This window comes from Streptosporangium roseum DSM 43021 (assembly GCF_000024865.1).
GTDB lineage: Bacteria > Actinomycetota > Actinomycetes > Streptosporangiales > Streptosporangiaceae > Streptosporangium > Streptosporangium roseum.
The window spans coordinates 7311931-7427273 of the sequence record NC_013595.1 but is presented as its reverse complement, the minus strand read 5'-3'; the positions used below and the strand labels follow the sequence as shown (position 1 = coordinate 7427273).

Genomic DNA, 115343 nt, shown 5'->3' with positions numbered 1-115343 from the left:
CCTACGCCGTCCGGCTGCTCGACCTCGACCCGGCGGGGTACGGCCTGCTGCTCAGCTCGATCGGCCTGGGAGGACTGCTCGGCGCCGTGCTCGTCACCACGGTCAACCGCCTGCTGGGCGTGCGCTGGGCGCTCTTCGTCGATCTGGTCGGCACGTTCGTCATGATGATCGTCCCGGCGGTGTTCCCCGAGGCCTGGGCGGTCGGCGCGGCCGCGTTCATCGGCGGCATGGGCGGCACGCTCTGGACGGTGAACAGCCGGACCCTGGCCCAGATGATCGTCCCGGACCGGCTGCTCGGCCGGTACGGCTCGGCCGCCCGCCTGCTGAGCTGGGGAATGCTCCCGATCGGGGCCGGTCTGGCCGGGCTGCTGGCCGAGATCGTGGGTCTGACCGGGGCTTTCGCGATCTTCGCGGTGGTGGCCGCGCTGCCCGTCGTGCCGTTCCTGATGACCGTCACCCAGAGTGACATCGAGATCGCTCAGCGAAGAAGTGAGCTAGATCACGTAATTCTCGGCTGATTTCGGAACAACCATCGAGACCTGCACGTTACAAAGGACATAGACGGGATTCGTTCCGTGCCGGAAGGGCTGGGGGGTGCTTTCGGTGCGGAACGGTCCCGTCTGTCGTTTCCGGGATGTGCGGGCGATCCGCCGGAGATTCTCCGGCGGATCGCCCGTCTCTCAGTAGACGTCCGCCGTCAAGAACTTCCACGGGTCGGGCGCGCGGCCCGCGCCGGCGCTCCACCGCTGCCCCGCGGCCCGCTGGAGCACGACCGCCGAGCCGTCCGAGGTCCCGGACGGGGCGATCGCCCATCCGGTGTCCTTGCGCGACAGGAACGTCCCGCCGGTCAGGTTCCACCGCATCGACGCCGAATACTGCCCGACCGCCGAGGAGCAGTTCGCCACCTGGATCGGCTGGCCGGCCGCGACCGTGCCTCCCTCCAGGTCCACGCAGAAGCCGGGGTCGGCCAGGTTGTGCAGCTGCCCGGAGACCGGGTTGTGCGCCCAGAACTGGTCGGCGTTGCCGTCGCACGTGTAGAGCACCAGGTTCGCCCCGCTCGCCGGGGAGTTGCCGGGCACGTCCAGGCACTTGCCGCCGGACCTGAGCTCGGTGTAGGTCAGCGCCTTCTTGGCCTCCCAGGTGAAGACCTGCCGGGAGTCGCCGGAGTCGCAGGCGGCCAGCGTCAGCCTGGCGCCCGGGGCGCCGCCGGTGAGCGTGGCGCACAGCGCGGGGGCGTCGGCGGCGTGCAGGCGCGCGCCGTCATGGGTCCAGCGCTGGGCGGCACTGCCGTTGCAGTCCCACACCTGGATCGCGGTGCCCGCGGTGAGCCGGCCGCCGTCGATGTCCGCGCAGCGGTCGTGGGAGAGCTCGGTGTGCAGGGACCTGCGCGTCGGGTCGTACCAGAAGGCCTGGTTGCGCGTGCCCTCGCAGGCCCAGCCGAGCAGCTTGCGGCCGTTGCGGCTGGAGTTGCCGTCCACGTCCAGGCAGTCGCCGGTCGCGCCGTTCCTGAGCTGCCTGAACTCGGGCAGGCCGGGGTAGAGCGCCGGGGTGAGGGTGCCGGCGGGGAGCATGCAGGTGGCCTGGGTGGTGTCGGCCGCGTAGAAGCGCCCCAGGCAGGCGCCGAAGGCGGCGTGCCCGGCGGAGTTGGGGTGGAAGGACTGCTGGGTCGCCCGGGGGTTGAACAGGTCGCCGTTCACCGCGTGCAGCCCGGTCACCCAGGGGCCGTCCATGCAGACCTCGCGGCCGTGGAAGAGCCTGCTGGCGTCCAGGTAGCGCGCGCCGGCCAGGCTCGCCGCCCTGCGGATGCCCTGCTCGAAGATCGGCACCGCCTTGTTGCGGGCGAAGGCCAGGTCGGAGAGGTAGCCGAGGCAGCCGCCGTTGTACCAGCCGGGGAAGTTCGGGTTGTCCTCCACGTCCGGGCTGGCGGGGCCGGGATAGCTCATGGCGACGAGCTGGTAGTCCGCCGCGGTGTAGCCCGCCTCCGTCATGATCTGCTGGATGTCGCGCAGGGCCTTCTCCACCCGGGGCACGATGAAGTCGATCCGGCCCGCCCAGCTCGGCGAGTGCTTGGGCCAGCAGTTCCCCTTGAACAGGACCCGGTTCTCCACGCACCCGGTCATGGTCGGCCCGAACTCCGGGCCTCCGGCGTCGTTGGCCCCGACCACCACCGTGATCATCTTGATGCGCGTGTTGCGGGCCTTGATCGCCAGGTTGTCGCCCTGGTTGAGCTCGTTGTACTGGTGGGTCCCGCCGATGGTGATGTCGTTGGTCTGCCCGCCGGAGCAGGCGAGGTTGAAGGTCGCGTCGGCAGGGATCCCGGTGACGTGGATCGCGGCCTTCTTCGATCGGTGGCACCAGTTGTCGGGTCCGTCCGTTCCCTGTTCATAGAGAGAACGGTCGAAGGCGCCCTCACCGGAGATCTCGCTGTCGCCCAGCGAGACGAGTCCGGTCTTGCGCTGATCCATGGGCCGGATGGCCTCGTCGCCGTAGAGCTTGACGGCCTCGGCCCTGCGGACGCTCTCCAGCGCCGCGGGGAGCGGTCTGACGTCGTTCTGTACGGCATGCGCCGTCGGGGCGGCGAGGACGGCTCCGGTGACCGCGACGAGCGCGGCCATGACGAGTCCGGGCAGGCGGAGGGGCATGGGGGGTTACCTCTCGCGAAGGGATGGGGACATCAACACAAGCGCTTGTTACGTTCAGGTAACCTCAAAATCCGAAAAAGATGAACAGCGCTCATGTATCGGATTGATCTCACTGGATCGACGCGCCGATGATGCAAAATGGCACGGTCCTCCTCTTGAAGCGGGCTTTGCCGTAAAGTCACTTGACGTGATCTTGATGGGGGTGGCCGGCCGATGATGGGACACACGCACGCGCTGACGGGTGCGATCGCCTGGCTGGGGGTGGCGCCGACACTGGCCGCCCTGCCACTGCTCACCGAGTCCACCCGGTTCATCGAGACCGGGGTCATGGTGAACGCGCTCACCCCGGCCGAGTTCGTCGCCGGGGCGCTGATCTGTTCCGGGGCCGCGATGCTCCCCGACCTCGACCATCCCAGCGCGACGATCGCCCAGACCTTCGGCCCGATCACGTGGGGGCTGAGCAAGGCCATCGCGTGGCTGAGCGGCGGTCACCGCAACGCCACCCACTCGCTGCTGTTCGCCGTCGGCGCCGGATTCGGCGCCCACTACCTGGCCAACACCTATCCGATCGGCCGCGACATCATGGTCGTGCTGCTCATCGGACTGGCGCTGCGGGCGATCGGGATCGGCATCCCGGGCAAGAAGTTCGCCTCGGCGATGGTCAACATCGGCCTGACCGTCGGGCTGTTCGCGGTGTTCCGCAGCGACAACGTGGGCTACGCCTGGCTGGGGCTGGCGGTCGCGATCGGGTGCCTGGCCCACGTCATCGGTGACTGCTGCACGGAGAAGGGCTGTCCGGTGCTGTGGCCGATGCGGCAGCGGTGGCTGCTGCCGTGGAAGATCGGGATCAAGACCGGCCGCGCCTTCGAGCAGAAGTTTCTCGCGCCGGTACTTTCCGTCGTCGTTCTCGGGCTGCTGTACTTCCGCCTCGCCCCGCTCTGAGCATACTGGTGGGTAACTTGATGTCGAGATATCCGTGGCGATATCTTGATGTCGAGACATCTGCTGCGGCCGGCGGGTTCCGGGTTAGGCATACCTAACTGACGTGGGCACTCCGGTGGTGCGGCAGGATTCAATTGCGCCTTTTATGGTTGGCGCGCCGGACAACTGGGTGATGAGGGAGGCGAACCGTGTCCACGAACAGCTTCGGCAGCCGTGACACGCTCCGCGTCGGTGACGCGGGATACGAGATCTACCGGCTGGACGCCGTCGAGGGGTCGGGACGCCTCCCGTACAGCCTGAAGATCCTTCTGGAGAACCTGCTCCGTACCGAGGACGGCGCGAACATCACCGCCGACCACATCCGGGCACTCGGCCAGTGGGACCCCAACGCAGCGCCGAGTGTGGAGATCCAGTTCACCCCGGCCCGCGTGATCATGCAGGACTTCACCGGAGTCCCCTGCGTCGTTGACCTGGCCACGATGCGCGAGGCCGTCCGCGACCTCGGCGGCGACCCCGCCAGGATCAACCCGCTCGCCCCGGCCGAGATGGTCATCGACCACTCCGTCATCGTCGACTTCTTCGGCGGCCCGGACTCCTTCCAGCGCAACGTCGACAGGGAGTACGAGCGCAACCGCGAGCGCTACCAGTTCCTGCGCTGGGGCCAGACCGCCTTCGACGAGTTCAAGGTCGTCCCGCCGGGCACCGGCATCGTGCACCAGGTGAACATCGAGCACCTGGCCCGCGTGGTGATGATCCGCGACGGCAAGGCCTACCCCGACACCTGCGTCGGCACCGACTCCCACACCACGATGGAGAACGGCATCGGCGTCCTCGGCTGGGGCGTCGGCGGCATCGAGGCCGAGGCCGCGATGCTCGGCCAGCCGATCTCCATGCTGATCCCGCGCGTGGTCGGCTTCAAGCTGACCGGCAAGCTCCCCGCCGGGGCCACCGCCACCGACCTGGTCCTCACGATCACCGAGATGCTGCGCAAGCACGGCGTCGTCGGCAAGTTCGTGGAGTTCTACGGCGAGGGCGTCTCCAGCGTGCCGCTGGCCAACCGCGCCACGATCGGCAACATGAGCCCCGAGTTCGGCTCCACCTGCGCGATCTTCCCGATCGACGGCCAGACGATCGACTACCTCACGCTGACCGGCCGCTCCGCCGAGCAGGTCGCGCTGGTCGAGGCCTACGCCAAGGCCCAGGGCCTGTGGCTGGACCCGGAGGCCGAGGAGCCGGTCTTCTCCGAATACATCGAGCTGGACCTGGCCACGGTCGTCCCGTCCATCGCCGGTCCCAAGCGCCCGCAGGACCGCATCGCCCTGTCGGACGCCAAGAGCGCCTGGCGCGCGGCCGTCAAGGACTACGCCCCGAGCATCCAGGGCCCGCTCGACGAGTCGTCCGACGAGTCGTTCCCCGCCTCCGACTCCCCGGCGGTCTCCCACGAGAGCAACGGCGACAAGCCGCACGCCCCCGGCCTCAACGGCGACCGCCCGCGCAAGCCGGTCCAGGTCACGCTGGCCGACGGCACGAGCTTCGAGATCGACCACGGCGTGGTGACCATCGCGGCCATCACCAGCTGCACCAACACCTCCAACCCGTTCGTCATGATGGGCGCCGCGCTGCTCGCCAAGAACGCGGTCGACAAGGGCCTGACCCGCAAGCCGTGGGTCAAGACCTCCCTCGCCCCGGGCTCGCAGGTCGTCACCGGCTACTTCGAGCGCTCCGGCCTCCAGCCGTACCTCGACAAGCTCGGCTTCAACCTGGTCGGCTACGGCTGCACCACCTGCATCGGCAACTCCGGCCCGCTGCAGGAGGAGATCTCCGCCGCCATCCAGGCCAATGACCTCGCGGTCACCGCGGTGCTGTCCGGCAACCGTAACTTCGAGGGCCGGATCAACCCCGACGTCAAGATGAACTACCTGGCCTCGCCGCCGCTGGTCGTCGCCTACGCCCTCGCGGGCACCATGGACCTCGACCTGAACACCGAGCCGCTGGGCACCGGGACCGACGGCGAGCCGGTGTTCCTCGCCGACATCTGGCCCTCGGCGGAGGACATCTCGGCGGCCGTCGCCTCCTCCATCGACCAGGACATGTTCCTGCACGACTACGCCGACGTGTTCAAGGGCGACGAGACCTGGCGCTCGCTGCCGATCCCGACCGGCGACACCTTCGAGTGGGACCCGGCCTCGACCTACGTCCGCAAGGCCCCCTACTTCGACGGCATGCCCGCCTCCCCGGAGCCGGTGACCGACATCTCCGGCGCCCGGGTGCTCGCCAAGCTGGGCGACTCGGTCACCACCGACCACATCTCCCCGGCCGGCTCCATCAAGCCCGGCACCCCGGCGGCGGAGTACCTGCGCGAGAACGGCGTCGCGGTCAAGGACTTCAACTCCTACGGCTCCCGCCGGGGCAACCACGAGGTGATGATCCGTGGCACCTTCGCCAACATCCGGCTGAAGAACCTGCTGCTCAACGGTGTGGAGGGCGGCTACACCCGCGACTTCACCCTTGAGGGCGGCCCGCAGTCCTTCATCTACGACGCCTCCGCCAACTACCAGGCGGCGGGGATCCCGCTCGTCGTCCTGGCGGGCAAGGAGTACGGCTCCGGCTCCTCGCGTGACTGGGCGGCCAAGGGCACCGCGCTGCTCGGCGTCCGCGCCGTGATCGCCGAGTCCTACGAGCGCATCCACCGCTCGAACCTGATCGGCATGGGCGTGCTGCCGCTGCAGTTCCCCGAGGGCGAGACGGCCGAGTCGCTGGGCCTGACCGGCGAGGAGACCTTCGACTTCGTCGGTGTCGAGGAGCTCAACAAGGGCGGCGTCCCGCAGACCGTGACGGTCAGGGCCGACGGCAAGGAGTTCCAGGCGGTCGTGCGCATCGACACCCCCGGCGAGGCGGACTACTACCGCCACGGCGGCATCATGCAGTACGTCTTGCGCTCCCTGCTCGCCAAGAGCTGAGGCAGGGGGGGCGGGGCCGCACGCAAGCCTCGCCCGCAAAAAGGGGGAACACCCCGGACGAGAGCCGCCCGGCGGGACATCATCCCGCCGGGCGGTTCCGCGTCCGGAGCCGGTCGTCGACTTCCCGTCCAAGGGGGACGTCACGCCGGCCGCCGGCGCCGAGCTGTGGCCGAGACGGCTGCGGGAGGTGGGCGGGCGCGCGTTCGGTGGACCGGTGCCGGTCCGCCCGCGGCAGACGCTCGAGGTGAGTCTCGGCGACATGGACGACGGCTGGGAGCGGCGTTTCCCGCCCGCCCGTGCGCTCACCGCGAAGGTGCCGCCGGTGCGGGCGCGCAGCCTGCGCTACCGCAACGAGACCGCCGAGACCGCCGATGCCGCCGTCGAGCGGGTCGGCGCGCGCAGGGCTCGCGGGGGACGTACGGCTCCGCCCCGCGGTGGAGATCATGATCGCGGCCTGGCCCTGCGCGGCTCTCACCTGTACCGGGACGGGAGGCGTGGGCGGGCGCGAAAGGCTCGGCCGCCTGCTCGACGAGACGTTCGCCGCCGTGCCCGGCGGCATCAACCTGGCGATCTGAGGAGCCGTAGGTCCGAGGGGGCGTCGTGCCCGGTGGCATCGGCCTGCCGGACTCAGGGTCCGCCGTGCCCGGGGGTGTCGCTCCGCGGGCCGAGGGTCTGCCGTGCCCGGCGGTGCCGCTCCGCGGGCCGAGTGGGCGTCGTGCCCGGGGGTGTTGCTCCGCGGGCTGAGGGTCTGCCGTGCCCGGGGGTATCGCTCCGCGGGCCGAGTGGCGTCCGGCCTGCGCGGATCGCGATCCGCGCCGCCGGATCGTGTGCCGTGAACGGCCGGGTGTCGCCCGCGCGCGTGAGCCCCATGCCGTCCGGGGCCGCAGGCCTTTCCGTTGATCGCGCAGAGTACCGCCGGTTAAGTCCGCGTTTCTGGATTGTTACCGGCCACAACAAACTTTACCGTTGGAGGGTCTGGCTTTCCTGGCCAGCGCGGAATACGTTGCCGCAAACAACATTCAACGGAACGGCACACCGAGACCCGGCAAGTCGTGCCCGCGAATTCGCCATGCTCCACCCTCAGACCCCCCACTTTTCGAAGAAAGGACCCGTGCATCATGCGCAAGGGGATCCTCAGCCTGACCGCCGCCGCTGCGGCGATGACCCTCGGTCTCACCGCCTGCGGGGGCGAGAGCGGCGACACCACCACCGCCCAGAACAGCGCCGCCCCCGCCGAGAGCAAGGCCGCCGGAAAGGTCGGCGTCATCCTGCCGGACAGCAAGTCCTCCGCCCGCTGGGAGACCGCGGACCGCAAGTACCTGGAGGAGGCGTTCAAGGCCGCGGGCGTCGCCTACGACATCCAGAACGCCCAGGGTGACAAGACCCAGTTCCAGACCATCGCCGACCAGATGATCACCAATGGCGCGACCGTGCTGATGATCGTCAACCTGGACAGCGGCACCGGCAAGGCCGTGCTCGACAAGGCCAAGGCCCAGGGTGTGGCCACCATCGACTACGACCGCCTCACCCTCAACGGCGGCGCCTCCTACTACGTCAGCTTCGACAACACCAAGGTCGGCACCCTGCAGGGTGAGGGCCTGGTGAAGTGCCTGACCGACAAGAAGGCCGACAAGCCGATCGTGGCCGAGCTCAACGGCTCGCCCACCGACAACAACGCCACGCTGTTCAAGAACGGCTACGACGGCGTGCTCAAGCCCAAGTACGACGCCAAGGAGTACGTCAAGGGCCCGGACCAGTCCGTGCCGGACTGGGACAACGCGCAGGCGGGCACGATCTTCGAGCAGATGCTCACCGAGCAGCCGAAGATCGCCGGCGTGCTGGCCGCCAACGACGGCCTGGGCAACGCCGCCATCGCCGTGCTGAAGAAGAACAGCCTCAACGGCAAGGTCCCGGTCACCGGCCAGGACGCCACCGTGCAGGGTCTGCAGAACATCCTCGCCGGCGACCAGTGCATGACGGTCTACAAGGCGATCAAGAAGGAGGCCGACGCGGGGGCCGCGCTCGCCATCGCGCTGGCCAAGGGTGAGAAGCCCGCGGCCTCCGGTTCGGTGAAGGACACCGAGAGCGGCGCGGACGTGCCGGCGGTCCTGCTCGACCCGCAGGCCATCTTCTTCGACAGCGTCAAGGACGTCGTGGCAGACGGGTTCGTGACCAAGGACGAGCTGTGCGCCGGCGAGTTCGCCGCCAAGTGCACCGAGGCCGGAATCCAGTAACGCGCCGGGGGCACGGCCGGCGGACCCCGCCGGCCGTGCCCCCGTACCCGAGGAGCCCCACATGACCCCCGTTCTGGAACTCCGCGGGATCGACAAGAGCTTCGGTCCCGTGCAGGTTCTCCACGACGTCGCCTTCTCCGTCTACCCCGGGGAGGTGACCGCGCTGGTCGGCGACAACGGCGCGGGCAAGTCCACCCTCGTCAAGTGCGTCGGCGGCATCCACCCGATCGACTCGGGCGAGTATCTCTTCGACGGCAAGCCCGTCCAGATCCACAGCCCGCGTGACGCCGCGGAACTGGGTATCGAGATCGTCTACCAGGACCTCGCGCTCTGCGACAACCTCGACATCGTCCAGAACATGTTCCTCGGCCGTGAGCACAAGCGCGGCCTCGTGCTCGACGAGGACACGATGGAGGAGATGGCGGCCAAGACCCTGGAGAGCCTGTCGGTCAGGACCGTCAAGTCCATCCGCCAGCACGTCGCCAGTCTCTCCGGCGGCCAGCGGCAGACCGTGGCCATCGCCAAGGCCGTGCTCTGGAACAGCAAGGTCGTCATCCTCGACGAGCCCACCGCCGCGCTCGGCGTGGCCCAGACGGCACAGGTGCTGGAACTGGTCCGCCGCCTGGCCGACCAGGGCCTGGCCGTCGTGCTGATCTCACACAACATGAACGACGTGTTCGCCGTGTCCGACCGGATCGCAGCCCTCTACCTCGGCCGGATGGCGGCCCAGGTGAAGACCTCCGACGTCACTCACGCGCAGGTCGTCGAACTGATCACCTCTGGCCGGAGCGGGGACCTCGGCCTCACCAACGGAGTCACGGTATGAGCGCCACGATTTCCCCCGAGCGCAAGGCCGAGGCGCCCTCGATCAGCGCCAACGTCCGCGGTTACGCCGAGCGGGTGCGCGGTGGCGACATGGGCGCGCTGCCCGCCGTGTTCGGCCTCGTCGTGCTCTGCACGGTCTTCGCCGTCCTGCGCCCCTCCTTCCTCACCGCGGGCAACTTCGCCAACCTGCTCACCCAGGGCGCCGCGGTCACCGTGATCGCCATGGGCCTGGTCTTCGTGCTGCTCCTGGGCGAGATCGACCTGTCGGCGGGCTTCGCCAGCGGTGTCTGCGCCTCGATCCTGGCGATCCTGCTCACCAACCAGGGTCTGCCCTGGTACGTGGCGGTGGGCGCGGCCATCCTGGCCGGTGTGGTGATCGGCGCCACGCTCGGCTCCATCGTCACCAAACTCGGCATCCCCTCCTTCGTGGTGACGCTCGCCGCCTTCCTGGCCTTCCAGGGGCTCGTCCTCCTGCTGATCAAGGGTGGCACCATCATCGCCATCCGCGACGAGACGATCCTCGCCGTCGCCAACAAGAACCTCCCGCCCGCGCTGGGCTGGGGGCTGCTGGTGGCCGGCGTCGCCGCCTACGCAGGGCTGCAGCTGCTGCGGGCACGCAAGCGGGCCGTCCGGGGCCTGGCGTCCGACCCGATCTCGCTGATCGCGGTCCGGGTGGGGGCACTGGCACTGCTCGGCGGGCTCGCGGTCTACTTCCTCAACGTGGAGCGCAGCCGCAACGCGGCGGTCGTCTCGCTCGCGGGCGTGCCGATCGTGGTGCCGGTCATCGTGGTGCTCCTGCTGATCTGGACGTTCGTGCTCCGCCGTACCGCGTTCGGACGCCACCTCTACGCGGTCGGCGGCAACGCCGAGGCCGCGCGGCGGGCGGGCATCAACGTCGACCGGATGAAGATCAGCGCGTTCGTGATCTGCTCCTCCATGGCCGCCGTCGGCGGCATCATCGCGGCGTCCCGGGCCAGCTCGGTCGACCCCAACACCGGCGGCAGCAACGTGCTGCTGTACGCGGTGGGCGCCGCCGTCATCGGCGGGACCAGTCTGTTCGGCGGCAAGGGCCGGGTGCTGGACGCGATCCTCGGCGGTACCGTGGTCGCGGTCATCGAAAACGGCATGGGCCTGATGGGCTACAGCTCCGGCGTGAAGTTCATGGTCACCGGCTCGGTACTGCTGCTGGCCGCAGGGGTGGACGCACTGTCCCGCAAGCGGGCGGCCGCCACTGGTCTAAGGTGATCAGCGACCCCGACCCCCCGAAGGAAACCCACGCGATGCGGGCTGGCCCCTCCCAGGAGGAGATCCGGCGCCACAACCTCGGCGCCCTCCTCCGCCATGTGCACCTCGGCGGCCCCACCTCGCGCGCGGAACTCACCAGCCGGATGGGACTCAACCGCAGCACCATCATGGCCCTCACCGCCGACCTGACCGCCGCGGGCCTGGTCCGGGAGGAGTTGCCCAGGGAGACCGGCCGCGCCGGGCGCCCGTCCCTCGTGGTCCGCCCGGAGTCGGCGCGGGTCTACGTGTTCGCCCTCGACGTGGGCGTCGACCGGCTGGTCGCCGCCCGGGTCGGCCTCGGCGGCACGATCCTGGACCGGCGCGAGGCGGTACGGCGGCGCGGCCCGTTCTCGCTGGACGAGATCGTCGGGCCACTCGCCGGGTTCGCCCGGCAGATGCACCGCAAGACCAGGCCGGACACGGTGTGCGTCGGGGTGGCGGCCGCCTTCGCCGGCGGGGTGAGCCGCAGCGACGGGGTCATCAGGTTCGGGCCGAACATGGGCTCGGTGGACGTGCCGTTCGCCGAGGAGATGGCCCGCAGGCTGGCCTTCGGCCTGCCGGTGACGGTGGGCAACGACGCCAATCTCGCCGCCCTCGCCGAGCACACCCGGGGGGTCGGCGTCGGCTGCCGCGACCTCGTCTACCTCCACGGGGACGTGGGCATCGGCGGCGGCGTGATCGTCAACGGCCAGCTCCTCGGCGGTCACGAGGGCTTCGGCGGTGAGATCGGGCACATGATCGTCAATCCCAAGGGCCGTCCCTGCGGCTGCGGTTCGCTCGGCTGCCTGGAGGCGGAGGCGGGGGAGCGGGCCGTGCTGGAGGCCGCCGGCCGGTTCGGCGCCCAGATGGGCAGGGACGCCGTCCGTGCCGTGGTCGACGCCGCCGACCGCGGCGACATCGTCGCGCAGGCGGCGCTGAGCCGTGTCGGCGACTGGCTGGGCCTGGGCGTCGCCAACCTCGTCAACGTCTTCAACCCCGAGATGGTCGTCTTCGGCGGCATGCTCCGGGAGGTCTACCTCGGCTCCGCCGCGCAGGTCCGCAGCCGTCTGGCCGTCGACGCCCTGCCTCCCTCGCGTGACAGCCTCCGCCTGCGTACGTCGGCCCTCGGCGATGACGCCACCCTCGTCGGCGCCGCCGAGCTCGCCTTCGCCCAGGTCCTCGCCGACCCCCTCGAAGTCCTCGCCCGCGCGGGCTCCTGACCTCTCTTACGGCTCCGGCGCGCGACGCCGGATGCGGACGACCGCCGACACCCCCCACCCGAGGAGTGCCGACGGCCGTCACGTGTCACTTGATCAGGCTGGCCACCAGGTGGCGAAGCTCGATGTGACCGGCCTTGAGCTCGCCCACCTCACCCTCGACCCGTTTCATGGACGATTCGAGGTTTCCGGCGGAGCGCTTGACCGAGGCCACGTCCTCGCGGAGCTCGTCCTGCCCGATCCGGAGTGCCACGGTGGTGATGCGGAGCTCGGCGATGCTCGACCGGAGCCCGTCCTGTCCCTTGCGCAACTCCTGGGTGCTCGCCCGGAGCTCATCGGTGACCGTCCGGAGCTCGTCCTGTCCCTTGCGCAGTTCGTCGGTGACCGTCCGGAGGCCGATCACCTCCGTCCGGAGGTCCGTCGTCGCCGTCCGCAGGTCGTTGAGCACTTCGAACATCGCCGAAGTCATCGCCCTGTTCTCCTCGGTGCGTATGTTGAGCACGGCCACATCGGTCTCCAGGACCTGGATGCGCACGTCTGTCGTGTCCAACGCGTTCTTCTCCTCGCCGTCGGGCAGTAAGGGGGACCGGCCTGGTGTTACGGCGTGGAGGGCACGCAGGCCGTGGCACCACATTACGCAGAGTCAAGCCTCTGTCGTCACTCGTGTCCGGCCCGGAACGGCTGACATTCTCTCCCCGGGAGTGAAGGACTCGTCCCCCGGGTGGAAAGAAACGACCACCCGTCGCGCGGCTGTGGGACGGCGACGGGTGGTCGTGGGAGAGGGAGGGGTCAGGCGACCTTGGACTTGGGAGCGGAGAAGGTGTTGCAGGCGCCGGGGCCCTCCTGGTCGAAGCCGCGCTTCAACCAGTAGGCGATGTTGGCGGCCTTTCCGTGGCTGGCGGTGTCGTAGGCGGCGCGCAGGACGTAGGTGAAGTCGGACTGGCGGCGGTCCAGGGACTGCCAGACGCTGCCGATGAAGGCGCCGCTGAGGCACTCGGCCTGGAGCTCGACCTTGCGGAGCACGGGCAGGAATTCCTTGGCGCTCTTGTACTTCCGGCCGTCGACCGCGCCCATGATCCCGGAGAGCTGCTGCACGTGGTGGCCGTACTCGTGGGCCATCACCTGGAACAGGAACAGCTCGGTCGGCTGGGAGAGGATCGACGGGCTGAGGAAGAAGGTGATCTTCTTGTTGATCGGGCAGTAGACCGCCTGGGCACCCTCGGGGAAGTCACCGCAGCCGGTGGGGCGGCCGATCCGGGAGATTGTTTCGAGCCGGGGCTTGGAGAACGGCAGCTTCGCCTTGGAGAACTGGTACTCCCAGCTCTCGTTGAGGCAGTCCATCAGGAATTCGAGGTAGATCCGCGAGGAGTCGAGGTCGTCGGGGCGGACGGGCTGCTCCTCGCACTTCTTGAGATCGAGCTTCCCGCTCTTGTAGATCGGGTTGCCGGTCAGGGCCGCTTTGCCCGTGGGTACCGGCCCGGACTGCTCGGCGACGCCTGCGCCGGCGGTTCCGGCGAACAGCAGGCTCGCGAGCACGCCGGAGAGCAGGGAGATAAGGGGGGTACGCATGATCCAGAACCCTAGTAGAGGTGAAACTAGGGGTAAAGCGGAATGCGGCCGTGCGGGGAGCACGGCCGCATTCTCGGCTGGAAGGGGTCGGGCGGCGCCGCGGAAGGGTCAGGCGACGCTACGGGAGGAGGCGGTCCAGGTGTTGCATGCGGACGGGGAGGCCGCGTTGAAACCGCGTTCCATCCAGTAGGCCTGGCTGCGGCCCTTGCCGTGGTCGTTGGTCGGCCAGCTCTTGTGACCGTTCTCGTCCACCCACCGGACCATCGCGTCCCACTGCTCCTGCTCGACCGGCAGATCGTCGGCGACCTGCCGCAGGAATGCGGAGCCCAGGCAGTCGGCCTGCAGTTCGAGGCGGCGGGAGAAGGCGAGCTTGGTGGAGGACCTGGCGCGCCAGACGCTCTGGCCGTAGTAGTTCATGATGCCGGCGAGCTGCTGCACGTGGTGCGCGTACTCGTGCGCCATGAACTGGGCGTGGTTCGGCCCGTACGGGTTCTTCAGCACCGCCCGGGTGACCCCGATGTACATGGTGCGGTTGCTGGAGCAGTAGTAGCCGCCCGCGCCGCTGGGCCAGCGGCCGCAGGGGCTGCTCACCCTGGAGGTGACGAAGCGGAGCTTGGGCTGGGCGAAGGGCAGCTTCGCCTTCCTGAACTGGGTCTTCCACATCAGGTTCAGGCAGCGGTTGACGCGGGTCATGAAGGTTCTGTAGGAAGCCGCGCTCCCCGCGCGGATCTGTCCGGTCGCGCACCGCAGGTTGGGCAGCGTGCCCGTCCGGTAGAGGGGGTTGGTCGTCGCGGCGGCGCGGCCGCGCGGGGGAGCCTGCTCCTTCGTGACGGAGGCCTTGGCTGTCTCCGTCACGGAGGTCTTGGCGGTCGACGGAGTGGCGGCGTTCGCGGTACCGACGCCCGTGACCAGGGAGAAAGCCAAGGAAGCGACGATGAGTGACGATAGTTGCCTAAAGGGGAGAGTGCTCATGGTGAGGCAAAGGCTATTGCAAGTGTGAATAAAACGTGCAGAATCCCCTTCCCTGGAGGCAGTGCCCGCCGCGCGAACTAGACTCGGTCTGATGCTGACTGGACAGAGGAGATGATTCCGTGAGTGAGCGGACCGGACGGCCTGGCAGTCTTCTGGAGTCGGTCAAGGGGCCACGGGATCTGAAACTGCTCGGAGCGGCCGAGCTGCCGCGGCTCGCCGCCGAGATCCGGGACCTGCTGGTCAGCTCCACCGCCCGCACCGGCGGTCACCTGGGCCCCAACCTCGGCGTGGTCGAGCTGACGATCGCGCTGCACCGGGTCTTCGACTCGCCGCGCGACCGCATCCTCTGGGACACCGGCCACCAGGCCTACGTCCACAAGATGCTCACCGGCCGCGCGGGGCTGTTCGACACCCTCCGCCAGGAGGGCGGCCTGTCGGGCTACCCGAGCCAGGCCGAGTCCGAGCACGACATCGTCGAGAACTCCCACGCCTCCACCGCGCTGTCATACGCCGACGGCCTGGCCAAGGCCTACAAGGTGCGCCGCGAGAACGACCGGACGGTCGTCGCGGTGATCGGCGACGGAGCGCTCACCGGTGGCATGGCCTGGGAGGCGCTCAACAACATCGCCGCGCACAGGGACCTGCCGCTGATCATCGTCGTCAACGACAACGGCCGCTCCTACTCGCCGACCATCGGCGGCCTCGCCTCGCACCTGGCCTCGCTGCGCGCCACCCAGCGCTACGAGGACGTGCTGGAGTTCGTCAAGGACAACCTGGCGAAGGTCCCCGTGGTCGGCCCCCCGGTCTACGACGCGCTGCACGGTGTGAAGAAGGGCATCAAGGACGTCCTGGCCCCGCAGGTCATGTTCGAGGACCTCGGCCTGAAATACATCGGGCTGGTCGACGGCCACGACGAGCAGGCCGTGGAGGCCGCGCTGCGCAAGGCGCGCGGCTTCCGCCGCCCGGTCATCGTGCACGTGCTCACCAAGAAGGGCTTCGGCTACTCCTTCGCGGAGAACCACGACGAGGACTGCTTCCACTCGCCCACCCCCTTCGACCCGCTGACCGGCGAGGAGAAGCCCAAGCCGCACGGCTGGACCAACGTCTTCAGCCAGGAGATCGTACGGCTCGGCGCCGAGCGTCAGGACATCGTGGCGATCACCGCCGCGATGCTCGGCCCGACCGGCCTGATCCCGTTCTCCGAGGCCTACCCCGACCGTCTCTACGACGTCGGCATCGCCGAGCAGCACGCCCTGACCAGTGCCGCCGGCCTGGCCCTCGGTGGCCTCCACCCGGTGGTCGCCCTCTACTCCACCTTCCTCAACCGGGCCTTCGACCAGCTCCTCATGGACGTCGCCCTGCACCGGCTGCCGGTCACGGTCGTGCTCGACCGGGCGGGCGTCACCGGCGACGACGGCGCCAGCCACAACGGCATGTGGGACCTGTCGATCCTCCAGGTCGTCCCGGGCCTGTCCATCGCCGTCCCGCGCGACGAGCCGCGCCTGCGCGAGCTGCTGGCGGAGGCAGTGCGGGTCGACGACGGCCCCACCGTGATCCGCTACCCCAAGGGGCCGGTGACCGCCGAGATCGAGGCGGTCGGGCAGCTCGGCGGGATGGACGTGCTGCGGGCGGGCGACCCCGACGTGCTGATCGTGTCCGTCGGCCCGATGGCCGAGATGTGCCTGGAGGCCGCCGCCCTGCTCGACGCCCAGGGGATCTCGACCACCGTGGTGGACCCGCGCTGGGTCAAGCCCCTGGACGAGGCCCTGGTGCTGGCCGCCGGCGCGCACAAGCTGGTCGTGGTGGTCGAGGACAGCGGCCGGGTGGGCGGTGTCGGCGACGCGGTCGCCCGGACGCTGCGCGACGCCGACGTGGACGTCCCGGTCCGCACCTACGGCATCCCGCAGCGGTTCCTGGACCACGCGAAGCGGGCGAAGATCCTCAGCGAGATCGGCCTGACCTCGCAGGACATCGCCCGTGAGATCACTGAGGCGGTGGCGAAACGGTCTGCGGTGCTGGAGAACCACCCGGCTCGCTGACCTGTGCCCTCCTGTCCGCGCGGGCCCGCCGGCTGATCACGGCGAGGCCCGCGGCCAGGATGGCGACGCATCCGGCGACCGGCACCATCAGGTGCTCGTTCTGCCGGACGAACTCCCCCGCGAGGGAGCCGAGCACGAGATAGGTGCTCACCCATGCCACGCTGCCGGCCAGCGCCCAGCGGATGAACCGGCTGTACGGCACGCCGAGGGTCCCGGCGAGGACCGGGGTCAGCGCGTTGACCACCGGCAGGAAGTAGGAGGCGGCGAGGGCGGGGCCGCCGCCCTCGCCGGTGGCCATCCGTTCGGCCCGCGCCCAGCGGTGCTCGCCGATCCACCGCCCGGCCCTGCTGTGGCGGACGCGCGAGCCGTACCGGCGGCCGATCATCCAGCCGCCGGTGGCGCCCAGGTAGCACCCGATCACCCCGGCGACCGCCGCCACCGCGATCTCGGCGGGGCCCGTCAGCGCGGTCCCCGCCACGACGATCGCCGCGTCCCCGGGGAGCACGGCCCCGATCAGCAGGGAACCGTCCAGCGCGAGCACCGCCAGCAGCACCGCGCCGACCAGATATGGGTCCAACTGGCCCAGCATGTCCAAGAGCATGCCTCGATGGTGTCGCGGGAGAGAGCGGGAGACATCGGGACTTTCCCCTAAAGAACCCCTAGTTGGCCGTTCAGTCGTTGATCGGGTGGGCATGACCTGATCTGTGGGGGACAGTGACTCCGGAAGGTCAGGAGGGGATCCGTGGAGGTTTTTCGCGTCAAATCGATAGAGCAGTCGATCCAGGACACCGAGGAGCCCGAGCATCGGCTGCGCAAGGATCTCTCCGCGCTCGACCTGACCGTCTTCGGCATCGGCGTCATCGTGGGCACCGGCATCTTCGTGCTCACCGGCCGGGTCGCCAGGGACCTGGCCGGACCCGCGGTCGCCCTGTCGTTCGTGGCCGCCGGGATCGTCTGCGCGCTGGCCGCGCTCTGCTACGCCGAGTTCGCATCCACGGTGCCGGTGGCGGGATCGGCCTACACCTTCGCCTTCGCCACGCTCGGTGAGTTCCCCGCCTGGATCATCGGCTGGGACCTGATGCTGGAGATGATGCTCGGCGCCGCGGTCGTGGCGGTCGGCTGGTCGGGCTACCTGACCTCGCTGCTGGAGTCTCTGGGGATCGTCCTGCCCGACGCGATAGCGGGGGAGGGGGCCACCTTCAACCTGCCCGCTGCGCTGGTCGTGCTGGCCCTCACCGCCATCCTGGTCGCCGGGATCAAGCTCTCCTCCCGGTTCAACCTGATCATCGTCACGATCAAGATCGCGGTGGTCCTGCTCGTCATCGTGGCGGGGCTGTTCTTCATCAACATGGCCAACTACACCCCCTTCATCCCGCCCTCCAAGCCCACCCCCGCCGTCGAGGGCCTGGCCGCGCCGCTGATCCAGGTGCTGTTCGGGATCACCCCCGTCGCCTTCGGCGTGCTGGGCATCTTCAGCGCCGCGGCGATCGTGTTCTTCGCCTACATCGGCTTCGACGTGGTCGCCACCGCGGCGGAGGAGACCCGCGACCCGCGCCGTGACCTGCCGATCGGCATCATCGCCTCGCTGGTCATCTGCACCCTCCTCTACGTCGCGGTCTCCCTGGTCGTCGTCGGCATGCAGCCCTACTCGCAGCTCAGCGAGTCCGCGCCGCTGGCGGACGCGTTCAAGGCGGTCGGCCAGACCTGGGCGGCGACGCTCATCAGCATCGGCGCCCTGGCCGGGCTCACCACCGTCGTGATGATCCTCATGCTCGGCATGTCGCGGGTGATGTTCGCGATGTCGCGCGACAACCTGCTGCCGCGCGGACTGTCCAAGGTCCACCCGAGGTTCGGCACGCCGTACCGGATCACCATCCTGATGGGCGTCATCGTCGCGGTCCTGGCGGGGCTGGTGCCGCTGTCGACGATCGCCGAGCTGGTCAACATCGGCACGCTCTTCGCATTCGTGATCGTCTCGATCGCGGTGGTCATCCTCCGGCGCACCCGCCCCGACCTTCCGCGCTCCTTCCGCACCCCGCTGGTCCCGCTGGTGCCGATCCTGTCGGTGCTGGCCTGCCTCTACCTGATGCTCAACCTCCCGGTGGAGACCTGGCTCAGGTTCGTCGTGTGGATGATCATCGGCGTCGTCGTCTATGTCACGTACGGCTACCGCCACAGCCGGGTGACACGGCGGCCGCTGGACAGCCGGTAGCCGCCGTTCACGCCGTGGGTGGACCCGGGGCCCGGCGAGGCGGGCGGAGGGCTCAGATGTGGAAGAGAGGGCCGGTGAGGGCGGTCATCTCGCAGCGGTTGTCGTAGGTCCTGTCGAACCAGACAGGCCTGCCCTCCCAGGTGCCGAGGGCCCGCACGGTGTGCGGGAGGTACTCCTCCGGGCAGATCATGTCGATGTCGTAGGTGAGCTTGGACAGGTCGCCGCCGACCTTGCGGAGCAGGCCGCAGGCCGTGAAGGGGTCGGGATGGCTGCCGCCCTCCCGGTCGCAGGTGAGGGAGACGCCGCCGCCCGTGCCGTCGGCCACGGAGAGGGTGAGGGTCAGGGCCGAGCCGCCCCCGGGGACGGGTGAGCGGTCCGAGGCGGCCGGGGGAACGGGGGGCCGCTCCGAGGCGGGCGAGGCGGCCGGGGGCAGCGCGGTCGCGAAGGCGAACACCGCCGCCGCGGAGACGATCTTGACGGTTCTCACATGAGGGGTGATTCCCCGGCAGGGTAATGCCCCGGCCCTCTTCCGGTAAAAGAATCCGCCCGTTCTCCGGCCGGACATCCCCTACGGCGGGCCGGCGCGCCCGGCCGGGGCGGAAGTGCCGGCCCGGCGCGTTCGGCCGGGGCGGACGTACCGGGCGCGGGGAAGAGGCGCCCGGTACGTCCCGCCCCGCGCCCCCCCGCGCTCGGTCGGCCCACGGGACAGCGGGCGCGGGACGGGGACGGCCGGGGAGGCCGGGATCGGAGGTGACGCTAGGCGGGGACGGAGGCCACGCCCGGCGGCAGGAAGCGCGGCTCGGCGATCCCGGTCCGGTCCAGGTACGGGGTGATGCCGCCCAGGTGGAACGGCCAGCCCGCGCCGAGGATCATGCACAGGTCGATGTCCTGGGCGGCCGCGACCACGCCTTCGTCGAGCATGAGGCGGATCTCCTCCTCAAGCGCCCGCAGCGCGCGCAGCCGTACCTCCTCGGCGGTCGACGGGGAGGTCCCGCCGGAGAAGAGGGCCACCGCCTCGGCGTCCAGGGAGAAGTCCGGGGCGTAGACGCCGGGCTTGCCCGCCGCGACCAGCCGGGCGAGGTTGTCCGACACGCCGTAGCGGGCCGGGAAGGCCGCGTGCATGGTCTCGGCGACGTGCAGCGCGACGGCCGGGCCGACGAGCTGGAGCAGGGTGAACGGGGTCATCGGCAGGCCGAGCCCGTCCAGCGCGTGGTCGGCGACCTCCAGGGGGGTGCCCTCGTCGACGGCGCCGATGACCTCGCCCATGAACCGGGTCAGGAGCCGGTTGACCACGAACGCGGGCGCGTCCTTGACCAGCACGGACGACTTCTTCAGCGACCGGCCGACCGAGAAGGCCGTGGCCAGCGTCGCGTCGTCGGTCTCGGCGCCCCGGATGATCTCCAGCAGCGGCATCACGGCCACCGGGTTGAAGAAGTGGAAGCCCACGACCCGCTCGGGGTGCCTCAGCGAGGAGGCCATCTCGGTGAGCGGCAGCGAGGAGGTGTTGGTGGCCAGCACGCACTCGGCGGAGACGACCTCCTCCACCTCGGCGAACACCTTCTGCTTGACCTTCAGGTCCTCGAAGACCGCCTCGATGACGAAGTCGGCGTCGGCGAACGCGTCCTTGGTCAGCGAACCGGTCACCAGGGCCTTGAGCCGGTTGGCCTGGTCGCCGGAGACGCGGCCCTTGCCGAGGAGCTTGTCGATCTCGGCGTGGACGTAGCCGACACCCTTGTCCAGCCGGGCCTGGTCCAGGTCGGTCAGCACGACCGGGACCTCCAGGCGGCGCGCGAACAGCAGCGCCATCTGGGAGGCCATCAGGCCCGCGCCGACGACGCCGACCTTGGTGACCTTGCGGGCCAGGGCCTTGTCGGGAGCGCCGGCGGGCTTCTTGGCCCGGCGCTGCACCAGGTCGAAGGAGTAGAGGCCGGCGCGGAGCTCGTCGCCCATGAGGAGGTCGGCCAGGGCCTGGTCCTCGGCGTCGAAGCCCTCGTCGCGCGAGGCGGTGCGGGCCAGCTCGATCAGCTCCAGCGCCCGGTAGGGGGCGGGGGAGGCGCCGTGCAGCTTCATGTCGACCAGGAAGCGGGCGTCGGCGACGGTCTTGGACCAGTCCTCGGCGGTGTGGTCGGTCCGGGAGACGGTCACCTCGCCGCGCAGCACCCGGGCCGCCCAGCGCAGCGACTCCTCCAGGAAGTCGGCGGGCTCGAACATCGCGTCGGCGACGCCGGCCGCGAAGGCGTCGCGGCCCTTGATCATGCGGTTCTGCGAGAGCGGGTTCTCGATGATCAGCTTGATGGCCGCGGCCGGGCCGATCAGGCGGGGCAGCAGCTGGGTGCCGCCCCAGCCGGGCACCAGGCCCAGGAAGCACTCGGGCAGGGCCACCGCGGGCACGCCGGAGGAGATGGTCCGGTAGGTGCAGTGGAGGGCGACCTCCAGGCCGCCGCCCATCGCCGCGCCGTTCACGAACGCGAACGACGGCACCTCCAGCTCGCCGAGGCGGCGGAACACCTCGTGGCCCAGCTTGCCGATCCGCAGCGCCTGGTCCCGCTCGGAGACCGTCGCGGCGCCCTTGAGGTCGGCGCCCACCGCGAAGATGAACGGCTTGCCGATAACGCCCACGGCCGCCAGGTCGCCGCGGCCGGCCACCGAGTCCAGAGCCTCGTCCAGCGAGGTGAGGCCTCCGGGGCCGAACGTGGACGGCTTGGTGTGGTCGAAGCCGTTGTCCAGCGTGATCAGGGCCATCGTGCCCGCGCCGTACGGCAGCTCCACGTCGCGGACGATCGCCCTGGTGACGACCTCGTCGGCGAAGAGTTCCTTGATGTCCGTCACTTCTTACCTTCCCAGCCCAGGTTCTCCCAGATGACCGTTCCGCCCATGCCCATGCCGACGCACATCGTGGTCACGCCGTACCGGACGTCGGGGCGCTCGCCGAACTCCCGGGCGAGCTGCGTCATCAGCCGCACGCCGGAGGAGGCCAGCGGGTGGCCGAAGGCGATCGCGCCGCCGTAGGGGTTGACGCGCGCGTCGTCGTCGGCGATGCCGAAGTGCTCCAGGAACGCCAGCACCTGCACGGCGAAGGCCTCGTTGATCTCGAACAGGCCGATGTCGGAGATCGAGAGCCCGGCCAGGCGGAGCGCCCGCTCGGTGGACGGGATCGGGCCGACGCCCATGACCTCGGGGTCCACGCCCGCGAAGGCGTAGGAGACCAGGCGCATCTTGGGGGCGAGGCCGAGCTCCTCGGCGACGTCGGAGGCGGCCACGATGCAGCCGGTCGCTCCGTCGTTGATCCCGGAGGCGTTGCCCGCGGTGACCCGGCCGTGCGGGCGGAAGGGGGTCTTCAGCGTGGCGAGCCCCTCAAGGGTGGTTCCGGGACGGGGCCCCTCGTCGGCGGTGGCCAGGCCCCAGCCCTTCTCCGCCGACCGGGTGGCCATCGGGACCAGGTCGGGCTGGATCCGGCCGTCGGCGTAGGCCTTGGCGACCTTCTCCTGGGAGGCGAGGGCGAAGGCGTCCGCGCGCTCCTTGGTGATGGCCGGGTAGCGGTCGTGCAGGTTCTCCGCGGTCATGCCCATGACCAGGGCGGAGCCGTCCACGAGCTGCTCGGCCAGGAACCGGGGGTTGGGGTCCACGCCCTCACCCATCGGGTGGCGGCCCATGTGCTCGACACCACCGGCGATGGCGACGTCGTAGGCGCCGAAGGCGATGCCTCCGGCGACCGAGGTCACGGCGGTCATGGCGCCGGCGCACATGCGGTCGATCGAGTAGCCGGGGACGCTCTTGGGCAGCCCGGCCAGCACCGCGGCGGAGCGGCCGATGGTCAGGCCCTGGTCGCCGATCTGCGTGGTGGCCGCGATGGCCACCTCGTCGACGCGCTCCGGCGGCAGGTTGGGATTACGCCGGATCAGCTCGCGGATGACGCGGATCACCAGGTCGTCGGCGCGCGTCTCGGCATACAGCCCCTTGGGGCCCGACCTGCCGAACGGCGTGCGCACACCGTCGACGAATACGACGTCACGAGAGGAAGGCACGGGGTTCGCTCCTCGTTGCTGGATGGCTTCCCCCCTATGCTACTGGTCGGTAACAACACCTCGTGCGATCAGGGGGCCCGTGCGTCCGGGATGCGGGGAAGGGGTGTCTCTGGCAGACTTGGAAATCGCTTTCCTGGAGGTTGCCGATGGTCACGCTCGAGGACGTCGCACAGCAGGCGGGCGTCTCGCTCGCCACGGCGTCGAGGGTGCTCAACGGAAGCACCCGGCAGGTGGGGGCCTCCCTGCGCGCCAAGGTGGAGCTGGCCGCCGCCCAGCTCGGCTACCGGACCAACGTGGCCGCCCAGACGCTGGCCCGGGGGGCCAGCAACGTGATCGGGCTGGTGGTCCACGACCTCACCGACCCCTACTTCGCCGCGCTCGCGGACGGGGCCATGCGGGTGGCGGACAGCCAGGGACTCGTGGTCATGGTCGGCACCACGCACCGCGACCCCGAGCGGGAGATCTCCTACGTCTCGGCCCTGAACGCGCAGCGGGTCTGCGCCGTGCTGCTCGCCGGATCCCGGATCGCCGACCCCCACGTGACCCGCAGGCTCCGGGAGGAGCTCGACCGCTACCGGGAGACCGGCGGCCGGGTGGCCTGCGTCGGCCAGGACCTGCTCGGGGCCGACACGGTGGTGCCGGGCAACCGTGAGGGCGCCGCCGCGCTGGCCCGGGCCCTCGCCGGACTGGGGCACCGCCGCTTCGCCGTACTGGCCGGCCCCGCCGGGCTGATCACGGCCCGCGACAGGGTGGCGGGGTTCGCCGGGGTGCTCGCCGAGCTCGGCCTGCCCGTCCCGCAGATCGTGCACGGCTCCTTCGACCGGGACGGCGGCTACGCGGCGGCGGCCGAGGTCTCCGGCGCCACGTGCGTGTTCGCCGTCAACGACGTGATGGCGGTGGGGGCGCTGGCGGCCTTCAGGGACCGGGGGATCCGGGTGCCGGACGACATCTCCGTGGCGGGATTCGACGACATCGTCACCCTGCGGGACCTGGTCCCGGCCCTCTCCACGGTACGGCTGCCGCTCACCGACATGGGCGCCCGCGCGCTGGAGCTGGCCCTCGACGCCGCGGAGGAGGTCCGGGTCGAGCCCGTGGCCGGCGAGGTGGTCCTGCGGGAGAGCACGCGCGGGCCCGCCTGAGGCCGTCTCCCGGCACGACGAACGGCCCGGACATCCCGCGGGGCGTCCGGGCCGTTCGCGTCGTAGGAGGCGGTCAGCGGTTGCTGAGCGTCGGTTGCCCCTGCTCGTTCATGGGCGGGACGGTGATCTGCCCGCGTAGCCAGCGGATCGTCCAGATGACCCCGTCGCCATAGGCGGGAGGATGCTGACGGCCCCGGCCGAGCTGCCGGGACACGTCCTCGGCGGCGCTCTCCTCCATTCCGAGATTGAGTCCGGTCGGCCCGTGAATGGGGCGCGGGGTGTTGCGGACGGGGGACTTCGAGCGGAGGCCGAGCAGCCATTCACACACGGCGACCGTTCCGGAGCACCATGCCTTCTCCCGCTCGCCCGGCATGCTCCGCAGGCCCTCCCGGGCCAGCTCGGCGACCCGGTTGATCTCGGCCTCGGTGCGAAGGATCACCCCGCGGCCGCCGACCAGATGCCCCCAGCCGGTGGAGGAGCGGCGACCGGGCATCGGCACCCCGTCCTTGGCACCGATCAACCAGTGCAGGGCGCTGATGACCCCGTCGGCCGGAACGACCCGGCCCTCGCGCGGAACCCGCTCGGCGGCATCGATCTCCGCGCGCGCTTCGGCGAGAGTGGGCAAGGCTCCCGATGCCGGGCGGCCGCTGATCGGCGCCTGGTCACGCTTGCCGAGGGCCCACAGAATGGCCTCTCCCTGTCCTGAGGGGGCCGACTCCGGATTGGCGGCCTCCCACTCCCTTATGGCTTCGAACACAGCCGTTACATGCTCCTGCGGCCGCTGTACGGCGGGGCTCGCTTCGCTCTCTGCGGTCGTCATAACCCCCACCGTACGGTTACCCGCCCACCGCTCCGGCGTGAAGCCGGGATCGGGACCGGATGGACACCTCCGTTCCGCGCTTCCGGCCCCGGCGTGTCAGCCTCCGACGAGCTCATCGAACCTGGTCATGATCCTGGGCAGCACCTCGTCGGGATCGGCGGCCCACACGTCGGCGTTGAAGATCTCCACCTCGATGTCCCCGGTGTAACCCGCCTCGGTCACGGCCGTGGTCAGAGGTGCGAAGTCGATCACGCCGTCGCCCATCACCCCCCGGCCGAGCAGCACGTCGGCCGGGAGAGGGGACAGGAAGTCGCACACCTGGTAGCTCGCGATCCGCTCCCCGGCCCTGGCGATCTGCCGGAAGACCTCCGGGTCCCACCAGACGTGGAAGGTGTCGACGACGACGCCGACCTGCTCCACCGGGTACGGATCCGCGAGGTCCAGGGCCTGGCCGAGGGTGGACAGCACCGCCCGGTCGGCGCAGTACATCGGGTGGAGCGGCTCCAGGGCCAGCCTGACCCCGCGCTCACCGGCGTACGGGGCGAGGACGGCCAGCGCCTCGGCGACCCGCTCCCGGGCGCCCGCCAGATCCCGCGAGATCGCGCCCAGGGGCTCGCCGGGGACCACGCCCGGCAGGCCACCGACCACCATGACCAGGCACGCGGCCTTCAGAGCGGCGGCCTCGTCGATCGCCCTGCGGTTGTCGTCGAGCGCGTCCCCCGAGGTCAGGAAGCCGCCCCGGCACAGGGACGACACCCGTAGCCCGGCGTCCCGGACCAGCTCGACGGTCTCGTCCAGCCCCTGCTCGGCGACGTCCTGCCGCCACAGGCCGATGGCCTCGACGCCGTGCCGTACGCATCCGTCGACGGCCTCGGCCACCGACCACCGCCTGGTCGTCCACTGGTTCAGCGCGAAACGGCTCACGGCCCGTCCGCCGCCGGTCTCCGCGCTCACAGTCCGTGCACCGCCAGCAGGGACCTCATCCGGGAGACCGCCAGCCCGGGGTCGGCCAGCAGCCCGGCCCGGTCGGCCAGACGGAAGACCTCGCTCAGATGGGGGAGCGACCGGGCAGCCTGGGCGCCGTTGACCATGCAGAAGGCGTCCTGGTGGCCGTTGAGCCAGGCCAGGAAGACGATGCCGGTCTTGTAGTTGTAGGTCGGCGCCTCGAAGATCTTCCGTGAGAGGGCAACCGTCGGGTCCATGATCTCGTCGTAGCCGTCGAGGTCGCCCGCGTCGAGCGCGTGCAGGGCCGCGGCCGCCGCCGGGGCGATCGCGTCGAAGATGCCCAGCAGCGCGTGGCTGCCCGACTTGATCAGTGAGGGGTAGTTGAAGTCGTCGCCGGTGTACAGCCTGACGCCCTCGGGCAGCGCCGCGCGCAGCCCGATCTCATGCTCGGCGTCCAGCAGCGAGACCTTGACCCCGTCCACCATCGGCGCGTGCTCGCCGATCAGCGCCAGGAACGACGCGGTGGCCTCGGCCACGTCCCCCGAGCCCCAGTAGCCCGCGAGGTGCGGGTCGAACATCTCGCCGAGCCAGTGCAGGATCACCGGCCGGTCGACCTGGGAGAGCAGCTTGCCGTAGACCGTGTGGTAGTCCTCGGGCCCGCGCGCGATCCCGGCGAGCTGGCGGCTGGCCATGACGACGACGCCGGCGCCGGCGTTCCGCACGGTCTCGATCTGCTCGGTGTAGGCGGCCACGACCTCGTCCAGCGTCCCGGCCCGTGGCGCGTGGTCGGTGCCCGCACCGCAGGCCACCAGCGCGGCCGGGTCGCCGAAGGCCGCCGCCTCGGCGGCGCTGCGCCCGATGAGCTCGCGGGTGGCCGCCCAGTCCAGGCCCATGTTGCGCTGCGCGGTGTCCATGGCGTCGGCGACCCGCAGGCCGTGGGACCACAGATGGCGGCGGAAGCGCAGCGTGGCGTCCCAGTCGACGGCGGCGGGGGAGCCGGGGGTGTTGTCGCCGAGCGGGTCGGCGACGACGTGGGCGGCGGCGTAGACGGTGCGGCTCTTCGCGGGACCGGGGGGCCTGGCCCAGGTGACCGGCTCGCGCAGGGTGTGCTCCCCGCCGGGCAGTGTGATCCTCATCAGGGCTCCACCGGCAGGCGGCGGCCCTCGGCGGAGGAGCGCAGGCCCAGCTCGGCGAGGCGGACGCCGCGCGCGCCGGAGGCGAAGTCGTGCGGGAACGGCGCGTCCTCGATCACGTGGCGGACGAACATCTCCCACTGGATCTTGAAGCCGTTGTCGAAGTCGGCGTTGTCGGGCACCTCCTGCCAGCCGTCGCGGAAGCGCGCGGTGACGGGGAGGTCGGGGTTCCAGACCGGCTTGGGGGTGGTGGCGCGGTGCTGGACGCGGCAGTCGCGCAGCCCCGCGACCGCGCTGCCGTGCGTGCCGTCCACCTGGAACTCCACCAGCTCGTCCCGGTGCACCCTGACGTTCCAGGAGGAGTTGATCTGGGCCACGATGCCGTTCTCGAGCTCGAACACGCCGTAGGCGGCGTCGTCGGCGGTGGCCGGGTAGGTCCTGCCCTCCTCGTCCACCCGCTCGGGGATGTGGGTGACGGCCTGGGCGTAGACCGACCGGACCCGGCCGAACAGGTTCTCCAGCACGTAGGCCCAGTGCGGGAACATGTCCAGCACGATGCCGCCGCCGTCCTCGGCGCGGTAGTTCCACGAGGGGCGCTGCGCGGCCTGCCAGTCCCCCTCGAAGACCCAGTAGCCGAACTCGCCGCGCACCGACAGGATCCGGCCGAAGAAGCCGCCGTCGATCAGGCGCTTGAGCTTGAGCAGTCCCGGCAGGAAGAGCTTGTCCTGCACGACGCCGTTCTTCACGCCTCTGGCGGTCGCGGCCTCGGCCAGCGCCAGTGCCTCCTCGAAGGTCTCCGCGGTCGGCTTCTCGGCGTAGATGTGCTTGCCCGCCTCGATCGCCTTCAGCACGGCCTTCACCCGGGCCTGGGTGACCTGGGCGTCGAAGTAGATGAGGTTGCCGTCGTCGGCCAGGGCCGCGTCCAGGTCGGTGGTCCAGTCGGCGATGCCGTGCTCGGCGGCGAGCCTGGCGAGTTTCTCCGGGCTCCGGCCCACCAGTACGGGCTTGAGCGTGACCCGGCTGCCGTCGGACAGCGCCACGCCGCCCTGCTCGTTGATCGCCAGGACCGATCGGACCAGGTGCTGGCGGTAGCCCATCCGGCCGGTGACGCCGTTCATCACGACGCCGATGCTTCGCGGGGACATCTTCTCAAGCCTCCTCTGGAAAGCGCTTTCCAGATTACCGTACGGCAGCCGCCATGCTCTCGGCAAGCGCTTACCGTGGGAGGTCAGGGCGGACCGGCCGGTGGCGGGCCGCGGGGATGCTGGGATGCCGCGCGCGGGGGTGGACGCGGGCGCGTGCCGGAAAGTCATTCGGGGTCAGATGATCGCCCGCTGGAAATGGACATAAGTCTGCATGTCGTACATAGCGCATAAAAGATGTAGAAATGGGGGGATTGTTGCTGGAAGTGCGGCATGGAAAGGCGTGGCGGCACGCGGATGCCGCCCATTCGAGGGGTCTCGAGGATCGCCGTCTCAGTGGGGAGAGGGGGAGGGTGCGGATCGCCCGAGATGTCCACCGGAGGAACTTAAGGGACACATCATGTCTAAAGGGACTTTCCAGGCAGGTGTATTAAATCTCGCCTTTGGTCTCCAGCCGGATCAGCGCCTTGGCCATCGGATGGGCGGTCAGGCCGATCTGCCACTCCCGGGCGCCCAGCTCGCGCAGCCGGGCGGAGATGGTCCCCTCGTCGATCACCGAGGGCGGCTCCCAGGTCAGGCGGCGCACGGCGTCGGGCTGGACCAGGTTCTCCGTCGGCATGTGGTGCTCGTCGGCGAGGGCGGCCACCACGGCCCTGGCGGCGGCCAGCCGCCGGGCGGCGACCGGGTCGCGGTCCATCCACCGGTTGGCGGGCGGCGGCCCGTCACCCGGGGTGCTGGGCTGCGGCAGCTCCGAGTCCGGCAGCGCGCGGCCCCTGCCGATCGCGGCCAGCCAGTCGCGCAGGTGCCGGCGGGCGCTGCGGCCGGTGAACGGGGGGATCTCGGTGAGCGCCTTGGTGGTGCGGGGCAGCTCCAGGGCTGCGGTGACGATCGCCGAGTCGGGCAGGACCCGGCCGGGGGCGATGTCCGACTCGCGGGCGAACTCGTCGCGGAGCGTCCACAGCTCCCGGACCACGGCCAGCCCGCGCAGCGAGCGGACCTTGTGGATCCCGGAGGTGCGCCGCCACGGATCCGAGCGCGGCGCGGGTGACTTGTACGCCAGCACCGAGGCGAACTCCTCCTGCGCCCAGGCCAGCTTCCCGCTGGTCTTCAGCTCCTCGTGGAGGACGTCCCGCAGCTCGACCAGGACCTCCACGTCGAGCGCCGCGTAGCGCAGCCAGTCTTCCGGCAGCGGGCGGGTGGACCAGTCGGCGGCCGAGTGACCCTTCTCCAGCTTCAGCCCGAGGACGTTCTCCACCATCATGCCGAGCCCGACCCGCTCGTAGCCGAGCAGCCTCCCGGCCAGCTCGGTGTCGAACAGCTCCCGGGGATGGAAGCCCAGCTCCGCCAGGCACGGAAGGTCCTGGGAGGCCGCGTGCAGCACGACCTCCGCGCCGGCCAGCACCGTGTCGAGCTCCGACAGGTCCGGGCAGTAGGTCGGGTCGATCAGCGCGCTTCCCGCACCCGCGCGGCGCAGCTGCACCAGGTAGGCGCGGCCGCTGTAGCGATAGCCGGAGGCCCGCTCGGCGTCCACGGCGACCGGGCCGGTGCCCTCGGCGAAGGCGCGCACGACGCGTGCGAGGCCCGCGGGATCCTCGATGACGGGTGGGATTCCCTCTCGCGGCTCCAGCAGCGGAACGATGGTTGTCTCGTCGGTCACGTTCGGAAGGGCTCCGGATCTTCGCGACGGCGTGGCGGCAGGGTCGCCACGTCGGGTGGCAGGGGTGGTATACCCGCCGCAAGGCACATCAGATCGCACCAGGCGGCGACATGGCCGGAAAGATCCTCCTCCAGCGGAGACCAGGAGGCGCGCAGCTCCAGCTCCGTGGTCACCGGGTCCTCGGCCTTGTTGCCGAAGCCCTCGGAGACCGCCCGGGTGACGGTCCCCCCGGCGGCGGCGTAACCGGCGCCGTGCGCGTCGAGTGACTCGGTGAGCCAGCTCCACGCGACGGGGCCGAGCAGCGGATCCTCGGTGATCTCCGGCTCCATGTCCGCCCGGACGTAGGCGACCAGGCGGAACGGCCCGTCCCAGCCGCGCTGGCCGTCCGGGTCGAAGAGCATGATGAGGCGGCCGACCGCCAGCTCGTCGTCGTCGCGATAGACCGACGCGCCGATGGCCGCGGAGTAGGGGGCCAGGCGCTGGGGCGCCGGGATGTCCTCCAGCTCGATCTCCGGTCTGACCTCGGCAGGGCGCAGAGTGGCCGCCGCACGCCGGAAAGCGGCGGGAGCGGGCGGTGCGTCACCGAGGGTCATATCGGAAGAGTAGGTCGGAACTGAGCGCATTGGGACCACTGGGGTGTGTGTAGGAGCCATTGGAGCCAATCAAGCCGCTGCCATCGACCGGCGGAGGGCGGGCGCGCCCTCGCCATCGGGGATCCCGAGGAACAGCGCGTGACCGCACTCGGCGCAGGCCCACTCCGGGCACAGGCCCGGCCCGTGGCCGTCGGAACAGGGGGGCTGCTCGAAAACCCGCTCGGCGGCACAGGAAGCACAGTGCTCACCGCGGCGTTCGGGTGAACTCCACATCGTGGACATCGCACGGGCCTTTCGTCGGGTCGTGGTCCGACGTTGGCACGTCGCGCCGACAATTCCGCGCAACGTGCTCGGCGTGTCCCGAAAGTGGTGCCGGAATCGATGCCGCGCGGTGACTTGACGAACATTTGGATCAGCCGGGGGCTGCGCCAGGTTCATCAATGGGAGGAACTGTACCCGGAAACATGATCGCTCCGTGCCGCGCCACTGCATCGGATGCCTGCCTACATCGGTTTCTGACGGACGAAGCACTCGAAACCGGCAGAACCCGATCGTCATCATGACTTGAAACTGTCTGGGCGTTGTTGGTAGTGATCTCATTGAATAACCGGTGATTTCGTACCGAGAACCCCAGCTAATGGCCTTGGTGAGCAGACCGCGCCCCCGGCATGGCACCCTGGGAGGGTGACTCCCGAGCTTGCCGACTCTCCGTTCCTGCGCGCCTGCCGCCGCCTGCCCGTCTCCCGCACGCCCGTGTGGTTCATGCGCCAGGCCGGTCGCTCGCTGCCCGAATACCGGGCCGTGCGCGGAGAGGTGCCGATGCTCACCGCGTGCGCCACCCCCGAGCTCATCGTGGAGATCACGATGCAGCCGGTCCGCCGCTACGGCGTGGACGCGGCCATCTTCTTCAGCGACATCGTGGTGCCGCTCAAGGCGATCGGGATCGACCTGGACATCAAGCCCGGGGTCGGCCCGGTGGTGGCCGAGCCGATCAGGGACGCCGCCGCGATCGAGACGCTGCGCCCCATCGAGCCCGGCGACGTCTCCTACGTCACCGAGGCCGTGCGGGCGCTGACCGGCGAGCTGGGCCCGACCCCGCTCATCGGCTTCGCGGGCGCGCCGTTCACCCTGGCCTCGTATCTCATCGAGGGCGGCCCCTCCAAGAACCACGACCACACCAAGGCCATGATGTACGGCGAGCCGCGTCTGTGGCACGCCATGATGGAGCGACTGACCGGGATCACCCTCGAATTCCTGCGCATCCAGATCGCCGCCGGGGCCTCGGCCGTCCAGCTCTTCGACTCCTGGGTCGGCGCCGTCGCCCCCGAGGACTACCGCGAGTTCGTCCTCCCCCACACCAGCCGCATCTTCGCCGGCCTGGCCGACCTGGACGTCCCCCGCATCCACTTCGGCGTCGGCACCGGCGAGCTGCTCGCCCTGCTCGGTGAGGCCGGGGCCGACGTGGTCGGCGTCGACTGGCGGGTCCCGCTCGACGAGGCCGCCAGGCGGGTCGGGCCGGGCAAGGCCCTGCAGGGCAACCTGGACCCGGCGACGCTGTTCGCCCCCTGGGAGGTCGTCGAGCGCCGCGCGGCCGACATCCTCGCCCGCGGGGCCAAGGCCGAGGGCCACATCTTCAACCTCGGCCACGGCGTGCCGCCTAGCACCGACCCCGACCAGCTCGCCCGCCTCACGGACTTCGTGCACAGGGCCTCGGCCCGCTGACACCCCCGACGGGAACGCGGCGGGCCTGCGGCCGCTCGGACGGATCCGGGTCCGCCCCCCGTCAGGGTCCGTCCGGGGTCCGGTCCTGCCCGGAGGGCCGTGCCTGTCCGGGTCCCTCGGGGCCCCGATCCCGTCCGGGTCCGCCCGGAGCCTGGTCCTGCCCGGAGGGCCGTGCCTGCCCGGGACCGGCGGGAGCCTGGTCCTGTCCGGAGGGTCGTGCCTGTCCGGGTCCCTCGGGAGCCTGATCCTGCCAGAGACCGTCCAGAGCCTGATCCTGCCCGGAGGGCCGCTCCCGCTCGGGGCCGTCGGAGACCCGCCGGGGACCCTGGCCGCCGGGGCTCCCCGCCGGTCCGCCGAAAGCGGCCGTGAGCGGCTGCGACGGCGCCGACCGGGCGCCGTTCTTCCTGCTGCGGCGGAGCATGAAGGCCACCAGCAGCCAGAGCGGGACGATCACGATCAGCCAGGGGAGCAGAACGCCCAGGACCGTCAGCCCGATCTTGAGGGCCGTGACGAAGCCCTTCCAGCCGGCCCGCAGGCCGCCGAGGAAACCGGACGGCTCGTCCTCCTCCTCGGGGATCACCGTCGCCGGGCCCACCAGGTTCAGCGTCAGCGTCGCCAGGCTCGTCTGCGAGGCGAGCGTCTTCTGCCTGGCCTGGAGCGCCTCCAGATCGGACTCGCGGCCGGAGATCTCCCGCTCGACGTCCAGCACCTCGCCGATCGTGTCGGCCTTCTTCAGCAGCGCGCGCAGCGAGTCGAGCGCCGACCTCGCCGACCTCAGCCGGCTCTCCACGTCAGCCACCTGCTCGGTGACGTCCTCGGTGTTCTGCTGGAGTGACTCGCGCGTGCCGAGCTCCCTGCCCAGGCGCTCCAGCACGCCGGGATAGCCCCCGGGCGGGATCTTGAAGACCAGCATCGCGGAGCCCTCGCCGCCGGAGTAGGCGTCCGACTTCTCCATGGCCAGATGGCCGCCGGCGGCTGTGACGATCTGCCGTGCCCGGTCGGCCGCCCCGGTGACGTTCTTGGCCCGGACCGTCATCTCCGCCGTGTAGATGATCGCCCGATCCTGCGGGACCACCTTCACCTGTTCGGTCTGCGTCTTCGGCGCCCTGGGCCGCGCGGGGCTCTCGCCCGCGCCGGACTCCCCGTCCGAGTCCTTCGTCTGCCTGCCGGCCGCCGGAGCGGGGGCGGAGTCGGAGGTCGAAAATCCGCCAGTGCCTCCGCAGGCGGACACCAACAACGCCAAACCCACCAGCGGGACCGCGAGGCGCCGGCTGTACCGGAATCTGCTCATGTCCTTAATGACGGGCTGTCCACCGGCGGAGTTTGGCGGGGGGAGTCACGATGACGTCACGTTCTCCATGCCCGCGGGCCACGGGGTGGCGGGTCACGCGGGCGCCCATGGGGGGCGGTACGGTCAGGAGTCATGGAAGGCAACCGGTGCCATGTGGTGGTCGTCGGCGGCGGGATCGCGGGGCTGGCCGCCGCGTGGTACCTGCGACAGGGCGGCGAAGGTGTCCGGGTGACCGTGCTAGACGGCGCCCGGCGGGTCGGCGGCAAGCTTCTGGCCACCGAGGTCGCGGGGGTCTCGGCGGACGCCGGGGCCGAGGCGATGCTCGCGCGGCGGCCCGAGGGCAAGGAACTGGCCCGGATGGTCGGCCTGGGCGAGGAGTTACGGCATCCCGGCACCACCCAGGCGGCCATCCTGTCCCGGGGCGCGCTGCGGCCCATGCCCAAGGGACACGTCATGGGCGTCCCGTCCGACCTGGCCTCGCTGGCCAGGTCCGGCATCCTCAGCCCCGGCGGCCTCGCCCGCGTGCCCCTGGACCAGATCCTGCCCGCCACGCTCGTCGGCACCGACGTGTCGGTGGCCGCCTACATCCGCGCCCGGATGGGCGGCGAGGTGGTCGAGCGCCTGATCGAGCCGCTGCTCGGCGGCGTCTACGCCGGCAAGGCCGACAGGCTCTCGCTGGACGCCACGATGCCGAGGATCGCCATCGCGGCCCGTTCCGAGCGGTCGCTGCTCGCCGCCACCCGGGAGATCGCCGCCGAGGCGCCCAAGGACGCCGGGCCCGTCTTCACCACCCTGCGGCGCGGGATGGGCAGCCTGCCCGAGGCCGTGGCCGCGGCCTCCGGCGCGGAGATCAGGACCGGCGTCATGGTCCGGGAGATGCGCCGGACCGAGAGCGGCTGGCAGCTGGTGGCCGGGCCGGTGCCCGAGCCCGAGGTCATCGAGGCCGACGCGGTGATCGTCGCCACCCCGGGGCCGTCGGCGAGCCGCCTGCTCGCCGGTGAGGCGCCTCTGGCCGCCGCGGAGCTGGCCAGGATCGACTACGCCAGCATGGCCATCGTCACCCTCGCCTACCCGCGGGAGGCGTTCCCCCGGCCGCCGGACGGCAGCGGCTACCTCGTGCCGCCCGTCGACGGGCGCCCGATCAAGGCCGCCACGTTCAGCTCGGTCAAGTGGCCGCACCTGGCCGAGGCCGACCCCAACCTGATCCTGCTGCGGTGCTCGATCGGCCGCCTCGGGGAGGAGGCGGTGCTCCAGCGCGACGACGCCGAGCTGGTCGCGCTGGCGATGGCCGAGATGGTCGAGGTCATGGGGGTGCGCGGGCTGCCGCGCGACTCCCGGGTGACCCGATGGGGCGGCTCCCTGCCGCAGTACGACGTGGGTCACCTCGACCGGGTCGCCCGCATCCGCGCCGCCGTCGCGGCCCAGCCGGGTCTGGCCCTGTGCGGCGCCGCCTACGACGGCGTCGGCATCCCGGCCTGCGTCTCCACCGCCCGCACCGCGGCGGCCCGGATTCTGGACCACCTGGACCCCACGGGAGAATGGCAGAAGAGAGCCGATTCGCTGACGAGCTGACGGCGTCGACGGAACTGACGAAGAGGTGAGGACGACGGACGGGAACCCGCGGCCCAAGGCACGCGACCTGAACCAGGTGATCCGCTACACGATGTGGTCGGTCTTCAAGCTGACCGAGCGCTGCCCGGGCAACCGTGAGGGCATGGCCGACGAGGTCGATGACCTGCTGGCCCAGATGGCGGAGAAGGACGTGGTCACCCGAGGCCTCTACGACGTGACCGGGTTCCGCGCCGACGCCGACTTCATGTTCTGGTGGCACGCGCCGAGCGCCGAGGACCTGCAGGAGACCTACGCCCGTTTCCGCCGCACCGACCTCGGGCTGCTGACCGAGCCGGTCTGGTCGGCGATGGCGCTGCACCGCCCGGCGGAGTTCAACAAGTCGCACATCCCGGCCTTCCTGGCCGAGGAGGAGGCGCGCCGTTACGTCAGCGTCTACCCGTTCGTCCGCTCCCTGGAGTGGTACCTCCTGGACGACGCCGAGCGCCGCCGGATGCTTGCCGAGCATGGCAAGATGGCCCGTGACTACCCGGACGTCCGGGCCAACACCGTCGCCTGTTTCTCCCTGAACGACTACGAGTGGATGCTGGCCTTCGAGGCCGACGACCTGCACCGCATCGTCGACCTGATGCGCACCCTGCGCGCCGCCGAGGCCCGGCGGCACACCCGGGAGGAGACCCCCTTCTTCACGGGGATCCGCAAACCGGTCAGCGAGCTGATCGCCGCCCTGCCGTAGTCAGGGCGCGGCAGGCCGTACGGCCCCGGCCCGCCGCCGTGGACCGGGTGTCCCGGAGCCGGTTGGCGCGCCGTCGCCCCGGGTACGCCTGGTGTCCCTGGGGCGTGTGGTGCCCCGGGGACGGCGACGTCCAGATGAATTCCGCGAAACGTCCGATATCATCCCGTGGTTTGTCATACTCAGGGAAAATCACCTGTCTATGTGAGGCCAAGGGTGACAAGGGGCGAAGACCTGGCACGGTCCACGGGGCGCGCGGACGCGCGCCGCAAGAGGAAGATCCGGTCACGGGTTCTCGAGGTCTCGGTGGGGGTGACCGCGCTGGCGGTCGCGGGGCTGGCGCTGGGCGGGTCCCTGCTGCGGCCGGGCCCGCAGTCCCAGGCGCAGTCGCGGGAGGCGGCGGGGGCGGCCCTGGCGGCGCCGCCGGACGCCGCCGCCGGTGGAGGTCCCGTGATGGCCGCCCGGCCCGACGCGAAGAAGCGGGCGGCGGACGAGGCCAAGGCCGCCGGGCTGTCCAAGCACAGCGACAAGAAGGCGTTCGCCTACTTCGAGGGTCACAAGGCGACCAAGCGCGTCAAGGACATCCGCATAGTCGGCGGCTATCTACGGATATATACGGACCTTCCCGAGTCGGCGGGCAACTCGAAGCAGGCGCTCAAGCTGTGCGAGACGGGCGTGAACTACCTCGTCGGAGAGCTCGGCGTGTCCAGCCCGGTGGTCTTCGTCCAGGCGAAGTTCGGGGAGAACGGCAACCCCGTGCTCGCCAACATCCTCGGGCCCGACGACTCCGACTGCCGCGTCACCCATCCCGAGCCCGGCGGATAGCGCGGGCGGCGGGGCGTTCCGCCCGATCAGGTCACCCGGACCCGGGTCTTGCCGCAGACCTTGCAGCGCTGGGTGACCACCCGGCCGATGATCTCTATGACCTCCCACTTGTGCCGGATGTGCACGGCGGCTCCTCGAGGAAGATCACGTTACGGATGTGTCCGTATACTCTGCGTGATTTCGCTCTACCCCGCCTTTGCCCGCCCTCACCGTCCGGGATGCCAAATGTGGCGTGTCCGGGCCGGTGGGCGCGGAGGGTGTGACCGGCTCCGCCGGGCCCCGCTCCGGAGGCCCGGCGGAGCCGGTGATCAGTCGGTGGGCTCCAGTCTGAGCGAGACGGAGTTGATGCAGTAGCGGTCGTCGGTGGGCGTCGCGTAGCCCTCGCCGTGGAAGACGTGGCCGAGGTGGGAGTCGCAGGCCGCGCAGCGGACCTCGACGCGGGTCATGCCGAGCGAGCGGTCCTCGATCAGGGTCACCGCCTCCGACTCCGACGGCTCGTAGAAGCTCGGCCAGCCGCAGTGGCTCTCGAACTTGGTGTCCGACCGGAACAGCTCGGCCCCGCAGGCCCGGCAGCTGTAGACGCCTTCGGTCTTGGTGTCGACGTATTCTCCGGTGAAGGGGCGCTCGGTGCCCGCCTGGCGGAGAACGTGAAACTCCTCGGGAGAGAGCTGGACGCGCCATTCGGCGTCGCTCTTGACCACCTTGTCCATCCCATCAGCCTATGCGGTCGCGGTGCGCCTCCAGCGGAGGCGGGCGACGGCCCGGGGCCTACCGGATGTCCGAAAAAATCATTATGGGTGAAGCATCCATTAATGTCCGGTTTGGCGTCTTTATCACCATGGGGGGTTTTTCGCCTTCCTGATTAAGGGTGAGATCATCTGTCGGGCCGCCCAACGATCAACTGGGCGGTCGGATGCCGCCGGCCGGGTGGCGCGCCAGCGCCCGGAACCGGAGAGCGAGACGGGTGGTCATGTGGTCCGTCCCGTCGAGAGCCCGGTCCCGCCGCCGTGGCGGCTCCGGGACGGACCCGCCTTTCATGGAGTAGCGTTCGAGGCATGGCGTCGCCGTACATCGAACTCACGGTCGGGGACAGGGTCGTCAAGGTCACCAACCCCGACAAGGTCTACTTTCCGGAGATCGGGGCGACGAAGCGCGACCTGGTCGAGTATTACGTGAGCGTGGGTGAGGGGGCGCTGCGCGCGCTGTACGACCGCCCCACCTATCTCAAGCGCCACCCCGACGGGGTCGAGACCGAGGGCATCTACCAGAAGCGCATGCCCCCCAGGCATCCCGAGTGGCTCCAGACGGTCACGGTCCGCTTTCCCAGCGGGCGCACCGCCGACGCGCTCCGGGTGACCGAGGTCGCGGCCATCGCCTACTGCGCGAACCTGGGGACCGTCGACTTCCACCCCTGGCCGGTCCGCTCCTGCGACGTGGACCACCCCGACGAGCTGCGCATCGACATCGACCCGCAGCCCGGCACGGGCTTCGAGGAGGCGCGCCGGGTGGCCTTCGCGGTCAACGAGATCCTCGGGGAGCTCGGCATGACCGGCTTCCCCAAGACCTCCGGCAGCCGGGGCATCCACGTCAGCCTGCGGATCGAGCCGCGCTGGGACTTCACCCAGGTCCGTCACGCCGCCATCGCCTTCGCCCGGGAGGTGGAGAGCCGGGTGCCCGACCTGGCCACCACCGCGTGGTGGAAGGAGGAGCGGGGGGAGCGGGTCTTCATCGACTACAACCAGAACGCCCGCGACCGGACCGTGGCCGCCGCCTACTCGGTCCGGGCCAAGCCGCACGCCCCGGTCTCGACCCCGCTCACGTGGGAGGAGCTGGTGGACGCCGACCCGCGCGACTTCGACATCCGTACGGTCCCGGCCCGGTTCGCCAAGCTGGGTGACGTGCACGCCGCGATCGACGACCGGGCCTTCTCGATCGAGCCCCTTCTGGAGTGGTTCGAGCGCGACGACCGGGGCGACATGCCCTATCCGCCCAACTACCCGAAGATGCCCGGCGAGCCGAAGCGGGTGCAGCCCAGCAAGGCGCGTGACGATTCCCGGTGAGTGACCGGGGTCGCCTCGGCCGCCTCGCCTGACGCCAGGGCCGCCGGCCGGCCGCCCCTCCCCGGCCGCTCCCGCCTCCCCGTACGGCCGCCGCCGCGGGCGGCGGCCGTACGGGGTCAGGGGTCGCGGGGCAGGCCCAGGGCGCGTTCGGCGATGATGTTGAGCTGGACCTCGGTGGTGCCGCCGCCGATGGTGAAGGCCCGGGTGGTGAGGATCATCCGGTTCCAGTACGGCGAGGCGGGGGCGAGCGACCAGCAGAACTCCGAGACGGCCTGGGAGTGGCGCATGCCGAGGAGTTTGCGGACGCTTGAGGCGGTCCCGGAGTCTCCTCCGGAGAGCTGCGAGAGGGTGACGCGCAGGCCGAGGGCGGACAGGGCCTGGCCGGAGGCCCACAGGCGGCCGGACTCCTCCAGAGCGGCAGGGCGCAGCGCGCCGGGGCCGCCGAGCTCGCCGATCAGCCTGACCATGTCGGTGTGCCGGGAGCCGGGGCCCCAGGTGTCGCCGAGGGCGACGCGCTCGTGGGAGAGGGTGTCGCGGGCGACCCGCCAGCCCTGGCCGACCTGGCCGACGACCAGTTCGTCGGGGACGAAGACGTCGTCGAGGAAGACCTCGTTGAAGACCTCCTCGCCGTTGATCTCCTTCAGCGGGCGGACGGTCACGCCGGGGGAGGACATCTCGACCAGGAAGTAGGTGATGCCCTCGTGCTTGGGGGCGTCGGAGTCGGTCCTGGCCAGGCAGATGGCCCACTGGGCCCACTGGGCGAGGGAGGTCCAGATCTTCTGGCCGCTCAGCGACCAGCCGCCCTCGACCCGGAGGGCCTTGGTGGTCAGGGAGGCGAGGTCGGACCCGGCGCCGGGCTCGCTGAAGAGCTGGCACCACATGATCTCGCCGGTGAGGGTCCTGGGCAGGAAGCGCTCCTGCTGCTGCGGGGTGCCGTAGCGGACGATCGAGGGAACGGCCCAGGCGGCGATACCGAGGTTGGGGCGCTTGAGATCGCGGAACTCCTGGTGGATGACGACCTGCTCCAGCGGTGAGGCGGCGCGGCCCCAGGGCCTGGGCAGATGCGGCATGATCCAGCCCTCGTCGGCGAGCCGGACGAGCCTGTCCAGCGGTTCCGCCCCGGCCAGCGACGCCACCGAGGCCCTGATCCCCTCCCGGAGGGCCCCGGCCTCCTCGGGCAGGTCGGGCTCCATCCGCCGCCGGACCCCGCCGGCGGCCAGCCCGGCCACCCGTTCGGCCCACTCGCCGGGGTCGCCGCTCAGCGCCCGCAGGGACAGCGCCCTGCGGTAGTAGAGGTGGGCGTCGTGCTCGTAGGTGTAGCCGATGCCGCCCAGGACCTGGATCGCGTCGGCCGCGCACCGCACGGCGGCGTCCGCGGCGAGCACCCCGGCGGTGCCGGCCGCCAGCGCCGCCTCGTCCGGGGGGCCGTCGCCGTCGAGCGCGCGGGCGGCGTCCCAGACCGCGGCGCGGGCGTGTTCGAGGGCGACGAGCATGGCGGCGCACTTGTGCTTGACGCCCTGGAACTGGCCGATCGGCCGTCCGAACTGCTCGCGGACCCTGGCGTGCCCGGCGGCGGCGGCCACCGCCCAGGCCGCCACCCCGCAGGCCTCGGCGCCGAGCAGGACGGCCGCCAGGTCCGCCACGAGGCCGGAGGTCACCCCGCCCAGCACGCGGTCGTCCGGTACGGCGCGCGCCGTCACGGCCGTCAGCCGGCGTGACAGGTCGATGCCGTCGACGGCCTCGGCCGCGCAGTCGGCCCGGTCGAGGGCGGCCCACCGGCCGTCGGGGAGCGGCAGGACGAAGAGGTCGGCGCCGGGGGAGCCGAGCGCGGTCGCGGCCGGGCCCGCCGCGGCCGCGCGCGTCCCGCCGGGCAGGGCGACGGCGGCGGTCAGGGTGCCGCCGGCCAGGCCGGCGAGCAGGTCGTGCACCGGGAGGGACGCGTCCCGGGCGGGCGGGACGCGCGCAGCCGGGGTATCCAGGGCCGGGACGTCCACGGGCCGTGCGTCCAGGGCCGGGACGTCCACGGGCGGGGCGTCCACGGGCGGGGCGGGGGCCGGTGGGAGGGGGTGTGCCGCGGTGGCGCGGGCGATGACGGCGGAGGCCAGGACGGTGGGCAGGTGGGAGCCGGGCGTGCAGTGCTCGCCGAGTGCCTCGAGGGCGACCGCCAGCTCCTGCAGGCCGCCGCCCTGCCCGCCGTACCGCTCGGGCAGGTGGAGGCCGAGCAGTCCCTGCGCGGCCAGGGCGGCGCGGAAGGGTTCGTGGTCCATGCCCCGCGCCGTGATGTTCCGCCCGGCGAAGCCGTGGACGGAGGCGGCCAGCGCCCGATGCTCCTCGGTGATCGCGATTCCCATGCCCCGACTCTAGAACCATATTCGGTTTCCGGTAAGGGGCCGTCCGCGGCCGGCGCCGTCCGCCCCGGGGCCTTCCGGAGCTCTCAGGTCTGGATGATCGCGGCCTTCTCCCGGGTGTACTCCAGCACGGCGTCGTGCCCGTAGCCGGAGTCCTTGACGCCGCCGAACGGCAGGCCGGGCGGCATCTGGCGGAAGGTGTTCACCCAGACCGTGCCGCTCTGCAGGTCGCGGACGAACCGGTGGGCGCGGCCCAGGTCGCGGGTCCACACGCCCGCCGCCAGCCCGTAGGAGGAGTCGTTGGAGACGGCCAGGGCCTCGTCGTCGGTGTCGAACGGGATGGCCACGGCCACCGGGCCGAAGATCTCCTCCTGGCAGACGCGCAGGGCGTTGTCCGAGGTGGCGAACAGCGTGGGCGCCACCCAGTAGCCATCGGGCATGGACGGGACGACGTCGGCCCCGGTCTGGCCGCCGAACACCAGCTCGGCCCCCTCCTTCTCGGCGATGTCGAGGTAGGAGGTGACCCGTTCGTACTGCCCCTCCGACACGATCGGGCCCATCGTGGTGGCCATGTCGAGGGGGTCGGCCAGCCTGACGCGCGCCGCGATCGAGGTGATCCGCTCGATCATCTCGTCCCAGACCGACCGGTGGATCAGGATGCGGGACCCGGCCACGCAGACCTGCCCGGCGTTCCCGGTGTAGATCGAGTTCACCGTCACGCCCTGGGCGGCGGCGTCCAGGTCGGCGTCGGGGAAGACGATGTTCGGCGACTTGCCGCCGAGCTCGAACGTCAGCGGCTTGAGGTGGTCGGCCGAGGCCCGGGTGATGGCCTGGCCCGTCTGGGTGGAGCCGGTGAGGCTGATCTTGTTGACCCCGCGGTGCCGGACCAGCGGGTCCCCGACGTCCTCGCCGAGGCCGCTGACGATGTTGAGCACGCCGGGCGGGAGCACCCCGGCCAGCAGCTCGCCCAGCCGCAGCACCGAGGCGCAGGCCTGCTCGGCCGGCTTGACGATCACGGTGTTGCCCGCCGCCAGCGCGTAGGCCGCCTTGGCGGAGAAGGTCGAGATGGGGGAGTTCCACGGGATGATGCACAGCGCCACGCCGTACGGCTCGCGCCGGGTGAGGCCCAGGCTGCCGGGGCCGAGGATCACCGTCTCGCCCTTGACCGCGTCGAGCACCTGGCCGGCGGCGATCTGCCACAGGTGGGTCATGCCGGGCAGGTCCTTCTTCAGCGTGTCCCGCAGGATGCGGCCGTTGTCGGTGGTCTCGATCCTGGCCAGCTCCTCGGCGTGCGCGGCGAAGACCCCGGCCACCTCGCGCAGGAAGTGCGCCCGGCCCAGCGCGGGCAGGGCCGACCACTTCGGGAACGCCTCGCGTGCCGCCGCCACGGCGGCCTCGGCGTCGGCCCTGCCCGAGGCCGGGACGCGGGCCCAGACCTCGCCGGTGGCCGGGTTGACCGAGTCCAGCGTGCGGCCGTCGGCCGCGGCCACCAGCCGCCCGCCGATCAGGTTGCGGTACTCGTTCACTGCTCACTCCCGCGTCAGCCGTACAGAAACGTGACCAAGCGTACGCTTGCTTGATCGTGCGGGAAAGCCGGAATTCGTGATCGGCGGTTGTGTCGGGGCGGCGGCACCGATCCGATCAGGTCTCGGTCTCGGGGAGGCCGGATGCCGGTGACGCGTCCGCCGCGTGCCGGCGGCCCCGGCCGTCTTCTTCGACGGCGAGACCGGGGAGATCCGCGGCCGCGTGGCCCGCTACGCGACGGACCGGGCTCCGAGGGAGGGGCGGTGGCCGGGCTAGCGGCGCCGGCCGAGGGCGAAGGTCGCGTTCACGCCCACGATGCCGAGCCAGAGGATCAGGATCAGGACGATCCCGCCGTCGGTGGAGGCGGCGATGCCCGCCGTCGCCGGCACGCCGAAGACGAGAGAGACGATGGACAGCGCCAGCCGCTGGCCGGCGTCCACCGACGGGCGGACCGCCGGGGTGTCCTTGCGGGAGCGGGCGGCGATCCGGTCGTCCACCCGCCGGTCGATCTCCTGGTCCATCTTCTCAAGGAAGCCCTCGACCAGGGAGTCTTCGTACTCGGGGCCGAGCTCGCGACGGGCCGCGACGGCGGCCCTGAGCTCGTCGTCGGAAGAGGATGATCGCACCATAGTCGAGATATATCGCTTCTATGCGTCCGTGTCTACGCGAATGCCACGCTAACCGGTCAGGATGTCGTCCAGGTCGTAGGAGACCGGCCGTTCGAGCTGCTCGTAGGTGCACGACTCGGGAGTGCGGTCGGGGCGCCAGCGGCGGAACTGGGCGGTGTGCCGGAAACGGCGCCCCTCCATGTGGTCGTAGGCGACCTCCACCACCAGCTCCGACCGCAGGGGCACGAACGACAGGTCCTTGGTGGCGCTCCACTTGGAGATCGCGCCGGGCAGCGAGGCGGCGCTCCAGGGATGGTCGCCGTCCCGGCTCACGTACGGGGCGAGCTCCTCGACCAGCTCGGCCCGGCGCTTCATCGTGAAGGACGCCGCGACGCCGACGTGGTGGAGCACGCCCTCGGCGTCGTGGAGCCCCAGGAGCAGGGACCCGACCACCGGGCCCGACTTGTGCTCCCGGTATCCGGCCACCACCACGTCGGCCGTCCGCTCGTGCTTGACCTTGGACATGACCCTCTTGTCCGGCTGGTACGGCAGGCCGCCCGGCTTGACCACGATGCCGTCCAGCCCCGCGCCCTCGAAGGCGGCGAACCACTCGGCGGCCCGCTCCTCGGACGTGGTGATCGGCGTCAGCCGCACCGCGTGCCCCGCGCCGCCGAAGATCGACTCCAGCCTCGTGCGACGGGCCGCGAACGGGACGTCCAGCAGGGACTCCTCACCCAGGGCCAGCAGGTCGAAGGCGACGAACGACGCCGGGGTCTGCCCGGCCAGCAGCCGCACCCGGGAGGCGGCCGGATGGATGCGCTGCTGCAGGGCCTCGAAGTCGAGCGTCTGGCCGTCGCGGACGACGATCTCCCCGTCGACCACCACCCGGTCGGGCAGCTCCGCCCGCACCGCCTCGACCAGCTCGGGGAAGTAGCGCGTGAACGGCCGCTCGTTGCGGCTGCCGAGATAGACCTCGTCCCCGTCGCGGAACACCACGCACCGGAAGCCGTCCCACTTGGGCTCGTAGAACAGGGTGCCGTCCTGCGGCGGCAGGCTCCTGACCGCCTTGGCCAGCATCGGCGCGAGCGGCGGCGCGATCGGCAGCCTCATCCCGCCACCCCGGCCGGCCATCCGGCGCGGCGCCCGGCCGCGAACTCACCCTGCTCGTCCACTACGGCTCCGAACATGTGTCGTCGTGCTCGACGGTGAACTCACCCCACCGGTTCACCGGGACTTTCGAATATAACGGGTGAAGAGGAAACCTTCCTCTTCCAGGACGTGGGCCAGGCGGAGACGGGTGAGCGAGGCCGGGCCGTCGAGGATCCGGGCGGCGTCCCCGCCGATCAGCATCGGGCTCAGCGTGAGGCAGAGCTCGTCGACCAGCCCGGCCGCGGCGAGCTGGGCGTTGATCTTCGGCCCGCCCTCGCACAGCACCCGGCCCAGGCCGCGCTCGCCGAGCTCCTTGACCGCCGCCGCCAGGTCCACCCGGTCCCGTCCCGCCACGATCACGTCGGCGTGCCCGGCGGCCTCCTCGCGCCGCTCCGCGGGCGCGGCCTCGCAGGTGATGACGATCGTCCGGGCGTACGGCTCGGCCTCGGCGAACAGCGGTCCCGTCAGGTCCAGGTCGAGCCGCCGGGTCACCACGGCCACCGGCGGGGCGGCCGGGCGGCCCTCGCGCAGCGGGCGCCACGACTCCCTCGGCCGGGCCGGGCCGTACCCCTCGGTCCGCACGGTCGCCGCTCCCACCACGACGACGTCCGCCAGCCCGCGCAGCACCCCGAAGATCCGCCGGTCGCCCCCGCCGGACAGGCCGCCGGACAGCCCCTCCAACCAGGTCCCGCCGTCGGCGCTGGCCACCATGTTGACCCGGACGCACGGGCCGTCCGGGTAGGCGTAGGCCTGGGCGAGGTCGACGTCGCCGACGGCGGCGGGATGGATGAGGCGCATCCTCCTACCTTGGCACAGTGGCGGATTACGGAGCCCGTCAGCACGGACGATAACGGATTCGACGCTCCTAGTGACTTCGGTTGACTCTCGTTACATGATTCGTTCTGGCGGATCTGGGAGGTTTTGTGGGGCTGGTCGCGATCGTGACCTGGTTGATCACCGCGATGGTCGGGATCTACCTGTTGTACCTGTGGCTGTCCGGCGGGGGGCTGCGCCAGCAGCGGACGAAGGTCACCCGCTTCCCCGCGGTGCTCGTCTTCGCCCATCCGGGCCTGGCGGTCTCCGCGCTGGGCTGCTGGGTCGTCTACGTGCTCACCGGCGAACGCGCCTTCGCGTGGGTGTCGTTCGGGGTGCTCGCGGCCTCCGCGCTGCTGGGCTTCACCATGTTCACCCGCTGGCTGGGCGGCGGCCGCCACGCGCGCGGCGCCGAGCAGCGCTTCCCCGTCCTCGCCGTCCTGCTGCACGGCGTCGCCGGGGTGACCACGTTCGTCCTGGTGCTGCTCACCGCCGCGATCGCGGCCGGACCCTAGGTCCTGGGGCAGCGGAGGATCTGCATGGAACGCGAGGTCACCGGGACCACGGCCTCCGGCGGCCAGAACCCCTCGGGGGGCCGTCCGTCCTTCGGCCCGTCGTCGGCGGTGTCCAGCACGGTCCGCCACTCCGCCCCGTACTTCGCGTCGGGGACGGTGAAGTCCATGTCCTCGTGATGGCCGTTGATCAGCAGCAGGAACGAGTCGTCCAGGATCGGCTCGCCGCGCGGGCCCGGCTCGGTGATGGCGTCGCCGTTGAGGAAGACGGTCAGCGACTTGGCGTAGCCGGTGTGCCAGTCGGAGGCCGACATCTCCTCACCCGCGGGGGTGAGCCAGACGATGTCGCGGGTGCCGTCGTCGGCCTTGCGCCCGTGGAAGAACCTGCGCCGCTGGAAGACCGGGTGCGCGCGGCGCAGCCCGGACAGGCTCCTGACGAAGTCCAGCAGGTCCTTCTCGTCCGCGACCAGTGACCAGTCGACCCAGGAGATCTCGTTGTCCTGGCAGTAGGCGTTGTTGTTGCCGCCCTGGGTCCGGCCGAACTCGTCGCCCGCCAGGAGCATCGGCACACCCTGGGAGATGAACAGGGTGGCCAGGTAGTTGCGGCGCTGGCGGCGGCGCAGACGCGTGATCTCCGGATCCTCCACCGGACCCTCGGCGCCGCAGTTCCACGACCGGTTGTCGTCGGTGCCGTCGCGGTTGTTCTCCCCGTTGGCCTCGTTGTGCTTGCGGTTGTAGGAGACCAGGTCGGACAGCGTGAACCCGTCGTGGCAGGTGACGAAGTTGATGGAAGCCACCGGGCGGCGGCCGGAGGTGGCGTAGAGGTCGGCGGACCCGGTCAGCCGGGAGGCGAACTCGGGCAGCGCGGACCCGTTCCCGCGCCAGAAGTCGCGCACGCTGTCGCGGTACTTCCCGTTCCACTCCGTCCACAGGGGCGGGAAGTTGCCGACCTGGTAGCCGCCGGGGCCCACGTCCCACGGTTCGGCGATCAGCTTCACCTGGGAGATCACCGGGTCCTGCTGGATCAGGTCGAAGAACGCGCTCAGCCGGTCGACGTCGTGCAGCTCGCGGGCGAGGGCGGCGGCCAGGTCGAAGCGGAACCCGTCGACGTGCATCTCCATGACCCAGTAGCGCAGCGAGTCCATGATGAGCTGCAGCGCGTGCGGGGAGCGGACGTTGAGGGAGTTGCCGCAGCCGGTGTAGTCGAGGTAGTAGCGCCGGTCCCCGTCGTGCAGCCGGTAGTAGGCCGTGTTGTCGATGCCCCGGAAGCCCAGCGTGGGCCCCATGTGGTCGCCCTCGGCGGTGTGGTTGTAGACCACGTCGAGGATGACCTCGATCCCGGCCTCGTGCAGCGCCCGCACCATCGCCTTGAACTCGAGCACCTGCTCGCCGCGCTGTCCCGAGCTGGAGTAGGCGTTGTGCGGGGCCAGGTAGCCGATCGTGTTGTAGCCCCAGTAGTTCGTCAGCCCCCGGGCGACCATCGCGTGCTCGGGCACGAACTGGTGCACCGGCATCAGCTCGACCGCCGTGACGCCCAGGCTCAGCAGGTGCTCGATGACCGCCGGATGGCCCAGCGCCGCGTAGGTGCCGCGCTGCTCCTCGGGCACCGCCGGGTGGCGCATCGTGAGCCCGCGCACGTGCGCCTCGTAGATGACGGTCTGGTGGTACGGCGTGCGGGGCAGCCGGTCGTCGCCCCACTCGAAGAACGGGTTGACCACCACGTTCTTCGGCATGAAGGGCGCGCTGTCCTCGTCGTTGCGCTCGGCCGGATCGGTGAACGCGTACGAGAACAGGGCCTCGTCCCAGGCCAGGTCGCCCTCGACGGCCTTGGCATAGGGGTCCAGGAGGAGCTTGGAAGGGTTGCACCGGTGCCCGTGGGAGGGCTCGTAGGGGCCGTGGACGCGGTAGCCGTAGCGCTGCCCCGGTGTAATCCCGGGGAAGTAACCGTGCCAGACGAACCCGTCCACCTCGGGCAGGTCGATGCGTTCCTCGCTGCCGTCATCTCCGAAAAGGCACAGCTCGACCCGCTCGGCCACCTCGGAGAACACCGAAAAGTTGGTGCCCACGCCATCCCAGGTGCCACCGAGTGGATACGGCTCTCCAGGCCAGACTTCGCGCATGTGGCCCTATTCTCCTCCAGTTAGGCCCTCGTGTGCAGGGTGTTGCCGTTCTTGTCACCCTTGTACGGCGGGGGAACGCGGACGGCCAGACCCGCCGGGGCCGCATCGCCGTGCATCGGGGGAGCTCACGAGGTGCTCGGATCTTCTCCGGCTGCTTGTCCTTCGATCGGATCGTGACCTGACCATATGGGGCGGCCCTCAGCCAGGTGGCCGCGACCGGGGCACGACGTCGTCGGGTGCTCCGGTCACCAGATGGTGTGCCCAGCAGGGCGGGGATGCCTGAGTGTACGTGTCCCCGGACAGTGGGCGGGCCCTCCGGCGGCAAGGCCAGGACCTGCGCTTTCATCGGTGCGGGCCGGGCGGAGGGGCAGGGCGGGGTCCGGGCCGGGGGACCGGTGCGGGAAGCCGGAGGCCGGGGGCGGAGCCTCGGAGAGGGCCGGAGAGCCGGGGAAGGGCGGAGGGCCCGAAAAGAGGGGCGGGAGGGCCTGGGGCGGCTCGGGCGGGGCCTGGAAACGGGCCGGAGCCGCCCGTGGCCGCGCGTGTCCCGGCCGGGGCACGCGCGGCCACGGGGCGGCGCGGATCAGCTCAGCAGTTCGGCGTTGAGGCTGATCGTCGTGCCGGCGAGGGCCTTGCTCACCGGGCAGTTGGCCTTGGCCGTCTCGGCCGCCTTCTGGAACTCCTCGGCCGACAGGCCCGGCACCTGGGCGCGGACCGAGATGACGATCCCGGTGATGCCCTCGCCCGGCTGGAAGGTCACGTCGGCCTTGGTCTCCACCGTCTGCGGCGGGGTGCCTGCCTGTGCCAGCCCGTGGGACAGGGCCATCGAGAAGCAGGAGGAGTGCGCGGCCGCGATGAGCTCCTCGGGCGAGGTCTTGCCGTTGGCCTGCTCGGCTCGCGAGGGCCAGGACACGTCGAACGTGCCCACCCCGGAGGAGTCGAGCGAGACGGTGCCCGAACCGTTGAGCAGCGCACCCTTCCACTGAGTCGTCGCGGTACGTGTCGTCGCCATGGCGATGTCCTTTCGATCACGAAGCGTTAACCATGCACGACCCTACTCGCCGAGATCACCGTGATCGTCCGCGGAGCACCGGTTGTCCCCCGCCCGCCGAGGTCATGGCCTCGGCCCCGGCAATCGTGCCCTGCCGCCGGTTGCGGTTCCGAGGTCCGTCGCCGGCCGGTCCGACATGCAGGATCTCGGTCGTCTGCGCGGGTGAACTTCTGTCGCCACAGGCGCATCCAACCCGGATGTGAAAAGAATTCAGCAGGCACTCGCTCTTTTGGCGTCGTCCCTCGTGTCGGCCGGGACACTGATCGTGTCGCCCGCCCACGCGGTCGCGACCGGCCACGCCGGCTGCCCCACCCCCACCAAGGCAGAGGCCGAACGGTCCGAGGCGGCCAGATCCGACCAGCCGCCGAGGGGCGCCACCGCCATCGACGGGCTCCTCGTCAACCACATTCCGAAGGGTTTCTCCCTGGGCCAGGTCGTCGTCGACAAACACGACGGCATGAGCGAGTACGGCTATCAGTGGACGGACACCCGTGACGAGGTGGATCGGAAGCACAGAGCCCTGTGGGTGCGAGTGGTCTGCTGGCCGGACGCCCGCAAGCTCTCAGGGCTGAGAGACGCCCCGTTCCACCTCGGCACGTTCTCGGGTGATCCGAAGACCGCGAAGATCGGCGGTCGCGAGGTGCTCACCCAGGAAGGTGACGGCGCGCTTGGCCACGGGCGGTACGTCGGCTGGGTCGAGCGAAAGGGGACCGTGGTCACCGTGATGGCCGGCCGGCCGCTCGTCCCCGAACTCAACAAGATCATCAAGGGGATTCGGCTGCCCTGAGCCGGGCGGTCCACGGGCCCGGCGGTAAGGGGGGCGGCAGCGAAACTGCCGGGCCGCCACGGCCGTGGCGGCCCGCCACCGGAGGTGTCAGGGACGGGTCAGACGATGGCCCGCTCGATGAGGGCGTCCAGGTCCAGGCGCGGAGGAAGGGTGCCGAAGGCGCGCCCCGCCTCGCCGGCCAGGCGCGAGGCGCAGAAGGCGTCGGCGACGGCCGGGGGCGCCAGCCGTACGAGCAGGGAGGCCTGCAGGACCAGGGCCATGTCCTCGGCGACGCGGCGGGCGCGCGCCTCGATGTCGGTCAGGTCGCCGAGGGACTTGCGCAGGCGGTCGGCGGCGTCGTCCAGGTGCCGGTCGGCCCCGGCGGCGAGCGAGACCTCCGCGAAGAAGGCCTCCAGCGCCTCGGGCTCCCGTCCCAGAGCGCGCAGCACGTCCAGGGCCGCCACGTTCCCCGACCCCTCCCAGATGCCGTTGAGCGGCGACTCCCGGAACAGCCGGGGCATCTGCGACTCCTCGACGTAACCGTTGCCGCCCAGGCACTCCAGGGCCTCGGCCGCGTGGACCGGGCCGCGCTTGCACACCCAGTACTTGCCGACGGCCAGCGCGGTACGGCGCAGCGCGCTCTCGGCCCGGTCCCCGGCGATGGCCCGGTCGGTGGCCCCGGCCAGCCGTGTCATCAGGGTGGTCGCCGCCTCCGACTCCAGGGCCAGGTCGGCCAGGACGTTGCGCATCAGCGGCTGGTCGATCAGCTTCCTGCCGAACGCGCCGCGGTGCGCGGCGTGGTGGACGGCCCGCGTCACGCCGTACCGCATGCCGGCCGCCGAGCCGATCACGCAGTCCAGCCGGGTCATGTTGACCATCTCCAGGATGGTCCGCACGCCCCTGCCCTCCTCACCGACCAGCCAGGCGACCGCGCCGTGGTACTCCACCTCGGCGCTGGCGTTGGACCGGTTGCCTAGCTTGTCCTTCAGCCGCATCAGATGCACGGCGTTGCGGGTGCCGTCGGGCAGGACCCGGGGGAGCAGGAAGCACGACAGCCCGCCGGGAGCCTGGGCGAGGACCAGGAACACGTCGCACATCGGGGCGGAGTTGAACCACTTGTGCCCGGTCAGGGCGTAGCTGCCGTCGCTCAGGGGCTCGGCGCGGGTGGTGCCGGCGCGGACGTCGGAGCCGCCCTGCTTCTCGGTCATGGCCATCCCGGCGAGCACCCCGCGCTTGCCGAGCGGCGGGCGCAGCCCGAAGTCGTAGCTGCGGGAGGCCAGTGCGGGCTCCCAGTCGGCGGCGAGGGCGGGGCTGTGGCGCAGCGCGGCGACCGAGGCGTAGGTCATGGAGATCGGGCAGCCGTGCCCGGCCTCGACCTGGCTCCAGACGTAGAACTTGGCCGCGCGGGCCATGTGCGCGCCCGGCCGGGCGCTGGACCAGGGGGTGGCGTGCAGGCCGTTCTCGACCGCCACGGTCATCAGCTCGTGCCAGGCGGGGTGGAACTCGACCTCGTCGATCCGGTGGCCGTACCGGTCATGGGTGCGCAGGACCGGCGGATGCTCGTTGGCCAGCCGTCCCCACTCCCCGGCCTGATCCGACCCGGCGAGCGTGCCGAGGCGGTGCAGCTCCCCGGTGGCCCAGCCGGCGTCCTCGCGGGCCAGGCCCGCCAGCAGCGCGGCGTCGGCGGACACGTCGTGACCGGTGAGCGGGGGAGCCTGGTTGAAGACGTCGTGGGTCACGTGCGGCCTCCGGTGAACTCGTCTGGACCCGTCGCCGGGCGCTGTCCCCCATCTCAGCATTCCCCCGCGGGCCTCGCGCATCCGGGTGGAGTCCGGAGGTCCGCGTCCGGGCGGGCGGCGGATCCCGGAGAGGGGGGCCGGACACGCCGGCCCACCCGTCCCCGCCCGGAAGGGCGGTTAGGAGCCGCGGACCAGGTCGCGGACGTAGTCGTCGTCCTCGTCGCTCTCGGAGAGCACGCGGTCCACGCCCTTCTGCGCGCGGGCGTCACCTCGGGTGGCCAGGCCCCGCGTGGCCTCGGCGACCGTGCTCAGGTCCTCGTCGTCGAGCCGCGCGGCCAGCGCGTCGCGGATCTGCTCGCTGTCCTCCGGCAGCCCCGCCAGGCCCATGGTCGCCCAGTCGCGCACCTCCTCGTCGGCGTCCTCCGTCATCGAGATGAGCAGCGCGAGCCCCTCGCCGTGGCCGGGCGGCAGGACGGCGGCCAGCGCGGCCGGGTCGGCCTGGGTCCGGGCCCAGCCGTCGGCGGTGATGATCTCCAGCACCTCGGGCAGCGACCGCGGGTCGGCCTGGTGGCCGAGCGCGCCGAGCACCGACCGCAGCACCCGCTCGTCGCCCTCGGTGGCGGCCATCCGCCGCAGGATCGGCAGCGTCCGGTCGAGGAAGGGCTTCTCCTCCCCGCTGAAGCCGAACTCCGCGAGCACGTCGACGGCGAACTCCCGCTTGCGCGGGTCCTCGTTGACGCACAACCGTGCCGCGGACTCGAAGGTGTCCTCGTCGGCCCGCCTGCTCAGCGAGCCGGCCACGGTCCACCAGGTCTCGGCCTCCTCGTCGACGTCCCGGTACGGCAGCGCCCGCTCGACCAGCTCGTCGAAGGGCAGGAACTCCGAGGACGCGTCCTCCAGCAGGGTCGCGATGGCCGCGTGGCCCCGCTGGCACTGGAGCTCGACCGCGCGCTCGCCGTCCGGCCCCACGGCCGCGACGGTCACCAGGTCGGTGCCGTCCGCGGCGCGGCTGCGGCCCACGACGAACTGGGAGCCCTCGGGGGCCTGCTCGGTGACCTGCTCCAGCAGCGCGCTCTCCAGCTGCGTGCCCAGCCAGTCGTAGGCGATGGCCAGCGGAGTGTCACCCTCGCCGTCCGACCGGGTGGGGTCGGCCCCGGCCTCCAGCAGCGCGCCCACGGCGCCCAGCGCCCCGCGCCGGGTGGCCAGGGTGAGCGCGGTCTCGCCGCTGTCGTTGGCCTCCTCGGCATCGGCCCCGGCCGCGAGGAGCGCCTTGAGCGCGTCGGCCTGCCCGTTGGCGGCGGCCCAGAGCAGGGCGCTCCATCCGCCGCTCTCCCGTCCGGAGACCTCGGCCCCGGCGGCCAGCAGCGCCTCCACGACCTCGGCGTGGTTCCAGGCCGCGGCCCCGGACAGCGGCAGCCCCTCGTCATCGCCGCCGCTGGCCCGGTTGGGGTCGGCCCCCGCCGCCAGCAGCGCCCGCACGATCGTCACGCGGCCGTCGGTCGAGGCCCGGTACAGGGCCGTGGTCTCCCCGGCGCCGTCCGGGTCGGCGCCCGTACCGCTCTGGAGCAGGCGCTCGACCCGCTCGGCGTCGTTCCCGGCCACCGCGTCCAGAAGTTCTTCATACATGCCTCCGGATCATAGGTGGCCGGGAGAGCCGCCGGTCGCCGCGGCTCGGCGGCCCCAGCCCCGGACCTGCGGTTCGGCGATGTCCGGGTGCCGCGCCGCCGAGGGCGGTGAACCCGTCGCCGCGCCGTCCGGGACGCCGTGAGCACGCCGGACCCGCGCCGTGCGGGACCCCGGGGCACGCCGCAGGGGAGGCAGGGGGGCGCGCTGTCCGGGATGTAGGCCGCAGCATCCTCCTTGGGAAGGATCCACCGCGGAGAAAACTCGCGATATGTTGTGAGTTATGAACGATCCCGGAGTGATACGGGCCTCGGACGCCGAGCGGGAGGCCGTCGTCGAGCGGTTGCGTGTCGCCTCCGTCGAGGGACGGCTGACCCTCGGCGAGCTGACCGAGCGCACGGAGGCGGCCTACACCGCCGTCACTCAGGCCGAGCTGGCCGTCATCACCTCGGACCTGCCGTCCGACGGCCGGACCCAGGAGCCCGCCCCCGCCTACGCGCCCGGTCCGGCGCCGCAGGGCGGCGGGGCGCGGCGCTGGTTCGTGGCCGTCATGGGCGACTCCAAGCGCCGGGGCAAGTGGCGGATCGACCAGGGGCTCGGAGCGGTCGCCGTCATGGGCGACGTCGTGCTCGACCTGCGTGAGGCCGAGGTCCGCACCGGCGTGGTGGACATCGTGGCCACCGCGGTCATGGGCGATGTGAAGATCATTGTCCCGGACGGCGTGGACGTCGACCTCGAGGGCATCGCGATCATGGGCGACAAGAAGGTCCAGGTCCTCGAAGCCCCTCCCGGCATGAACGTGCCGGTCATCCGGGTCAAGGCGTACGCCGTCATGGGCGACGTCAGGGTGATCGGCGACTCCAAGGCCAAGCCCGTCAAGAAGGCCTGGGCCGCCTGGCGGGAGCAGTGGCGCGAGCTGCGCGGCGAGCTCATGGGCGAGCCGCAGCGTCCCCTGCCGCCGCCCGGCCCGCACCAGCACCTCGATCCGCACTGGCACTCCGACCCCCAGCAGCACCTCGACCCCCACTGGCACTCCGACCCCCAGCGGTGGTCCGGCCCCCACCGGCAGGATCCCTCCCAGGGGCCGTACCCGCCCCAGCCGCCGGGTTACTGACGCCCCGCCGCTGCGAGCGGCCCACTGACGGCGGGTGACCGGCCGCGCGGGCCCGCCCGTCTCGCACCGCGTCACGGCCCGCGGTGACGGCCGCGGGTCCGAGGGCCCGCGATGACCACCGCCGGCGTGACGGCTCACGATGATCGCCGCCGATGCGGCGCCTCACGGTGATCGCCGCCGCAGCGGCAGGGAGGTCCCTCATCTCTGTTTCCGGCCAGGACATCCCGGGGCGCGTGCAACGTCTCCGGGGGGCCGGAGCGTAGTGATCGGTGACAGACACCGAACAGTGAGGACCCCGAATGCGAGATCGGGCCGACTTCGAGCGCTACGTGGAGCAGCGCTCGGCCCGTCTGCTGCGGACCGCCTACCTGCTGTGCCGCGACTGGGGCACGGCGGAGGATCTCCTGCAGACGGCCCTGGCCAAGGCATGGTCCGTCTGGCGGCGGGTGGGTGACGACCCCGACCCGTACGTCTACCGCATCCTGACCAACACCCACGCCTCCTGGTGGCGGCGTAGATGGCGGGCGGAGGTGCCGACCGGAGTCCTGCCCGACGTGGCGGGAGAGGACATGACGGGCGAGATCGGGACGCGTGAGGCGGTCCGGCAGGCTCTGGCCGGGCTGCCCGACAGGCAGCGGGCCGTGATCGTCCTGCGTTACTTCGCCGACCTGCCCGACCCGCGGATCGCCGAGATCCTCGGCTGCTCGGTGGCGACCGTCCGCAGCCAGGCCAGCCGGGCACTGGCCAAACTACGCGTCGATCCCGCGACGGTCGCCGCGATCACCACGGGGAGCTGAGATGACGATCACCGAATCCGAGCTGCGCGAGATCCTGGACCGGGAGAGCGACGACGGTCTGCGCGGGGGCGTGACCGTCGCCGACGTCGACCGGCGCGTCCGCAGGATCAGGCGCCGCCGCCTCCGGGCACTGGGGGGCACGGTCGCGGCGGGACTCGCCGCCGCGCTGGCGTTCACCCTGCCCGCGGGGGGCTCCGCCCCGGTCCCCGACGACGTCTGGACCGGGGTCATGGCCCAGCCGTCACCGCGGTACGGCGCCCGCACGGTCACCGACACCATCCTGGAGAAGAAGTTCTCGGCCATGGGGGAGCGGATCGCGTTCGACCTCCCCGAGCGGCGGCGTGAGTGGATGTTGTGGGTCCGGGTCCACTGCCCGCGCCAGGCAGAGGTCCTCTACTGGGAGAAAGGCGTCTACCACGGTGCCCGGCTCTGCAACGAGCTGCCGAAGGAGGGGGGCCGGTCGGACTTCTTCGCCAGCCTGATGGTGGAGAACGACATCAAGCACCTGGAGGTCGCGGTGGTCCCGCCCGGCTCGATCAGGAAGCTGGGGCGGCCGCTGATCAACGACAAGGACGCCCGGCAGGTCGTGAGGGATGCCGGAAAGAGCCGTGCCGACATGAGAATCCTGGCCATGACCAGCTGGATCGAGTCGTGCGACAGCGGACCCGGCTGTCGTTTCGCGGACGAGAACCGGCTTCCCCCGGGCTGACGTCAGGCGGTCGCGAAGGTCCTCTCCCGCTGTACGGCCCGCTCGTAGCGTTCGACCAGCACGGCCGCGAGCTCGGGGGCGGCGCCGAGCACGCCGGCGACCGCCCAGGCGCCCGCGGCCAGGGTGTCACGGCGGATCTTGTCGGCGAAGTGGCCCGGGGCCAGCAGGTAGGGAGCCACCACCACCCGCGGGGCTCCGGCGTCGAGGAGCCGCCGGACCTCCTGCTCGGGGGTGGGCTCGGCGGCCGAGGCGTAGGCGGCGGTCACCGACCACCAGCCGCGTTGCCCGGCCCAGTCTCCCGCCACCCCCGAGACCGTCGCGTTGGCCCGGCGGTCGCTGGATCCCGCCGAGACCAGCACCACCGCGGTGCCGGGATCGCCGGGCTCCACCCCGGCCTCGGCCAGGCGCCGCTCCAGAGCGGTGAGCAGCAGGGGATGGGGGCCCAGGGTGGCGCCCCGGTGCACGCGCAGCAGCGGCCGGCGGGCCGTCGCCTCGGCGAGCGCGCCGGGGATGTCCACGCGGCTGTGGTAGGCCTCGGTGAGCAGCAGCGGCAGGACCACCGCCTCGGCCAGCCCGGACAGCGCCCCGGCGAGCGTCGGGGGAGCGTGGTCGAGGTAGGCGGCGCGCACGGGGATCTCCGGGCGTGCCCGCCGTACCAGATCGAGGAGATCCTCCACCGTCGCGGCGGCGCGCGGGTCACGGGACCCGTGCGCCACCGCGATCAGCGGGATCGCGGGCGTCGCGCCGTGGACGTGCCACGTCATAGATGCAGCCCGCATTCGGTCTTGGCCATCCCGGCCCAGCGGCCGCTGCGCGGGTCCTCTCCCGGGGCGACCTGACGGGTGCAGGGGGCGCAGCCGATCGAAGGGTAGTTGTCGTAGTGCAGCGGGTTGATGAGCACGCCGTTGTCGGCCATGTAGTTGTCGACGTCGTCCTGCGTCCAGCGGGCGATCGGGTTGATCTTGACCATCTGGCGCTTGGCGTCCCACTCCACGACCTTGACGTCGGCGCGGGTGACGGCCTCGTCGCGGCGGATGCCGGAGACCCAGGCGAGGTACGGCTCCAGCGCCCGGTTGAGCGGCTCGACCTTGCGCAGGTAGCAGCAGAGGTCGGGGTTGCGCCCGAACAGGCGCGGACCGAGGTCGCGCTCCTGCTCGGCCACCGTCCGGGACGGCTGGACGTCGATCACGTTGACGTCGTAGACCTGCCGCACGGCGTCACGGGTGCCGATCGTCTCGGCGAAGTGGTAGCCGGTGTCGATGAACAGCACGTCCACCCCCGGCTTGACCCGGCTGACCAGGTCGATCAGCAGCGCGTCGCTCATCGAGGAGGTCAGGCAGAGCCGGTCGCCGAAGGTGGCCGCGGCCCAGCGGATGATCTCCAGCGCGGAGGCGTCCTCCAGGAACCGCGCGGCCGACTCGACGATGTCCTGCAGGTCGAGCGCGCCGCGCTGCTGTCGTAGTCCGACTTCGATGTCCACCAGTGTCATGTCGCTCACCACTCCTCATTCGCCGCGTGGGCCGCCCATGCCTCGCGGGCCGCCGCGCGCGCCACGCCGGGTCCGCCGACCGTCATGACCGCACTCCGATGCCCAGGAACTTCAACTTGAAGGCGCGGACGCACGAGCGGCAGTACCAGCCGCCGTCGCCCTCGTAGGGTTCGAGATCCTCTTCACCGCAGTAGGGGCAGTGGAAGGGGACCGCTCGCTCGCTCATCGGCCCGCCCTTCCCCCGCGGCCCGCCGGGCGGCTCACTTGAGGTCCGCCTCGTCGGCTCGCTGGACCCAGCCGGAGAAGGTCTCGCCGTCGTTCTTCTGCTTCTCGAAGTTCCTGACGACGCGCTCCACGTAGTCGGGAAGCTCCTCGGCGGTGGCCTTCAGGCCGCGGACCTTGCGGCCGAAGCCCGGGTTGACGCCGAGGGAGCCGCCCAGGTGGATCTGGAAGCCCTCGACCTGCTCGCCCTTGTCGTTGACGACGAGCTGGCCCTTGAGGCCGATGTCGGCGACCTGGATGCGCGCGCAGGAGTTCGGGCAGCCGTTGACGTTGATGGTCAGCGGCTCCCTGAAGTCGGGAAGGCGCTGCTCCAGCTCGTCGATCAGGTCGGAGGCGGTGGCCTTGGTCTCGACGATCGCCAGCTTGCAGAACTCGATGCCGGTGCAGGCCATGGTCTGGCGGCGGAAGGTGGAGGGGTTGACCCGGAGGTCGTTGGCCTCCAGTTCGGCGACGATGCTGTCGACCCGGTCGGGGGCGACGTCGAGGATGACCATCTTCTGCTCGACCGTGGTGTGCACCCGCCCGGAGCCGTGCCGCTCGGCGATGTCGGCGATCAGGTGGAGCTTGTCGCCGTCGAGGCGCCCGACCCTGGGCGCGAAGCCGACGTAGAAGTTGCCGTCCTTCTGCGGGAAGACGCCCACGTGGTCACGGCGCCCGCCGCGCGGCTGCTCGGGCGCGGGGCCGTCGGGCAGCGCGTGGCCGAGGTACTCCGTCTCCAGGATCTCCCTGAACTTCTCCACGCCCCAGTCGTTGACCAGGAACTTGATCCGGGCCCGGTGCCGCAGGCGGCGGTAGCCGTAGTCGCGGAAGATGCCGATCACGCCGCCCCAGACCGGGGTGACCTGCTCCGGGGCGATGAAGACGCCCAGCCGCTTGGCCAGCATGGGGTTGGTCGACAGGCCGCCGCCCACCCACAGGTCGTAGCCCCTCTCGCCCCGCTCGTTGACGACGCCCACGAAGGCGATGTCGTTGATCTCGTGCACGGTGCAGTGCGCCGGGCAGCCGCTCACCGCGGTCTTGAACTTGCGGGGCAGGTTGGAGAAGGCCGGGTCGCCGATGTAGGTGTCGTAGATCTCGTCGATCTGCGCGGTGCCGTCGAGGACCTCGTTGTCGTCGATCCCGGCCAGCGGGCAGCCCAGGATGACGCGCGGGGTGTCGCCGCAGGCCTCGGTGGTGGACAGGCCCACCGCCTCCAGCCGCTTCCAGATGTCGGGGACGGCCTCGATCTCGATCCAGTGGAGCTGGATGTTCTGCCGGTCGGTGACGTCGGCGGTGCCCCGGCCGTAGAGGTTGGAGATGTCGGCGATGGCGCGGAGCTGCTCGAGGTTGAGCCGCCCGCCGTCGATCCGGACCCGGAGCATGAAGTAGCGGTCGTCGAGCTCCTCCGGCTCCAGGATCGCGGTCTTGCCGCCGTCGATCCCCGGCTTGCGCTGGGTGTAGAGCCCGTACCAGCGCATCCGCCCCCGCAGGTCGGCCGGGTCGATGGAGTCGAAACCGTTCTTGGAGTAGATGTCGATGATCCGCTGACGGACGTTGAGCCCGTCGTCGTTCTTCTTGTTCTCTTCGTTCTTGTTCAGCGGTTCGCGGTAACCGAGAGCCCACTGACCTTCGCCGCGCGGGCGCTTGTGGTGGCGGTTAGCCGGCTTGGCCGGGGTCGTCATGTGCGCGTCCTTTGGATCGATGGAGTGATTTCCGGACACGCACAGACAGCACCTCCCGCCTCATCGTCGAGTGTGGGGGTCGCATTACTCGCAAGGAGGACGCCTGTCGCGCGCCCGAGCTGGGTGAAATCAGCGGAGGGCGACGGTCAACGGACGTCACAACAGATGGCACTGCGGACACGCAGGAGGTCGACGTGGCGTCGCACGACGAGCAATGGGTCCGCTGGCATGTCCCCGACGATACCTTGGTCGTCCGAGATGTCCAATGTCGGGTCCACACTCTGGACTCTCTCCAGGCCCAACCTTGGTTTCGGGACTCACCCCTGACGCGGCCAGTCCATCGGGGACTCCTGAGGGCGCTCGGCGTCCTGGTGCTGGCAGTCGCACCAGGAGCCGCCCCGGCACTCCTCGTGATGACGGTCCTTGCACTGTTGGCAGATCACCCTTCCATTGTGGGGTGCCCCCCACCGGCGGCGGGGCTGTCCCCTAGAACATCGCTCGGTTACCCTTGCCTGGGCTGGAACGAGGAGGCGCGCCATGGGTCTGATGGACGAGCTGCTGGCCGACCTGCGCGCGGAGACCGCCGAGCTCGACGCCATGGTCCGCGGGCTCGACCCGGCGTCCTGGGAGCTGCCCACTCCCGCCGAGGGCTGGGCGGTGCGCGACCAGATCAGCCACCTGGCCTGGTTCGACGACGCCGCCACCGCCGCCGCGACCGACCCCGATGGCTTCCGTGCCGCGCTGCCGGCCTTCCTCGGCCGCGGGGAATCCGCGGTGGACGAGCTGGCGGCCGCCTCGCGCGGCCTCGCCCCAGGACAGGTCCACGAGTGGTTCCGCGAGGCCAGGGCCCGCAGCCTGGACGCCTTCGCCCGGCTCGATCCCGGGACCAGGCTGCCCTGGTACGGCCCCGACATGTCGGCCGCGTCCTTCGTCACCGCGCGGCTGATGGAGACCTGGGCCCACGGGCAGGACGTGGCCGACGCGCTCGGGGTCGTACGCGTCCCGACCGCCAGGCTCAGGCACGTGGCGACGCTCGGCGTCCGGGCCATGCCGTACGGCTTCGCGGTGCGCGGCCTGACCCCGCCCGCGGATCCGATCCGGGTGGAGCTGACGATGCCCGACGGCTCGTGGTGGACGGCGGGGCCTGACGGCGCCGCCGACGCGGTCAGGGGCACGATGCTCGACTTCTGCCTCCTGGTGGTCCAGCGCCGCCACCTCGACGACACCTTCCTGGAGCTGCGGGGTGAGGGCGCGCGGGCCTGGGCGCGGGTCGCCCAGGCGTTCGCCGGGCTGCCGGGCAAGGGGCGGGCGCCGCTCGGATCAGGGCTTTCTCAGGGGCAGACCCGATAGAACCGGTCAAATCCAGCCTGACATGCTCAGATCATGCGGACTCTGTTGAATGTCATCTGGCTGGTGTTCGCGGGGATCTGGCTGGCCATCGGCTACGTCGTCGCGGGCGTCATCTGCTGCGTCCTGATCATCACCATCCCGTTCGGCATCGCGTCGTTCCGGATAGCCGCCTACGCGCTGTGGCCCTTCGGCCGGACCGTGGTCCGCGATCCCGAGGCGGGCTGCCTGTCCACCGTCGGGAACGTGATCTGGTGCGTCGTGGCCGGGATCTGGCTGGCCATCGGGCACCTGCTGACCTCGATCCCGCTGTTCCTGTCGATCATCGGCATCCCGCTGGGGATCGCGAACATCAAGCTGATCCCGGTGTCGCTGCTGCCGCTGGGCGCCCGGATCGTCGACGCGGACGACCCCCTGGCGTTTTATCGCAGGTAGCACGGGTAGTGGACACGAGATTCGATCGTTGCCGGACGAACTCGTGATCAAGCACCACTAGGAAATACCGTTGTGTGCCATGACGTCCACTGATGCTCCGGCGCACCGGCCCGGGCCCGACAGGCGCTCACCACGTGGGCGCAGGGCCAGGCTGCGCGCCGGGCTCTCCTGGGTGCGCGGGACGGGCAGCTGGGCGCTGGTCACCGCCACCGTGAACGCGGGCGTCACCTACCGGGTCACCGGCCTGGCCGGTGAGGCGGCGTTCTTCGCGCTGCTGTCGCTGCCGCCGTTCATGCTCGGCCTGATCGGCGTGCTCGGCCAGCTCACCCGGGTGTTCGGCCCGGAGACGCTGCAGAACGTCAGGGACTGGATCGACGCGCAGGCGCACCTGCTGTTCACCGACAACGCCGTGGACAGCGTCGTCACCCCGCTCGTCGAGGACGTGCTGAAACCCGAGAACCAGGTCTCGCTGATCTCGCTGGGCTTTCTGCTGGCGCTCTGGTCGGGCTCGCGGGCGCTGTTCGTCTACGTGGACCTGATCTCGGTCGCCTACGGGCTCGGCGAGGAACGCGGCATCATCCGCACCCGCCTGATGTCCTTCGGCTTCTACCTCGCGGGCCTGCTGGTCGGCCTGCTCGTCATGCCGGTCCTGGTCCTCGGCCCCGCCGCGCTGCGCGGCGCCCTGCCTCCCGACTACGCCCCGCTGGTGGACATCCTCTACTGGCCGGTGGTCATCATCGGCTCGGTGTTCTTCCTCACCCTGCTGTACCACGTGAGCGTGCCGGTGCGCACGCGCTGGTGGCGCGAGCTGCCCGGGGCCGTGCTCGCGTTCATCATCTGGATCGCCTGCGCCGCGGTGCTGCGCGCGGTGCTGGCCGCATGGTTCTCCCCCGTCTCCATCTACGGCTCGCTGGCCGCCCCGATCGCGGTGCTGCTGTGGCTCTACATCACCGCGCTGGCGGTGCTCATCGGAGCCACGCTCAACGCCGAGGTGGACCGGCTCTGGCCGGTGGACGGAGCGGGCCGCGCCGGCCGCGCCGGCTAGTCCGCTATCGTCTATGACGCGACTGGCGCATTGGGTGGGAGAGACCACCGGGGAGCGGAATGGCGAAGGCCGTGCGCCTGGGTCTTCGCACGACGTCAACGATGACAGAGGAGTGAAGGCGCCATGAGTTCTCTTTCCAGCGTCGATCCGCAGATCGCCGAACTCATCAAGGCGGAGGAGCGGCGTCAGGCCGACACCGTCAAACTGATCGCCTCGGAGAACTACGTCTCCAGGGCCGTCCTCGAGGCCACGGGCACCGTCCTCACCAACAAGTATTCCGAGGGCTACCCCGGCAAGCGTTACTACGAGGGCCAGCAGGTCATCGACCAGGTCGAGACGCTCGCCGTCGAGCGGGCCAAGTCCCTGTTCGGCGTGAACCACGCCAACGTCCAGCCCTACTCCGGCTCGCCCGCCAACCTCGCCATCTACCTGGCCTTCCTGCAGCCGGGCGACACGGTGATGGGGATGGGCCTGCCGTTCGGCGGCCACCTCACCCACGGCTGGTCGGTCTCCGCCACCGGCAAGTGGTTCAACCCGGTCCGCTACGGCGTGCGCCAGGACACCGGCCGCGTCGACATGGACGAGGTCCGCGAGATCGCCCTCCGCGAGCGGCCCAAGCTGATCTTCTGCGGTGGCACCGCGATCCCGCGCACCATCGACTTCCCGGCCTTCGCCGAGATCGCCCGTGAGGTCGGCGCGGTGCTCGCCGCCGACATCGCGCACATCGCCGGCCTGGTGGCCGGTGGCGCCCACCCGTCGCCGGTCGGCCACGCGGACGTCATCTCCACCACCACCCACAAGACCCTGCGCGGTCCCCGCGGCGCGATGCTCATGGCCACCGCCGACGAGCACGCCACCGCGCTCAACAAGGCCGTCTTCCCCGGCCTGCAGGGCGGTCCGCACAACCACACCACCGCGGCCATCGCGGTGGCGCTGAAGGAAGCCGCGACCGACGACTTCAAGGACTACGCCCGTCAGGTCGTCCTGAACGCCCAGGCGCTGGCCGAGGAGCTCAAGGGGCGCGGCTTCGACCTGGTCTCCGGCGGCACCGACAACCACCTCATCCTGTTCGACCTGACCCCGAAGGGCATCGGCGGCAAGCCCGCCGCCCAGGCCCTGGACCGGGCCGGTCTGGAGACCAACTACAACACCGTGCCCTTCGACACGCGCAAGCCGTTCGACCCGTCGGGCATCCGCATCGGCACCGCCGGTGTGACCAGCCGGGGCATGGGCGTGACCGAGATGCGGCAGATCGGCGCCTGGATCGACCAGGTCGTCACCGCCCTGGCCAAGGACGAGGACGAGGCCAAGCACGTCATCACCCGGGTCCACGGCGAGGTCACGGAGCTGACCTCGCACTTCCCGGCCCCTGGCCTGTGAGCTGAGCCGTCAGGGCCCCGGGACCTCCGCGTCCCGGGGCCCTCTGCGTCCGCCGCGCCGTACGGGGCGCGGGGGAGCGGGGCGCGCGGGCGGAGGGCCGGCGCGCGGTTATATCGGTTGCGCGGGGAGAGTGGCCCTGCGCTAATCTTCTACCGAAGACGCCATCCGGCAGGGCCGGTGGCCACGGATCCTGGAGGTGAGGACTATGCGGGTCGTTCTGTCGAGCCTGCCATCCATCAACCTCCGGGTGCCCGTCTAACCCATTTCACGTAGGGGCACCCGGCTTTCCGCAAAGGGTGTACCCACGTTGTCCTCGCCAGTGTCTTCTGGTTCTTCCGTTCTCTCCTCGCTCGGCTGGAACGACTCTCTCGCCGCCGAGCTCCCCGCCGGTCTCGTCCCCGCCCGGGTGGCCCGCGTCGACCGCGGCGCCGCCGAGGTGCTGTCCGCCGACGGCCACTCCCAGGCCCACTACAGCGCCCAGGTACGGCGGGCCGCCGCCGCCGACCCCGTCGCCCTGCCCTGTGTGGGGGACTGGGCCGCACTCCGGCGGCTGCCCGAGGGCCGCTTCGAGCTTGAGGCGGTGCTGCCCCGCCGTACCGCGTTCGTGCGCGGCGGCGTCGCCAGGGTCTCCCGGGGCGGCCTGTCCGGCGACTCCCAGGGGCAGGTGCTCGCCGCCAACGTCGACGTCGTCTTCGTCGCCGAACCCGCCCTGCACGCCACCGACACCGCCGACCTGGGCCGGATCGAGCGGCTGCTCGCCCTGGCCTGGGAGAGCGGCGGCCTGCCGGTGGTGCTCGTCACCAAGTCCGACCTCGTCGGGGAGGGGCTCGACTTCCTGATGGGGGAGGTCGCCGCGGCGGCGCCCGGGGTGGACGTGCATCCGGTCTGCTCGGTCACCGGCGAGGGGGTCGAGATCGTGCGCGGCTACCTGGAGGGCAGGCGCACCGCCGTGGTGCTCGGGGCTTCGGGCGCCGGCAAGTCCACGCTGGTCAACGCCCTCGCCGGGGGCAATGTGATGGAGACCCAGCAGGTCAGGGCGGGTGACGGCCGGGGGCGCCACACCACCGTGCACCGTGAGCTCATCCCGCTCAAGGACGGTGGCCTCATCATCGACACGCCCGGCATCCGCCGTGTCGGCCTGTACGACATGGGCGAGGGCGTGGACATGGTCTTCTCCGACATCGAGGACCTCGCCGAGCGGTGCAGGTTCGCCGACTGCGGGCACGACAGCGAGCCCGGCTGCGCGGTGATCGCCGCCATCGAGGACGGCACGCTGCCCGAGCGGCGGCTGGAGAGCTGGAACAAGCTCCAGCGGGAGGCCGCCTGGATGGCGTCCAGGAGCGACGCCCGGCTCCGCAAGGAGCTGCAGAACAGGTGGAAGATCATTCACAAGGAGATGCGGAAGCCCGGCCGGAGCCGCCCGTGACCTCCGGAGCCTGAGCCCTGCCGTCCATGCGGACGCGCGTCCCCGGGGACGCGCGTCCGCTCCCGCCCGCGGCCGTCTCCGGCGGAGAGAGGGTGGGGGCGTGTCCGTTCTCGCCCCCGGCGGGATGCGCGTCCGCTCTCGCCCGCAGGCACGCCGGCCGGGGGTGGGACGCGCCCGGCCGGCCTGCCATGACCTTCGGCGCTCCACCGGCTCGGCGACGGTTGCGTTGCCGCAGGTCCGGCTACTCTTACTCAGAGTTGAGTTTTGACTACTCGGAGTAGGCAAACTTCTAAGTGTGATCGCAGACCTGCGTGGATGCATGTCGTCCCGGCGTCGCCGGGCGGCTCCGTGGGTCGCGGTCCTGCTCTGCCTCGGGCTCCTCCTGGGGTGGCACGAGAGCGTCCCGGGTCTGCCCGGAGGCGCGGCCGCCGAGATTGTCGCCTCCGAGGTGCAGCCCGTCGACGAGGTGCCCTCCACGCCCGTCACCCGTCACCCCCAGGGCAAGCGCGATCCCCGCACGCAGGCCAGGGGGCCCGCGATGCCGGGCGCCTGGGGAACGGTCCCGCCCGCGAACGGGCGGCCGGCCCGCAGGCCCGCCGTCGGGGGCTTCCCGGTCACACCGCAGGCAGAGGTCGATCGGCTGATCCTGCTGAGCATCTCTCGCATATAGGTCCGACGGCCCGCCGTCCGGATCAGCACAGCACGCCCATGCGAGGAGATAGCTCATGCGAGAGATTCACACGGTCACCGAGGCCTGGGACTTCCAGTGCCTGCACTGCCTGCACATCTGGGAGGATGTCTACGAGGCCTGTCACGCCGACGACGGGCATCCGGTCGTGTGGCGCAGGCAGGGAATCGTCACCACCGCGCCCTGGGCCGACCAGACCTGTCCCAGCTGTTCCGCTCCCCAGGTCAAGCCACTGCCCGCCAGGGGCCGGCGCGACATTCCGAGGGTTCCCCCGCGGGGCTGACCCGTCCGAGGGCGGTCGAGGATGGCTTACAGTTGGATGGTAAGCGGTCGTCCGGGGAGGCGGCTGCCGGTGTGGCGGCGCCGACGGTGACCTTCCCGCAGGGTGTCCCTCGGCGGATCGCCGTGCGGAACACCCTGACCGTACACAACAACGTGTGATCTCGCAGGGGAATCGGCGAGATCACACGCGAGGGGAAAGCCGGGTGGAGGTGCTGCTCAGGCGACGGCGCTGATGCCGGCGCTGGCGGCGCGGCGCATGCGACGGCGACGCTCGGAGGCGCGCTCGTCCTCGTTCAGACCGCCCCAGGTGCCGTACTTCTCCGGACGGGACAGTGCGTAGTCGAGGCATTCGGCGCGTACGGGGCACTGGGCGCAGATGGCCTTGGCCTTACGCTCGCGAATGTCACGCTCGGGCTGACGCTCGCCGTCGGGACCGAAGAAGAGCACGAGGTCCTCGCCCCGGCACGCGGCGTCATCCTGCCAGCCCCAGCTGGGCCGAGGCCGGGCGGTCTGCCGACGTACCTGAGACATGAGAAAACCACCTTTTAGTGAGGGTATTTCGGGTTGATGCCGCATTGGACGTTTACGACGTCCCTGTGTCCAACGCCTGGATTGGCCGTGATGTTCCCTCAGGTCAGGTGAGGGCGGACGTGGCGTACCGCACAGGCGCGAGCCTGTCCAGCGTGACCAGCCGATAGGTAGTGATCGTGTCGGCGCAAGCCGTACCACATGGCGTTGTTAGCGTCATGGGTTCAACCACTACCCGAAAACGAGCGTCACTACCGCGCACGAACGCCTCGGTGGTGTCGCCGTCCGACCTGGAGGATTCCACGGCCACTCCGCCGACCGAGAGCTCGCCCGTGTGGGAGCGGACGAAATGCTCGGCGGCTTGCAATGGCTCAGGGATGCCTGCGCGTCCCCGGAAACGGTCGAGGATGACCTCGCCGGACCGGTACGCGTCGGCTGCCGCGATCGCAGCAGCCTGAGACATGCTGCCGTAGTAAAGCCCGTGTGGCAAGCACACGAGGTTGGCGGCGTATCGATCGCCGCCAACATGTGATGTTTCCCATACTCTGTCTGGCAACATTTCCGCCAGAGCGCGAGCGAGGGGTAGTCCAATGCGGGCGCAGCACGCGTTGCGCTTGGCATGCGTGCAGACCAGAAAAACCGGCTCACTCACAAGTATGCAGGACTCCGGGACCACTCCGGCCACCAAAGCGTCCATGTCAAGATCGTCTGGACCTGCGATGACGCCCTCTGCGAGCCACGGTTGGGCGGCCGTGGAGTCGGCGACCATGACGTGAATGCCGGTCCCGTGGGGGTTTCTCCGCCCCGGGCGGCGGATGAGCTGGGGCCGGATGCCGAGGTGCGTGGCCCGTTTGATAAGAGTGTGCACGTCTTCGGGAAGGCGGCAGTCCTCCAGGTGGGAGGCCCAGGGGCCGGAATGCTCGATGAGCAGCCAGAACCGGGCTCCTACCGTCGCGCTGGCGAGAACCGGCAGGTCGCCCGTGTGGCATCCCCGAGGGTGCGCGCAGCCCCTGGCCGCCTCACCCGCAACGCTCCCCGTGGCCACCGCACGATCCCCCCGTCTCGACTTAGGTAAGACTAACCTAATGCATCCGAGGGTGTGGCGTAGGGGGCACCGGAGGCGGGCGGTGCCGGTGAAGCCATATGGCCTCCGACGGGTCCGCGTCAATAGGTTGGTGTCAACCGGTGTCAATGAGCTGTTGTCAATAGGCGGACGAAAATAGGCGGGGGAAAAGACGGGCGGGGACGGCCTGCCGGGACGGGCCGGAAGCCGGGTGGGCGGAGAGTCCCCGCAGCCGGGCCGGTGGAGGCTGGGCCGGGAGACGGTCTGGCGGAGCAGGGCGGGCCGGGGCCGGGCGCCGCCGGTGCCGGTCGGAGCCGCGCGCCTGACCCGGGTGCCTGACCCGGGCGTCTCACTCGCGCGTCTCACCCGGGCGGAGAGGGGTGGGCGGAGGCGGGGCGCGTCAGGGGGCGTGTCAGTACGCCAGCGCCGCCCGCGCGGCGGGCAGGGCCGCGGCCCGGTCTTCGGGGACCAGGCCGATCCGGGTCCGGCGGTCCAGCAGGTCGTCGACGTCCAGCGCGCCCTCGTGCCTGACGGCCCAGACCAGCTCGGCCCGGGTGATCCCGGTCGGCACCGGCTCGGCCAGCGCGGGATCCTCGGCCATCAGCGCCCGCACGGCCCCCGCCTCGCTCCCGTACCGCTCCCGCAGCCGGTCCGGAGCGGCCCCGGCCCGGTCCGGAGCGGCCCCGGCCCGGTCCGGAGCGGCCCCGGCCTTCCGGGCGGGTCCGGTTCCGACCAGCGGCAGCCGTGCCGTCCGGCTGCCCCCCGCGCCGAGGCGCCCCAGGGCCACGACGCGGTCCACCGCGTCCTCGGCCATCCGCCGGTAGGTGGTCAGCTTGCCGCCCACGACCGTCACGACCCCGCTCCGGGAGGTCAGCAGTGCGTGCTCCCGGGACAGGTCGGCGGTGCGTCCCCCGGCGGCGAGCAGCGGCCGCAGCCCGGCGTAGGTCCCGGCCACGTCCTGGCGCCCGAGCGGCACTCCCAGCACGGAGTTCAGAACGTCGAGCAGGAACGCCACGTCCTCCTCCGGGGCCTGCGGGACATCCGGGACGGGACCCTCCACCGGCTCGTCGGTCAGGCCGACGTAGACCCGGCCGTCGGGCTGGGGGAGCACCAGCGCGAACCTGTTGCTCTCTCCCGGGATCGGCACGTGCAGCCCGGCCCTGAGGCCGGGCAGGGTCTCCGGTCGGAGCACCAGGTGGGTGCCGCGTGACGGCCGCATCCGGATGTCCGGGTCGAGCTGGGCCGCCCAGACACCGGTGGCGTTGACCACCGTCCTGGCCCGGATCGCGAAGGTGCTCCCGGTGAGCTCGTCGCGGACCCGTGCCCCGTCCCCGGCCAGCTCCAGCGCCCGGCAGCGGGTCAGGATCCTCGCCCCCCAGGACGCGGCCGTCCTGGCCAGCGCGACCACCAGCCGCGCGTCGTCGACCAGCCGACCGTCCCAGGACAGCAGCGCGCCGCGCAGGCCGTGCGGGCTCAGCGGGGCGGCGAGGGAGAGGGCCCGGCCCGCGGAGATCCGTGACGGCCCGGGGAGGAGCCGGCGGGGAGTGCGCGCGGCCATCCGCAGCCCGTCGCCGAGCCGGTAGCCGGTCATCACCGTCGCGGCCCGGCCGCCGGAGACCGCGGGGGTCAGCGGCAGCAGGTACGGCTGGGCCCTGACCAGGTGCGGGGCGGTGTGCCGGAGCAGGACGCCGCGCTCCACCGCGCTCTCGTGCGCCACCTTCACCTGGCCCTTGGCCAGGTAGCGGAGCCCGCCGTGGATCATCTTGGAACTCCACCTGGAGGTGCCGAAGGCCAGGTCGTGGGCGTCGATCGCGGCCACGGACAGGCCCCGGGAGGCGGCGTCGAGCGCGGCTCCGGCGCCGGTGGCGCCCAGCCCGACCACCAGCACGTCCACCACGAGGTCCCCGGCTTCGGCGAGTTCGCGCGAGCGGCGGGCGGCGTTGAGGGAGGAGTTCACGGGCACAGGTACCTCTCCAGAAGCGTGGCCAGCTCGGCGTCCAGGTCGTCCTGGGTGAGGGGGCCGAGCATGGTCGGGCCGGACAGCAGGAAGGACTGGGCGGTCAGCAGCACGGACCTGGCCAGCGTCCCGGGATCGCCGGGCCGTACGGTGCCCAGGGCCTGGCCCCGGGCGATCGCCGACTCGACGAGCGCGAGCATGGCCTCGTGGCTGGAGCCCCTGCGGTGGAGCAGATAGGGCAGGAGCAGCTCGGGGTCCACTTCGACGATCTTTCGCCAGAGCGGATGGTCGCGCAGCTCCCGCACCACCCCGACCGCCGCGGTGATCGGGTCCTCGGTGGCGAAGCGGCTCGCGACGAGCACCCATTCGCGGGTCATCAGGTCGGCGACGAGGCCGCGCACGTCGGGCCAGCGGCGGTAGATCGTCATCCGGGACAGCCCGGCCCGGCGCGCCACGTCGGTGAGCGTGGTCCGCCGCACCCCGACCGCGAGCACCATCTCGCGGGCGGCGTCGAGGACCGGGTCGCCGTTTCCCATGGTCGTATTGTGACGGATGGACGTCATCTGTCACAGTGTAGAGGTGGAAACTCCGAAGAACGCCGCCGAACCCATGCTCTGGTCCGGCTGGGGCGATCCCGCCAAGGCCGCCGCACTGCCCGCGCCGATCCGCGGGCTGCTGCGGGACCTGCTGGGCGTGCGGGAGCCGGAGACCCCGGCCGCGAGCTTCGGCGAGGTGCGGCTGCCCGTGGCGGCGCTCTCCCCGCTCGTCCTGAGCGAGCTGGGGGGCATCGTCGGCGCCGACCACGTCCGCTCCGACGACGACGCGCGCATCCGGCACACCCGGGGCAAGTCCACCCCCGATCTGATGCGCATGCGCGCGGGGGACGGCTCCGACGCCCCCGACGCCGTGGTGCTGCCCGGATCGCACGCCGAGGTGTTGGAGCTGCTGCGGGCCTGTGCCGCGCACCGGGTCGCGGTGGTCCCGTTCGGTGGCGGCACCTCGGTCGTCGGCGGCCTGGTGGCCGCGCGGCAGGGCTTCGCCGGGGTCGTCGCCCTCGACCTGGCCCGACTGAACCGGCTGGTCTCGGTGGACGCCGAGTCGATGGTGGTGGAGATCGAGCCGGGGCTGCGCGCGCCCCAGGCCGAGCGGCTCCTCGCCGGGCACGGGCTCACCCTGGGCCACTTCCCCCAGTCCTTCGAGTACGCCACGCTGGGCGGTTTCGCCGCGGCCCGCTCCAGCGGCCAGGCCTCGGCGGGATACGGCCGCTTCGACGACATGGTCGTCGGGCTGACCGTGGCCACCCCCCGGGGCACCCTCGACCTGGGCCGCGCGCCCAAGTCCGCCGCCGGTCCCGACCTGCGCCAGGTGATCCTCGGCTCCGAAGGCGCCTTCGGCGTGATCACCTCTCTACGGCTCCGCGTGCGGCGCGCCCCCGCCGAGCGGATCTACGAGGGCTGGCGCTTCGCGTCGTTCGCGGAGGGGTCGGCGGCACTGCGGCGGCTCGCCCAGGACGGCCCGCTGCCCACCGTGCTCCGGCTGTCGGACGAGACCGAGACGATGATCGGCCTGGCCAGGCCGGAGGAGATCGGCGGACCGGCGGCCGGCGCGGGCTGCCTGGTCATCGCGGGCTACGAGGGATCCTCCGAGGTGGCCGATCTGCGGGAGCGCGCCGCCGCGGTGCTGGCCGGGCTCGGCGGCGTCCCCCTCGGCCCCGGGCCCGGGGAGTCCTGGGCGCACGGCCGCTACTCCGCGCCCTACCTGCGCGACTCCCTGCTCGCCGAGGGGGCCACGGTGGAGACGCTGGAGACCGCCGGGTTCTGGTCCAACCTGCCCCGCCTCTACGACGCCGTACGGCTGTCGCTGCACGCCTCGCTCGGCTCGCCGCTGGTGATGTGCCACGTCTCCCACGTCTACGGCACGGGCGCCTCGCTCTACTTCACGGTCGTCACGGCCCAGAGCGGGGACCCCCTGGCCCAGTGGGAGGGGGCCAAGCGGGCGGTCAACGAGGCGATCGTCGCGGCCGGCGGCACGATCTCGCACCACCACGGCGTCGGCCGCGACCACCGGGAGGCCTACGCCGCCGAGATCGGCGACCTGGGCGTGGAGATCCTGCGCGGGATCAAGGGCCGGCTCGACCCGGAGGGGATCCTCAACCCCGGGGTGCTGATCGCCTGACCTCCGGGGCGGTCGCGTGGACGCCTGATTGAAATCTACATTGTAAAGGCGCCGGGTCGCGCGGGCCGGGACCGCTCCCTCGGAAGGCGATCACCTGGCGGACCGCCTCGCCGGTGTGCAGGCGGTCGAAGCCCTCGTTGACCTCCTCCAGGGCCGGCCGGTGCGACAGCGGCGCGTCTGCCGGTCAGGGGTGGCGGGGGACGCCGTCTCCGGTCACGAGCTTCTCCATGGCGCCGCGCAACGGTCCCGGGATCTCGGCCGGCCGGCGGGTCCGCCGGTCCACGAACACGTGGACGAAGTGCCCCTCGGCCACCACCGTCTCGCCGTCCTCGCGGAACAGGCCGAGCTCGTAGCGGACGCTGGAGCGGCCCAGGTGCCCGATCCGCAGCCCGACCCGGATGGGCTCGGGGAAGGAGACCGACGCCTTGTAGGCGCAGTGCGACTCGACGCACAGGCCGATGGCGTCGCCGTGGTGGATGTCCAGCCCCGCCTTCTCGATGAGCCAGGTGTTGATCACGGTGTCCATCAGCGAGTAGTGGACGGCGTTGTTGACGTGGCCGTAGACGTCGTTGTCCTTCCACCTGGTCGCGACGGTCTCCCAGTAGGCGTACACGGTAGAACTATATTCCAGAGCTGATCGGGAACGCGTCCCCCCGCCACGATGATCAATCTTTTGCGGAGCGAGAGGGTGCGGGGGCAGGGCCGTGGCCCGCTCCGAGGTCGCGGTCCAGGTGTTCCGGGACGGTCGCATCTCCGGGAACGGGTGCGTCTGCGTAAGATCAACGCCAAAATACGGTCATGGTCGATGTCGGGCAGGCCGCGGAACGCGGGCGTGAGGTCTCCTCTCGGGTGTCGGAGGAGGGGGCGGGCTGGGACTGCGTCGAGATCGGCGCCTTCAAGGAGCTGCGGCCCAGCAAGGAGAGTTTCACCTGGCTCAGCCCGCACACCGTCTGGCGGTCGAGGAACGAGGTCCTCGCGGGCCTGTTCGGCGATCCCTCGGGCCAGGTCCGGGTGCGCTGGACGGCGTCCCAGCGGGAGCGGGGCGTCGATCCCTCCTTCCGCATCCCGATGGACGTCGGGCCGGAGTTCTCCTTTCTCGTCCTCGGGGACACGGGGGAGGGTGACGCCTCGCAGTACGCCGTGATCCCCGGCCTGCTCAAACTCGGCGCGGACACCTCCTTCGCCGTCATCGCCAGCGACGTGGTCTACCCCACCGGGTCGGGGAACGAGTACGAGGACAAGTTCTTCCGCCCCTACAAGGACTACCGGGCGCCGATCTACGCCATTCCCGGCAACCACGACTGGTACGACGGGCTCGGCGGCTTCATGCGGGTCTTCTGCGACGCCCCGGCGCTGAAGGCCGAGCGGCAGGGGTTCCGGCTGACGCCCTCCGGGCTGCGGGGGCTGCTCTGGCGCAAGCCGGAGAAGATCGACGAGGCCCGGCTGGCGAGGGCGCGGGAGCACCGGCCCCTGCCCGTGCAGCGGGCCGTGCAGCCCGCGCCGTACTGGGCGATGGAGACCCCCGGGCTGCTCATCGTGGGCGTGGACACCGGGATCCACAGCACGCTGGACCGGGAGCAGGAGCAGTGGCTGCGCGAGGTGTCGCGCGATCCCCGGCCCAAGGTGCTGATCACCGGCAAGCCCGTCTACACCCGTAACGAGTACAAGCCGTCCAAGCTGGAGGGCGGCGGGACGATCGACGACATCGTCGCCGACCCCGCGCACAACTACGTCGCGGCGATAGGCGGCGACGTGCACAACTACCAGCGTTTCCCGATCAAGGCCGGTGGCCGGACGATCCAGTACATCGTGGCGGGCGGCTCCGGGGCCTTCATGCACGCCACCCACACCATCCCCAGGGTCACGGTCGGCGGCCTGCACGAGGACGACTACAGGTGCTACCCGCTCCGCGGCGACTCGCTGTCGTTCTACAGCAAGCTCTACAGCGAACGGCTGCGCATGCGCTGGCTCTACCTGACGCCCGCCGAGAGCGCGACGCTGATGTCCCGGCAGATCGGCAACACCCCGGTCCGCGACGTCCCGCCCGTCCGCGTCACCCGGCGGATGCGCTGGGCGGCGCGGATCCTCGGCGGCTGGCCGATGCCGTTCCGGCTGCCCGTGGGCAGGGTCTTCCACCGTTACCTGTCGGAGCTGTCGGACTGGGACACCCCGCCGTTCTTCAAGAGCTTCCTGCACATCTCCGTGACGCCGCAGACGTTGAAGATCCGCTGTTTCGCCGCCACCGGGTGCCTGCCGCAGGAGATCGAACCCCCGCTCGAAGACGAGGTCGTGATCTCGCTCCTCTGATCGGAAATGTCGGTTCTCCGTGGCAGGCTGGGCATATGAACGTGGCAGTCGCGGCAGGTCCCGGCGGTGGGGGCGTCCTGTGCCCGGAGGGGCGGGACGCGCGGGCCGTCGGTGATCTGGCGGAGGCCGTGCGCAAGCTGGAGGCCGGGCGGCCGCGCTGGGTCTGGGCGGACACGCGGGAGGTCCAGCCGTCGCTGCTCGCCGCCGGCGTGCGGCCGGCCCGCTGTCACGACCTGGCGCTGACCGAGGGCCTGCTCCTGGGATACGAGGGGCGCCACGGTGAGCCCCGGTCGGCCCAGGCCGCCCACGCGCGGCTGCACGGCCTGCCGGTGCCGGAGGACCACCACGGGCCGCAGGCGCGGCAGGCCACGCTGTTCGAGGAGGAGCCGCCCCCGCCCGACGTCGGCCTGGTCGCCGAGGTTCACGCCGACCAGCTCAGGCGGATCGAGGCCACCGCCGATCCGCAGCGGTTCCGGCTGCTGGTCGCCGCCGAGTCCGCCGGGGCGTTGATCGCGGGGGAGATGGGCCACGACGGCATGCCGTGGCGGGAGGACGTGCACGACACGCTCCTGACCGGGCTGCTGGGCCCGCGCCCGGTGCACGGCATGCGGCCCGCCAGGCTCCAGGCCCTGGCCGACCAGGTGGCCGAGGCCTTCGGCACGCCGTTCAACCCCGACTCCCCGCAGCAGATCGTCAAGGCGTTCAAGTCGGCGGGCGTGCCCGTCGCCTCCACCCGGGCCCATGAGATCAAGAAGGTCGACCACCCTGGCGTCGCGCCCCTGCTCGCCTACAAGGAGATGGCCAGGATCTACAGCTTCCACGGCTGGGTCTGGGCCGACCAGTGGGTCCGCGATCACCGCTTCCGGCCTGAATACGTGGTGGGGGGCGTCGTGTCGGGCCGGTGGGCCACCAGCGGCGGCGGCGCGCTGCAGATCCCCAAGGTGATGCGGCAGGTCGTGGTGGCCGACGAGGGCTGGACGCTGGTCGTCGCCGACGCCGCCCAGCTCGAACCCCGGGTGCTGGCCGCGATGGCCGGGGACGGCGGCCTGGCCAGGGCGGCCGGGCAGATCGACCTCTACCAGGCGCTGGCCCAGGCGTTCGGCGGTGAGCGCGACAGCGCCAAGATCGCCATGCTGTCGGCGATGTACGGCGGGACCAGCGGAGACGCGCCCAAGTTGCTGGCCGTGATGCGGCAGCGCTTCCCCAGGGCCTACCAGTTCGTGGAGGACGCCGCGCGGAGCGGCGAGGAGGGCAAGCTGGTCCGCTCCTGGCTCGGCCGCACCTGCCCGCAGCCCTCGGCGGGCTGGCGGGAGCTGGTCTCCGGCCCCGAGGGGAAGCGGGCGGCCCGCGACCGGGGCCGGTTCACCCGTAACTTCGTGGTCCAGGCCACCGCGGCGGAGTGGGCGCTGGCTCTCATGGCCGTGCTGCGAGGGCTGCTGCCCGACCCGGCCAGGCTGGTGTTCTTCCAGCACGACGAGGTGATGGTGCACTGTCCGGCGGAGCTGGCCGAGGAGGTCGTCGCGGCGGTCGGCAGGGCCGCCGAGGAGGCGACCCGGCTGCTGTTCGGCCCGACCCCGGTGCGCTTCCCGATGCAGGCCGTCGCGGTGCGGTGCTACGCCGACGCCAAATGAGCCGGGTCGTGTCAGGGGGCGTCAGGTGCGCTTCAGCGTCAGCCAGGCACCGGTGATCGTCACCATGACCGCCACGACCGTGCCGAGCACGCCGTAGGACAGGGCGCCCACGATGACGCCGGCGGCCACCGCGCCGGTCGCGCCGCAGACGTTCATCAGCAGGTCCGACAGGCCCTGTACGGCGGGGCGGTGCTCCAGCGGCACGGCGTCGCTGAGCATCGCCGAGCCGGCGATCAGCCCGCAGGACCAGCCGGCGCCGAGCAGGGCCAGGCCGGCCGACACCTGGGTGACGCCGTGCGGCCCGGCCGTACCGGCGAGGACGGCGGCGGCGAGCAGCAGGCCCATGCCGAGCGTCAGCACCGGGACCCGGCCGATCCGGTCGGCCAGCCAGCCGACCAGCGGGGAGAGGACGTACATGCCCGCGATGTGCAGGCTGAGCACGATCCCGATGACCCAGTTCGGCGAGCCGCCGTGGTCGAGGTGGACCGGGGTCATGGACATGACCGACACCATCGCGGTGTGGCTGACCGCGATCGCGACGAGAGCCCGCACCGCCGCCGGAGCCTGGCGCAGGGCCTGCCAGGCGGTGCGCAGGGTCCCCCGGGCCCGCGCGGCGGGCACGGTCGTGCCGGGAGCGGAGGCGGGGGCGGGGGCGGTCGAGCGGGCCAGCAGCAGCGGGTCGGGACGCAGGCCGATCACGATGACGGCCAGCGCGATCGCGAAGGCCAGCAGGGAGAGCGCGAACGGGCCGGTGTCCGGGGCGAGGCCGAGCCTGCGGCCGAGGTGGTCGGCCGGTTCGGCGAGGTTCGGGCCGGCGACCGAGCCGATCGTGGCGGCCCACACCACCCACGAGAGGTGCCGGGCGGAGTGTCCCGGCGGGGACAGGTCGGTCGCGGAGTAGCGGGAGGCCAGGCTGCCCGCGCTCGCGCCGCCGAACAGCACCAGCCCGGCCAGCATCAGCGGCCACGAGCGGACGGTGATGGCGACCACCGTGATCAGGCAGCCGAGCAGGGCGCAGCCGTAGGCCAGGGCCAGCCCGGCCCGCCGCCCGCTCCTGCCCGAGGCTCTGGCGGTGGGCAGGGCCAGCAGCGCGGCCCCGAGCACGGAGGCGGTCCCGGCCAGCCCGCTGATCGACACGGAGCCGGAGAGCTGGGCGACCACCAGCGAGCTGAAGGCGAAGCCCACCGCGACCCCGACCCCGCTGGTGATCTGCGCGACGGACAGGACGGCGAGCGTCCGCCGCTGGACGGTGGCGATTTGCCCCCCAATCTGGGGGGAAATGTCGACATTTGTGGGGATTTTGGTCACGAGTGAAGTCTGTCATCACTCATGACGTGACCCGCAGGGGCGGGTGGCTCACGCCGCGGCCCGCGGAGGCGGGCCCCGGCACCCCGGCCGGGACGACGCTCAGTCGGCCGGGGCGAAGGTGTCGAAGAAGGTCCGCAGCAGCGGGGCGTTCTTCTCCCACTCCAGGTCCTGCATCGCGAACGTGATCTGGTAGGCGGTCTCGCCGTCGAGCGCGACATAGCGGGTCAGCCCGTGCATGGGCACGACGCTGTCGGGCTGGACATAGGTGTATTCCCAGTCGGCCGCCTTCCACGCGCCGTACCGCACGGGCGTGACCCCGACCTCGATGTATTCGTCCAGGCCCTGCTTGCTCGCCCGCCTCAGCGCGGTCACCGGATCGGCGACCGGCACCTTGGTGACCGCGATGCTCCGCCCGCTGTCCTTCGGGCCGGAGAAGGTGGCCGAGCCGTCCTCCCCCGCCTTCACCGTCCAGCCCTTGGCCACCGCGCCGGAGACGCCGCCCCCGCTCAGCGTCCTGAACCCCTCCGGGACCTCGCCGCCCGCCCGCAACGGCGACACCGGGTCGGCCGGCGCGGAGACCGCCGGAGACGGGCCCGGAGCCGCCGTGCCGGAGGAGGCGTCCCCGGGGAGCAGGATGAGCAGCGCGGCGGCCAGCACGGCCGCCGCCCCCACCCCGCCGGCCACCAGCAGGCGCGCTGTCGGACGGCCGTCGCGCATCCAGCCGCCCTGGCCGCCCGTCCGGCGGCGCGAGCTCCTGCGGCCCTCGATCCGGCTGGGCACCGTGACGGGCTGGGAGGACTGCGCGCCGTCGCGGGTGCCCTGGCCGGCGGGGAGGGGCCACAGCCCCGCTCCGGAGGCCGGAGCGGCCGTGCCGCGCGGCGGGGTGCCCGTGAGCTCGCCGGGCGGATCGGACGGGAGAGGGCGCCCGAGGTCGGCCGCGGGGCTGCGCAGCGCCTCGTAGCCACGCTGGTGCCCGCCGGGCGGGGCGGCCGGCGGATCGGCGGCGCCGACGGGTGAGTGCCCCGGCACGGACAGCAGGTCCGCGCGGTGGCCGCCCGGCGTGCCGCGGGGCGCCGCGTGGCCGCCCGGCACCTCGTACGGCACCCGCACCGGGCCGGAGGGGGTCTCGATGATCCGCGAGGGCATCGGCCCGGAAGGCGGGTCCGGCGGCGGCAGGAGATGCATCGGCATCGAGTCGCCCGGGACCGGCATCGGCGAGGGGACGGGAGCGACGGGCACGCGGTTGGGAGGCGTGGAGCCATGGCTGCGCAGCACCCGGTCCAGCAGGTCCGACACCTGGGCGGCGGTCATCCGGTCGGCCGGGTTCTTGCGGAGCAGGCCCTCGATGACGGCGACCAGCGCCCCGGCCCGCTGCGGGCGGGTGGGCTCCTGGGTGAGGATCGCACCCAGCACCGCCACCGCGTCGGGGCCCTCGTACGGCGGGCGGCCCTCCACCGCCGCGTACAGCGTGGCCCCGAAGGACCACAGGTCGGCGGCGTGCGTGACCGGCTGGCCGGACAGCCGCTCCGGCGGGATGTAGGCCGGGGAGCCCATCAGCAGGCCGGTCTGGGTGATCGTGACGTCACCCTCTATCGCGGCGATGCCGAAGTCGGTGAGCACCACCCGGTCGGAGGTGAGCAGCACGTTGCCGGGCTTGACGTCGCGGTGCAGGATTCCGGCGGCGTGGGCGTGGCGGAGCGCGTCGAGCACCCGGACGCCGATCTCGGCGGCCTGGGCCACGGGCAGCGGCCCGCTCTGCCGTACGGCCTGCTCCAGGGACCAGGCGCGGACCAGCTCCATCACGATCCAGGGGCGGCCGTCCTCCTCGACGACGTCGTGGACGGTGACGATCCCCGGGTGGCTGAGCCGCGCGGCCGAACGGGCCTCGCGCAGCATGCGCCGGTGGGCCATCTGCTTGCCCGCGTGGTCCAGCCCGTAGGGGAGGATCAGCTCCTTGACCGCGACGTCCCGGTCGAGCAGGACGTCGTGGGCGTGCCACACCATGCCCATGCCGCCGCGGCCGACCGGTGAGACCAGGCGGTAGCGCCTGCCGACGAGTTTGCCCTGTGCCGCCGGCGCGGACCCGCCCTCGCCCTCGGGGCCGGTCGGGGCCTTGCCGAGCAAGCGATCGGTCATCGTACCCTGTCCCCCCAGAGCCAACCCTATTCGTAAGGTTGGCCACGATATCGGGATCACAATCGGTAATGGAAGTTGACATACGAGAAAGCGCATCGCGGCATTTGTTGGCCGGTGCCGCTGTTCGCGTGTTTGACCTGCTGTCCGGGGTCGCCGCCGGGGGGCGTGAAGCGCCGGCGCGTGCACCGTGGACCGATCATGACTTTCCGGCTCACGGCTCCCCGGGAAATGATTACTTACCCGATTCCCCACCGGGTTCCGCGGCCTCGGCCAGGGCGGCCAGGGCGGCGGTGAAGGCCGAGGCGGGCGGGCTCACCAGACCCGCGCCCACCTGTCCGGTGCCCGCGACCCGGCCCGCGATACCGGTGTTCACGGTGGGCAGCAGACCCGTCCTGGCGACCAGCGCGACGTCGACGCCGACCGGCGTGCCCCGGAAGTCGAGCCCGGGAATCTGGTAGGCGGGATGCTCGGCGAGGGTGATCTCGTACATGGACCGGGTGGCCGCCATCGCGTCCGACACGTCGCCGCCGATGAACCTGACGATGGCCGGGGCCGCGGCCATCGCGAAGCCGCCCAGGCCCGCCGTCTCGGTGATCGTGGAGTCGCCGATGTCGGGGTTGGCGTCGGCCGGGCCGTACGCGCCGAGGTAGAGGCCGTCCGGCACGCCCGCGGGGCCGGTGAACCAGCGCCCGCCCAGCCCGGAGACCTGGACGCCGAAGTCCGTGCCGTTGCGGGCCATCGCGACGACCATGGTGGAGCCGGGGATGTCGCGGGCCGCGTCGGTGCTCACCTTGCACGCCGCCATGCCCGCGTTGAGGAAGAAGTGGTCGTTGCCGTTGACGAAGCGGAGCACCTCGGCCGCGTGGCCGGGAGCGGCGTCCACGATCCCCGGGGCCAGCTCCCGGGCCAGCAGCGAGGTGGCGGCGCGGTTGCGGTTGTGCAGCTCGTCGCCCATCTGCAGGGCCTGCGCGACCAGCGCCCTGAGGTCCAGCGGCCCGGTCCGCTCCAGGGTGGCCCGCAGCACGGGACCGAGCACCTCGCCCATCCACCCCAGCCGCTCCAGCACCTCGGGGCCGTAGGCGCCGTACCGGAGCACCTTGCCCAGGCCCTCGTTGAGCGAGCAGTAGGCGGTGCCGCCGTGCTCGGCGTCACGCACCTCGAACATCCACATCGACGGGCTGACCACACCCGCCATCGGCCCCACCGTCCGGTGGTGGTGGCAGGGCTCCAGCCGGGCCCTGCCGGCCGCGAGCCGGCTGCCGGCCTCCTCGGCGTCGGCGGCCAGTCCCTCCAGCAGCATCGCCCCGATGAGCGCGCCCCGCATCGGGCCCGACGCGCGCTCCCAGTCGATCGGCGGCCCGGCGTGCAGGAAGGTGCCCCTGGGCAGGTCAAGCACCTCGTGCGCGGGCCGTACCCCGACGAGCTGGGGCCGCGCGGACACCAGACGGCCCACGGCCGTCTCGTTGGCCCGGGTCCTGCGCGGATCGGCCAGCACCCGCGCCAGGTCGCCGGCGGTGCCGGGCATCGGCGGGCGCCAGTCCACCCCCACCCTGGGCACCGCCTGCGCGTCCAGCGCCTCGCCGAGCAGCTCGGCCCCGACCGTGATCACCTGAGGCTCTCCGGAGAGCATGGGAAGCGTCAAGGAGTCCTCCTGAGCGGGGAACGGCGGCTGCGGGCCGGGCGGTCACCGGTGCCGGGGGGCGGCAGGCGGGTCATCGGGCGCTCGCGAGCAGGCCGGCCGCGTGCCGGGCGGCCTGGGCGTTGGAGGTGAACACCGCGGCTCCCGCCGTCCGCACCGCCTCCGCCTGGGCGTCCAGCCCCTGAGGATCGCCCTCGGAGCCGACCAGGGCGACGACCACCGGCACGCCCCTGGCGACGGCGGCGGCGATCCCGGGCGCGAGCCGTGCCGAGGGGCCGGGGTCGGCGCCGTGGCCGAGGACCACGTCGAGCAGGACGACGTCGCCGGGCGGGACCTCGGCCAGGGCCTCCAGGCGGAGCGCGGGATCGATCATCGGGTGGGCCCGGCCGCGTGTGTAGGCGTCGTCGCCGAAGTCGGTGAAGTCCCCGGTCCCGGCGATCAGCCGGGCCTCGGCGCACAGCGTCCCTCCCGAGTAGACGCCCCGCAGCGTCCCGGCGCGCGTGCTCTCCCCGGAGCCACCCGCCCGGCCGGCACCGGTACGGCCGGCGCCCGCCCCGCCCGTGTCCTGCCCGCCGTCCCGTGGCCGGTCCCCGGGCGAGGGCGGGACGGGAGCGGGCCATGACCGCCACGCGGGCACCGCCACTCCGAGCGCGCGCAGGGCGCTCCCGGCGGCGGCGGTCAGGTCGTCCTGGCCGGGGCCGAGCAGCGCGGTCACCACCGGGGTCCCGAGTTTGGCGACGGCCTCCCGCACGGTGCGCGCCACCTCGGGGGCGGGAGGCTTGGAGACCAGGACGATCAGCTCGGTCGCCGGATCGGCGTCGAGTGCCTCAAGGGCGCGGAGCGTGGACAGCCCGCCCACCTCCTCCGACAAGTCCCTGCCGCCCACGCCCAGCACGTGGCTGACCCCCACGCCCGCCTGGTCCAGCAGGCAGCTCACCTGCTGGGCGCCGGTCCCCGAGGCGGCCACCAGCCCGACGGGCCCCGGCCGGAGCACGTTGGCGAACCCCAGGCCGGCCCCGGCGATCACGGCGGTGCCGCAGTCGGGTCCCATGACCAGCACGCCCCGCTCACCGGCACGCCTTTTGAGCAGGACCTCCTGCTCGACCGGCACGTTGTCACTGAAGATCATCACGGACAGGCCGGCCTCGATCGCGTCCATCGCCTCGGCGAACGCGTGCTCGCCCGGCACCGAGACCAGGGCCAGCGTGGCGGCCCGGCCGCGGGCGGCGGTGCGGACGGTGCGCGGCGGATGCTCGGCGGCCGTCCCGCCGCCCGTCCGGCCCGCCAGGCCGGCCAGGAGCCGGTCCAGCTCGGCGGAGGCCGCCTCCAGCGCGGCCGGGTCGTCGCTCCGCACGGCGATCAGCAGGTCGGCGGGGCCTGTCTCGGGGAGGTCGAAACCCAGCTCGGCGGCGATGCCGCGGTTGAGCTCCGTGGCCATCGCCACCACCGCGACCTCCACCCCGGGCAGCCCGGTGACCGCCTGGCTGACCCGCATCAGGCTCACCGAGTCGTGGTAGACCCCCGTGCGCACGCGGACCAGATCAGTGCTCACCGGCCCTGCCCCCCAGGCTGACGACGGCGGCCAGGCCGATGCGCAACCCCCAGGCCAGGTCCGCCCCCGAGGTGTGGCCGAGCTGGAGGAGCCGGTGCAGCGCCGGCTCCAGCTCCTGCCGCCCGGCCAGGCCGCGCAGTACGGCGAGCACCTCGCCGCCGGCCTCGCCCCGGGCCGCGCAGTGCAGCAGCGCCGCCGAGATGGGAGTGGTCCTGCCGCGGGCGTCGAAGGTGACCGCGGCGGCCAGCCAGTCGGCCAGCCAGACGGCCCGCCCGACCCCGGCCGCCGCACCCAGGTGGCGCAGCGCCACCAGCACCCCGGCGAGCATGTCGTCACCGCTGGGGGTGAGCCCCGGCCCCAGCCCGACGAGCTGCTCGGCGGCCGTGACGACGCGCAGCAGCGAGGCCTCGGCGCACCCCTCGGCCAGCAGGCTGGCGGCGCCGTTGCCCTCCAGTCCCGGACGTCTGGCCGACCGGTCGCACAGCGCGGCCATCCTGGGCAGCGAGGCCGACAGCCGTACCGGATCCACCGGGCCGAGCGGCGGAGCCGGGTTCCACCAGCGGTGCGCCCGCAGGCCGAGCCGGCCGACCTCGATCGATCCGTCGCCGACGTACGCCTCGTCGCCCACCGTGACCTGCGGCAGTGGGCCGGTGACCACCATCGCGTTGGGCAGCCGGACGGCCGAACCCGTCACCACCGCGATCACCTGTGGTTCGAGCTCGGTGCGGACCTCCAGGTAGATCCCGTAGGGGAAGGCCGCCAGCACCCGCGCGGGGCGGCGGGGCGACTCCAGCAGCCGCCGCAGGGCCGTGCTGGCCGCGCCGGTCGCCTCCGTCCGCGCGTGGGCCCGCTGTGCTCTCGGGCGCGTTCCAACGGTCATGAGACCCCCCTCGGCGGGCTCGCGCCGGTGCCGTGCCCGCCGGCTCGCTCACTGCGCTCGATCACGGATTCCCCCTGTCCATTGAGCCGACGGTAGAACGGTCCCGGAGCCCCTCCGTACGGAGAAAGATGCCAACAGTCAGCCGAAAGGTTGGTTCTTCCTGACAGACGGTTCCATCAGTCACAATCGCTGCATGGAACCTCCCGTGCGCCTGGCAAGCACCGGCACGATCATTCACGGCGTCGCCGTCGGGGAGGTGCTCGGAGTCTCGACGTTGGCCGGAGCCCGCCTGATCGCGGGGGAGCGGGGCCTGGGCCGGATCGTGCAGCGGCTCAACGTGATGGAGGTTCCGGACGTCCTCGCCTGGGTGAAGCCCCACGAACTGCTGCTCACCACCGGCTACCCGCTGCGCAACACCCCCCAGTCGCTCGACCGGCTCGTGGCCGACCTGGACGAGCGCGGCCTGGCCGCGCTGGCCATCAAGCTCGGCCGCTACCTGGACCGGCTGCCCGAGGAGATGGTGGAGCAGGCCGACCGGCTGGGCTTCCCGCTGATCCAGCTCCCCGACGACGTCGGCTTCGACGACATCCTCAACCAGGTGCTCACCGACATCCTCAACCGGCAGGCCGCCGTGCTGGCCAGGGCCGAGGAGGCGCACCGGGCGCTGGTCCAGGTCGTGCTCGCCGGGGGCGGCCTGCGCGAGGTGACGGCCGAGGTGGCCGGGCTGCTCGACGTGGCCGTGGCCGTGCTGGACGGGGCCGGCCAGGTGCTGGCCGCCGCCGGGCCCGCCGAACACCTGGCGGCGCTGCGCGGCACCCCCGAGGGCCGCCACACCTCGGTCCCCGTCGTCGCGGGCGGCCACCACCACGGCCGGATCGTCGCCTGCGGCCCCGTCGGGTCGGTGAGCGACAGCGACGTCGGAATCTTGGAACGTGCCGCCACCGTCGCCGCGCTCGTGGTGACCCGGCAGGAGGCGGTCAACGCGGTCGAGAGCAAATACCGCGCCGACTTCCTGCGCGACGTGCTCACCGGCCGGGCCGGCGGCTCCGAGCGGGTCGCCTCGCGGGCCAAGGCCTTCGGCTGGGACCTGGAACGCCCGGTCACCGTGCTGGTGGCCGAGCTCGACCCGGAGGGCGACGAGCGCGTCGCCCAGGACCGCCTGGTCACCTGCTGGACCGCCGCGATGCGCCGCCACGACCCGCGCGGCGCGGTCGCCGGCTTCTCCCACGAGGTCGTCACCATCGTGGACGCGGCCGTCGACGCCGGCCGCCTGGCCAAGGACGCCGCGGCGGCCTTCGCCGAATGCCTGCCCGCCACCTTCTCCACCGGCGCCAGCCGTACCGCCGCCGGGGCCGAGGCCCTGCCCGAGGCGTACGGCCAGGCCCTGAAGGCGGCCAGGGTCGGCCGCCAGCTCCACGGCCCCGCGGCGGTCGCCCACTTCGACCAGCTCGGCGTCTACCGCCTGCTCTCGCTGGTCAACGACACCGACGAGCTGCACGCCTTCGTCCGCGAGACCCTCGGCCCGCTCGCCGCCGACGCCGACGCCGAGAACGCCGACCTCCGCCGGACCCTGCAGGTGCTGCTGGACACCAACCTCAACGTCGCCGAGACGGCCCGCCGGCTCCACTTCCACTACAACACGCTGCGCTACCGCATCGGCAAGCTGGAACGGATGCTCGGCAACTTCACCGAGGACGCCCACCTCCGCCTGAACCTCACCCTCGCGCTGCACGTCCTGCGGATGCGCGGCATCTGAGGGGACGGCCTCTAAACTCTGGAGCGTGAACGAGACCTTTGAGCTGGAGACCGACTACATCCCGCTGTGCGACCTGCTGAAGTACTGCGCCGTCACCGACACCGGCGGCCAGGCCAAGCACTTCATCGCCGAGGGGAACGTCATGGTGGACGGCGAGGTCGAGCTCCGCAAGACCTGCAAGATCCGCGCCGGCCAGGTCGTCACCGGCGACGGCTTCGAGATCCGCGTCGTCGGCGCCGGAGGCTGATCCCGCCCGGCCCCCGGGTCCCCGCCGCCCAGGCGGGTCCCCGCGGAGTCCACGCCGGGTCCCGCCGCTCCCTCCCGCCGTCCCCGCGGCCCGCCGTTCTCCGGCCGGCGGGCACGGAATCCATAGCGGTTGTTTAGATCTTCAGCAGGTGGGACACGTGCTCCGGGTGGTACTCACCTGATCAGTGATGACGCTGTGCGCGAGGCGACCACTGGTCAGCAGATCAGTTTTGGCAGATCATGACGGTGTAAGGGCGCGACCGCGGGCCTAATGTGCCCGCAACGACAGCATGGGGATTCGCCGGAGGGATGCCTGCGGGGCGGCCACCGACCGACGGCCCGGTGAGAGGTGGGGCTTGATGGTTGCAGGTTGGACCAAACACGGTGACGGCAAGACCCTCGCGCCCGGAGAGGTCGTCAGGCCGGACGAGAGACTGTCCTGGCCGCGCATGATCGGGTTCGGGGCGCAGCACGTCATCGCGATGTTCGGCGCGACGTTCGTCTTCCCGCTGGTCATGGGTCTGAGCCCCAACATCGCCATCATGTTCTCCGGCGTCGCGACGATCATGTTCCTGCTCATCGTGAAGGGCAAGATCCCCAGCTATCTCGGGACGAGCGCCTCGTTCGTGGGCGGGGTGCTGGCCATCCGGGCCTCCTTCGGCGGTGACACGCCCGCCGCCGACGCGATCGTCACCGGCGCGATCCTCGTCGTCGGACTGGTGCTCGCGCTCGTGGGCGTGGCGATCCACTACCTCGGCGTGCGCATCATCAACCGGATCTTCCCGCCCGTCGTCACCGGCGCGGTCGTCATGCTGATCGGGTTCGGCCTGGCCTACGTGGTCGCCGACGTCTACTGGCCGCAGGACCAGTGGATCGCCCTGACCACGATGATCGTCACCTTCCTGATCATCGTGGTCTTCAAGGGGTTCATCGGCCGCATCGGCATCCTGCTCGGCCTGGTCATCGGCTTCGCCCTCTCCTGGGGGGCCGACAGGCTCTTCGGGAACATCACCGCCTACAACGCCGCGACCGGCGTGGTCGACACGCACCCGCGGGTGAGCTTCGCCGACGTGGCGAAGGCCGACTGGATCGGCTGGCCCGACACCTTCCTGCCCGACATCAGGTTCTCCGCCGTGCTGCTGGTGCTCCCGGCCGTGATCGCGCTGATCGCGGAGAACATCGGCCACGTCAAGGCGGTCGGCGAGATGACCGGCACCGACGTCGACCCCTACATGGGCCGGGCGATCGCGGGCGACGGCGTCGCCACCGTGGTGGCCAGCACCTTCGGCGGCTCCCCGACCACCACCTACGCCGAGAACATCGGGGTCATGGCCGCGACGCGGGTCTACTCCACGGCCGCTTACTACATCGCCGCCGTCATCGCGATCCTGTTCGGCCTCTGCCCCAAGTTCGGCGCACTGGTCGCGGCGACCCCCGGCGGCGTGCTCGGCGGCATCACAGTGATCCTCTACGGCATGATCGGCCTGCTCGGCGCCAAGATCTGGATCGAGAACCAGGTCGACTTCTCCAACCCGGTCAACATGGTCCCGGTCGGCGCGGGCGTCATTCTCGCCATCGGTCCGGTCAAGCAGATGATCGGCTCGAACTTCATCCTTGAGGGCATAGCCCTGGGCACCATCGTGGTGGTGGGCGGCTACCACCTGCTGAGGGCGATAGCCCCCGGGATGGGGGACGAGCCCGGCCGGACCGGTACGGAACTCGGCGGCCCCGGGCAGATCCCCGATGGCGGGACCGGGCAGCGGGGAGAGGCGTCCGGGTGAAACCGCCCCCCTTCGACTACCACGCCCCCCGGTCCGTCGAGGAGGCGCTGGAGGCCCTCGCCGACGCCGGGGAGCACGGCAAGGTGCTCGCGGGCGGCCAGAGCCTGATCCCGATGCTCAACATGCGGCTGGTCGCTCCCGGCCACCTCGTCGACATCAACCGGCTCACCGAGCTGGCCACCCTCGGCGTGGAGCCCGGAGGCATCCGGGTCGGCGCGCTGGCCAGGCACGCCCAGGTGGAGCGTTCCGAGGAGGTCGCTGCCGCCCAGCCGCTGCTCCGCCAGGCGCTCCGGCTGGTCGCCCATCCGGTGATCCGCAACCGGGGCACGGTGGTCGGCAGCCTGGTGCACGCCGACCCGGCCGCCGAGCTGCCCGCCGTGCTCGCCCTCCTCGGAGGCTCGGTACGGCTGGCCCGGCCCGGAGCCGTCCGGGACGTCCCCGCCGCCGCCTTCTTCACCGGTCCCCTGGAGTCCGCCGCCGGACCGGGCGAGCTGGCCGTCTCCGCCTTGTTCCCCCTGCTCCCTCCGCGTTCGGGTACCGCCTTCCGCGAGGTGGCCAGGCGGCACGGCGACTACGCCCTCGCCGGGATCGCGGCGCTGGTCGGTTTGGACGACGACCTGCGGATCACCGCCGCCAGGGTGGCGTGCGTGAGCGTGGGACCCGTCCCGGTCCTCGTCGACGTCACCGAGGCCTGCGGCCACCGCCCGCCGGCCTCGGCCGACTGGGCTTCGGCGGCGCGGGCCGTACAGGACCGGATCGGCCCGGAGGCCGACATCCACGCGACCGCCGACTACCGGCGCCATCTCACCGGCGTCCTGGCCCAGCAGGCCCTGCGGGACGCGGCACGGGAGGCGCTCGATGCGTGAGCGGAGCCGGGCCGGCGCCGGGGCGGCCGGTCGGGGGCGGCGGGACGGGGCCGTGGACACGGAGGCGGCGGAGGAGGAGCGGTGAGCCGACGATGAACATCGCGATCACACTGACGGTGAACGGGGTGGTCCGGCAGGTCGAGGTGCCGGGGCGGCGGTTGCTGTCGGACTGCCTGCGGCACGATCTCGGCCTGACCGGCACGCACGTCGGATGCGAGCACGGGGTGTGCGGATGCTGCACGGTGCTGCTGGACGGGGAGCCGGTCCGGTCCTGCCTGACGTTCGCGGTCACCGTGGACGGGCATGACATCACCACGGTGGAGGGGCTCGCCACCCCCGGCGGCGCGATGTCGCCGGTGCAGCGGGCCTTCGCCGAATGCCACGGCCTGCAGTGCGGTTTCTGCACCCCGGGCTTCCTGTGCACGGTCACCGCCCTGCTGCGGGACAACCCGGCGCCGACCGAGGAGGAGGTGCTGGAGGGCATCTCCGGCAACCTGTGCCGGTGCACGGGCTACCAGAACATCGTCAAGTCCGTCCACCGCGCGGCCGAGATCATGGCGGAGGAGTCGTGAGCGAGCGGAGCGAGCGGGCCAATGGGCACAGCAGCGTTCGCGAATGCGGACTCCGAGCCCCGGGCGAGGAGGTCGTATGAGCGAGCGAAGCGAGCGAGCCAATGGGCACGGCAGCGTTCGCGAATGCGGACTCCGAGCCCCGGGCGAGGAGGTCGTATGAGCGAGCGAAGCGAGCGAGGTGTCCGGCCGGACCACGGGGTGGGGGCGGCATGACGACGAAGCTGTTCGGGGAGCCGGTGCGGCGCCGGGAGGATCCCCGGCTGCTCACCGGGCAGGGGCGCTACCTGGACGACCTCGGCGAGGACGCGCTGGCCGCGGCGTTCGTCCGGTCCCCGCACGCGCACGCCCGCATCCGCGACATCGACGTCTCCGCCGCGATCGACGTGGACGGGCTGGTGGCGATCTACACCTGGGAGGACCTGCCCTCCCTGCTCGCCCAGCCGCTGCCGCTGCTCATCCCGCATCCGGCGCTGACCCACGGCCGTACGGCATACCCGCTCGCCCGCGACCTGGTCAGGCACGTCGGCGAGCCGGTCGTGATGGTCGTCGCCCGCGACCGCTACCTCGCCGAGGACGCCTGCGCGCTCATCCGGGTGGACTACGAGATCCTCAAGCCGGTGGTCGGGGTGGAGGAGGCGGCGCAGTCCGCGCAGCTCGTCCACGACGACGTGCCGGGCAACGTCGGCGCGCGCCTGGTGCAGGAGGTGCCCTCGGCCGCCGGGCTCGGCGCGCGGGAGGCGATCGAGGCCGCGCCGCACACGCTGGCCTTCCGGCTCGACATCGAGCGCAGCGCGTCCATGCCGCTGGAGGGGCGGGGGGTGTACGCCCGCTGGGACGCCGACGACCGCTCCCTGCGCGTGTACACGAGCACCCAGACCTCCACCAGCGTCCGCATGGCGATCGCCGCCAAGCTCGGACTGCCGCTGCCCAAGGTCGAGGTGATCGCGCCCGACGTGGGCGGCGGCTTCGGGGTCAAGATCGTGCATCCGTGGCCGGAGGAGGTCCTGGTCCCGTGGGCGGCCATCCTGCTGGGCCGCGAGGTCAAGTGGGCCGAGGACCGGCGCGAGCATTTCATCTCCTCGGCGCACGAGCGGGCCCAGGTGCAGTCCGTCCGGGTCGGCTTCGACGACGACGGCCGGGTGCTCGGACTGGAGGTGAACATCCTGCACGACCACGGCGCCTACACGCCGTACGGGATCATCGTGCCGATCATCACCTCCACCCAGCTCCTCGGCCCCTACAAGATCGGCGCCTACCGGGTCGAGTTCTCCTCGATCTACACCAACACCGTGCAGGTCACGCCGTACCGGGGGGCGGGACGGCCGCAGGCCGTCTTCTGCATGGAGCGGACGATGGACCACATCGCCGCCCACCTGGGGGCCGACCGTACGGCGGTGCGCGAGGTCAACTTCATCCGGCCCGACGAGTTCCCCTACGACCAGGGCCTGATCTTCCAGGACGGCCGCCCGCTGATCTACGACAGCGGCGACTATCCGGAGTCGCTGCGGATGCTCAAGGAGCTCATCGGCTGGGATTCCTTCCCCGAGGCGAAGGCGCGGGCGGCGGCCGAGGGGCGCAGGATCGGGATCGGGATCGGCTGCTACGTCGAGGGCACCGGTGTCGGGCCGTACGAGGGCGGCCACGTCCAGATCACCTCGGACGGCCGGGTGCACGTCTCCACCGGGCTCACCTCCCAGGGGCAGGGGCACGAGACCGTGTTCGCCCAGATCGCCGCGGCCGAGCTGGGCGTCCCGATGGAACGGGTCTCGGTGGTGACCGGCGACACCCGCAGGTTCGGCTACGCGGTCGGCACGTTCGCCTCGCGGGCGGCGGTGATGAGCGGCAACGCGATCGCGCTGGCGTGCCGGAAGGTCAGGGAGAAGGCGCTGAGGATCGCCGCCGACGCGCTGGAGGCCGCGCCCGGTGACCTGGAGATCGTCGACGGCGAGGTGCGGGTGCTGGGCGCGCCCGGCGCCTCGATCCCGCTGGCGACCGTCGCGGTGCTGTCCAACCCCCTGCGCTACGCCTTCGACGAGGAGGCGGCGCGGGCGACCCAGTTCGCCGGGGCGTCGTCCTTCGACAGGCCGCCGGTGGAGGAGGGGCAGGAGCCGGGGCTCGAGGGGCGCGACTACTACTCGCCGCTCCGCTCGACCTTCGCCTCCGGCATGCACGCCGCGATCGTCGAGACCGACCCGCTGACGGCCGAGATCCGCATCCTGCGCTACGCCGTCGTCCACGACTGCGGCAACCTGATCAACCCGATGATCGTCGAGGGGCAGATCCACGGCGGCGTCGCCCAGGGCGTCGGCGGCGCGCTGTACGAGCGGATGGTCTACGACGAGCACGGCCAGCTGCTGAACGCCTCGTTCATGGACTTCCTGATGCCCTACGCGACGGAGATCCCGCTCGTGGAGACCGCGCACCTGCAGACGCCGTCCCCGCTCAACCCGCTGGGCATCAAGGGCGCGGGGGAGGCGGGAGTCATCCCGGTGTCGGCGGTGATCGCCTCGGCGATCGAGGACGCCGAGGGCATCGGGATCGACAAGATGCCGATCTCCCCATCGGACCTGTTCGACCTGCGCCGCGCGGCCACCGGACGATCCACGTCCGAAACCTGACCTTTTGCCCTGTCCGCCCCCGCCGGATCGCGGATGAACAGCCTGCCCACTATTGACGAACCAGGGGCGGATGCCGTACCGATCCCTTACGGTGACAGATCGTGAACAGCGAGTCATGCGCGTACATTGATGAGTCCATGCGGGTCGGCGCCGGACTCTAGTGCCGGCCGCCGCGGTCGTTCCCAACCACCAGGCCGGTACGTACAGGGCGGTTCTTCGCGCATCGTGCGCGGTGAGACAGGCGACGGCGGAGCGGGCCTCGGGGTCAGGCGATCTTGTAGCGGGTGTCGTCGACGGTGGCGACGACCTCGAGCTGCCCGCCGAGCGCTCGGACATAGGCGATCAGCGTGCTCAGTGTCGCCGAGGTCGGCTCTCCCCGTTCGATCGCGGAAACCCTTTCCTGTCGCACGTGCATGCGCTCGGCGACATCCACCTGGCGCAGGCCGAGCTGCTTGCGCATGGCGGCAAGCCTGACAGCGGCGACCGTCTCGGCGGCGCCCCGGTCGATGGCGGCGAGATCCTCTTCGTCGAAGACCTCATGCCTGACGTCGTCCCATCGGTGGAATGTGGTCATCGATCATGCTCCTTCGGTGATGCTTCCAGCCACGCCACCCATTCGGCGAACCGCTCCTCCGCCAGCGGTATCGCCTTGTCGTACCAGGCTTCCCAGTGGCCGGCTTTGTCTCCGGCGACCAGCAGCACGGCGCTGCGTCGAGGATCGAAGGCGAACAGGATCCTGATCTCGCTCCGCCCCGAAGAGCCCGGCCGTAGCTCCTTCATATTCCGTACGGCGGAGCCTGTGATCCTGTCGACCAACGGCCGTCCCGGATCGGGGCCTATCTCCACGAGGGTCTGGATCGCCTGGCCGATCAACCGGGAAGTCGCTCGATCGCCTGCTCTCATCGCGTGCAGCCACTCTCGTACTTCTCCCGTCATCGCCAGGTTCCATGCCACCGGAGTCTCCTTCATAGTATTTCTGCATACTACGAAGAGCAAGATTGTCGCGTAGGGTGTTCATGTAAATTCTCTACGTGCCCGTCCGGGCGGTCTTGGCGGCGATGCCGAGCTCAGGCCTCGTCCGATCCAGGGGCTCAGGCGCCGACCTCCTGGGGGGCGGGCAGGTCGCGCATCGTGCGCAGCGGGGACAGCAGTAGCGGCACCACGGCCAGCAGTCCCAGCGCGACGCTGATCCACAGCGTGGTGCGGGCGCCGAAGAGCTCGCCCAGCACTCCTCCGGCCAGGCCGCCGAGAGGGAGCGTGCCCCACACGACGAAGCGCATGGTGGCGTTCATCCGGCCGAGCATGTGCTCGGGGGTGACGCTCTGGCGGAAGCTGACCTGGCTGACGTTGTAGAGCACCACGCCGACCCCGTGCATGAACATGCCGATCGCGAACAGCGACGTTCCCCAGCCGGGCCCGGAGAGCGGCACCAGGAGCATGAACGGCCCGGTGGCGAGGATGGACAGCCAGATGATCCTGGCCGTGCCGGCCCGGCGGACGACCGTCCCCACGATCGCCGCGCCGGTGAGCCCGCCGAGGGCCGCGGCGGAGAACAGCAGGCCGATGGCGCCGGGGGAGAGGCCCAGCACCCGGGTCAGGAAGATCATCTCAACGGCCGCCAGCATCCCGCCCGTGAAGTTGGCGGTGGCGGTGGAGGCGGCGATCATCCGCAGGATCCGGTGCGTGGCCACGAACCGGAGCCCCTCGCCGATCTCCTTCAGCAGCCCCCGCCGCTCAGCCGGGTCCGGGGTCTGCTCGGCGGCGTCGATCCGCCACAGGAACAGCGCCGAGCCGAGGAAGCTGACGGCGTCGGCGAGCACCGCGACCGGCGCGGTGAGCACCTGGATCAGCCCGCCGCCGGCACCCGGCCCGGCCACGCCCGCCGCCGACCGCACGATCTCCAGCTTGGCGTTGCCGTCCACGAGCTGGTCCCTGCCCACCAGGCTCGGAAGGTAGCTCTGGTAGGCGATGTCGAAGAAGACCGTGGCCAGGCCCATGCCGAGCGCCACGCCGTACAGGTGGGGGAGGGTCAGGGCGCCGAGCCACCACGTGATCGGCACCGACGCCAGCAGCGCGGCGCGGACCAGATCCGCGGTGATCAGGATCCGCCGCCTGCGCATCCGGTCCACCCAGACCCCGGCGGGCAGTCCCACCAGCAGGAACGCCACGGTCTCCGCGGCGACCAGCAGGCCGGTCTCGAACTCGCTCGCCCCGAGTGCGAGCACCGCGACCAGGGGAAGGGCGAGCATGCTGATCTGCGTGCCGACCTGGCTGATCGTGTCGGCGCCGAACAGGAGCATGAAGTTCCGGTGCCGGAACAGGCTGGGAGGGGTCATGAAGGAATGCTTCAGAGTCGCGCGGGGGAAATCAACCCGGTTCCCCCTTTCCCCCGCGCCGGACGTGGGCGGCCGTCGAGTGCTCCGCCTGTGGATGCGTCAGGACACCTCGGCGACCAGGCGCTTGCGGAACACCCAGTAGGACCAGGCCTGGTAGCCGAGCACGAACGGCAGCGCGATCAGGCCGATCCAGGTCAGCATGCCCAGCGTGTAGGGGCCGGAGGCGGCCTCGGCGACGGTCAGGCCGGGCAGGGGGGCGGGCCAGAGGGCGCCGAACAGGGCGATCGAGCCCAGCGCGATGGAGGAGGCGGTGGCGGCGAACGCCCAGCCGTCCCGGCCGCGCCAGGTCAGTGCGATCCCGGCGGCCAGAGCGGCCATCGCGGTCAGCGCGCACGCCCACAGCCACGGAGCCGCCGTCCAGTCGGCGACGGCCGTCCCGGCGGCCGGGATGTTGGACAGCGCCACCACCGCGGCGGGCAGCGCCACCGCGGAGGTGACCATCGCGGTACGGCGGGCACGGGCGCGCACCGGCCCGGACGTCTTGAGGGTGACGAAGACCGCGCCGTGCAGGACGCACAGCGACAGGGAGAACACCCCGCCGACCAGCGCGGCGATCGCGCTGTCGTGCAGCAGGTCGGCGAAGACGGCGCCCCACAGGAAGGCCGGGAGCGCGCTGCCGACCAGGATGCCCAGGTCGCACCAGGCGCGGTCGGAGGAGTGGTGGACCTTGCCCCGCCACTCCAGGCCGATGCCGCGCACGATCAGCCCGACGAGGACCAGCGTGACCGGCAGGTAGAACTCGCTGAGCAGCCCGGCGTACCAGGCGGGGAACGCGGCGAACATCGCGCCGACCGCGGTGATCAGCCAGACCTCGTTGCCGTCCCAGACCGGGCCGATCGTGCCGAGGACCTGCTTGCGCTCGGCCTCGTTCCTGGACAGCGCCGGGGCCAGCAGGCCCACGCCGAAGTCGAAGCCCTCCAGGACGAAGTATCCGGTCCAGAGGAACGCGATGACCGCGAACCAGAAGGTGGTGAGTTCCATTGTTCCGCCTTCAGTACATCAGGGTCGGCTGGAGCCGGGCGGCCGAGTCCTCGTCGTCGCGGGAGGGCGGCGTGAGGGGGCCGGGGGCGGCGGGCTCGGGGCCCGTCTTGACGTGGCGGACGATCAGCACGGCCTCGGCCAGCGCGAGCACGCCGTACAGGGCGGTGAAGATCGCCAGGGAGATGGCCACCTCGGTGAGGCTGACACCGGGCGACACGCTCGCGGCCGTGAGCAGCTCGCCCTGGACGGTCCACGGCTGGCGGCCGATCTCGCTGAGCAGCCAGCCCGAGATCATCGCGATGGTCGGCAGCGGCAGCGCCAGCACGCAGGCCCGGGCGAGCCACGTGGGCAGCTCGCGGGGCGGGCGGGGGTCGCGGCGGCGCTTGCGGGTCAGCCAGAGGCCGAGGACCGACAGGGCCACCGTGGCCATGCCGAAGGTGATCATCACGCGGAAGGACCAGAAGACCACGGGCAGGTTGGGGCGGTAGTCGCCGGGGCCGAACTCCTTCTCGAACCGGGCCTGCAGGTCCTCGGTGCCGTGGACGACCGCGGACGGGTCGTTGGTGGCCAGGAAGCTGAGCAGCATGGGCACCTCCACCCCCGGCACGGGGGAGAAGGGCGCGCCGGCGGTGTCGTGCCTGAGCCCCTCCGCGGCGGCCAGCTTCATCGGCTGCTGCTCGTACAGCAGTTTGGCGGACATGTCGCCGCTGCCCGCGACCACGACTCCGGCGATCGCCGTCATGACCAGCGCGGCCCGCATCGGGGTCCGCCACATGTCCGTCGCGCCGCGCCGCATCGGCGTGGTCCGGTCGGGGTCGGCACGCCGTTCCCGCAGGACGTGGTAGCCGCAGACCGCCAGGACGAACCCGCCCGCGACGACGAAGGCCGCTCCCACCACGTGGGGCACCTGGGCGAGCGCGCTGGAGTTGGTGAGCACCGCCCACAGGTCCGTCATGCGCGCCTTGCCGTCGACCACCTCGTAGCCGACGGGATGCTTCATCCAGGCGTTGGCGGCGAGGATGAAGTACGCCGACAGGTTGGAGCCGATGACCGCCGCCCAGATCGTGGCGAGGTGGACACGCTTGGGCAGCTTGTCCCAGCCGAAGATCCACAGGCCCAGGAACGTCGACTCCAGGAAGAATGCGAGCAGCGCCTCCAGGGCCAGCGGGGCGCCGAAGACGTCTCCGACGAAGATCGAGTAGTCGCTCCAGTTCATGCCGAACTGGAACTCCTGCACGATGCCGGTGACCACGCCCATCGCGAAGTTGATCAGGAAGAGCTTCCCGAAGAATTTGGTGAGTCTGAGGTACTGCTCCTTGCCCGTGCGATGCCATGCGGTCTGCAGGCCGGCCACGAAGACGCCGAGGCCGATCGTCAGGGGTACGAACAGAAAGTGGTAAACGGTGGTGACCCCGAACTGCCACCGCGCCAGGTCCAGTGCGTCCATCTTCCCCTCGCGGGTCTGGAGCTCTACAAGTTGTAGTGCTACTAAAAGTAGTACTACAAGCTGTAGAGCAACGGGAGGGAAAGGCGCCGCGAGCTGTTGCGATCTTTGTCACATGGTCCGGCGCGAGACCGCACTTCTCCGCCCGACCGAGATCGTTCCCTCCGGCTCGCGGCGCCGGTTCTCCCCCTGCGTCGCCGGGGACGATCCCCGGGCGCCCCGGCCCCGGAGGGCGTGCGCCCCCGTCCGCCGGGTGCGCTCCCGGGGCCGTCGGGCCCCGCGAGCGCATGACGTTCATGGTGGCGGCGGCGCCACCCGCCGGTCATCAGCCGCTGGGGTGATTCCGGGGTAAGCCGGGCGGTGGACCCGCTTCAGCCGGCCAGTGCCGCGAGCCTGCCGGCCAGACCGGAGAGGGCGCCGGAGGCGAGGGCGTAGCAGATGGTGTTCCCTTCGCGGCGGGCCGTCACCAGACCCGCCTCCCTGAGCACCTTGAGGTGCGCGGAGATCGTCGGCTGGCTGACGGTGAAGACCGCGGTGAAGTCGCACGCGCAGATCTCGCCCTCGGCGGCGAGGTGGCGGAGGATGCCCAGCCGGACCGGGTGGGCGAGTGCCTTGAAGGCGTCGACGTCGCTGGACGTCTGAGGGCCGGACATCTGGACAGTGTAGAGGCTTTCGACTATATAGAAACTTAACTATATAGAGAGAAGACGATATGGAAGTTCTGGACGGAGCTCTGGAGCGGTTCGCCGGCACCGGTCCCGAGTTCGGCGGCGGCCTGTCCAGCCACGGGCCGATGGCGGCGGAGGCCCTGGTCGGCCTCGGCCGCGCCGACGCCGTCGAACGCTGGGTGGACGGCTACCTCCCCCGGCTGGGACCGGAGCCGGAGCGGACGGCGCCCATCGGCGACTGGCGGGAGGCGCTCGGCGACTTCCGGAGGGTGACCGACTGGAGCGACTACTTCGCCCACCGGTTCGAGGAGGCGCCCTGGCCCGACGTGGTCTCCGAGTGGTGGCCGAGGCTGGTCCCGGGACTGGCCGCCGGGGCCACCCACGGGATCATCCGCGCCGCGCACGCCGTACGGGCCGTCGCGGACCGGCCGGGCCCCGTGCGGCTGGCGGAGCTCGCGCACGCGCTGGGCTACTGGGCCGCGCGCTACGCGGAGCTGCCCGGCACGCCCCGCACCGGAGGGAACGCCTCTCTGGACGACGCGATCCGTGCTCTGCCGCTGATGCGGGAGATCCCGCCGGGCGGGCTGATCACCGAGCAGCTGGCCGGGCTCGGCGCCGTACGGTCCTTTCCCGAGGCGGTCGGCGCGCTCCGGCCGCCCGGCGACGTCGACGCCGGTCTCGGCGAGCTCACCCGGACCTTCTCCGGGCTGTTCCTGACCCACGGCCGCCGGATGCCGATCGTGTTCCTGCACGCGGTGACCGCGCCGGCCGCCGTCAGGTCCGTGCTCCCGCTGCTTCCCGGAGCACTCCACCGGCCCACCTACGACGCGCTCTGGCAGGTGGCCGCCGGGATCTACAGCGCCTTCGGCACCCGCACCACCCCCGAGCCGTTGCCGTACGGCGATCCGCCCGGCCCCGAGGAGGTGGCGGCGCGGGCGGTGGACAACGGCGACGAGCATGCGATCAAGCTCGCCGAAGCCTGCCTCCGAGAACACGCCCGCACCCCCGACCCCGTCTACCTCCACGCCGCCGCGCGGGCCGCCGAACTCCTCTGAGCGGTTCCCGGGGTCACCGGTCAGGTCGTCAGCTCCCGTGCAAGCCCGGCTACGGGGGACTGCAAGCACCGCTACGGGAGGCTGCAAGCACCTCCCCGTACCAATGACCCAAGCCCAGGGGGGATCCGGCAGGGAGCCGGTCCGGGGGTTGAGGAGAGATCACGATGAAGCGACTGACCACTGCTCTGCTGGCCACGGCCGTCACCGCCGGCGCGCTCGCGTTCGCGCTGCCGGCCACCGCGAACGCCGCGACGCAGGCCACCACGGCGGTCACGGCCGGCTCTTCGGGCTACGACTACGACGAGTACTGGGGCCCCTACCGCTCCTCCAACCACCGGGCCAAGGCCACCGGCTGGATCGGCGTCGAGTGGGACCGGCACCAGAGGTCCAACGAGGTGCACGTCAGGGGCAAGCTCTACGACCTCGACCACCGCACCTATCGCCAGGGCGGCAAGTGCGGCTACGTGAAGTTCCAGGTGAACCACTTCGGTGACGACGGCTGGTCCGGCGGCAAGGCCTACAAGTACTGCGGGGCGGGCGGCGCCAAGCAGTTCCACTTCGCCGAGGAGGACGTGCGGAGCGTCCGCGTCAAGGTGTGCCAGATCGAGCTGCGCGGCTCCTACCCGACCCGGTGCGGCGGCTGGGAGTACCTCTACACCGCCGAGAGCGAGTAACCGGACAGCACGTGTTCCCGGACGGCCCGTCTCCCCCGGGGGAGACGGGCCGTCCGAGCTTCCGTCCGAGCTTCCGTCCGAGCTTCCGTCCGAGCTTCCGTCCGAGCTTCCGCACGGGCTACCGGGTCGCGGCCTTCAGGTAGGCGTCCAGATTGCCGATCTCGAAACCCCGGCGCTTGATCTTGTTGACCAGGATCCGGAAGTCGCGCGACAGGTCCGGGCGGAAGTGCAGCAGCAGCACGTCACCCGGGCGGAGCTTCTTGTCGGGCACCTGATAGGCGATCTTCCCGCCGGGCTGCACGGTCGCGGTCCAGAGCAGGAGGGCGTCGATGCCGCAGGACTTGGCGGCCTTGCGGGTCAGGGTGTTGTGGTTGCCGAACGGTGGGCGGAACAGGGTGGGCGAGCTGCCCGTGTGCCTGCGGATCAGCTTGGAGGTGCCGCAGATCTCGGCCCTCTGCCGCTCGTAGCCGAGCGCCGGCAGGTTCGGATGGGTCAGCGTGTGGTTCTCGATCGTCGCCCCCGCCTCGCGCAGGTCACGCATGTAACCCCACTTGCCCGCGCCCAGGAACCTGCCGCCCTGGGCGGTCGGGTCGGTCGCGCCCCTGGCCTCCACGGCGTCGCGGGTGACGAAGGCCGCGATGGAGATCCGCCGGTCCCTGACCTGCGCGAGGAAGCCCGGATCCTGCTCCCAGCCGTCGTCGATGGTCAGGAAGACCACTTTTCTCTTCGTGGGGATGGAGCTGATCACCGGTGGCAGCCCGTCGGAGGGCGGGGGGATCCGGCCCACCTCGCCCGGCCGGGGCAGCACCCCCGGGGGCCCGGAGGGCCTGACCGGTGAGGCACTGGCACCCGGGGAGGGGGTACGGCCGGCGCCGGCCTGCGGGCCGCTGCCGTCGGTCGTGCCGCCGGCGCATCCCGCGCTCGCCGCCAGGGCCATGAACGCGGCCGCCGATCTGGTCGCCCATGATTTCCCCGCTGCCATGGGCCACCATCCTGCCAGCAGCCGGAGCTCCAACTGACCCGTGAGCCGGTCGTCATGGTAGGGCCAGCACTACCATCAGCCGGGGTGGGCGCGGGGGTTCGTAATTACGGTGGTCACGAAATCCTGGGACAGTCGCTTCGTCAGCCTCTTCACGCTGATCTAGTGCGCCAATGACTGATTGATCACATTCAGCGTTCCGGCCCCAGAGGAGAACCGTGACCAATTCGATCGCGACCGACGCCGCGGACCGAGCCGCCGGCACAGCAGGTGCTGAGGACGACGGGGCGAGGGGCAGCGACTTCGCCCGTCTGTCACGCCGGATCGTGGGGGCGGGGCTGCTGGATCGGCGCCCCGGCTACTACGCCCTGCGGCTCGGGCTCGTCACCGCCGCCTTCGCCGGCGGCTGGGCCGTCTTCTTCGCGGTGGGCGACTCCTGGTACCAGCTGCTGGTCGCGGCCTTCCTCGCGCTGGTCTTCGCCCAGGTCGCGCTGGTCGCCCACGACCTGGCCCACCGGCAGGTCTTCCGCTCCCGGCGCTCCAGCGAGATCGCCGGTCTGGTGGCCGGAAACCTCGGCATCGGCATGAGCTACGGCTGGTGGATGGACAAGCACACCCGCCACCACGCCAACCCCAACCACGAGGACCACGACCCCGACGTCTCTCCCGACGTGCTGATCTGGTCGCCCGAACAGGCCGTCGCCAGCCGGGGGCTGTCCAGATTCCTGGGCCGCAGGCAGGCCTTCCTGTTCTTCCCGCTGCTCACGCTGGAAGGCTTCAACCTGCACGTGTCCAGCTTCCGGGCCCTGCGGCGCCCGTCGCTGAGGCACCGCGGGCGGGAGGCGGCGCTGCTGGTCGTGCACGTGGTCGCCTACCTCGCCGTGCTGTTCGCGATGCTGTCGCCGGGCAAGGCCGTGGCGTTCCTCCTCCTGCACCAGGCGATCTTCGGTGTCTACCTGGGCTGCACGTTCGCGCCCAACCACAAGGGGATGCCGATGCTGAGGGGTGACGACCGGCTCGACTTCCTCCGCCGTCAGGTGCTGACCTCGCGCAACGTGCGCGGCGGGCGGATCACGGACACGGTGCTGGGCGGGCTCAACTACCAGATCGAGCACCACCTCTTTCCGAGCATGCCGATGCCGAACCTGCGCCGCGCCCAGCCGATCGTGCGGGAGTACTGCGAGGAACTCGGCATCCCCTACCTCGAGAGCGGGCTTCTCAGCTCCTACGCGCAGGCGCTGCGGCACCTGCACGCGGCGGGGGCGCCGCTGCGGCGGGACGCCTCCACGCGAGGTCTCTGACAATCACGTGTCCCGCCGACGGGCACATGTTGCTGTTATCAGTACGGCCGGCGATTGCCTAGGGTGCTGCTGTGAAGCTCGCAGGCAGTGCCGTGCTCGGCATCGACAGAGACCGCGTGTGGTCCGCGCTCCAGAATCCGGCCGTGCTCGTGCGGACGATCCCGGGCTGCGAGCGTCTGGAGGAGACGGGACCCGACACCTACCGGATGACGGTCACCGCCGGGGTGGCCTCGATCAAGGGCGTCTACCAGGGGGAGGTCGCCCTGTCGGAGCCCGACGCGCCGCAGCGCTTCGTGCTCAGGGCCCGGGGCCAGGGGGCGCCCGGCACCGTGGACGCCACCGTGGAGGTCCGCCTCAGCGAGATCGAGGGCGGCACCCGGATCGACTACGACGCCGAAGCCGTGATCGGCGGCATGATCGGCGGTGTCGGCCAGCGCATGCTCAGCTCGGTCGTCAAGAAGACGGCGGGGGAGTTCTTCTCCGCCGTCGAGAGCCACCTCTCCGCCGCCCCGGCCTCCGCTCCCGTCGTGACCTCCGCGGCGACGTTCCCCGCCGTGACGCCACCGGCCGCGGCCGCCGATCCCGCCGTGACCCCGCAGGTCTTTGAACGCCCCGCCGCGCAGCCCAGGGCGGGCGCTCCCGTGTGGCCGGTCCTCGCCGCGTTCGGCATGGGTGCGGGCATCGCGCTCGGCAGTGCCGTGATCGGCTGGCTGCTCGGCCGTACCGGCAGAAAGAGCTGATCATGCGCCGGTGAAGAACCGGCGCTGTTCGGGTCAAGCGGCTGTGCGCTACGGCGGCGAAACGGGCGGCTCCTGGCAGTTTGGGTACGTCGGCCACGACGGTTGCCCGGGGGGACATGGAGCCGCTGCTGATCCTGCACGCCGTCGCGGCGGTGTGCGCCCCGGCGCTGGTCCGCCGTCTCGGCCGCGACGCCTTCCTCGTGCTCGCCCTGCCGCCCGCGTGCGGGCTGGGCTACGCGCTGTGGGTGGCGGTGAGCGGCGTTCCCGTCGAGTCGCGCCACGACTGGGCCCCCGCGCTGGGGCTCGGGCTGTCCTTCCGCGTCGACCCGCTGGCCCTCCTCATGACCTTCCTGGTCACGGGCGTGGGCGCCCTGGTCCTGCTGTACTGCTCCCGCTACTTCGACGCGGGGGAGGAGGGGCTCGGCCGCTTCGGCGGGGAGCTGGTGGCCTTCGCCGGGGCGATGCTCGGACTGGTGGTCGCCGACAACCTGATCCTGCTGTACGTCTTCTGGGAGCTGACCACGGTCTTCTCCTACCTGCTGATCGGCCACGACCCCGCGAGCAGGACCAGCCGCAGGGCGGCGATGCAGGCGCTGACCGTCACCACGTTCGGCGGGCTGACCATGCTGGCCGGCATGGTCGTGCTCGGCGAGACGGCGGGGACCTACGAGATCTCGCGGATCGTCGCGGACCCGCCGGCCGGTGGCGCGATCCCGGTGGCGACGGCGCTGATCCTGGTCGGCGCGCTGTCGAAGTCGGCGATCTTCCCGTTCAGCATGTGGCTGCCCGCCGCGATGGCCGCGCCGACCCCGGTATCCGCCTACCTGCACGCGGCGGCCATGGTGAAGGCGGGAATCTATCTGATCGCCAGGCTCGGCCCCGCCTTCGGCGGACTGCCCGTCTGGCAGGCGATCGTCGTACCGCTCGGACTGCTCACCATGGTGCTGGGCGGCTGGCGGGCCCTGCGCGAGTACGACCTCAAAAGGCTGCTGGCCTACGGCACGGTGAGCCAGCTGGGGTTCCTGACCGTGCTGTTCGGCGCGGCCACCAGGGACACCGCGATCGCGGGCGTCGCCATGCTGCTCGCCCACGCGCTGTTCAAGGCCTCGCTGTTCCTGGTCGTCGGCATCATCGACCACTCCACCGGCACCCGCGACCTGCGCGAGCTGAGCGGTCTGCGCCGTTCGGCGCCCTGGCTCTGCGCCACCTCGGTGGCCGCCGCGGCCTCGATGGCGGGGATCCCGCCGTTCCTGGGGTTCGTCGGCAAGGAGGCCGCGTTCGAGTCGCTGCTCACCGGGCGGCTCGCCGACACCGTGACGCTGGCCGGGGTGGTCGCCGGGTCGGTGCTCACCGCCGCCTACAGCCTGCGGTTCCTGTGGGGGGCCTTCGGCGACCGGCCCGGCCTGGAACCGGTCCCCGCGCACCGCGCCGCCGCGGCGACGTTCCTGCCGCCCGCGCTGCTCGCCGTACTCGGGCTGGTCGCCGCCCCCTACTCCGCACGGTACGGCCACGCGATGGAGGGCTACACCGGCACGTTCGCGGGGCCCGGCCACGGCACCCACCTCGCGCTGTGGACCGGCGCGCCCGTGCCGCTGCTGCTGTCGGCCGTCGCGCTGGCCGGGGGCGTCATCCTCTTCCTGGCCAGGGCGGCGGTGGCGCGTGCCGGGGAGCTTCTGCACCTGGTCGACTCCGGCCGCGCCTACTGGGCCGTCGTCCGGGCGCTGGACCGCTTCGCCCTCCAGCTGACCGGCGTCACCCAGCGCGGCTCGCTCCCCGACTACCTCATGATCGCCTTCGTCGCCATGGCGGGGATCGGCGGCTTCTCGCTGCTGTACGGCCCCGCCCGCGACATCCGGCTGGACGTGGTGCGCTGGGAGCGCGTCGAGCAGCCCCTCGTCGGCGTCCTCCTCATCGCCACGGCGCTCATCGCGACGCGGGTGAACTCGCACATCGTGCTCGCCCTGGTGGCGGGGCTCACCGGGTACGGCGTGGCACTGCTGTTCCTGGTCCACGGCTCACCGGACCTGGCGCTGACCCAGTTCCTCGCCGAGACGCTGAGCCTGGTGGTGTTCGTGCTGGTGCTCCGCAGGCTCCCGGTGGGACCGAGGGAGGGCCAGCTCAGAGTGCCCTTCGGCGTGCGCCTGGCCCTCGGGGTGGTGAGCGGCGTCGTGATCGTCGGGGCCGGGATGCTGGCGGAGAGCGCGCGCTCGGCGGTGCCGGTCGGCAGCCTGATGGCCGGGGCCGCCGAGGAGGCCGGTGCCGCGAACATCGTCAGCGCGCTGCTGGTGGACATCCGGGCGTGGGACACCATGGGGGAGAGCTCCGTGCTCGTCGTCCTCACCCTCGGGGTGACCAGCCTGATCTTCCTGCGCCGCCGTATGTACGCGCTGGAACGCCCCTCGGGGAAGGTGCGCAGGGGAGAAGGGACGCACTGGCTCGCGGCGACCCTGCCCGTCGGGCAGCAGGCCGTCGTCCTGGAGATCGTGGCCCGGCTGATCTTTCACACGGTGGTGCTGATCTCGATCTTCCTGCTGTTCACCGGGCACAGCTCGGTGGGGGGCGGGTTCGCGGGCGGCATCGTGGCCGGGCTCGCGCTGGTCGTCCGCTACCTCGCCGGTGGCCGCTACGAGCTGGCCGTCGCGGTGCCGGTCCACGCCGGGGTGCTGATCGGCATCGGCCTCCTGCTGTCAACGGTCACCGCGTTCTGGGGACTGCTGGTCGCCGGCGCGCCACTGGACATGCTGGCCGCGGACGTGGCGATCCCGCTGGTCGGCAAGCTCCACCTGTCCACCGTGCTGCTGTTCGACATCGGGGTCTACGTCACGGTGGTCGGCATGGTCCAGGACATCCTGCGCAGCCTGGGCGCGGAGCTGGACCGGCAGATCGACGACGAGGAGGGCCGGTGACCATCTCGCTGCTGCCTCTGCTGGTGTCGGGGACGCTGGTGACGGCCGGGGTGACGCTCCTGCTGGAGCGGAGCCTGATCCGGCTGCTGGTCGGCGTCATCCTCCTCGGCAACGGGGTGAACCTGCTGATCCTCACCGTCGGCGGCCCCGTGGGGGAGCCGCCGATCCTCGGCAGGTCCGACCCGGAGCGGATGGCCGACCCGCTGCCGCAGGCGATGGTGCTCACCTCCATCGTGATCACCCTGGGCGTCACCGCGTTCCTGCTCGCCGTGGTCCACCGGTCCTGGCAGCTCACCGGCGGTGACGAGGTTCAGGACGACACCGAGGACCGCAGGGTACGGCTGCGCGCCCGGCGCGGGGAGCTCACCCAGGCCGTGCTCGCCAAGCAGGACGCCTACCGGCGGCTGGTCCGGGAGCAGCGCGAGGAGCTCGCCCGGCTGGAGGCCGCGCGGCACGAGAGGGAGCACCGGGAGGCCCAGGAGCTGGAGCGCCAGATCCTGGACGTCAACGTCGACCTGGGCCGCTGGCTCCAGGCGCACAAGGACGCCGGACTGTCCAGCGAGCAGATCGAGGAGCGGCTCGCCGAGGCCCGGCGCGCCGAGGCGGCGTCGAAGGAGAGCAGGCAGGAACGGGTCGGCAAGCTGCGCGCGGAATTCGCCCGCAGGGAGCGGGAGCAGGCCGAGCGGGAGCGGGAGATCCGCAGGCGGTTCCGGATCCGCCAGCGCGAGGCGCGCAAGCAGATGCGAGCGGCCATCCGGGCCGACCGGGAGCGGCAGGCCAGGGCGCAGGATCCGGATCTGGAGGGGGACGACTGATGACGGTGCCACAGGCCGTGCACACGATGGGCGGCAGGCCACCGGGGGGCCGGGGGTGGTGGGCCGAGCCGGGCGCGGGAGCGCCGGGGAGGCGGGCCGTACCCGGGGCCCGGGAGTGCCCTGCCGTGCCGGGGGCGTGTGGTGCGGGCGGGGAGGGCCGGTGGAGGTGCTGATCCCGGTGCCGGTGGTGCTGCCGCTGCTGGCCGCCGGGCTCAAGCTGGCCATCGGAGGGCGGCTGCGCGGGCTCCAGTCGCTCATCAGCGTGGTCACGCTCACGACCGTGCTGGTGGTCTCATCCGTCCTGCTGGTTGCGGCCGACACCGGCGGGCCGCTGGTGACCTACGCCGGAGGCTGGGGTGCGCCGATCGGCATCGCCCTGGTCGCCGACCGGCTCTCCACGCTGATGCTGGTGGTCTCCTCGGCGGTGACGCTGTGCGTGATGGTCTACTCCATCTCGCAGGCCTACGCCGACCAGGAGCGCACCGCCCCCCTGTCGATCTTCCACCCGGCCTACCTCATCATGGTCGCCGGAGTGTCGGACGCCTTCCTCGCCGGTGACCTGTTCAACCTCTTCGTCGCGTTCGAGATGCTGCTCAGCGGGTCCTACGTGCTGCTCACCTTCGGCGGGACCGAGTCCCGCATCCGGGCGGGCGCGACCTACGTGGTGATAGGGCTGGCGTCGTCGATGCTGTTCCTGGTCGGGATCGCGGTGGCCTACGGCGCGACCGGCACCGTGTCGACCGCCCAGCTCGCCGAGCGGTTCTCCGTGCTGCCCGAGCACGTCAAGCTGCTGGTGGAGCTGTTGCTGCTGCTGGTCTTCGTGGTCAAGGCCGCGATCTTCCCGATGTCGGCATGGCTGCCCGACTCCTATCCGACCGCGCCCGCTCCGGCGACGGCGCTCTTCGCCGGGCTGCTCACCAAGGTCGGCATCTACTCGATCATCCGTCTGGAGGCGCTGCTGTTCCCCGGCGGCCCGGTGAGCGGCCTGCTGATGTGGGCGGCCCTGCTGACCATGCTGGTCGGGGTGTTCGGCGCGGTGGCCCAGACCGACATCAAACGGATGCTCTCCTTCACCCTGGTCAGCCATATCGGCTACATGGTGTTCGGGGTCGCGCTCTCCTCCGTCCTGGGCATGGCGGGCGCGGTGTTCTACGTCGTCCACCACATCACCGTGCAGACCAGCCTCTTCCTGGTGACCGGGCTGATCGAGCGCCGTACCGGCACGACCTCACTGGACCGGCTGGGAGGCCTGATGAGGCTGGCGCCCCTGATCGCGGTGCTCTTCTTCGTCCCCGCGATGAACCTGGCGGGCATCCCGCCGATGTCCGGCTTCCTCGGCAAGCTGACGCTGATCCAGGCGGGGGTGGCCGACGGCAGTCCCATGGCGATCACCCTGGTGGTGGGGAGCCTGGTGACGAGCCTGCTCACCCTGTACGCAGTGGCCACGACGTGGAACAAGGCGTTCTGGCGGACACCGCCCCCCGGGATGATCAAGAAGGTGGGGACCGTGCTGGAGGGGGAGGAGACCCCCGTCATCCGGGCGACCGGCACCGAGGGGATCACCGGCCGCGCGATCGTCACCAGCTCGACCATCCCGCTCCCGCTGCTCGGCTCCGCGATGGCCCTGGTGGCGCTGGCCCTGTCGTTCACCGTGCTGGCCGGACCGCTGTCCGCCCTCGCGGAACGGACCGCCGGCGAGCTGATGGCCCGCGAGCCGTACATCTCAGCGGTGCTCGGAGGCGAGCGGTGAGCGGGCGGAGCGGCCCGAGCCGCGTCCCCAGGCTGCTGGGCAGGCCCGTCCCGCTGTCGCAGGTGGCCTGGCTCACGGTGGTCTGGCTGCTGCTCTGGGGCGACCTCAGCGTGGGGAACGTGCTCGGCGGCCTGCTGGGCGGGCTGGTCGTGGTCTGGCTGCTGCCCCTCCCGGTGGTGAACACCGGCCTCCGCGTCCATCCTTTCGCGGCACTCGTCTTCCTGGTCCGCTTCGCGGGGGACCTGGTGGTCTCCAGCTTCCGCGTCGCGTTCTGGGCACTGCGCCTGGGCGCGCTGCCACCGGTCCACATCGTCGAGGTACGGCTGCGCTCGTCGTCGGAGGTCATGGCCGTGCTGATCACGGTGGCGCTGTCGGCGCTGCCGGGCAGCCTGGTCCTTGAGGTGCACGGCAGGGAGAGGGAGCTGGTGCTGCACGTGCTCGGCATCACGGGCGACGTCCAGGAGATCGTCCAGGATGACGTGACCCGGCTGGAGAGCCGCATCGTGGCGGCCTTCGGCACCCGAGCCGACCAGGAGGAACTGCGGTGACAGGCACCCGAGCCGACCAGGAGGAACTGCGGTGACAGGCACCCGAGCCGACCAGGAGGAACTGCGGTGACGACGGTGTATCTGGCGGCGCTGGCGCTGCTCGGCTGCGCGGCGGCGCTGACGCTTTACCGGCTGGTGCGCGGCCCCTCCATGCTGGACCGGGCGGTCGCCCTGGACGTGCTCACCGCCGTGATCATGTGCGGGATCGGTACGGGGGCCGCGGTGCTCGACGAGTACTCCGCGCTGCCGGTGCTGCTGGTGCTGGCCATGCTCGGGTTCGTCGGATCGGTCTCGCTGGCCAGGTTCTTCTCGGGCAGGGCGCGTTGACCGCGCTGGACGCGGCCGCCGCCGCGTGCCTGCTGCTGGGCGCCGCGCTCGCGTTCGCGGCGGGGGTGGGGATGTACCGGTTCCCCGACACTCTGTCGCGCATGCACCCGGCGACCAAGCCCCAGGTCCTGGGCCTGCACCTGATCCTGCTGGCCATGTGGCTGCGCGAGCCCACCTGGACGACGGCCGGGACGTTGCTGCTGGTCGGCCTCTTCCAGGTGATCACGGCGACGGTGGCCGCCTACATGGTGGGACGGGCGGCCTACCGGGCGCGGACGCCGGACGACGACGGCACGGCCATCCCACCCCGCGACCCTCGCGCGTGAGGCCCGCCCGGCGGGCTGAGACGCCGGTGTCCACGGCCCGAGTTCGGGGAGCGCTCGGCAGGGCGTTTCGGCAGGGCGTTTCGGCAGGGCGGTGTTGTGCGGAGAATGCTCGGCAGGCGTTTCGGCAGGGCGGTGTTGTGCGGGGAGCGCTCGGCAGGGCGATGTGCTGGGAGGGGCATCCGGCTCCGCGACCCTCGCGCGTGACGATCGCCCGGCGTAACGTGGCCCGTATGCGCGAGGAACGTGCGGAGGACGCCCGAACCGAGGCCAGACGACTGATCCGTGACCTGCTGGGTGAGGAGCGACCCGACGCGGGTGTCCTGCTCCGCGAGGCGGGGGCCGCGCTCGGCGCCGACCGCGTCGCACGCTGCGCCGACCTCGCCCGGGGCGCCCCGCTGACCCGCAGGTCCACCGAGCTCGCGGCGCTGGCCGGGCTGCTGGTCGGCACCCGTGACCTGGGGGAGGGGTGGTGGCGACGGGAGCGCGGCGGCAAGCTGCCTGCCCCGGACGAGGTGCTCCGCAGCGCGACCGCCGTCGACCCGTGGACCGACCTGACCGTGCTGGAGATGCTCGCCGCCTGGGTCGCCGACGACGTCGCGGACGAGGCCTGGGGCCGGCCGGTCGCGGTGACCGACCTGAACTCCTGGCAGGCGGAGGACCGGGTCGAGCTGCCCGAGGACGCCGCTCCCGGCCGGCGGATCGTGGTCTCCTTCGACGCGGGGGGCCGGCTCGACGCGGTGGTGATCCGCCGCCCGGACGGCGATCTCGGCTCCAACCTGGACTTCGACTCGCTGCGCTACTCCCGCCCGGCCGAGGCCCAGTGGAGCTGGGGCGTGGCGGCCGGTCTCGGCCCGCACCGGTTGGACGAGCACCCCGACCCCTACGCGCAGCCGGTGGACGCCGAGGCCGCCGGAATCCTGCGCGGCTGGGCCCTGCGCCACGGCGCCTCCACCGGGCAGGCCGGTGAGCCGTGGCGGGTCAGGGGCGACGTCATCGCCGCGATCGAGCGCGTCGACTGGATGTGGCGCAGCGGCGAGTGGTTCGCCTGGTGGCGCGCCGTGGCCGCCCTGGCCGACGGCGCCTCCGACCGCCTCGCCGCCCGCCTGGAGGAGATCGCCGCCGCCCCGTAGCCCGGCCCGGACCTGTATCGCCTGTCGCCGCAGCTCCGGCGCGGACCCCGGACCTGTGCCGGGTCCGTGGCGATCGTTCCAGCCGGTCTCATGGCCGGATCGCCGCACCCGGTGAAGGCGTGTGGTCGTGTCCCACTCGGCAGTCGGCCGCCTTGCTCCCGGCGGCGCCGACACCGTCCCTATCCGGCCACGGGCTTCTCACTGTCCTGATCCGGCCATGAACTTCTCGCAGCCTCGCTGCCGGCAGAACGACGCCTTCGGCGGCCTCAGGTCCATCGGCCCGCAGAGGCTTTTGGCGCTCCTGTTGCCGGCCTGATTCACCGCCGACACCACCTCGCTCTACCGTGTGCGACCTGGCTCTGAGAGTCGCACTGTCAGTCATCGAATTACGGAGAGTCGTCCGAGCAGTCACCGTGCGCTTCTCCGCGTCGATTTTCTGTCCCTGCAATTCGGTCACCCAAAGTCGCCTGACGCGCACTCATTTGACAAGTCATTTTCTCAAACCTGGCGTGTGCGTATTTATTTGTTCCTTATGTAGATTTTGCGGGATCGGATGTTCCCGCAAGGTACCGAGAGGTAGAGCGGCGCTCGCGATAGGCAGGCGCCGCGGAACCGGTTGTGTCCTGGACGCGCATCCGGGCTGTCAGCTGCTGGGCGCATCGTCCGAGGCGGCAGCTCCGGCCACCCGCTTGCCCTGCTGGTGGAGGGATCTCGCCTGCCTTGACCGGGCGGCCGGCTTGGTGATGGCACAGCGCTCTATCCACCAGTGGCCCGGGCGTGTTCGGCGAGGTGGACGGCCGATCGACGGACAGCGAGTAGTCGCGATGTTTGCCGCCCCTATGGTCGACGATGCATACGGGCCGCTTTGCGTCCTTGATCTGGGTGAAACTCTTTTGACCAACGTATGACGCGTTGATCGTTTTCGTCACTCGCGAGTCAGCTTGAACTATTTTTCGCAAGTTGAGAAGAGTGTCTGGCATGCACTTTTTGTGATCTTGAACACCCTGGTAAGCGTTCTGATCTTGGTTATACAGTTTGATCGTTTTGCACTCCCTCTCCGAATGGAGGTTGGGTGGACTCCCCCTTTTTGGTCCGCTCTTCCACGCCGCTACGCCGGCGTAAAACGCTCCACCGAGTCATGGTCGTGGGGCTCGCAGCCGCGTTGCTGGCCTCCTCTGCGCAGGCAGCCCAAGGATCAGTAGCACCTCCGACGCCGCAGCCGGAAACACCACAGACCAAGCAGGTGACCGAGCGCCCGGATCGGGTGGCGGCGGCGCTGACAGCCCGGCTGCAGGGCAGCCGGATTCTCATCAGCGATGAGACGACCGAGACGAGCCTGTCCTACAGCAACCCCGACGGGACGATCACGGTCGAGGCGACCAGCGGTGTCGCCCGCATCCGCCAGGGCGAACGCTGGACGCCGGTCGACACCAGCTTGATCGAGGACAACGGGGTGCTGCGGCCGCGTGCGGCCAAAGCGGTCGTGGAACTGTCGCCCGGTGGGGAGGGCAAGCCGCTGGCCAAGATGTCTCGCGACGACGAGCAGTCGTTCGCGCTGACCTGGCCCACCGCGCTGCCCAAACCCGTGATCAAGGACAACGTCGCCACCTACCCCGACGCCGCTGGCGCGGGCGCCGACCTGGTGGTCACCGCTCTGCCCACGGGCTTTCGGCACGATGTGGTGCTGCGGGAACGCCCTAGCGGGCCGGTGGAGTTCAAGATCCCGGTCGAGACCAAGGGGCTGACCCTTGCCGAAACCGAGCAGGGCGGCTTGAAGCTGACCGATGCCAAGGGCAAGACGGTCGCCTCCGCGCCCGAGCCGTTCATGTACGACTCACCTGCAGGGGAAGCACCGCAGCAGGCGGGGGCGGCGACGGCCGAAGCGAAGATCGACACCAGTGTGGTGCGCGGGGGCGATCAGCAGGTCCTTGTCCTCAAACCGGATCCGGCGTTCCTGGCCGACCCGACCACCAAATACCCGGTGACGGTGGACCCGACCACCACACTCGGCGCGCAGACCGACGTCACGGTCACCGGCATGTACCCCTCCACACCGAACGCCTCAGCCGATCACATCGGCACGACCAGCAGCTGGTATGACGATCTCGGCGTCCAGCGGCGCTACAACTCCTACGGCCTGGTGAAGTTCGATCTGGCCTCGCTGACCAGCCAGCCCGGCCTCAACGTCACCGACGCCAAGCTGGAGCTGTGGGGCTTCGGCAGCTCCTCCTGTGAGATCGGTCAGGGTGTCACCGTCCAGCAGGTCACCAGTTCCTGGACCCAGTCCGTCACCTACAACACCAAGCCGACGACCACCACCACCGGACAGCAGACCGTTCTGGACCCGCACGACTGCGGACCCAGCACCCCATATCGGTCGTGGACCTGGCCGATCACCTCGATGGTGCAGGGCTGGATGACCGGCACCGCCAACCACGGGGTGATGCTGCGCCCCAAGTTCGAGTGGACCTCCGGCACCCTGTACTACGGCGCGTCCTTCCACTCTTCGGAGATGACCGGCGCGAACGCGCACCCGCCCAAACTGATCGTCACCTACGGCTCCACCCCGTCGGTCGGCACGCTGCGCGCCGCGCCGATCGTGGTGACCAAGAGCGTCACCGAGACCAACACCACCACGCCGCGGCTGTTCGCCGACCTGAAGGACCCCGACGGCGGCCAGTTGCGCGGGGAGTTTCAGGTTGAGCGCAACCCGGACGTGCCCCCCTACGACGGCGGCGGTAGCGGATTGCTGTGGTCCGGCGGCGTGGACGGCGTCCAGGCCGGCGGCATCGCCTCGGTGACCGTCCCGGCCGGCAACCTGGCCGACGGCATGGCGGTGCGCTGGCGGGCCCGCGCCTTCGACGGCGGCGAGTACTCGCCATGGACCGCATGGACGGCGCTGCACATCGATACCAGCCCGCCGAACGTCGCCATCACCTGCCCGCAGGCGCCGAACGGCCAGTGGAGCAGCGCCACCACGGTGCAGTGCGATATCACCACCACCAGCACTGACGTGATGGCGATGCTGTGGGGCCTGGACGACCCGGCCACCCCCAGGGTTGAGGACGACGGCAAGGTCGCCAACTACATCACCAAGAAGACCATCACCCTCACCGACCTGCCCAGCGGCTGGCACACCCTGCACGTCAAGAGCCGCGACAAGGCCCACAACACCTCGACGGTAACCACTTACAGCTTCGGCACCGGCGTCGGCGGCCTCACCAAACCGGTGACCGGCGACCGCACCCAGCAGGCCATCACTCTGGGATCCAGCGCGCCCACCGCGCGCACCGGCGTGCGTTACGAATACCGCACCGACGTCGCCAACGGCACCTGGGCCGCCATCCCCACCGCCGATGTGACCGTGCCCGGGTCGGCCACTCCGATCGCCTCCTGGCCGCAGATACGCACCGACACCGGCAAGGACTTCGCCGACCTGACCTGGAACCTGGCCAAGACCCTGCAAGGCCAGAACCGCACGGACGGCCCGGTGCAGATCCGCGCCTGCTTGTCCGGCGGCACGGCCGAGGCCTGCTCCACCGCGGCCACCGTCACCCTGGACCGCTCGGCCTTCGGCGGCTCCTACGCCACCGACGACCTAGGCCCCGGCAAGGTGGCTCTGAACACCGGTGACTACTCGCTGACCGAGTCCGATGCTGGCATCTTCGGCCTGGCGGTGGGGCGCAGCCACACCACCCTCAAGCCCACGACCACTATTACGACCGGCCCGACCGGGATGTTCGGCCCCGGATGGAAGGCATCCTTCCCCACCGGCTCCTCCGACGCCAGCAACTACCAACTAGAGAGCGGCACGACCGACAACTCGCTGACCCTTGTCGGCGCGAGCGGCGAAACACTCAGCTACACCGTCTCCGCTGACGGCACCTTCAAGGGCGTGGGTGACGCCGACGACGGCTCGAAAATCGTGGTGAACTCCGCAACCCAAGTCACCCACCACGACTCCGCCGGGATCAGGACCGTCTTTACCTGGTCGGGTGAACGCTGGCTGGTCACCAAGATCGAAGACATCCCGCAGGAATCCACCTTCACCTACACCCGGGATGCTCAGGGTCGAGTAACTCGGATGACCGCCCCCGCTCCCACGGCCGTGACCTGCGGCGCCACCCTGGTCGCCGGCTGCCGGGCGCTGGAGTTCACCTATGCCACAGCGACCACCGCGACCGGCACTGGATCGGGCTGGGGCGATTACAACGGCCTGATCAAGAAGATCGCCTTCACCGCCTATGACCCTGAGACAGCGGCAATGAAGACCATCCCGGTGGCCACCTACACCTATGACTCCACCGGGCACCTACGCGTGAGGACCAACGCCCGCACCGGGCTGAGCACCTCCTACTACTACAACGCCCAGGGCCGTATCTCCCAGCTCACCCCACCTGGGCTTGCAGCCTGGCGGATGGACTACGACGCTTCCGGGCGGATCGCGCACGTGCAGCGCGAAGGCGGCGACGTCGACCCGACCCAGGCAGTGGTCTACAACGTCCCGATCGGCGGCGCCGGAGCCCCGGTCGACCTGACCCTCACTGAGACCACCAAGTGGGGCCAGCTCTCCGGCCTGCCTCGCCTGGGCGCGGCGACGTTCCCCGCCTCCCGGGTCCCGGCTCGTGGTGGCGACGGCACCTACCAGCCCTCGGCCGAGGACTTCAAGGACAGCACGATCGCCTACCTGGACGTCAACGGGCGCAAGGTCAACACCGCGACCTTCGGCGCCGGCACCTGGCAGATCTCCGCTGCCCGCTACGACGACAAGGGCAACCTCGTCTGGTCCCTCACCCCTGGCAACCGCGCCCAGGCCGTCACGTCAAACACTGACACCAACCCGTACGTGAGCAGTCGAGGCGATTCGATCGAGCGGGCCAACCTTCTTGCCTCGATCAGCACCTACAACCTCGATGGCGATCTTCTTCTCGAGGAAAGGCCAGCTCACCAGGCAAAGCTCGTCTCTGGGACCTACTCAACCATCCGGGAACGCTCCACCTTCATCTATGACGAAGGCAAGCCCCAATCGAACATCAACTACCATCTGGTAACTACTGTCCGACACGAGCCAGTCGTTTTGGACGGCACCGCCGCCCCTGGCGCGGCTGACGTCCGTACCGCCAAGGCTGGCTACGACCCGGTCGCCAGCGGCGATAAGTCCGGCTGGGACCTACGGGCCGCGACTCGCTCCACTGTCGTCGTCGATGGCCAGGCCGACATAGTTCGTAAGACCCGTTACAACACCAAAGGCCAGGTGATCGAAGAGCAGACGCCCCAAAGCAACGGCGCGGACGCCGGCACCACGGTCACCACCTATTACACCGCTGACGGCTCTGGTCCTATCGAGTGCCGTAAACCCGAGTGGGCAGGTCTGGGATGCCAAAGTGGCCCGAAGGCTCAGCCGACCTCCGGTAAGCCGCTGCCGATATCCCAGGTAGCTGCTTACAACTACTTCGGTCTGCCGGTTAGCACCACCGAAACCGCCGGAACGGTCACTCGCGCGACAACCGTCCGCTACGACGCCGCTGGACGCGCCATCGGGCTCAAGACCACAGTGACGCCGGAGGCCGAAGGCGGCGTTCCGATGCCGGAGACCGTCACCACCTATGATCCGGCCACTGGTCTGGTCACCAATGTCACCGCAGGTACGGCATCCACCGTTACCGGCTACGACACGTTCGGTCGCGCGGTGTCCTACGCCGACGCCGACGGCAACACCTCCGGCGCCACCTACACCATCGACGGCAAGGTCGCCACCACCAGCGACGGCAAGGGCACCACGAGCTACACCTATGACGGCACCGACTATTGGGGCCGTCAAGAACATCGAGGCCTGCTCACCAAGGTCGACACTCCCGGCGTGGGCGCCTTTCAGGGAGTTTACGGAGAAAATGGCCAGCTCATCCAGCAGGCCTATCCCAACTGGCTGATCGCTGAATACCGCTATGACAACGCCGGCAACAACGTCGCTCTGACCTATGCCAAGGACCAGACGCGCTGGCTTGAGTTCACCAACACTCCGGGCACCGGCGAAGCTGTCGCCCAAACGACCAGCCCAGCCAGCCGGCAGGATTACACCTACGACACTGCAGGACGCCTGACCAAGGTGGCCGACACCTATAACCAGCGGTGCACCACACGTGCCTACGCCTTTACCCCCAACACCAACCGTAGCCGCCTGGACGTCTACAGCCCTGGCGGAAGTGGTGAGTGCACTACTTCCAGCACCCCGGTCACAACGTCATACACCTACGACGGAGCCGATCGGCTCACTAGCCCCGGCTACACCTACGACGCATTCGGCCGCACCACTACTGTGCCAACGGCGCACACCTCTGGCAGCGCTGACCTGACTATCGGCTTCCACGCCAATGACATGGTCGCCTCCATGCAGCAGGCCGGTGTTAACCGCACCTTCACCCTTGATCCCCGAGGTCGTATCCGCAGCACAACGCAGACCGGCGGTACTCGTCCGGGCACCATGGTGAACCACTACGCCGGTGGTAGCGACGCGCCCATTTGGATCGCCGAGGCCGATGGCTCCTGGAGCCGCAACATCAAAAGTATCACCGGTGGTCTAGGTGCAATTCAGCGCTCCACTGGCCAGGTCGCCTTGCAACTGGCCAACTTGCACGGCGACATTGTCGCCACGGCCGACGCCAGCACACTCACCACTGGAATCGATTCCTACTTCGAGCAAACAGAGTACGGCACCCCCCGCGCTGAAAACGCCGACGATCCTGCTCGGTACGGCTGGCTCGGTAGCCATGAAAGATCAGTAGATTCCCTCGGCGGAATAGTATTGATGGGAGCGCGCCTATACAACCCGACTATAGGGCGCTTCTTGCAGGTCG

The 115343-nt window shown here is 71.3% G+C and carries 96 protein-coding genes and 1 riboswitch (2 of these 97 only partly in view); of the genes, 49 read left to right on the top strand and 47 right to left on the bottom strand.

What is annotated here, in order from left to right; all coding sequences use genetic code 11:
• A protein-coding gene (locus SROS_RS32575) for an MFS transporter (RefSeq protein ID WP_012893186.1) crosses the window boundary here: on the top strand, positions 1–518 show its end. The gene continues 766 nt to the left of window position 1, outside the view; 518 of the gene's 1284 nt are visible here — the last part of the coding sequence; its start codon lies off the left edge, out of view; the stop codon is at positions 516–518.
• A gap of 162 nt (positions 519–680) precedes the next feature.
• Here the strand turns inward: SROS_RS32575 and SROS_RS32570 are convergent, their stop codons facing one another.
• Complete coding sequence (locus SROS_RS32570; RefSeq protein WP_012893185.1) at positions 681–2642, bottom strand: ricin-type beta-trefoil lectin domain protein; 1962 nt, start codon at positions 2640–2642, stop codon at positions 681–683.
• A gap of 213 nt (positions 2643–2855) precedes the next feature.
• Here SROS_RS32570 and SROS_RS32565 point away from each other — a divergent pair, with 213 nt between their 5' ends.
• From SROS_RS32565 to SROS_RS32540, 7 genes are all read left to right on the top strand, one after another.
• Positions 2856–3584: a metal-dependent hydrolase gene (locus SROS_RS32565; RefSeq protein ID WP_012893184.1), complete on the top strand. Its 729-nt coding sequence runs from the start codon at positions 2856–2858 to the stop codon at positions 3582–3584.
• A 188-nt stretch (positions 3585–3772) separates the two neighbouring features.
• Entirely contained in the window at positions 3773–6544 is a 2772-nt protein-coding gene (acnA, locus tag SROS_RS32560) for an aconitate hydratase AcnA (protein WP_012893183.1), read from the top strand.
• 371 nt (positions 6545–6915) lie between these two features.
• Positions 6916–7119, top strand: a complete 204-nt coding sequence (locus tag SROS_RS50140) for a hypothetical protein (RefSeq protein ID WP_012893182.1) — start codon at positions 6916–6918, stop codon at positions 7117–7119.
• Between the two features lie 543 nt (positions 7120–7662).
• On the top strand, positions 7663–8778 hold the full coding sequence (locus tag SROS_RS32555) for a sugar ABC transporter substrate-binding protein (protein WP_012893181.1): 1116 nt from the start codon (positions 7663–7665) through the stop codon (positions 8776–8778).
• A gap of 61 nt (positions 8779–8839) precedes the next feature.
• The gene (locus SROS_RS32550) at positions 8840–9604 is read left to right on the top strand and encodes an ATP-binding cassette domain-containing protein (RefSeq protein ID WP_012893180.1); all 765 of its coding nucleotides are present in this window, start codon (positions 8840–8842) and stop codon (positions 9602–9604) included.
• Positions 9601–10848: a sugar ABC transporter permease gene (locus SROS_RS32545; RefSeq protein ID WP_012893179.1), complete on the top strand. Its 1248-nt coding sequence runs from the start codon at positions 9601–9603 to the stop codon at positions 10846–10848. The genes SROS_RS32550 and SROS_RS32545 overlap by 4 nt, the downstream gene beginning before the upstream one ends.
• 35 nt (positions 10849–10883) lie before the next feature.
• Positions 10884–12086, top strand: coding sequence for an ROK family transcriptional regulator (locus SROS_RS32540; RefSeq protein ID WP_043653367.1), 1203 nt, complete (start codon positions 10884–10886; stop codon positions 12084–12086).
• 85 nt (positions 12087–12171) lie between these two features.
• On the opposite strand, the gene SROS_RS32535 is transcribed toward SROS_RS32540, so the two are convergent.
• From SROS_RS32535 to SROS_RS32525, 3 genes are all read right to left on the bottom strand, one after another.
• Positions 12172–12633, bottom strand: coding sequence for a hypothetical protein (locus tag SROS_RS32535; RefSeq protein ID WP_148269276.1), 462 nt, complete (start codon positions 12631–12633; stop codon positions 12172–12174).
• A 239-nt stretch (positions 12634–12872) separates the two neighbouring features.
• Positions 12873–13652 (bottom strand): neutral zinc metallopeptidase, encoded by a 780-nt coding sequence (locus SROS_RS32530; protein WP_012893176.1) that lies wholly within the window; start codon positions 13650–13652, stop codon positions 12873–12875.
• A 108-nt stretch (positions 13653–13760) separates the two neighbouring features.
• Entirely contained in the window at positions 13761–14576 is an 816-nt protein-coding gene (locus tag SROS_RS32525) for a neutral zinc metallopeptidase (RefSeq protein ID WP_052317087.1), read from the bottom strand.
• Positions 14577–14743: 167 nt separating this feature from the next.
• On the opposite strand from SROS_RS32525, the gene dxs reads away from it, so the two are divergent.
• Positions 14744–16663, top strand: coding sequence for a 1-deoxy-D-xylulose-5-phosphate synthase (gene dxs, locus SROS_RS32520; protein ID WP_012893174.1), 1920 nt, complete (start codon positions 14744–14746; stop codon positions 16661–16663).
• Here dxs and SROS_RS32515 read toward each other — a convergent pair.
• Positions 16608–17264, bottom strand: coding sequence for a DedA family protein (locus SROS_RS32515; RefSeq protein ID WP_052317086.1), 657 nt, complete (start codon positions 17262–17264; stop codon positions 16608–16610). The two genes, dxs and SROS_RS32515, sit on opposite strands and share 56 nt — an antisense overlap.
• A gap of 141 nt (positions 17265–17405) precedes the next feature.
• On the opposite strand from SROS_RS32515, the gene SROS_RS32510 reads away from it, so the two are divergent.
• The gene (locus tag SROS_RS32510; RefSeq protein ID WP_012893172.1) at positions 17406–18875 is read left to right on the top strand and encodes an amino acid permease; all 1470 of its coding nucleotides are present in this window, start codon (positions 17406–17408) and stop codon (positions 18873–18875) included.
• A 52-nt stretch (positions 18876–18927) separates the two neighbouring features.
• Here SROS_RS32510 and SROS_RS32505 read toward each other — a convergent pair whose 3' ends face one another.
• From SROS_RS32505 to SROS_RS32495, 3 genes are all read right to left on the bottom strand, one after another.
• Entirely contained in the window at positions 18928–19362 is a 435-nt protein-coding gene (locus SROS_RS32505) for an SSI family serine proteinase inhibitor (protein WP_012893171.1), read from the bottom strand.
• A gap of 269 nt (positions 19363–19631) precedes the next feature.
• The gene (locus SROS_RS32500) at positions 19632–21704 is read right to left on the bottom strand and encodes a 3-hydroxyacyl-CoA dehydrogenase NAD-binding domain-containing protein (protein WP_012893170.1); all 2073 of its coding nucleotides are present in this window, start codon (positions 21702–21704) and stop codon (positions 19632–19634) included.
• Positions 21701–22900: a thiolase family protein gene (locus tag SROS_RS32495; RefSeq protein WP_012893169.1), complete on the bottom strand. Its 1200-nt coding sequence runs from the start codon at positions 22898–22900 to the stop codon at positions 21701–21703. The genes SROS_RS32500 and SROS_RS32495 overlap by 4 nt, the downstream gene beginning before the upstream one ends.
• 146 nt (positions 22901–23046) lie before the next feature.
• Here SROS_RS32495 and SROS_RS32490 point away from each other — a divergent pair, with 146 nt between their 5' ends.
• On the top strand, positions 23047–24039 hold the full coding sequence (locus SROS_RS32490) for a LacI family DNA-binding transcriptional regulator (RefSeq protein WP_012893168.1): 993 nt from the start codon (positions 23047–23049) through the stop codon (positions 24037–24039).
• A 73-nt stretch (positions 24040–24112) separates the two neighbouring features.
• Here the strand turns inward: SROS_RS32490 and SROS_RS32485 are convergent, their stop codons facing one another.
• The 6 genes from SROS_RS32485 to SROS_RS32460 all read right to left on the bottom strand — a co-directional run bounded on the left by SROS_RS32485 (position 24113) and on the right by SROS_RS32460 (position 30329).
• On the bottom strand, positions 24113–24796 hold the full coding sequence (locus tag SROS_RS32485) for a hypothetical protein (RefSeq protein ID WP_043653358.1): 684 nt from the start codon (positions 24794–24796) through the stop codon (positions 24113–24115).
• Between the two features lie 159 nt (positions 24797–24955).
• Positions 24956–25813: a sugar phosphate isomerase/epimerase family protein gene (locus SROS_RS32480; RefSeq protein ID WP_012893166.1), complete on the bottom strand. Its 858-nt coding sequence runs from the start codon at positions 25811–25813 to the stop codon at positions 24956–24958.
• Entirely contained in the window at positions 25810–26940 is a 1131-nt protein-coding gene (locus SROS_RS32475; protein ID WP_012893165.1) for a dihydrodipicolinate synthase family protein, read from the bottom strand. The genes SROS_RS32480 and SROS_RS32475 overlap by 4 nt, the downstream gene beginning before the upstream one ends.
• Entirely contained in the window at positions 26940–28082 is a 1143-nt protein-coding gene (locus SROS_RS32470; protein WP_012893164.1) for a Gfo/Idh/MocA family protein, read from the bottom strand. Before SROS_RS32470 ends, SROS_RS32475 begins: the two co-directional genes overlap by 1 nt.
• 427 nt (positions 28083–28509) lie before the next feature.
• Positions 28510–29736: a ribonuclease D gene (locus SROS_RS32465; protein WP_012893163.1), complete on the bottom strand. Its 1227-nt coding sequence runs from the start codon at positions 29734–29736 to the stop codon at positions 28510–28512.
• Positions 29733–30329 (bottom strand): DUF3000 domain-containing protein, encoded by a 597-nt coding sequence (locus SROS_RS32460; protein ID WP_012893162.1) that lies wholly within the window; start codon positions 30327–30329, stop codon positions 29733–29735. Before SROS_RS32460 ends, SROS_RS32465 begins: the two co-directional genes overlap by 4 nt.
• Before the next feature lie 684 nt (positions 30330–31013).
• On the opposite strand from SROS_RS32460, the gene hemE reads away from it, so the two are divergent.
• Positions 31014–32051 (top strand): uroporphyrinogen decarboxylase, encoded by a 1038-nt coding sequence (hemE, locus tag SROS_RS32455; RefSeq protein WP_012893161.1) that lies wholly within the window; start codon positions 31014–31016, stop codon positions 32049–32051.
• 61 nt (positions 32052–32112) lie between these two features.
• Here hemE and SROS_RS32450 read toward each other — a convergent pair whose 3' ends face one another.
• Positions 32113–33342 (bottom strand): DUF4349 domain-containing protein, encoded by a 1230-nt coding sequence (locus SROS_RS32450; RefSeq protein ID WP_012893160.1) that lies wholly within the window; start codon positions 33340–33342, stop codon positions 32113–32115.
• Positions 33343–33474: 132 nt separating this feature from the next.
• Between SROS_RS32450 and hemG the strand changes: the two genes are divergently transcribed.
• From hemG to SROS_RS32435, 3 genes are all read left to right on the top strand, one after another.
• Positions 33475–34914, top strand: a complete 1440-nt coding sequence (gene hemG / locus SROS_RS32445) for a protoporphyrinogen oxidase (RefSeq protein WP_012893159.1) — start codon at positions 33475–33477, stop codon at positions 34912–34914.
• Between the two features lie 25 nt (positions 34915–34939).
• Positions 34940–35647: a hydrogen peroxide-dependent heme synthase gene (gene hemQ, locus SROS_RS32440; RefSeq protein ID WP_012893158.1), complete on the top strand. Its 708-nt coding sequence runs from the start codon at positions 34940–34942 to the stop codon at positions 35645–35647.
• Positions 35648–35860: 213 nt separating this feature from the next.
• Positions 35861–36469, top strand: coding sequence for a hypothetical protein (locus SROS_RS32435; protein WP_148269275.1), 609 nt, complete (start codon positions 35861–35863; stop codon positions 36467–36469).
• Between the two features lie 308 nt (positions 36470–36777).
• On the opposite strand, the gene msrB is transcribed toward SROS_RS32435, so the two are convergent.
• Positions 36778–37179, bottom strand: a complete 402-nt coding sequence (msrB, locus tag SROS_RS32430) for a peptide-methionine (R)-S-oxide reductase MsrB (protein WP_012893155.1) — start codon at positions 37177–37179, stop codon at positions 36778–36780.
• Positions 37180–37524: 345 nt separating this feature from the next.
• Here msrB and ligD point away from each other — a divergent pair, with 345 nt between their 5' ends.
• Positions 37525–38529 (top strand): non-homologous end-joining DNA ligase, encoded by a 1005-nt coding sequence (gene ligD / locus SROS_RS32425; RefSeq protein WP_012893154.1) that lies wholly within the window; start codon positions 37525–37527, stop codon positions 38527–38529.
• 116 nt (positions 38530–38645) lie between these two features.
• Here the strand turns inward: ligD and SROS_RS32420 are convergent, their stop codons facing one another.
• The 5 genes from SROS_RS32420 to SROS_RS32400 form a co-directional block, all read right to left on the bottom strand.
• A complete protein-coding gene (locus tag SROS_RS32420; RefSeq protein ID WP_012893153.1) occupies positions 38646–40880 on the bottom strand; it encodes an acyl-CoA dehydrogenase family protein in 2235 nt (744 codons plus the stop codon).
• A gap of 83 nt (positions 40881–40963) precedes the next feature.
• Positions 40964–42403 carry an aldehyde dehydrogenase family protein gene (locus SROS_RS32415; RefSeq protein ID WP_012893152.1) on the bottom strand — a complete coding sequence of 480 codons (1440 nt, stop codon included), beginning with the start codon at positions 42401–42403 and terminating at the stop codon, positions 40964–40966.
• Positions 42404–42673: 270 nt separating this feature from the next.
• A complete protein-coding gene (locus SROS_RS32410) occupies positions 42674–43030 on the bottom strand; it encodes a hypothetical protein (protein WP_012893151.1) in 357 nt (118 codons plus the stop codon).
• Between the two features lie 48 nt (positions 43031–43078).
• Positions 43079–44119, bottom strand: a complete 1041-nt coding sequence (locus SROS_RS32405) for an ATP-dependent DNA ligase (RefSeq protein ID WP_012893150.1) — start codon at positions 44117–44119, stop codon at positions 43079–43081.
• Between the two features lie 114 nt (positions 44120–44233).
• Positions 44234–44956, bottom strand: a complete 723-nt coding sequence (locus SROS_RS32400; protein WP_012893149.1) for a pyrimidine reductase family protein — start codon at positions 44954–44956, stop codon at positions 44234–44236.
• A 125-nt stretch (positions 44957–45081) separates the two neighbouring features.
• On the opposite strand from SROS_RS32400, the gene SROS_RS32395 reads away from it, so the two are divergent.
• Positions 45082–45486 carry a hypothetical protein gene (locus SROS_RS32395; protein ID WP_012893148.1) on the top strand — a complete coding sequence of 135 codons (405 nt, stop codon included), beginning with the start codon at positions 45082–45084 and terminating at the stop codon, positions 45484–45486.
• On the opposite strand, the gene glgX is transcribed toward SROS_RS32395, so the two are convergent.
• Together glgX and SROS_RS32385 are read right to left on the bottom strand one after the other, a co-directional pair.
• The gene (glgX, locus tag SROS_RS32390) at positions 45483–47603 is read right to left on the bottom strand and encodes a glycogen debranching protein GlgX (RefSeq protein WP_012893147.1); all 2121 of its coding nucleotides are present in this window, start codon (positions 47601–47603) and stop codon (positions 45483–45485) included. The genes SROS_RS32395 and glgX overlap by 4 nt on opposite strands.
• Before the next feature lie 580 nt (positions 47604–48183).
• The gene (locus SROS_RS32385) at positions 48184–48612 is read right to left on the bottom strand and encodes an OsmC family protein (protein ID WP_012893145.1); all 429 of its coding nucleotides are present in this window, start codon (positions 48610–48612) and stop codon (positions 48184–48186) included.
• A gap of 283 nt (positions 48613–48895) precedes the next feature.
• On the opposite strand from SROS_RS32385, the gene SROS_RS32380 reads away from it, so the two are divergent.
• Positions 48896–49438, top strand: a complete 543-nt coding sequence (locus tag SROS_RS32380) for a hypothetical protein (protein WP_245564353.1) — start codon at positions 48896–48898, stop codon at positions 49436–49438.
• A gap of 98 nt (positions 49439–49536) precedes the next feature.
• On the opposite strand, the gene SROS_RS32375 is transcribed toward SROS_RS32380, so the two are convergent.
• Both SROS_RS32375 and SROS_RS32370 read right to left on the bottom strand, forming a co-directional pair.
• Positions 49537–51156: an isovaleryl-CoA dehydrogenase gene (locus tag SROS_RS32375; protein WP_012893143.1), complete on the bottom strand. Its 1620-nt coding sequence runs from the start codon at positions 51154–51156 to the stop codon at positions 49537–49539.
• Between the two features lie 177 nt (positions 51157–51333).
• Positions 51334–52782 (bottom strand): ankyrin repeat domain-containing protein, encoded by a 1449-nt coding sequence (locus SROS_RS32370; RefSeq protein ID WP_012893142.1) that lies wholly within the window; start codon positions 52780–52782, stop codon positions 51334–51336.
• 280 nt (positions 52783–53062) lie between these two features.
• Here SROS_RS32370 and SROS_RS32365 point away from each other — a divergent pair, with 280 nt between their 5' ends.
• From SROS_RS32365 to SROS_RS32355, 3 genes are all read left to right on the top strand, one after another.
• Positions 53063–53893: a DUF1707 SHOCT-like domain-containing protein gene (locus SROS_RS32365; RefSeq protein ID WP_012893141.1), complete on the top strand. Its 831-nt coding sequence runs from the start codon at positions 53063–53065 to the stop codon at positions 53891–53893.
• Between the two features lie 299 nt (positions 53894–54192).
• Positions 54193–54690 carry a SigE family RNA polymerase sigma factor gene (locus SROS_RS32360; protein WP_012893140.1) on the top strand — a complete coding sequence of 166 codons (498 nt, stop codon included), beginning with the start codon at positions 54193–54195 and terminating at the stop codon, positions 54688–54690.
• Between the two features lies 1 nt (position 54691).
• Positions 54692–55399, top strand: a complete 708-nt coding sequence (locus tag SROS_RS32355; protein WP_012893139.1) for a hypothetical protein — start codon at positions 54692–54694, stop codon at positions 55397–55399.
• Positions 55400–55401: 2 nt separating this feature from the next.
• On the opposite strand, the gene SROS_RS32350 is transcribed toward SROS_RS32355, so the two are convergent.
• The 5 genes from SROS_RS32350 to SROS_RS54580 all read right to left on the bottom strand — a co-directional run bounded on the left by SROS_RS32350 (position 55402) and on the right by SROS_RS54580 (position 59061).
• The gene (locus tag SROS_RS32350) at positions 55402–56163 is read right to left on the bottom strand and encodes a sirohydrochlorin chelatase (RefSeq protein ID WP_012893138.1); all 762 of its coding nucleotides are present in this window, start codon (positions 56161–56163) and stop codon (positions 55402–55404) included.
• Entirely contained in the window at positions 56160–56888 is a 729-nt protein-coding gene (locus SROS_RS32345; protein ID WP_012893137.1) for a phosphoadenylyl-sulfate reductase, read from the bottom strand. The genes SROS_RS32350 and SROS_RS32345 overlap by 4 nt, the downstream gene beginning before the upstream one ends.
• Before the next feature lie 82 nt (positions 56889–56970).
• Positions 56971–57114, bottom strand: a complete 144-nt coding sequence (locus SROS_RS32340) for a hypothetical protein (protein ID WP_012893136.1) — start codon at positions 57112–57114, stop codon at positions 56971–56973.
• A 34-nt stretch (positions 57115–57148) separates the two neighbouring features.
• Positions 57149–58831: a nitrite/sulfite reductase gene (locus tag SROS_RS32335; RefSeq protein WP_012893135.1), complete on the bottom strand. Its 1683-nt coding sequence runs from the start codon at positions 58829–58831 to the stop codon at positions 57149–57151.
• A 146-nt stretch (positions 58832–58977) separates the two neighbouring features.
• Positions 58978–59061 (bottom strand): putative leader peptide, encoded by an 84-nt coding sequence (locus SROS_RS54580; protein ID WP_350917820.1) that lies wholly within the window; start codon positions 59059–59061, stop codon positions 58978–58980.
• 307 nt (positions 59062–59368) lie between these two features.
• Here SROS_RS54580 and SROS_RS32330 point away from each other — a divergent pair, with 307 nt between their 5' ends.
• From SROS_RS32330 to SROS_RS32300, 7 genes are all read left to right on the top strand, one after another.
• Positions 59369–60181, top strand: coding sequence for a TIGR03084 family metal-binding protein (locus SROS_RS32330; RefSeq protein ID WP_012893134.1), 813 nt, complete (start codon positions 59369–59371; stop codon positions 60179–60181).
• A gap of 33 nt (positions 60182–60214) precedes the next feature.
• The gene (locus tag SROS_RS32325; RefSeq protein ID WP_012893133.1) at positions 60215–60613 is read left to right on the top strand and encodes a YccF domain-containing protein; all 399 of its coding nucleotides are present in this window, start codon (positions 60215–60217) and stop codon (positions 60611–60613) included.
• Between the two features lie 79 nt (positions 60614–60692).
• Positions 60693–61658, top strand: a complete 966-nt coding sequence (locus tag SROS_RS32320; protein WP_245564352.1) for a YihY/virulence factor BrkB family protein — start codon at positions 60693–60695, stop codon at positions 61656–61658.
• An 8-nt stretch (positions 61659–61666) separates the two neighbouring features.
• Positions 61667–61748: riboswitch (ZMP/ZTP riboswitch) on the top strand.
• 33 nt (positions 61749–61781) lie between these two features.
• Positions 61782–63038 carry a serine hydroxymethyltransferase gene (gene glyA, locus SROS_RS32315; RefSeq protein ID WP_012893131.1) on the top strand — a complete coding sequence of 419 codons (1257 nt, stop codon included), beginning with the start codon at positions 61782–61784 and terminating at the stop codon, positions 63036–63038.
• A gap of 319 nt (positions 63039–63357) precedes the next feature.
• Positions 63358–64464 (top strand): ribosome small subunit-dependent GTPase A, encoded by a 1107-nt coding sequence (rsgA, locus tag SROS_RS32310; protein WP_148269272.1) that lies wholly within the window; start codon positions 63358–63360, stop codon positions 64462–64464.
• A gap of 295 nt (positions 64465–64759) precedes the next feature.
• Positions 64760–65134 (top strand): hypothetical protein, encoded by a 375-nt coding sequence (locus tag SROS_RS32305; protein ID WP_148269271.1) that lies wholly within the window; start codon positions 64760–64762, stop codon positions 65132–65134.
• A gap of 55 nt (positions 65135–65189) precedes the next feature.
• A complete protein-coding gene (locus SROS_RS32300; protein WP_012893128.1) occupies positions 65190–65435 on the top strand; it encodes a hypothetical protein in 246 nt (81 codons plus the stop codon).
• A 215-nt stretch (positions 65436–65650) separates the two neighbouring features.
• Here the strand turns inward: SROS_RS32300 and SROS_RS32295 are convergent, their stop codons facing one another.
• The 4 genes from SROS_RS32295 to SROS_RS53370 form a co-directional block, all read right to left on the bottom strand.
• The gene (locus tag SROS_RS32295) at positions 65651–65965 is read right to left on the bottom strand and encodes a WhiB family transcriptional regulator (protein WP_012893126.1); all 315 of its coding nucleotides are present in this window, start codon (positions 65963–65965) and stop codon (positions 65651–65653) included.
• Between the two features lie 103 nt (positions 65966–66068).
• Complete coding sequence (locus SROS_RS54240; protein WP_012893125.1) at positions 66069–67007, bottom strand: ferredoxin family protein; 939 nt, start codon at positions 67005–67007, stop codon at positions 66069–66071.
• A gap of 430 nt (positions 67008–67437) precedes the next feature.
• Positions 67438–68988, bottom strand: coding sequence for a glycerol-3-phosphate dehydrogenase/oxidase (locus tag SROS_RS32285; protein ID WP_012893124.1), 1551 nt, complete (start codon positions 68986–68988; stop codon positions 67438–67440).
• Complete coding sequence (locus tag SROS_RS53370; RefSeq protein ID WP_012893123.1) at positions 68979–69545, bottom strand: TetR/AcrR family transcriptional regulator; 567 nt, start codon at positions 69543–69545, stop codon at positions 68979–68981. The genes SROS_RS32285 and SROS_RS53370 overlap by 10 nt, the downstream gene beginning before the upstream one ends.
• A 46-nt stretch (positions 69546–69591) precedes the next feature.
• Here SROS_RS53370 and SROS_RS32275 point away from each other — a divergent pair, with 46 nt between their 5' ends.
• A complete protein-coding gene (locus tag SROS_RS32275; protein ID WP_012893122.1) occupies positions 69592–71157 on the top strand; it encodes an FAD-binding oxidoreductase in 1566 nt (521 codons plus the stop codon).
• 184 nt (positions 71158–71341) lie between these two features.
• On the opposite strand, the gene SROS_RS32270 is transcribed toward SROS_RS32275, so the two are convergent.
• Complete coding sequence (locus SROS_RS32270; protein WP_012893121.1) at positions 71342–71770, bottom strand: acyl-CoA thioesterase; 429 nt, start codon at positions 71768–71770, stop codon at positions 71342–71344.
• Positions 71771–71955: 185 nt separating this feature from the next.
• On the opposite strand from SROS_RS32270, the gene SROS_RS32265 reads away from it, so the two are divergent.
• Together SROS_RS32265 and SROS_RS32260 are read left to right on the top strand one after the other, a co-directional pair.
• Positions 71956–73464, top strand: coding sequence for a metallophosphoesterase family protein (locus SROS_RS32265; protein ID WP_012893120.1), 1509 nt, complete (start codon positions 71956–71958; stop codon positions 73462–73464).
• A 35-nt stretch (positions 73465–73499) separates the two neighbouring features.
• Positions 73500–75095, top strand: a complete 1596-nt coding sequence (locus tag SROS_RS32260; protein WP_012893119.1) for a bifunctional 3'-5' exonuclease/DNA polymerase — start codon at positions 73500–73502, stop codon at positions 75093–75095.
• A gap of 21 nt (positions 75096–75116) precedes the next feature.
• On the opposite strand, the gene SROS_RS32255 is transcribed toward SROS_RS32260, so the two are convergent.
• The 5 genes from SROS_RS32255 to SROS_RS32235 all read right to left on the bottom strand — a co-directional run bounded on the left by SROS_RS32255 (position 75117) and on the right by SROS_RS32235 (position 82610).
• Positions 75117–76403, bottom strand: a complete 1287-nt coding sequence (locus SROS_RS32255; RefSeq protein WP_012893118.1) for an MFS transporter — start codon at positions 76401–76403, stop codon at positions 75117–75119.
• A gap of 99 nt (positions 76404–76502) precedes the next feature.
• On the bottom strand, positions 76503–78539 hold the full coding sequence (locus tag SROS_RS48845; protein WP_012893117.1) for a serine/threonine-protein kinase: 2037 nt from the start codon (positions 78537–78539) through the stop codon (positions 76503–76505).
• Between the two features lie 232 nt (positions 78540–78771).
• Entirely contained in the window at positions 78772–80181 is a 1410-nt protein-coding gene (locus SROS_RS32245; protein WP_012893116.1) for a YlbE family protein, read from the bottom strand.
• A 70-nt stretch (positions 80182–80251) separates the two neighbouring features.
• On the bottom strand, positions 80252–81730 hold the full coding sequence (locus SROS_RS32240; RefSeq protein ID WP_012893115.1) for an AllF/FdrA family protein: 1479 nt from the start codon (positions 81728–81730) through the stop codon (positions 80252–80254).
• A complete protein-coding gene (locus SROS_RS32235) occupies positions 81720–82610 on the bottom strand; it encodes an oxamate carbamoyltransferase subunit AllH family protein (RefSeq protein WP_012893114.1) in 891 nt (296 codons plus the stop codon). Before SROS_RS32235 ends, SROS_RS32240 begins: the two co-directional genes overlap by 11 nt.
• 193 nt (positions 82611–82803) lie before the next feature.
• Here SROS_RS32235 and SROS_RS32230 point away from each other — a divergent pair, with 193 nt between their 5' ends.
• The 6 genes from SROS_RS32230 (at position 82804) to cutA (ending at position 90449) form a co-directional block, all read left to right on the top strand.
• On the top strand, positions 82804–84366 hold the full coding sequence (locus SROS_RS32230; protein WP_012893113.1) for a PucR family transcriptional regulator: 1563 nt from the start codon (positions 82804–82806) through the stop codon (positions 84364–84366).
• Positions 84367–84391: 25 nt separating this feature from the next.
• Positions 84392–84613, top strand: coding sequence for an RNA-binding S4 domain-containing protein (locus SROS_RS32225; protein ID WP_012893112.1), 222 nt, complete (start codon positions 84392–84394; stop codon positions 84611–84613).
• 358 nt (positions 84614–84971) lie between these two features.
• Positions 84972–86393 (top strand): uracil-xanthine permease family protein, encoded by a 1422-nt coding sequence (locus tag SROS_RS32220; protein WP_012893111.1) that lies wholly within the window; start codon positions 84972–84974, stop codon positions 86391–86393.
• Positions 86390–87259: an FAD binding domain-containing protein gene (locus SROS_RS32215; RefSeq protein WP_012893110.1), complete on the top strand. Its 870-nt coding sequence runs from the start codon at positions 86390–86392 to the stop codon at positions 87257–87259. The genes SROS_RS32220 and SROS_RS32215 overlap by 4 nt, the downstream gene beginning before the upstream one ends.
• A gap of 92 nt (positions 87260–87351) precedes the next feature.
• Positions 87352–87831 carry a (2Fe-2S)-binding protein gene (locus tag SROS_RS32210; protein ID WP_012893109.1) on the top strand — a complete coding sequence of 160 codons (480 nt, stop codon included), beginning with the start codon at positions 87352–87354 and terminating at the stop codon, positions 87829–87831.
• 209 nt (positions 87832–88040) lie between these two features.
• Entirely contained in the window at positions 88041–90449 is a 2409-nt protein-coding gene (cutA, locus tag SROS_RS32205; RefSeq protein ID WP_012893108.1) for an aerobic carbon-monoxide dehydrogenase large subunit, read from the top strand.
• A gap of 265 nt (positions 90450–90714) precedes the next feature.
• On the opposite strand, the gene SROS_RS32200 is transcribed toward cutA, so the two are convergent.
• From SROS_RS32200 to SROS_RS32175, 6 genes are all read right to left on the bottom strand, one after another.
• Positions 90715–91023: a helix-turn-helix domain-containing protein gene (locus tag SROS_RS32200; RefSeq protein ID WP_012893107.1), complete on the bottom strand. Its 309-nt coding sequence runs from the start codon at positions 91021–91023 to the stop codon at positions 90715–90717.
• On the bottom strand, positions 91020–91403 hold the full coding sequence (locus tag SROS_RS32195) for a type II toxin-antitoxin system RelE/ParE family toxin (RefSeq protein WP_012893106.1): 384 nt from the start codon (positions 91401–91403) through the stop codon (positions 91020–91022). Before SROS_RS32195 ends, SROS_RS32200 begins: the two co-directional genes overlap by 4 nt.
• A gap of 137 nt (positions 91404–91540) precedes the next feature.
• Positions 91541–92785, bottom strand: a complete 1245-nt coding sequence (locus SROS_RS32190) for an MFS transporter (RefSeq protein WP_012893105.1) — start codon at positions 92783–92785, stop codon at positions 91541–91543.
• 99 nt (positions 92786–92884) lie between these two features.
• Positions 92885–93826 (bottom strand): cytochrome d ubiquinol oxidase subunit II, encoded by a 942-nt coding sequence (gene cydB / locus SROS_RS32185; protein ID WP_012893104.1) that lies wholly within the window; start codon positions 93824–93826, stop codon positions 92885–92887.
• Positions 93827–93836: 10 nt separating this feature from the next.
• On the bottom strand, positions 93837–95273 hold the full coding sequence (locus tag SROS_RS32180) for a cytochrome ubiquinol oxidase subunit I (RefSeq protein WP_012893103.1): 1437 nt from the start codon (positions 95271–95273) through the stop codon (positions 93837–93839).
• Positions 95274–95641: 368 nt separating this feature from the next.
• Complete coding sequence (locus SROS_RS32175) at positions 95642–95923, bottom strand: ArsR/SmtB family transcription factor (RefSeq protein ID WP_012893102.1); 282 nt, start codon at positions 95921–95923, stop codon at positions 95642–95644.
• A 59-nt stretch (positions 95924–95982) separates the two neighbouring features.
• Between SROS_RS32175 and SROS_RS32170 the strand changes: the two genes are divergently transcribed.
• Both SROS_RS32170 and SROS_RS32165 read left to right on the top strand, forming a co-directional pair.
• A complete protein-coding gene (locus SROS_RS32170) occupies positions 95983–96993 on the top strand; it encodes a questin oxidase family protein (protein ID WP_012893101.1) in 1011 nt (336 codons plus the stop codon).
• Positions 96994–97157: 164 nt separating this feature from the next.
• A complete protein-coding gene (locus tag SROS_RS32165; protein ID WP_012893100.1) occupies positions 97158–97667 on the top strand; it encodes a hypothetical protein in 510 nt (169 codons plus the stop codon).
• Positions 97668–97785: 118 nt separating this feature from the next.
• Here the strand turns inward: SROS_RS32165 and SROS_RS32160 are convergent, their stop codons facing one another.
• Positions 97786–98649: a polysaccharide deacetylase family protein gene (locus tag SROS_RS32160; RefSeq protein ID WP_012893099.1), complete on the bottom strand. Its 864-nt coding sequence runs from the start codon at positions 98647–98649 to the stop codon at positions 97786–97788.
• Between the two features lie 215 nt (positions 98650–98864).
• Between SROS_RS32160 and SROS_RS32155 the strand changes: the two genes are divergently transcribed.
• From SROS_RS32155 to SROS_RS32110, 10 genes are all read left to right on the top strand, one after another.
• Entirely contained in the window at positions 98865–99947 is a 1083-nt protein-coding gene (locus tag SROS_RS32155) for a fatty acid desaturase family protein (RefSeq protein WP_012893098.1), read from the top strand.
• 71 nt (positions 99948–100018) lie between these two features.
• Positions 100019–100687 (top strand): SRPBCC family protein, encoded by a 669-nt coding sequence (locus SROS_RS32150; RefSeq protein WP_012893097.1) that lies wholly within the window; start codon positions 100019–100021, stop codon positions 100685–100687.
• Between the two features lie 116 nt (positions 100688–100803).
• Positions 100804–103593 (top strand): Na+/H+ antiporter subunit A, encoded by a 2790-nt coding sequence (locus SROS_RS32145; protein ID WP_012893096.1) that lies wholly within the window; start codon positions 100804–100806, stop codon positions 103591–103593.
• Entirely contained in the window at positions 103590–104408 is an 819-nt protein-coding gene (locus SROS_RS32140) for a Na(+)/H(+) antiporter subunit C (RefSeq protein WP_012893095.1), read from the top strand. Before SROS_RS32145 ends, SROS_RS32140 begins: the two co-directional genes overlap by 4 nt.
• 160 nt (positions 104409–104568) lie before the next feature.
• On the top strand, positions 104569–106158 hold the full coding sequence (locus tag SROS_RS32135) for a Na+/H+ antiporter subunit D (RefSeq protein ID WP_012893094.1): 1590 nt from the start codon (positions 104569–104571) through the stop codon (positions 106156–106158).
• Positions 106155–106706 (top strand): Na+/H+ antiporter subunit E, encoded by a 552-nt coding sequence (locus SROS_RS32130; RefSeq protein ID WP_012893093.1) that lies wholly within the window; start codon positions 106155–106157, stop codon positions 106704–106706. The genes SROS_RS32135 and SROS_RS32130 overlap by 4 nt, the downstream gene beginning before the upstream one ends.
• A 66-nt stretch (positions 106707–106772) precedes the next feature.
• On the top strand, positions 106773–107033 hold the full coding sequence (locus SROS_RS32125; protein ID WP_012893092.1) for an MrpF/PhaF family protein: 261 nt from the start codon (positions 106773–106775) through the stop codon (positions 107031–107033).
• Entirely contained in the window at positions 107030–107359 is a 330-nt protein-coding gene (mnhG, locus tag SROS_RS32120) for a monovalent cation/H(+) antiporter subunit G (RefSeq protein WP_012893091.1), read from the top strand. Before SROS_RS32125 ends, mnhG begins: the two co-directional genes overlap by 4 nt.
• A gap of 230 nt (positions 107360–107589) precedes the next feature.
• Positions 107590–108489, top strand: coding sequence for a hypothetical protein (locus SROS_RS32115; protein WP_012893090.1), 900 nt, complete (start codon positions 107590–107592; stop codon positions 108487–108489).
• A gap of 1243 nt (positions 108490–109732) precedes the next feature.
• Positions 109733–115343, top strand: the 5' portion of a protein-coding gene (locus SROS_RS32110; protein WP_043653341.1) for an RHS repeat-associated core domain-containing protein. It continues 560 nt past the right edge of the window; the window shows 5611 of its 6171 coding nt (coding positions 1–5611); its start codon is at positions 109733–109735; its stop codon lies beyond the right edge, outside the window.

What these genes read in the sequence shown, in the direction of transcription:
- SROS_RS32265 (WP_012893120.1), top strand. Translation starts at nt 71,956, where the DNA reads ATGGTCGATGTCGGGCAGGCCGCGGAACGCGGGCGTGAGGTCTCCTCT.
- SROS_RS32230 (WP_012893113.1), top strand. Translation starts at nt 82,804, where the DNA reads ATGGAACCTCCCGTGCGCCTGGCAAGCACCGGCACGATCATTCACGGC.
- SROS_RS32345 (WP_012893137.1), bottom strand. Translation starts at nt 56,888, where the DNA reads ATGACACTGGTGGACATCGAAGTCGGACTACGACAGCAGCGCGGCGCG.
- SROS_RS32295 (WP_012893126.1), bottom strand. Translation starts at nt 65,965, where the DNA reads ATGTCTCAGGTACGTCGGCAGACCGCCCGGCCTCGGCCCAGCTGGGGC.
- SROS_RS32460 (WP_012893162.1), bottom strand. Translation starts at nt 30,329, where the DNA reads ATGACCCTCGGTGACGCACCGCCCGCTCCCGCCGCTTTCCGGCGTGCG.
- SROS_RS32335 (WP_012893135.1), bottom strand. Translation starts at nt 58,831, where the DNA reads ATGACGACCCCGGCCAAGCCGGCTAACCGCCACCACAAGCGCCCGCGC.
- cutA (WP_012893108.1), top strand. Translation starts at nt 88,041, where the DNA reads ATGACGACGAAGCTGTTCGGGGAGCCGGTGCGGCGCCGGGAGGATCCC.
- SROS_RS32555 (WP_012893181.1), top strand. Translation starts at nt 7,663, where the DNA reads ATGCGCAAGGGGATCCTCAGCCTGACCGCCGCCGCTGCGGCGATGACC.
- glyA (WP_012893131.1), top strand. Translation starts at nt 61,782, where the DNA reads ATGAGTTCTCTTTCCAGCGTCGATCCGCAGATCGCCGAACTCATCAAG.
- SROS_RS50140 (WP_012893182.1), top strand. Translation starts at nt 6,916, where the DNA reads ATGCCGCCGTCGAGCGGGTCGGCGCGCGCAGGGCTCGCGGGGGACGTA.
- SROS_RS32340 (WP_012893136.1), bottom strand. Translation starts at nt 57,114, where the DNA reads ATGAGCGAGCGAGCGGTCCCCTTCCACTGCCCCTACTGCGGTGAAGAG.
- SROS_RS32350 (WP_012893138.1), bottom strand. Translation starts at nt 56,163, where the DNA reads ATGACGTGGCACGTCCACGGCGCGACGCCCGCGATCCCGCTGATCGCG.
- SROS_RS32365 (WP_012893141.1), top strand. Translation starts at nt 53,063, where the DNA reads ATGAACGATCCCGGAGTGATACGGGCCTCGGACGCCGAGCGGGAGGCC.
- SROS_RS53370 (WP_012893123.1), bottom strand. Translation starts at nt 69,545, where the DNA reads ATGACGTCCATCCGTCACAATACGACCATGGGAAACGGCGACCCGGTC.
- SROS_RS32570 (WP_012893185.1), bottom strand. Translation starts at nt 2,642, where the DNA reads ATGCCCCTCCGCCTGCCCGGACTCGTCATGGCCGCGCTCGTCGCGGTC.
- SROS_RS32530 (WP_012893176.1), bottom strand. Translation starts at nt 13,652, where the DNA reads ATGCGTACCCCCCTTATCTCCCTGCTCTCCGGCGTGCTCGCGAGCCTG.
- SROS_RS32275 (WP_012893122.1), top strand. Translation starts at nt 69,592, where the DNA reads ATGCTCTGGTCCGGCTGGGGCGATCCCGCCAAGGCCGCCGCACTGCCC.
- SROS_RS32260 (WP_012893119.1), top strand. Translation starts at nt 73,500, where the DNA reads ATGAACGTGGCAGTCGCGGCAGGTCCCGGCGGTGGGGGCGTCCTGTGC.
- SROS_RS32175 (WP_012893102.1), bottom strand. Translation starts at nt 95,923, where the DNA reads ATGTCCGGCCCTCAGACGTCCAGCGACGTCGACGCCTTCAAGGCACTC.
- SROS_RS32300 (WP_012893128.1), top strand. Translation starts at nt 65,190, where the DNA reads ATGCGAGAGATTCACACGGTCACCGAGGCCTGGGACTTCCAGTGCCTG.
- SROS_RS32360 (WP_012893140.1), top strand. Translation starts at nt 54,193, where the DNA reads ATGCGAGATCGGGCCGACTTCGAGCGCTACGTGGAGCAGCGCTCGGCC.
- SROS_RS32475 (WP_012893165.1), bottom strand. Translation starts at nt 26,940, where the DNA reads ATGAGGATCACACTGCCCGGCGGGGAGCACACCCTGCGCGAGCCGGTC.
- SROS_RS32370 (WP_012893142.1), bottom strand. Translation starts at nt 52,782, where the DNA reads ATGTATGAAGAACTTCTGGACGCGGTGGCCGGGAACGACGCCGAGCGG.
- SROS_RS32210 (WP_012893109.1), top strand. Translation starts at nt 87,352, where the DNA reads ATGAACATCGCGATCACACTGACGGTGAACGGGGTGGTCCGGCAGGTC.
- ligD (WP_012893154.1), top strand. Translation starts at nt 37,525, where the DNA reads ATGGCGTCGCCGTACATCGAACTCACGGTCGGGGACAGGGTCGTCAAG.
- SROS_RS48845 (WP_012893117.1), bottom strand. Translation starts at nt 78,539, where the DNA reads ATGACCGATCGCTTGCTCGGCAAGGCCCCGACCGGCCCCGAGGGCGAG.
- SROS_RS32515 (WP_052317086.1), bottom strand. Translation starts at nt 17,264, where the DNA reads ATGCTCTTGGACATGCTGGGCCAGTTGGACCCATATCTGGTCGGCGCG.
- SROS_RS32420 (WP_012893153.1), bottom strand. Translation starts at nt 40,880, where the DNA reads ATGGGAATCGCGATCACCGAGGAGCATCGGGCGCTGGCCGCCTCCGTC.
- msrB (WP_012893155.1), bottom strand. Translation starts at nt 37,179, where the DNA reads ATGGACAAGGTGGTCAAGAGCGACGCCGAATGGCGCGTCCAGCTCTCT.
- SROS_RS32405 (WP_012893150.1), bottom strand. Translation starts at nt 44,119, where the DNA reads ATGAGGCTGCCGATCGCGCCGCCGCTCGCGCCGATGCTGGCCAAGGCG.
- SROS_RS32190 (WP_012893105.1), bottom strand. Translation starts at nt 92,785, where the DNA reads ATGACCCCTCCCAGCCTGTTCCGGCACCGGAACTTCATGCTCCTGTTC.
- SROS_RS32170 (WP_012893101.1), top strand. Translation starts at nt 95,983, where the DNA reads ATGGAAGTTCTGGACGGAGCTCTGGAGCGGTTCGCCGGCACCGGTCCC.
- SROS_RS32385 (WP_012893145.1), bottom strand. Translation starts at nt 48,612, where the DNA reads ATGGCGACGACACGTACCGCGACGACTCAGTGGAAGGGTGCGCTGCTC.
- SROS_RS32180 (WP_012893103.1), bottom strand. Translation starts at nt 95,273, where the DNA reads ATGGACGCACTGGACCTGGCGCGGTGGCAGTTCGGGGTCACCACCGTT.
- SROS_RS32220 (WP_012893111.1), top strand. Translation starts at nt 84,972, where the DNA reads ATGGTTGCAGGTTGGACCAAACACGGTGACGGCAAGACCCTCGCGCCC.
- SROS_RS32165 (WP_012893100.1), top strand. Translation starts at nt 97,158, where the DNA reads ATGAAGCGACTGACCACTGCTCTGCTGGCCACGGCCGTCACCGCCGGC.
- SROS_RS32450 (WP_012893160.1), bottom strand. Translation starts at nt 33,342, where the DNA reads ATGAGCAGATTCCGGTACAGCCGGCGCCTCGCGGTCCCGCTGGTGGGT.
- SROS_RS32540 (WP_043653367.1), top strand. Translation starts at nt 10,884, where the DNA reads ATGCGGGCTGGCCCCTCCCAGGAGGAGATCCGGCGCCACAACCTCGGC.
- SROS_RS32355 (WP_012893139.1), top strand. Translation starts at nt 54,692, where the DNA reads ATGACGATCACCGAATCCGAGCTGCGCGAGATCCTGGACCGGGAGAGC.
- SROS_RS32200 (WP_012893107.1), bottom strand. Translation starts at nt 91,023, where the DNA reads ATGACCACATTCCACCGATGGGACGACGTCAGGCATGAGGTCTTCGAC.
- hemG (WP_012893159.1), top strand. Translation starts at nt 33,475, where the DNA reads ATGGAAGGCAACCGGTGCCATGTGGTGGTCGTCGGCGGCGGGATCGCG.
- SROS_RS32330 (WP_012893134.1), top strand. Translation starts at nt 59,369, where the DNA reads ATGGGTCTGATGGACGAGCTGCTGGCCGACCTGCGCGCGGAGACCGCC.
- SROS_RS32470 (WP_012893164.1), bottom strand. Translation starts at nt 28,082, where the DNA reads ATGTCCCCGCGAAGCATCGGCGTCGTGATGAACGGCGTCACCGGCCGG.
- SROS_RS32320 (WP_245564352.1), top strand. Translation starts at nt 60,693, where the DNA reads ATGACGTCCACTGATGCTCCGGCGCACCGGCCCGGGCCCGACAGGCGC.
- SROS_RS32400 (WP_012893149.1), bottom strand. Translation starts at nt 44,956, where the DNA reads ATGCGCCTCATCCATCCCGCCGCCGTCGGCGACGTCGACCTCGCCCAG.
- cydB (WP_012893104.1), bottom strand. Translation starts at nt 93,826, where the DNA reads ATGGAACTCACCACCTTCTGGTTCGCGGTCATCGCGTTCCTCTGGACC.
- SROS_RS54580 (WP_350917820.1), bottom strand. Translation starts at nt 59,061, where the DNA reads ATGCCAGCGGACCCATTGCTCGTCGTGCGACGCCACGTCGACCTCCTG.
- SROS_RS32235 (WP_012893114.1), bottom strand. Translation starts at nt 82,610, where the DNA reads ATGACCGTTGGAACGCGCCCGAGAGCACAGCGGGCCCACGCGCGGACG.
- glgX (WP_012893147.1), bottom strand. Translation starts at nt 47,603, where the DNA reads ATGCGCGAAGTCTGGCCTGGAGAGCCGTATCCACTCGGTGGCACCTGG.
- SROS_RS32410 (WP_012893151.1), bottom strand. Translation starts at nt 43,030, where the DNA reads ATGGTGCGATCATCCTCTTCCGACGACGAGCTCAGGGCCGCCGTCGCG.
- SROS_RS32490 (WP_012893168.1), top strand. Translation starts at nt 23,047, where the DNA reads ATGGTCACGCTCGAGGACGTCGCACAGCAGGCGGGCGTCTCGCTCGCC.
- SROS_RS32145 (WP_012893096.1), top strand. Translation starts at nt 100,804, where the DNA reads ATGGAGCCGCTGCTGATCCTGCACGCCGTCGCGGCGGTGTGCGCCCCG.
- SROS_RS32160 (WP_012893099.1), bottom strand. Translation starts at nt 98,649, where the DNA reads ATGGCAGCGGGGAAATCATGGGCGACCAGATCGGCGGCCGCGTTCATG.
- SROS_RS32115 (WP_012893090.1), top strand. Translation starts at nt 107,590, where the DNA reads ATGCGCGAGGAACGTGCGGAGGACGCCCGAACCGAGGCCAGACGACTG.
- SROS_RS32550 (WP_012893180.1), top strand. Translation starts at nt 8,840, where the DNA reads ATGACCCCCGTTCTGGAACTCCGCGGGATCGACAAGAGCTTCGGTCCC.
- SROS_RS32545 (WP_012893179.1), top strand. Translation starts at nt 9,601, where the DNA reads ATGAGCGCCACGATTTCCCCCGAGCGCAAGGCCGAGGCGCCCTCGATC.
- SROS_RS32325 (WP_012893133.1), top strand. Translation starts at nt 60,215, where the DNA reads ATGCGGACTCTGTTGAATGTCATCTGGCTGGTGTTCGCGGGGATCTGG.
- SROS_RS32565 (WP_012893184.1), top strand. Translation starts at nt 2,856, where the DNA reads ATGATGGGACACACGCACGCGCTGACGGGTGCGATCGCCTGGCTGGGG.